Origin of the sequence: Brevibacterium sp. 91QC2O2 (assembly GCF_024580695.1) — a bacterium.
GTDB classification, from domain to species: domain Bacteria; phylum Actinomycetota; class Actinomycetes; order Actinomycetales; family Brevibacteriaceae; genus Brevibacterium; species Brevibacterium moorei.
In genome coordinates, this window is record NZ_JANIJY010000002.1 from 1 (window position 1) to 115,343 (window position 115,343).

At 66.0% G+C, this 115,343-nt stretch carries 99 protein-coding genes and 2 pseudogenes (1 of these 101 running past the window's edge); 51 read left to right on the top strand and 50 right to left on the bottom strand.

Annotated features, from left to right (window positions below):
• Window positions 1-59: 59 nt before the first annotated feature.
• The 10 genes from NQ036_RS02125 to hutI form a co-directional block, all read right to left on the bottom strand.
• A complete protein-coding gene (locus tag NQ036_RS02125) occupies window positions 60-860 on the bottom strand; it encodes an amino acid ABC transporter permease (protein ID WP_257056913.1) in 801 nt (266 codons plus the stop codon).
• Window positions 861-866: 6 nt separating this feature from the next.
• Window positions 867-1,760 carry a transporter substrate-binding domain-containing protein gene (locus NQ036_RS02130; protein ID WP_257057091.1) on the bottom strand — a complete coding sequence of 298 codons (894 nt, stop codon included), beginning with the start codon at window positions 1,758-1,760 and terminating at the stop codon, window positions 867-869.
• A 13-nt stretch (window positions 1,761-1,773) separates the two neighbouring features.
• Entirely contained in the window at window positions 1,774-2,637 is an 864-nt protein-coding gene (locus NQ036_RS02135) for a PfkB family carbohydrate kinase (RefSeq protein ID WP_257056915.1), read from the bottom strand.
• On the bottom strand, window positions 2,637-3,629 hold the full coding sequence (locus NQ036_RS02140; protein WP_257056917.1) for an SIS domain-containing protein: 993 nt from the start codon (window positions 3,627-3,629) through the stop codon (window positions 2,637-2,639). Before NQ036_RS02140 ends, NQ036_RS02135 begins: the two co-directional genes overlap by 1 nt.
• Before the next feature lie 246 nt (window positions 3,630-3,875).
• Window positions 3,876-5,072, bottom strand: a complete 1,197-nt coding sequence (locus NQ036_RS02145; protein WP_257056918.1) for an FAD-dependent monooxygenase — start codon at window positions 5,070-5,072, stop codon at window positions 3,876-3,878.
• A 65-nt stretch (window positions 5,073-5,137) separates the two neighbouring features.
• Window positions 5,138-6,850, bottom strand: coding sequence for a urocanate hydratase (gene hutU / locus NQ036_RS02150; RefSeq protein WP_257048973.1), 1,713 nt, complete (start codon window positions 6,848-6,850; stop codon window positions 5,138-5,140).
• A 219-nt stretch (window positions 6,851-7,069) separates the two neighbouring features.
• Window positions 7,070-7,885, bottom strand: coding sequence for an IclR family transcriptional regulator (locus NQ036_RS02155; RefSeq protein ID WP_257056919.1), 816 nt, complete (start codon window positions 7,883-7,885; stop codon window positions 7,070-7,072).
• 104 nt (window positions 7,886-7,989) lie between these two features.
• Entirely contained in the window at window positions 7,990-9,447 is a 1,458-nt protein-coding gene (locus tag NQ036_RS02160; protein WP_257056920.1) for a formimidoylglutamate deiminase, read from the bottom strand.
• Window positions 9,444-11,123 (bottom strand): histidine ammonia-lyase, encoded by a 1,680-nt coding sequence (gene hutH / locus NQ036_RS02165; RefSeq protein WP_257056921.1) that lies wholly within the window; start codon window positions 11,121-11,123, stop codon window positions 9,444-9,446. Before hutH ends, NQ036_RS02160 begins: the two co-directional genes overlap by 4 nt.
• Entirely contained in the window at window positions 11,120-12,406 is a 1,287-nt protein-coding gene (gene hutI / locus NQ036_RS02170) for an imidazolonepropionase (RefSeq protein ID WP_257056923.1), read from the bottom strand. The genes hutH and hutI overlap by 4 nt, the downstream gene beginning before the upstream one ends.
• Before the next feature lie 344 nt (window positions 12,407-12,750).
• On the opposite strand from hutI, the gene NQ036_RS15765 reads away from it, so the two are divergent.
• The 4 genes from NQ036_RS15765 (at window position 12,751) to NQ036_RS02190 (ending at window position 16,748) form a co-directional block, all read left to right on the top strand.
• Entirely contained in the window at window positions 12,751-14,169 is a 1,419-nt protein-coding gene (locus tag NQ036_RS15765) for a hypothetical protein (RefSeq protein ID WP_257057103.1), read from the top strand.
• Window positions 14,069-14,329 carry a transposase gene (locus NQ036_RS02180; RefSeq protein WP_257057093.1) on the top strand — a complete coding sequence of 87 codons (261 nt, stop codon included), beginning with the start codon at window positions 14,069-14,071 and terminating at the stop codon, window positions 14,327-14,329. Before NQ036_RS15765 ends, NQ036_RS02180 begins: the two co-directional genes overlap by 101 nt.
• A 50-nt stretch (window positions 14,330-14,379) precedes the next feature.
• Window positions 14,380-15,249, top strand: a complete 870-nt coding sequence (locus NQ036_RS02185) for an IS3 family transposase (protein WP_257057095.1) — start codon at window positions 14,380-14,382, stop codon at window positions 15,247-15,249.
• Window positions 15,250-15,488: 239 nt separating this feature from the next.
• The gene (locus tag NQ036_RS02190) at window positions 15,489-16,748 is read left to right on the top strand and encodes an OmpA family protein (protein WP_257056924.1); all 1,260 of its coding nucleotides are present in this window, start codon (window positions 15,489-15,491) and stop codon (window positions 16,746-16,748) included.
• Window positions 16,749-16,841: 93 nt separating this feature from the next.
• Here the strand turns inward: NQ036_RS02190 and NQ036_RS02195 are convergent, their stop codons facing one another.
• Window positions 16,842-19,256 carry an excinuclease ABC subunit UvrA gene (locus tag NQ036_RS02195; RefSeq protein WP_257056925.1) on the bottom strand — a complete coding sequence of 805 codons (2,415 nt, stop codon included), beginning with the start codon at window positions 19,254-19,256 and terminating at the stop codon, window positions 16,842-16,844.
• Window positions 19,257-19,273: 17 nt separating this feature from the next.
• On the opposite strand from NQ036_RS02195, the gene NQ036_RS02200 reads away from it, so the two are divergent.
• From NQ036_RS02200 to NQ036_RS02255, 12 genes are all read left to right on the top strand, one after another.
• Entirely contained in the window at window positions 19,274-20,119 is an 846-nt protein-coding gene (locus NQ036_RS02200) for a M55 family metallopeptidase (protein WP_257056926.1), read from the top strand.
• Window positions 20,116-20,841 (top strand): type 1 glutamine amidotransferase, encoded by a 726-nt coding sequence (locus NQ036_RS02205; protein WP_257056927.1) that lies wholly within the window; start codon window positions 20,116-20,118, stop codon window positions 20,839-20,841. Before NQ036_RS02200 ends, NQ036_RS02205 begins: the two co-directional genes overlap by 4 nt.
• The gene (locus tag NQ036_RS02210; RefSeq protein ID WP_257056928.1) at window positions 20,828-21,439 is read left to right on the top strand and encodes an FMN-binding negative transcriptional regulator; all 612 of its coding nucleotides are present in this window, start codon (window positions 20,828-20,830) and stop codon (window positions 21,437-21,439) included. The genes NQ036_RS02205 and NQ036_RS02210 overlap by 14 nt, the downstream gene beginning before the upstream one ends.
• A 47-nt stretch (window positions 21,440-21,486) precedes the next feature.
• Window positions 21,487-22,806, top strand: coding sequence for an MFS transporter (locus NQ036_RS02215; protein ID WP_257056929.1), 1,320 nt, complete (start codon window positions 21,487-21,489; stop codon window positions 22,804-22,806).
• 57 nt (window positions 22,807-22,863) lie between these two features.
• Window positions 22,864-23,268: an META domain-containing protein gene (locus NQ036_RS02220; RefSeq protein ID WP_257056930.1), complete on the top strand. Its 405-nt coding sequence runs from the start codon at window positions 22,864-22,866 to the stop codon at window positions 23,266-23,268.
• A gap of 205 nt (window positions 23,269-23,473) precedes the next feature.
• Entirely contained in the window at window positions 23,474-25,510 is a 2,037-nt protein-coding gene (locus NQ036_RS02225; protein WP_257056931.1) for a trypsin-like serine protease, read from the top strand.
• 130 nt (window positions 25,511-25,640) lie between these two features.
• A complete protein-coding gene (locus tag NQ036_RS02230; protein ID WP_257056933.1) occupies window positions 25,641-26,954 on the top strand; it encodes a M18 family aminopeptidase in 1,314 nt (437 codons plus the stop codon).
• 1 nt (window position 26,955) lies between these two features.
• On the top strand, window positions 26,956-28,173 hold the full coding sequence (locus NQ036_RS15770; protein ID WP_257056935.1) for a helix-turn-helix domain-containing protein: 1,218 nt from the start codon (window positions 26,956-26,958) through the stop codon (window positions 28,171-28,173).
• Window positions 28,174-28,274: 101 nt separating this feature from the next.
• The gene (locus NQ036_RS02240) at window positions 28,275-29,915 is read left to right on the top strand and encodes an OPT/YSL family transporter (RefSeq protein WP_257056936.1); all 1,641 of its coding nucleotides are present in this window, start codon (window positions 28,275-28,277) and stop codon (window positions 29,913-29,915) included.
• 3 nt (window positions 29,916-29,918) lie between these two features.
• Window positions 29,919-30,992 (top strand): DUF917 family protein, encoded by a 1,074-nt coding sequence (locus tag NQ036_RS02245; RefSeq protein WP_257056937.1) that lies wholly within the window; start codon window positions 29,919-29,921, stop codon window positions 30,990-30,992.
• Between the two features lie 27 nt (window positions 30,993-31,019).
• A complete protein-coding gene (locus NQ036_RS02250; RefSeq protein WP_257048154.1) occupies window positions 31,020-31,967 on the top strand; it encodes a DUF1177 domain-containing protein in 948 nt (315 codons plus the stop codon).
• Complete coding sequence (locus tag NQ036_RS02255) at window positions 31,967-32,647, top strand: AroM family protein (protein ID WP_257056938.1); 681 nt, start codon at window positions 31,967-31,969, stop codon at window positions 32,645-32,647. Before NQ036_RS02250 ends, NQ036_RS02255 begins: the two co-directional genes overlap by 1 nt.
• Before the next feature lie 28 nt (window positions 32,648-32,675).
• Here the strand turns inward: NQ036_RS02255 and NQ036_RS02260 are convergent, their stop codons facing one another.
• The 3 genes from NQ036_RS02260 to NQ036_RS02270 are packed head-to-tail and all read right to left on the bottom strand — an operon-like array spanning window position 32,676 to window position 34,628.
• Window positions 32,676-32,951, bottom strand: a complete 276-nt coding sequence (locus NQ036_RS02260; protein WP_257056940.1) for a response regulator transcription factor — start codon at window positions 32,949-32,951, stop codon at window positions 32,676-32,678.
• 54 nt (window positions 32,952-33,005) lie between these two features.
• Window positions 33,006-33,353: a response regulator gene (locus tag NQ036_RS02265; RefSeq protein ID WP_257056941.1), complete on the bottom strand. Its 348-nt coding sequence runs from the start codon at window positions 33,351-33,353 to the stop codon at window positions 33,006-33,008.
• 18 nt (window positions 33,354-33,371) lie between these two features.
• Window positions 33,372-34,628: a histidine kinase gene (locus NQ036_RS02270; protein WP_257056943.1), complete on the bottom strand. Its 1,257-nt coding sequence runs from the start codon at window positions 34,626-34,628 to the stop codon at window positions 33,372-33,374.
• Window positions 34,629-34,767: 139 nt separating this feature from the next.
• On the opposite strand from NQ036_RS02270, the gene NQ036_RS02275 reads away from it, so the two are divergent.
• Together NQ036_RS02275 and NQ036_RS02280 are read left to right on the top strand one after the other, a co-directional pair.
• Window positions 34,768-35,379 (top strand): DUF4352 domain-containing protein, encoded by a 612-nt coding sequence (locus NQ036_RS02275; RefSeq protein ID WP_257048149.1) that lies wholly within the window; start codon window positions 34,768-34,770, stop codon window positions 35,377-35,379.
• Window positions 35,380-35,422: 43 nt separating this feature from the next.
• Entirely contained in the window at window positions 35,423-36,022 is a 600-nt protein-coding gene (locus NQ036_RS02280; RefSeq protein ID WP_257048147.1) for a PaaI family thioesterase, read from the top strand.
• 7 nt (window positions 36,023-36,029) lie between these two features.
• Here NQ036_RS02280 and NQ036_RS02285 read toward each other — a convergent pair whose 3' ends face one another.
• From NQ036_RS02285 to NQ036_RS02295, 3 genes are read right to left on the bottom strand one after another with little or no spacing between them, the layout of a single operon-like run.
• Window positions 36,030-36,755 (bottom strand): GntR family transcriptional regulator, encoded by a 726-nt coding sequence (locus tag NQ036_RS02285; RefSeq protein ID WP_257048146.1) that lies wholly within the window; start codon window positions 36,753-36,755, stop codon window positions 36,030-36,032.
• A 32-nt stretch (window positions 36,756-36,787) separates the two neighbouring features.
• The gene (locus NQ036_RS02290; protein WP_257048144.1) at window positions 36,788-37,654 is read right to left on the bottom strand and encodes a PfkB family carbohydrate kinase; all 867 of its coding nucleotides are present in this window, start codon (window positions 37,652-37,654) and stop codon (window positions 36,788-36,790) included.
• Window positions 37,655-37,673: 19 nt separating this feature from the next.
• Window positions 37,674-38,672: an SIS domain-containing protein gene (locus tag NQ036_RS02295; protein ID WP_257048143.1), complete on the bottom strand. Its 999-nt coding sequence runs from the start codon at window positions 38,670-38,672 to the stop codon at window positions 37,674-37,676.
• A gap of 154 nt (window positions 38,673-38,826) precedes the next feature.
• Here NQ036_RS02295 and NQ036_RS02300 point away from each other — a divergent pair, with 154 nt between their 5' ends.
• From NQ036_RS02300 to NQ036_RS02315, 4 genes are read left to right on the top strand one after another with little or no spacing between them, the layout of a single operon-like run.
• Complete coding sequence (locus NQ036_RS02300) at window positions 38,827-40,644, top strand: ABC transporter family substrate-binding protein (protein ID WP_257056945.1); 1,818 nt, start codon at window positions 38,827-38,829, stop codon at window positions 40,642-40,644.
• A gap of 18 nt (window positions 40,645-40,662) precedes the next feature.
• Complete coding sequence (locus NQ036_RS15775) at window positions 40,663-41,277, top strand: PaaI family thioesterase (protein WP_257056946.1); 615 nt, start codon at window positions 40,663-40,665, stop codon at window positions 41,275-41,277.
• An 11-nt stretch (window positions 41,278-41,288) separates the two neighbouring features.
• Window positions 41,289-41,717, top strand: coding sequence for a hypothetical protein (locus NQ036_RS02310; RefSeq protein ID WP_257056947.1), 429 nt, complete (start codon window positions 41,289-41,291; stop codon window positions 41,715-41,717).
• A 42-nt stretch (window positions 41,718-41,759) separates the two neighbouring features.
• Complete coding sequence (locus NQ036_RS02315) at window positions 41,760-42,719, top strand: Lrp/AsnC family transcriptional regulator (protein WP_257056948.1); 960 nt, start codon at window positions 41,760-41,762, stop codon at window positions 42,717-42,719.
• Between the two features lie 16 nt (window positions 42,720-42,735).
• Here the strand turns inward: NQ036_RS02315 and NQ036_RS02320 are convergent, their stop codons facing one another.
• Genes NQ036_RS02320 through NQ036_RS02330 form a run of 3 tightly spaced genes read right to left on the bottom strand, consistent with a single transcriptional unit; the run spans window position 42,736 to window position 46,159 of the window.
• Window positions 42,736-43,812, bottom strand: a complete 1,077-nt coding sequence (locus NQ036_RS02320) for an ABC transporter substrate-binding protein (protein WP_257056949.1) — start codon at window positions 43,810-43,812, stop codon at window positions 42,736-42,738.
• On the bottom strand, window positions 43,809-45,350 hold the full coding sequence (locus NQ036_RS02325) for an ABC transporter permease subunit (RefSeq protein ID WP_257056950.1): 1,542 nt from the start codon (window positions 45,348-45,350) through the stop codon (window positions 43,809-43,811). The genes NQ036_RS02320 and NQ036_RS02325 overlap by 4 nt, the downstream gene beginning before the upstream one ends.
• Window positions 45,347-46,159 carry an ABC transporter ATP-binding protein gene (locus NQ036_RS02330; protein WP_257056951.1) on the bottom strand — a complete coding sequence of 271 codons (813 nt, stop codon included), beginning with the start codon at window positions 46,157-46,159 and terminating at the stop codon, window positions 45,347-45,349. The genes NQ036_RS02325 and NQ036_RS02330 overlap by 4 nt, the downstream gene beginning before the upstream one ends.
• A gap of 169 nt (window positions 46,160-46,328) precedes the next feature.
• On the opposite strand from NQ036_RS02330, the gene NQ036_RS02335 reads away from it, so the two are divergent.
• The 7 genes and pseudogenes from NQ036_RS02335 to NQ036_RS02355 all read left to right on the top strand — a co-directional run bounded on the left by NQ036_RS02335 (window position 46,329) and on the right by NQ036_RS02355 (window position 51,942).
• On the top strand, window positions 46,329-47,699 hold the full coding sequence (locus tag NQ036_RS02335) for an amidohydrolase family protein (RefSeq protein WP_257056952.1): 1,371 nt from the start codon (window positions 46,329-46,331) through the stop codon (window positions 47,697-47,699).
• A gap of 13 nt (window positions 47,700-47,712) precedes the next feature.
• On the top strand, window positions 47,713-48,222 hold the full coding sequence (locus NQ036_RS02340; RefSeq protein WP_257056953.1) for a hypothetical protein: 510 nt from the start codon (window positions 47,713-47,715) through the stop codon (window positions 48,220-48,222).
• Between the two features lie 39 nt (window positions 48,223-48,261).
• Window positions 48,262-49,107 (top strand): annotated as a pseudogene (locus NQ036_RS15780) (pyridoxal phosphate-dependent aminotransferase); the annotation flags it as partial.
• 70 nt (window positions 49,108-49,177) lie between these two features.
• Window positions 49,178-49,402 carry an aminotransferase class I/II-fold pyridoxal phosphate-dependent enzyme gene (locus NQ036_RS15785; protein ID WP_373566576.1) on the top strand — a complete coding sequence of 75 codons (225 nt, stop codon included), beginning with the start codon at window positions 49,178-49,180 and terminating at the stop codon, window positions 49,400-49,402.
• Between the two features lie 293 nt (window positions 49,403-49,695).
• The gene (locus tag NQ036_RS15790) at window positions 49,696-50,328 is read left to right on the top strand and encodes a cyclase family protein (protein WP_373566577.1); all 633 of its coding nucleotides are present in this window, start codon (window positions 49,696-49,698) and stop codon (window positions 50,326-50,328) included.
• Between the two features lie 19 nt (window positions 50,329-50,347).
• Window positions 50,348-50,983: a bifunctional 4-hydroxy-2-oxoglutarate aldolase/2-dehydro-3-deoxy-phosphogluconate aldolase gene (locus NQ036_RS02350; RefSeq protein ID WP_257056955.1), complete on the top strand. Its 636-nt coding sequence runs from the start codon at window positions 50,348-50,350 to the stop codon at window positions 50,981-50,983.
• Window positions 50,980-51,942 carry a sugar kinase gene (locus NQ036_RS02355; RefSeq protein ID WP_257056956.1) on the top strand — a complete coding sequence of 321 codons (963 nt, stop codon included), beginning with the start codon at window positions 50,980-50,982 and terminating at the stop codon, window positions 51,940-51,942. Before NQ036_RS02350 ends, NQ036_RS02355 begins: the two co-directional genes overlap by 4 nt.
• A 14-nt stretch (window positions 51,943-51,956) precedes the next feature.
• Here NQ036_RS02355 and NQ036_RS02360 read toward each other — a convergent pair whose 3' ends face one another.
• From NQ036_RS02360 to NQ036_RS02385, 6 genes are all read right to left on the bottom strand, one after another.
• The gene (locus tag NQ036_RS02360; RefSeq protein WP_257056957.1) at window positions 51,957-52,271 is read right to left on the bottom strand and encodes a putative quinol monooxygenase; all 315 of its coding nucleotides are present in this window, start codon (window positions 52,269-52,271) and stop codon (window positions 51,957-51,959) included.
• A gap of 13 nt (window positions 52,272-52,284) precedes the next feature.
• Window positions 52,285-52,848 (bottom strand): glycerol-3-phosphate responsive antiterminator, encoded by a 564-nt coding sequence (locus NQ036_RS02365; protein ID WP_257056958.1) that lies wholly within the window; start codon window positions 52,846-52,848, stop codon window positions 52,285-52,287.
• Window positions 52,849-52,893: 45 nt separating this feature from the next.
• On the bottom strand, window positions 52,894-54,411 hold the full coding sequence (locus NQ036_RS02370) for an FAD-binding oxidoreductase (protein WP_257056959.1): 1,518 nt from the start codon (window positions 54,409-54,411) through the stop codon (window positions 52,894-52,896).
• Window positions 54,411-56,102, bottom strand: coding sequence for a glycerol-3-phosphate dehydrogenase/oxidase (locus NQ036_RS02375; RefSeq protein WP_257056960.1), 1,692 nt, complete (start codon window positions 56,100-56,102; stop codon window positions 54,411-54,413). The genes NQ036_RS02370 and NQ036_RS02375 overlap by 1 nt, the downstream gene beginning before the upstream one ends.
• A gap of 70 nt (window positions 56,103-56,172) precedes the next feature.
• Entirely contained in the window at window positions 56,173-57,693 is a 1,521-nt protein-coding gene (locus NQ036_RS02380; RefSeq protein WP_257056961.1) for an FGGY family carbohydrate kinase, read from the bottom strand.
• Between the two features lie 16 nt (window positions 57,694-57,709).
• A complete protein-coding gene (locus NQ036_RS02385; protein WP_257048115.1) occupies window positions 57,710-59,110 on the bottom strand; it encodes a sugar porter family MFS transporter in 1,401 nt (466 codons plus the stop codon).
• A 141-nt stretch (window positions 59,111-59,251) separates the two neighbouring features.
• On the opposite strand from NQ036_RS02385, the gene NQ036_RS02390 reads away from it, so the two are divergent.
• Both NQ036_RS02390 and NQ036_RS02395 read left to right on the top strand, forming a co-directional pair.
• Window positions 59,252-60,127 carry a phosphodiesterase gene (locus NQ036_RS02390; protein ID WP_257048113.1) on the top strand — a complete coding sequence of 292 codons (876 nt, stop codon included), beginning with the start codon at window positions 59,252-59,254 and terminating at the stop codon, window positions 60,125-60,127.
• A gap of 229 nt (window positions 60,128-60,356) precedes the next feature.
• On the top strand, window positions 60,357-62,087 hold the full coding sequence (locus NQ036_RS02395) for an HNH endonuclease signature motif containing protein (protein WP_257048112.1): 1,731 nt from the start codon (window positions 60,357-60,359) through the stop codon (window positions 62,085-62,087).
• A gap of 44 nt (window positions 62,088-62,131) precedes the next feature.
• On the opposite strand, the gene NQ036_RS02400 is transcribed toward NQ036_RS02395, so the two are convergent.
• The 7 genes and pseudogenes from NQ036_RS02400 to NQ036_RS02430 all read right to left on the bottom strand — a co-directional run bounded on the left by NQ036_RS02400 (window position 62,132) and on the right by NQ036_RS02430 (window position 71,037).
• Window positions 62,132-63,034 (bottom strand): ABC transporter permease, encoded by a 903-nt coding sequence (locus NQ036_RS02400; RefSeq protein ID WP_257048111.1) that lies wholly within the window; start codon window positions 63,032-63,034, stop codon window positions 62,132-62,134.
• A gap of 10 nt (window positions 63,035-63,044) precedes the next feature.
• Complete coding sequence (locus NQ036_RS02405) at window positions 63,045-64,085, bottom strand: ABC transporter substrate-binding protein (protein ID WP_257048109.1); 1,041 nt, start codon at window positions 64,083-64,085, stop codon at window positions 63,045-63,047.
• The gene (locus NQ036_RS02410; RefSeq protein ID WP_257048108.1) at window positions 64,085-64,894 is read right to left on the bottom strand and encodes an ABC transporter ATP-binding protein; all 810 of its coding nucleotides are present in this window, start codon (window positions 64,892-64,894) and stop codon (window positions 64,085-64,087) included. The genes NQ036_RS02405 and NQ036_RS02410 overlap by 1 nt, the downstream gene beginning before the upstream one ends.
• Before the next feature lie 105 nt (window positions 64,895-64,999).
• Window positions 65,000-66,322: an alkyl sulfatase dimerization domain-containing protein gene (locus NQ036_RS02415; protein ID WP_257048106.1), complete on the bottom strand. Its 1,323-nt coding sequence runs from the start codon at window positions 66,320-66,322 to the stop codon at window positions 65,000-65,002.
• A gap of 9 nt (window positions 66,323-66,331) precedes the next feature.
• Complete coding sequence (locus tag NQ036_RS02420; RefSeq protein WP_373566575.1) at window positions 66,332-67,318, bottom strand: formylglycine-generating enzyme family protein; 987 nt, start codon at window positions 67,316-67,318, stop codon at window positions 66,332-66,334.
• Window positions 67,315-69,669 (bottom strand): annotated as a pseudogene (locus NQ036_RS02425) (arylsulfatase). Before NQ036_RS02425 ends, NQ036_RS02420 begins: the two are co-directional and overlap by 4 nt.
• A 36-nt stretch (window positions 69,670-69,705) precedes the next feature.
• Window positions 69,706-71,037: an MFS transporter gene (locus NQ036_RS02430; protein WP_257056962.1), complete on the bottom strand. Its 1,332-nt coding sequence runs from the start codon at window positions 71,035-71,037 to the stop codon at window positions 69,706-69,708.
• Window positions 71,038-71,133: 96 nt separating this feature from the next.
• On the opposite strand from NQ036_RS02430, the gene NQ036_RS02435 reads away from it, so the two are divergent.
• Window positions 71,134-72,030, top strand: coding sequence for a LysR family transcriptional regulator (locus tag NQ036_RS02435; protein ID WP_257048102.1), 897 nt, complete (start codon window positions 71,134-71,136; stop codon window positions 72,028-72,030).
• Window positions 72,031-72,061: 31 nt separating this feature from the next.
• Window positions 72,062-72,499 (top strand): hypothetical protein, encoded by a 438-nt coding sequence (locus NQ036_RS02440; protein ID WP_257048101.1) that lies wholly within the window; start codon window positions 72,062-72,064, stop codon window positions 72,497-72,499.
• 18 nt (window positions 72,500-72,517) lie between these two features.
• Here NQ036_RS02440 and NQ036_RS02445 read toward each other — a convergent pair whose 3' ends face one another.
• The gene (locus NQ036_RS02445; RefSeq protein WP_257048099.1) at window positions 72,518-73,783 is read right to left on the bottom strand and encodes an MFS transporter; all 1,266 of its coding nucleotides are present in this window, start codon (window positions 73,781-73,783) and stop codon (window positions 72,518-72,520) included.
• Between the two features lie 199 nt (window positions 73,784-73,982).
• Here NQ036_RS02445 and NQ036_RS02450 point away from each other — a divergent pair, with 199 nt between their 5' ends.
• A complete protein-coding gene (locus tag NQ036_RS02450; protein ID WP_257056964.1) occupies window positions 73,983-74,231 on the top strand; it encodes an FCD domain-containing protein in 249 nt (82 codons plus the stop codon).
• A 110-nt stretch (window positions 74,232-74,341) separates the two neighbouring features.
• Here NQ036_RS02450 and NQ036_RS02455 read toward each other — a convergent pair whose 3' ends face one another.
• From NQ036_RS02455 to NQ036_RS02480, 6 genes are all read right to left on the bottom strand, one after another.
• A complete protein-coding gene (locus NQ036_RS02455; RefSeq protein WP_257048097.1) occupies window positions 74,342-75,622 on the bottom strand; it encodes a TRAP transporter large permease in 1,281 nt (426 codons plus the stop codon).
• On the bottom strand, window positions 75,622-76,212 hold the full coding sequence (locus tag NQ036_RS02460) for a TRAP transporter small permease (RefSeq protein WP_257048096.1): 591 nt from the start codon (window positions 76,210-76,212) through the stop codon (window positions 75,622-75,624). Before NQ036_RS02460 ends, NQ036_RS02455 begins: the two co-directional genes overlap by 1 nt.
• Window positions 76,212-77,276, bottom strand: a complete 1,065-nt coding sequence (locus NQ036_RS02465; RefSeq protein ID WP_257056966.1) for a DctP family TRAP transporter solute-binding subunit — start codon at window positions 77,274-77,276, stop codon at window positions 76,212-76,214. Before NQ036_RS02465 ends, NQ036_RS02460 begins: the two co-directional genes overlap by 1 nt.
• Before the next feature lie 161 nt (window positions 77,277-77,437).
• Window positions 77,438-80,101 carry an altronate dehydratase family protein gene (locus NQ036_RS02470; protein WP_257048094.1) on the bottom strand — a complete coding sequence of 888 codons (2,664 nt, stop codon included), beginning with the start codon at window positions 80,099-80,101 and terminating at the stop codon, window positions 77,438-77,440.
• 9 nt (window positions 80,102-80,110) lie between these two features.
• Window positions 80,111-81,169 carry an Ldh family oxidoreductase gene (locus tag NQ036_RS02475; protein ID WP_257048093.1) on the bottom strand — a complete coding sequence of 353 codons (1,059 nt, stop codon included), beginning with the start codon at window positions 81,167-81,169 and terminating at the stop codon, window positions 80,111-80,113.
• 49 nt (window positions 81,170-81,218) lie between these two features.
• Window positions 81,219-82,544, bottom strand: a complete 1,326-nt coding sequence (locus tag NQ036_RS02480; protein WP_257056968.1) for an MFS transporter — start codon at window positions 82,542-82,544, stop codon at window positions 81,219-81,221.
• A gap of 253 nt (window positions 82,545-82,797) precedes the next feature.
• On the opposite strand from NQ036_RS02480, the gene NQ036_RS02485 reads away from it, so the two are divergent.
• The 7 genes from NQ036_RS02485 to NQ036_RS02515 are packed head-to-tail and all read left to right on the top strand — an operon-like array spanning window position 82,798 to window position 89,682.
• Complete coding sequence (locus tag NQ036_RS02485) at window positions 82,798-84,162, top strand: enolase C-terminal domain-like protein (RefSeq protein ID WP_257056969.1); 1,365 nt, start codon at window positions 82,798-82,800, stop codon at window positions 84,160-84,162.
• Between the two features lie 42 nt (window positions 84,163-84,204).
• Window positions 84,205-85,566: a sugar porter family MFS transporter gene (locus tag NQ036_RS02490; protein WP_257056970.1), complete on the top strand. Its 1,362-nt coding sequence runs from the start codon at window positions 84,205-84,207 to the stop codon at window positions 85,564-85,566.
• 23 nt (window positions 85,567-85,589) lie between these two features.
• On the top strand, window positions 85,590-86,003 hold the full coding sequence (locus tag NQ036_RS02495; RefSeq protein WP_257056971.1) for an RbsD/FucU family protein: 414 nt from the start codon (window positions 85,590-85,592) through the stop codon (window positions 86,001-86,003).
• The gene (locus tag NQ036_RS02500) at window positions 86,003-86,998 is read left to right on the top strand and encodes an amidohydrolase (protein ID WP_257056972.1); all 996 of its coding nucleotides are present in this window, start codon (window positions 86,003-86,005) and stop codon (window positions 86,996-86,998) included. Before NQ036_RS02495 ends, NQ036_RS02500 begins: the two co-directional genes overlap by 1 nt.
• On the top strand, window positions 86,995-87,984 hold the full coding sequence (locus NQ036_RS02505) for an aldo/keto reductase (protein WP_257056973.1): 990 nt from the start codon (window positions 86,995-86,997) through the stop codon (window positions 87,982-87,984). The genes NQ036_RS02500 and NQ036_RS02505 overlap by 4 nt, the downstream gene beginning before the upstream one ends.
• 28 nt (window positions 87,985-88,012) lie before the next feature.
• Complete coding sequence (locus NQ036_RS02510) at window positions 88,013-88,909, top strand: fumarylacetoacetate hydrolase family protein (RefSeq protein WP_257056974.1); 897 nt, start codon at window positions 88,013-88,015, stop codon at window positions 88,907-88,909.
• A 2-nt stretch (window positions 88,910-88,911) separates the two neighbouring features.
• On the top strand, window positions 88,912-89,682 hold the full coding sequence (locus tag NQ036_RS02515; RefSeq protein WP_257056975.1) for an SDR family NAD(P)-dependent oxidoreductase: 771 nt from the start codon (window positions 88,912-88,914) through the stop codon (window positions 89,680-89,682).
• 130 nt (window positions 89,683-89,812) lie between these two features.
• Here the strand turns inward: NQ036_RS02515 and NQ036_RS02520 are convergent, their stop codons facing one another.
• The 6 genes from NQ036_RS02520 to NQ036_RS02545 form a co-directional block, all read right to left on the bottom strand.
• Window positions 89,813-90,505, bottom strand: coding sequence for a FadR/GntR family transcriptional regulator (locus NQ036_RS02520; protein ID WP_257056976.1), 693 nt, complete (start codon window positions 90,503-90,505; stop codon window positions 89,813-89,815).
• A gap of 4 nt (window positions 90,506-90,509) precedes the next feature.
• The gene (locus NQ036_RS02525; protein ID WP_257056977.1) at window positions 90,510-91,262 is read right to left on the bottom strand and encodes a GntR family transcriptional regulator; all 753 of its coding nucleotides are present in this window, start codon (window positions 91,260-91,262) and stop codon (window positions 90,510-90,512) included.
• Window positions 91,259-92,452, bottom strand: a complete 1,194-nt coding sequence (locus NQ036_RS02530) for a fumarylacetoacetate hydrolase family protein (protein WP_257056978.1) — start codon at window positions 92,450-92,452, stop codon at window positions 91,259-91,261. Before NQ036_RS02530 ends, NQ036_RS02525 begins: the two co-directional genes overlap by 4 nt.
• Entirely contained in the window at window positions 92,449-93,948 is a 1,500-nt protein-coding gene (locus tag NQ036_RS02535; protein WP_257056979.1) for an aldehyde dehydrogenase (NADP(+)), read from the bottom strand. Before NQ036_RS02535 ends, NQ036_RS02530 begins: the two co-directional genes overlap by 4 nt.
• Window positions 93,949-94,214: 266 nt before the next feature.
• Complete coding sequence (locus NQ036_RS02540; RefSeq protein WP_257048080.1) at window positions 94,215-95,561, bottom strand: GntP family permease; 1,347 nt, start codon at window positions 95,559-95,561, stop codon at window positions 94,215-94,217.
• Window positions 95,562-95,620: 59 nt separating this feature from the next.
• Complete coding sequence (locus tag NQ036_RS02545; protein ID WP_257048079.1) at window positions 95,621-96,382, bottom strand: GntR family transcriptional regulator; 762 nt, start codon at window positions 96,380-96,382, stop codon at window positions 95,621-95,623.
• A gap of 73 nt (window positions 96,383-96,455) precedes the next feature.
• Here NQ036_RS02545 and NQ036_RS02550 point away from each other — a divergent pair, with 73 nt between their 5' ends.
• Both NQ036_RS02550 and NQ036_RS02555 read left to right on the top strand, forming a co-directional pair.
• Entirely contained in the window at window positions 96,456-97,658 is a 1,203-nt protein-coding gene (locus NQ036_RS02550) for a CaiB/BaiF CoA-transferase family protein (protein WP_257048078.1), read from the top strand.
• A 3-nt stretch (window positions 97,659-97,661) separates the two neighbouring features.
• Window positions 97,662-98,444 carry an enoyl-CoA hydratase gene (locus tag NQ036_RS02555; protein ID WP_257048077.1) on the top strand — a complete coding sequence of 261 codons (783 nt, stop codon included), beginning with the start codon at window positions 97,662-97,664 and terminating at the stop codon, window positions 98,442-98,444.
• Between the two features lie 69 nt (window positions 98,445-98,513).
• On the opposite strand, the gene NQ036_RS02560 is transcribed toward NQ036_RS02555, so the two are convergent.
• On the bottom strand, window positions 98,514-100,049 hold the full coding sequence (locus tag NQ036_RS02560; protein ID WP_257048076.1) for an OFA family MFS transporter: 1,536 nt from the start codon (window positions 100,047-100,049) through the stop codon (window positions 98,514-98,516).
• 118 nt (window positions 100,050-100,167) lie between these two features.
• Between NQ036_RS02560 and NQ036_RS02565 the strand changes: the two genes are divergently transcribed.
• The 3 genes from NQ036_RS02565 to NQ036_RS02575 all read left to right on the top strand — a co-directional run bounded on the left by NQ036_RS02565 (window position 100,168) and on the right by NQ036_RS02575 (window position 103,506).
• The gene (locus NQ036_RS02565; protein ID WP_257048075.1) at window positions 100,168-100,656 is read left to right on the top strand and encodes an HPP family protein; all 489 of its coding nucleotides are present in this window, start codon (window positions 100,168-100,170) and stop codon (window positions 100,654-100,656) included.
• Window positions 100,657-100,831: 175 nt separating this feature from the next.
• On the top strand, window positions 100,832-101,797 hold the full coding sequence (locus NQ036_RS02570) for a cyclase family protein (protein ID WP_257048074.1): 966 nt from the start codon (window positions 100,832-100,834) through the stop codon (window positions 101,795-101,797).
• Window positions 101,797-103,506, top strand: coding sequence for an AMP-binding protein (locus tag NQ036_RS02575; RefSeq protein ID WP_257048073.1), 1,710 nt, complete (start codon window positions 101,797-101,799; stop codon window positions 103,504-103,506). The genes NQ036_RS02570 and NQ036_RS02575 overlap by 1 nt, the downstream gene beginning before the upstream one ends.
• Window positions 103,507-103,970: 464 nt before the next feature.
• Here NQ036_RS02575 and NQ036_RS02580 read toward each other — a convergent pair whose 3' ends face one another.
• The 3 genes from NQ036_RS02580 to NQ036_RS02590 form a co-directional block, all read right to left on the bottom strand.
• Window positions 103,971-104,822: a hypothetical protein gene (locus tag NQ036_RS02580; RefSeq protein ID WP_257056980.1), complete on the bottom strand. Its 852-nt coding sequence runs from the start codon at window positions 104,820-104,822 to the stop codon at window positions 103,971-103,973.
• A 61-nt stretch (window positions 104,823-104,883) separates the two neighbouring features.
• Window positions 104,884-105,852 carry a hypothetical protein gene (locus NQ036_RS02585; protein ID WP_257056981.1) on the bottom strand — a complete coding sequence of 323 codons (969 nt, stop codon included), beginning with the start codon at window positions 105,850-105,852 and terminating at the stop codon, window positions 104,884-104,886.
• A 134-nt stretch (window positions 105,853-105,986) separates the two neighbouring features.
• The gene (locus NQ036_RS02590; RefSeq protein ID WP_257048070.1) at window positions 105,987-106,601 is read right to left on the bottom strand and encodes a hypothetical protein; all 615 of its coding nucleotides are present in this window, start codon (window positions 106,599-106,601) and stop codon (window positions 105,987-105,989) included.
• A gap of 172 nt (window positions 106,602-106,773) precedes the next feature.
• Here NQ036_RS02590 and NQ036_RS02595 point away from each other — a divergent pair, with 172 nt between their 5' ends.
• The 5 genes in view from NQ036_RS02595 to NQ036_RS02615 are tightly spaced (at most 60 nt apart) and all read left to right on the top strand, a layout consistent with a single transcriptional unit that may run on beyond the window.
• Entirely contained in the window at window positions 106,774-108,813 is a 2,040-nt protein-coding gene (locus NQ036_RS02595) for an AlpA family transcriptional regulator (RefSeq protein ID WP_257048069.1), read from the top strand.
• Between the two features lie 2 nt (window positions 108,814-108,815).
• Window positions 108,816-110,405, top strand: coding sequence for a type I restriction-modification system subunit M (locus NQ036_RS02600; RefSeq protein ID WP_257048068.1), 1,590 nt, complete (start codon window positions 108,816-108,818; stop codon window positions 110,403-110,405).
• Complete coding sequence (locus NQ036_RS02605) at window positions 110,402-111,547, top strand: restriction endonuclease subunit S (protein WP_257048060.1); 1,146 nt, start codon at window positions 110,402-110,404, stop codon at window positions 111,545-111,547. The genes NQ036_RS02600 and NQ036_RS02605 overlap by 4 nt, the downstream gene beginning before the upstream one ends.
• A gap of 60 nt (window positions 111,548-111,607) precedes the next feature.
• Complete coding sequence (locus NQ036_RS02610; RefSeq protein ID WP_257056982.1) at window positions 111,608-114,883, top strand: type I restriction endonuclease subunit R; 3,276 nt, start codon at window positions 111,608-111,610, stop codon at window positions 114,881-114,883.
• On the top strand, window positions 114,883-115,343 hold the 5' end (the start) of the coding sequence (locus tag NQ036_RS02615) for a hypothetical protein (RefSeq protein WP_257056983.1). It continues 1,297 nt past the right edge of the window; only the first 461 of its 1,758 coding nucleotides appear in the window; it begins with the start codon at window positions 114,883-114,885; its stop codon lies beyond the right edge, outside the window. The genes NQ036_RS02610 and NQ036_RS02615 overlap by 1 nt, the downstream gene beginning before the upstream one ends.

Here is a 115,343-nt window from a genome sequence, read left to right on the forward strand (position 1 = left end):
ATGGAACGGCCCGACCACCGCGGCGACACGCGCAGGCACATCACACCCGAACAGTACAATCACCTACAACATGAGACAACGACGCCGCGATCAAGCACAAACCCCAACCCGTGAAAAATCGAGGCTAGGACACTAACCAAAGAGGTGAACTTGAGCATGGAGATCAGATCATTGCCGATCGGCGGGATAACGATCCGCAAGGCCTGCGGAAGGATGATCGTCCGCATGATCTTCGACGACCTGATGCCCAATGCAGAGGCGGCTTCCACCTGGCCATGTGGCACCGCCATTATGCCAGCACGAATCATCTCAGCAGCATAGGCACTTTCAGTGAAAGCCAGGCCTAGAATAGCCGCAGCGAACGACGTCATCACCTGATTCATATCCCATTGCGCCCAGGTGATCCCGGTATATGGAATGCCCAGTTTGAGTACGGGAATCAATGTCGCCAGGTTGAACCAGAAGATCATCTGCACCAGAGGCGGGACGCCCCGGAAGAACCAAATCCAGATCCAGGCGACCGAGGAAAACAGCGGGTTGCGGCTCAGTCGCATAATAGCCAGGACGATTCCCAACGCCAGGCCGATGATCATCGCGAGTACGGTGAGTTCGATGGTCACCCAAAGACCGTGCAGGATTTCCCCGTTGAAGAGGTATTCGCCGACGACGTTCCACTTCAGGTTCCGGTTCGTCACCAACAGGTGGATGAACGCTGCGATTAGGGCGATGACTACGACTCCGCCGACCCACCACCAGGGATGTTTCAGGTGATGGACGTGAGTCTGGTCATCGGCCAAACGATGGTGGCCCGGGGCCGGGGTCTGTGGGTTGCGGTCGCGAGACGATGTTGTAGACGACATGGCACCTCACCCGTTCGGCTGGTCTTCCGTCAACAGGACGGCCTTCTTCAAGTCGCCTGCTTCCGAGGCTCCGTAGGACCGGCGCAACTTCTCATAGCTGCCGTCGTCGATCGCAGATTGCATGGCGGCGCGTAGTACCGGACCCAGTTCGCTGCCCTTGGGCACGCCCACACCGTTGTACACGGCATTGACGATGAAGTCGCCCACGTCCAGGCTACCGGACTGCTGAGCAGCGTAACCCAACTTGCCGGAGCCTGCAGCAACCAGGTCGACACGACCGGAGGTGACCGCCAGCTCGGCAGATGGCTGATCTTTGAACTGTTGAATGTCCATCGGAGACGATGCACACAGCTTCTTCATATTCTTCGTGAGGTAGTCATATTCCCAGGCGCCGGTCAGCACTGCGACCGATTTCCCGCAAGCCTCTTCAACCTTGGTCACCTTGTTGTCCGGCTTCGTCTTCGCCCAGGCAAATGAGGTGCCCTCCTTCTGCATGGGGACGAAGTCGAGCGTCTTGATGCGTTCATCCGTCACGCCTAGACTGGCGACCGCCATATCATAGCGCCCGTTCTCCATACCGGGGACGATGGAGTCGAAACCGCTGGCGTTGAGTTTGAAAGCCGTACCCATCTTCTGAGACCAGATTTTGGCCAGTTCCACCGACCAGCCCTTGAATTCCCCGTTCTCCACATATTCCTCTGGAGCCCAGTCGCTATACACCGCGACATTGACTCCGCCTTTGAACTTCTCGGGGACTTTGCCTGCAACCGCGTCGTCTTTGGCGACGGTTGCGGGCGCGCTGCCGGAGCCCCCTTGCTCCGAGCCCCCGGCGTCTCCTCCACCACAGGCTGTCAGCAGACCGACGCAGGCAATGGCGACGAATGCGATCAGACGATTCATATCAATCACTTCCCTATTCAATGTGAGATTCGTGGTCCCTTGTGAGATTTTCTGTCTCCCCGATCAGGTCAGGATCGATGAAGAGGCCGACCGACCCCGGTTCCAAACAGGTCCGGGCAGCGATCTCGGCCGCTCGGATCAAAGTACTCTGGGGGTCAGCGCCGCTGACTATGCCGGCGATCATTCCCGCGATGAATGCATCTCCAGCTCCCAGGGTGTCAACGGTTTCAATGGGCAGGCTGGGCTGGTGCCACTCGCCTGCGGCGCAAAAGTGCATGGCACTACGTTCGGCGCGGGTTACCGTGACCGTCTGTACCCCTATCTGCAACAGACGCCTCGCATAGGCGCGGATCTCGTCATCTTCCCTAGCTGCGGCCGAAAAGAAGGCATGGCTGACGAAAGGGATCAGCGAATCGACATAAGCGTCGTCGAAGTGTTCATCGAAGTCGAATGACACCGGAGCGATGGATGCCAGTTGTTCGGCCTGAGGTTCCAACGCGGAGGAATAGCTCGTATGGATGAGCCGTGCTCCAGACAGAGCGGACCATTGCTCGGGTGCCAGCGGGGCCTCACTCGCCCCGCGGTCGAAGGCTCCGAAACGCCGGTCCCCCTCCACGTGGTAGATAGTCGCGAAGCCTGTGGCCGTCCCCGATATCCTGACCATTCTGTCGGTGTCCAGACCTTCGGCATCCAGTTGTGCGATCAACGCGACGCCTGCCGGATCGTCACCGACACTGCCGAAGTACTCGACCCGGGCACCCAGCCGATGCAGGTTGACTGCCACGTTCAGGCAGTTTCCGCCCACCGATGCGAGGGTATCCGTACCAACACCGGAGAGCACATCCACGATGTTGTCCCCGACGACCGCGATTGGCATCAGTACTCGACCTTCCACATGTACTTTCGGCTAATCAACGGCTCATTGGTCTTCGCCTCAACGTGCTTGGCCAGCAGAGCGATAATCGAGCTAGCGAAGAGGATCGCCGACACAGTGCCACGGTATTTCGGATCCACCCCGGTCATCGGCAGCACTTCGGTGTCAAGCACATGGCAGTTATCACTGAACCGGTTCCCGAAATCCGCCGTCCGCTGGGCGACGCTCCGGGAACCGTCCTCACCGAGGAATACAATGATGTTTGTCGGTTCTGCCACCATCTCATGGGTTCCGTGCAGGAAGTCGTTAGCGCCCGATGCGACGGCGACCAGGTTCTGCATCTCCATCAGGTAGCAGGCGGCGAGGGTATCGGCAGCACCGTCGTTAGGACCGGAGCCCGCAATGAATGTGACTGGCGCCTGTGCGATCGCTGCAGCGACATCGTTGAGCTTTTCATCCCACACTCGGTTCGATTCGGGGAACACTTCGCCGATCCCCACCAGATCCTGTGCGGATGGAACGCCGTCTGGCACCGCATCCTGCGCCATCAAAAGTTCGTGAGCCAACACTGTCAGCAGTACTTGCTTGGCCTCGACGCCATTATGGTTGACGATGTACTCCGCGGCTTCCCCACAGGGATTGTCCCTGGTCTGCGATACCAACAAGACGGGAGCACCTGCCTTCCTGGCTACCGTGATCGCCTCTGCCGTCTCCATAGTCGTCCCGTGGGTGGACGAGGCGATGACGATGGAATCCGCTCCCAGCGCCGCGGGCGGAGTTGCGGTGAACTCCGCGGAATTCAGATCGACCGCGGGAATAGGGGAGGCTGCCAACAGATACTTCAAAACGCCGAACATGTAGTGCGAACCACCGCACCCCAGCAGGTAGATGACTTTCGTGGTGGGGCGCACCGCCTGTGCCACGAAAGTCCTGACCGTCGCCAAAGTCTCACCACTGGCCACCTCTGCCACGTCATCAACGACTGTCTCTTGCATGCCGACTACGCCTCGACCTTGAACCGTCTTTGCCATGAGTCCCCCGGTTTGTTCTATTGCTCTAGTGTGAGATCGTTATCAGTCCACTCAAGTGTGATACCGATCTCACACATTGTCAATGGGAGATTCCATCAGCCTGATGACACTCATTGCCACGCCACTAAAGCGATCCTGGCTTGTCAAAGCGACGAAACACTTTCACAAGCAAGGGAGCTTAGATCGTGGCCCACACAAACGGTCTGCCCCTCAGGGCCGGGGCCAGCCGGGGGTTCCGACGGTCGCGGCAGCACGGGCCACGAGCGGACCGGGGATGCTGCGCAGTGCGGCGTCGCGCACCCGGGAGACGATTGACCCGCGGGCTTGGGCGATCCGGCCCATGGCGCGCGAACCGCGCCACAGTGGCCGGGTCCGGGCCCGGCGCAGCCGCGAGTACCGCTGCACCACGGCGTCCAGGTCCGTACCCTCCACAGCCCCGGCCGAGGACTCGCTCAGCAGGAGCACCAGGGTCGCGGCGTCCTCGATCGCCTGGCCGGCGCCCTGTCCTAGGTCCGGGGTCATGGCGTGCGCGGCATCGCCCAGCAGCACGCCGCGGCGTATGGCGAAGGAATGAGGGAACCGCGCCAGGTCGTAGATGTCGTGGCGCAGGATCGCGGCGCGCGGGGTCGCCTCGATCAGCTCGGCGATCGGCTCGTGCCAGCCGCCGAAGATGTCGCGGGCGGCCGCGCGGTCATCGGCGAACACCGCGCCGGCGGGAGTCGAGAGTGCGGCGAACCAGTAGACCCGGTCGTCGGGCAGCCGGACGATTCCGAACCGGGCGCCGCGGCCCCAGGTCTCCCCGACCTCGTCGGCCAGGTGCCGGGCGGATTCCGTGACCCCGCGCCAGGCCGTGTATCCGGCGAAGCGCACTCCGGGATCCAGTCCCCAGGCACTCCGGGCCGCACTGCGCAGTCCGTCGGCGGCGATCACCAGGTCGAAACGCTCCCGGCGCGTGGTGTCTGCTGCCGGGTTGCCCGGGCATTCTGGACTCTCCACACCAACGGTCACTTCGATTTCGGGTTCGCCGTCCGGCGCCACCTGCGCGCGACTGCCCGCGTGGACGCTGCCGGCGGCCAGTTCGGCCAGCAGCGCGTGGTGCAGTTCGACCCGGTGCATACTGCGCATGGGTGAGGTCTCGGACGGGGGCAGGGAGACCAGCCAGCGGCCCGACGGTTGTCGCTGGCCCGAGCGCATACTGCCCAGTGCCGATCCGCTAACTCCTCTGACCACATCGCCCAACCCGATGTCGTCGAGGGCTGCGAAGGCATTGCCACCCAACGTGATGCCCGCACCCACAGCGCCGGGTTCGGCCCGGCGTTCGAAGACGTGGACCTCGTGGCCCTGACGCTGCAAGCCGGCCGCCGCCACCAAACCGCCGATGCCGGCGCCGATCACCGCGATGCGCATAATCCCAGCTCCTCATTCGTCCTGTGACCAGGGTGCCATAGGGGTCCTGGCCCCAGGAGACCCTCTCAATCCAGGGTCGAGCGCTTGTCCAGGTCCGGGTCCATCGGTACGCGGATCTGGCGTTCGGCCGCGACTTCCTCGGCTCGTTCGTAGCCCGCGTCCACATGGCGCAGCACGCCCATGCCCGGATCGTTCGTCAGCAGGCGCTCCAACTTCTTGGCCGCCAGCTCGGTACCGTCGGCCACGGACACCTGGCCGGCGTGGACCGACCGGCCCATGCCCACGCCGCCACCGTGGTGGATCGACACCCAGGTCGCTCCCGAGGACGTGTTCACCAGCGCGTTGAGCAGCGGCCAGTCGGCCACCGCATCGGTGCCATCGGCCATCCCCTCGGTCTCCCGGTAGGGGCTGGCCACCGAACCGGAGTCCAGGTGGTCGCGGCCGATCACGATGGGGGCACTCACTTTGCCCTCAGCCACCAGCTCGTTGAACTTCACCGCGGCCTTGGCACGCTCGCGGTAGCCCAGCCAGCAGATGCGGGCGGGCAGGCCCTCGAACTCGACGTACTCCTCGGCCGCGTCCAACCAGCGGTGCAGGTGTTCGTGTTCGGGGAACAGCTCGCGCAGGGCGTCGTCGGTGACCTTGATATCCGCCGGATCACCGGACAGCGCGACCCAGCGGAACGGCCCGTTGCCCTCGCAGAACAGCGGGCGGATATAGGCGGGAACGAAGCCGGGGAAGGCGAAAGCGCGGTCGAAGCCGGCCTTGCGCGCTTCGTCGCGGATCGAATTGCCGTAGTCGAAGACCTCGGCTCCACGGTCCATGAAGCCCACCATCGCGGCCACGTGCTTGGCCATGGACTCCTGCGAGCGCAGGGTGAATTTCTCCGCGTCCTCTTCGGCTTCGGCCGCCCAGTCCTCCAGCGACACGCCCAGCGGCAGGTAGGACAGTGGGTCGTGGGCGCTGGTCTGGTCGGTCACGATGTCGACGGCCACGCCGCGTTCGAGCAGTTCGGGCAGGACCTCGGCGGCGTTGCCGACCAGGCCGACGGACAGTGCGCGCTTCTCGGCCTTGGCCGTCAGCACGCGTGCCAGCGCATCGTCGAGGTCCGTGCAGACCTCGTCCAGGTAGCGCTTGTCGGCACGCCGGTCCAGGCGCGTCTTGTCGACGTCGACGATGAGCACCGCACCGCCGTTGAGGGTCACGGCCAGCGGCTGTGCCCCGCCCATTCCGCCACAGCCGGCGGTCACGGTCAGGGTGCCGGCCAGGGTGCCGTCGAAGCGCTTGCGGGCGACCTCGGCGAAGGTTTCGAAGGTGCCCTGCAGGATGCCCTGCGTGGCGATGTAGATCCAGGACCCGGCGGTCATCTGGCCGTACATCATGAGGCCCTCTGCCTCCAGCTCGCGGAAGTGTTCCCAGTTCGCCCAGTCGCCCACCAGGTTCGAGTTGGCGATGAGCACGCGCGGCGCCCACTCGTGCGTCCTGAGCACACCCACGGGTTTGCCGGACTGCACGAGCAGGGTCTCGTCATCCTCCAGATCGTCGAGGGTGCGCACGATCGCGTCGAAGGCCTCCCAGGATCGGGCCGCCCGCCCGGTGCCGCCGTAGACGACCAGGTCCTCGGGACGTTCGGCGACCTCGGGGTCGAGGTTGTTCATCAGCATGCGCTTGGGCGCTTCGGTCTGCCAGGACTTGGCGGTGATCTGCGTGCCGCGCGGCGCACGCACGGTGCGGCTGGGATCGTGGCGGGTATAGGTCTTCGGGTCGGGCTGGGCCATGGCGGGCTCCTTCGCGTTGGGGCCGCTGTGCGCCGAGGTGGCGGCGGCTTCTTCTCCTGCCCTCCATCGTGCCCGCTCGGTTGATGGCAGGCAGGTGCCCTGGACCATATTGCGTCCGGTATTTCGGACAGGAGCGGGGTGTGCGGACGATTCCCGGGGCGTGGGGTTCTTTCCGGAAGCCTACCCACACATGTAGGCCTACAGATGTGAGCCCATCCCCTAGCGCAGCCGGCGGCTGAGCCGGCGGGCCACATCCTGTACCCGCGTGCCCAGGGATTCCAGAGCCTCCTCCGCCGCTCCCGGGCCGAGGCCGCCGCCCGGTTTCCGCACATCTCGCCCCTGCCCGGCGCCGAGGTCCTGCACGTCCCGTTCCTGCACACTCAGGCCCACTGCGGCCACCGGACGGTCCACGGCGTCGAGCACCGCGGCCGCCACCGTCACCACCCCCGGCGTGATCTCCCCGCGTTCCAGGGCGAACCCGCGGGTCCGCGATGCCGCCAGCTCTGCATTGAGCTCGCGGACATTGCGCGGGCCCACACCCGTGCGGTTGACGAAGGAGGATTCGCCCGACAACAGGGCCAGGACCTCGCGCCTGGACAGCCCGGCCATCATGGCCCGGCCCGTGGCCGTCAGGTAGGCCGGCATCCGCACCCCGGTCGCGGTGATGATCGCGACGGAACTGACCGCCTGTTCCTTGGCGATGTAGATCGTCTCCCAGCCGCGCAACACGGCCAGCTGCGCGGTCCCGGAGGTCGCCTCCGCCAGTTTCACCAGCATCGGCTGGGCCAGTCGTTGCAGGGGGTTCGCCCGCGAGTACGCACTGCCCAATTCCGCGACGCCCGCGCCCAGCATGTAGCCCGTTTCGGCCTTGGCGACGAGCCCCTGTTCGTCCAGCACGGCCAACAGTTCATAGGTCGAGGAGCGCGGGATGTCGAGGCTGCGACTCAGCGCGCCTGCGCTGATCGGCCGGTTGCCGGAGGCCAGGTGGCGCAGGATCGCAATGGCACGGCGCAGCGCCGGCGAGTCCGAGGTCATGGCGCCACTCTATGCGCCCGCCTTTTCACGCCCGTTACACGCAAGCACTCTGACGCGCCCAAACAGCCACATCTGAGACAAACGACCCAATGATCTGCTTCCGCTTACAGCTCGAAGTGCGCGAGCGCCTCGCGATACAGCTCGGCGACCGAGCCCAGCCCGATGTGCTCGCCGTCCCTGGCCACTTCCCGGCCGCCCACCAACACATGCCTCACATCGGCCGAGGTCGCAGCCAGCACGGCCTGCACGCCCAGTGAGCCGATTGTCCGCACCGACCCGGTATCGAGCACTAAATAGTCCGCAAGCGCACCGGGCGCGAACCCCGACCCACCGGGTACAAGGCCCGAGGTCGTGGCTACGACGCCAGGGGTCGCGTCCACCAGCGCGTCATCGGCAACGGCGCCCGGCCGCAGGGACCCGGCACCGCCCTCGCTCAGCGCGGCCACGAGTTCTTCGGGTGAGAAGCAACCGCGCTGCCCCGAGGCCAGGCGCTCCCCGGCCTCCAAGCCGCGGGCCTCCAACAGCGGATCCAGCACCACATGCTGGTCCGAGCCCAGAGCCACTACAGCGCCGGCATGAGCCAGGGCGTGGGCGGGTCCGATGCCATCGGCCAGGTCCGCCTCCGTGGTGGGGCACATGACGATGTGCACCCCGGCGCCGGACAGCAGTTCAATGTCGTGGGCGCTCAGATGTGTGGCGTGCACGGCGGACAGACGCGGGGACAGCAGACCGGCCTCGGCCAGCAGTTCGGTGGGGCTCATGCCGTGGGCACTTTGGCATGCCTCGTTCTCCGCAGGCTGTTCGGACAGGTGCACGTGCAGCGGACCGGGCAGCTCCCTGAATGCGGGCAGCGTTTCACGTGGAACGGCCCGCACCGAATGGATAGCGGCGCCCAGAGTGACCAGTTGGCCAACCGCCGGCTGGGACCTGGCCAGGGAGTCCAGGGCGAGCGCCAGTCGGGAGTGCCGGTCCAGGAATCCCTCGATCGAGCCATCGGAGAACCTGGCCTGCTCACCACCCAGCGGTAGATACGTTCCGTCCGGGGCGATCCCGCCTGCCAGATAGCAGGTATCCAACAGGGTCAGCCGGATCCCGACGGCGGCTGCGGCCCGCGCCAGGGCCAGCTCCATATCGTGATCCGGGTAGGGGGTTCCATTGGGCCGGTGGTGCACATAGTGGAATTCGCCCACCGCGGTGTAGCCCGCCGCCACCATCTCGGCGAACACAGCGCACGCCAGGTCGAAGTAGTTCTCTGGCGTCAGCTGTGCGGCCGCCCGGTACATCACGTCCCGCCAGGTCCAGAACGAGCCGCCGTCACCGTGCGTGCGCCCGCGCAGCAGGCGGTGGAAGGCATGCGAATGCGCATTCTGCGCTCCCGGCAGGGCCAGGCCGGCATAACACCGCACCGCAGGATCACTCGGTTCGGCGACATCCACCGCGACCGAGGCGACACGGCCGTCTGCGCCGACCGTCACCGCGACGCCGGAAAGACCGCCGTCCTCCCGACCGACGGTCGCTCCCGCCGCGCCGGCGAGGTAGGCCCGTTCGAACCACAGCTTCATACCGTGTGCGCCCCCACGCCGCTGAGCACCGTTCCGTCTGTATCGGTCAGGGTGTGTCCCAGCCCACCGGCTGTACTTCCGCCGGCCACGCCGAACTGCTCCCCCGCACCGTCTGCAGACACGCCGGCCCGCGCCGGGCCGGTAGCCGCCTCGGCCGCGGTCAGCGCGCTCCCGGAACGCACATACTCGATCGTCGCGGCCAACTCCGGACTCATGAACCGGTCCGGCCCGCAGCCGGGGACCAGTTCGCGCAGCCCCGCAATAACCGCCCCGGTCACCGGCGCGGGCGCGGCATCGCGCAACTCGGTCGCCCGCGCTGCGGCGTAGAGCTCGATCCCCAACACGGAGGTCAGATTATCGACGGCCTTGCGCAGCTTCCGGGCGGCGTGCCAGCCCATGGACACGTGGTCCTCCTGCATCGCCGACGAGGGAATCGAGTCCACGCTGGCAGGTGCCGCCAGGCGCTTGGTCTCCGATACCAGTGCCGCCTGCGTGTAGTGCGCGATCATCAGACCGGAGTCCACTCCGGGATCATCGGCCAGGAAGGCGTGCAGCCCCTGATTGCGGGCGGGATCCATCGCCCGGTCAGTGCGACGTTCCGCGATCGAGGCCGCATCCGCCACGACGATCGCCAGGAAGTCCATGGCGTGCGCCAGCGGGGCGCCGTGGAAGTTGCCGTTGCTCGACACCATTCCGCTGTCCAACACCACCGGATTGTCGATAGCCGCCCGCAGTTCACGGGCAGCCACGTTCGCCGCATAGGCCAGGGCGTCGCGGGCCGCACCGGTGACCTGCGGGGTGCAGCGCAGGGAGTAGGCATCCTGCACCAGATGGGTCGAGTCCTTGTGCCCGGCCACGATCGCCGAGCCCCGCAGTGCCGTCGCCATATTCGCAGCCGACAGTGCCTGCCCGTCGAAGGGGCGCAGCGGATAGTGCAGTTCGGGCTGGAACACCGTATCCGTACCCAACTGGGACTCCACGCTCATGGCTGCGGACAGATCGGCCGTGCTCAGCAGTTTCTCGAGGTCGAACAGAGCCATGATGAGCTGGCCCAGCATTCCGTCGGTGCCGTTGACCAGCGCCAGTCCCTCTTTCTCCTCCAGCGCGACCGGCGTGATGCCGGCGGCTGTCAGGACCTCGGCGGCGTCCACCGCGCGGGGTGCAGCGCCTGCGGCGACTGCAGGGTCGTGGACCAGTCCCTCCCCCATCACCACCAGGGCACAGGCGGACAGTGGCGCCAGATCGCCCGAGCAGCCCAGGGAGCCGAATTCGTGGACCCACGGCGTGATGCCGGCATTGAGCAGGGCGATATAGGCGTCCAGGGTCTCCGGCTTCACCCCGGTCCGGCCGGTTGCCAGGGTCCGCGCACGCAGCAGCATGAGGGCGCGCACGACCTCGCGCTCCACGGGTTCACCCACCCCCGCGGCGTGGGAACGGATGAGCGACTTCTGCAGCTGTGCCCGGGACTCCGCCGGAATGTGCCGCTGGGCCAGCGCGCCGAATCCCGTGGACACGCCGTAGACCGGCTTTTCCGAGGTGGCCAGCCGTTCAACGCTCCGACGCGCGGCGATGACCTGTTCGCGCACATGCGCGGGCAGCGTCACGGGCTCATCGTGTCTGGCGACGGCGATGACCTGGGCGAAAGTCAGGGTCTGTGGGTCGAGTTCAACGGTCATCGGGTCTCCTCATGGTTCTGCGGTGCGTGGTCTATGCGGTCGCGCCGGTCGGCAGTGCGGTCGAAGTAATACGGCGCCGGATTCTCTGCCACCTGCTCACCGCCGCGATAGACCCTGGCGATCTGAGCGACCCCCGGCCGGTAGGCCAGATAACGGTAGCCTGGCGCGTCCAGAATACTGAAATCTGCCCGCTGACCGGGGAAGATACCGCCCACATCGGTTCGCCGCAGGGCCTTGGCACCACCGGCCGTGGCGGCGTAGATGGCCTGCTCGACGGTGAAGTGCATATCCCGCACCGCCAGGGCAATGGAGAACGGGATCGAGTTGGAGAACCCCGAACCGGGATTGGTGTCGCTGGCGATCGCCACGTCCACCCCGGCCGCGTAATACCGGCGCGCGTCCGGGTATGGCTGCCGAGTGGAGAACTCGATGGCCGGCAGCAGGGTCGCCACGGTGCCGGCAGCGGCCAGAGCGCGCAGGTCCTCGGCCGAGGCGAAGGTCGCATGGTCGGCACTGGCACATCGCAGCCGCGCGGCCAGGCGCAGCGCCCCACCGGCAGTGAGCTGATTGGCATGGATGCGCGCGAGTAGGCCCGCCGCTCCGGCGGCCGTCACGATCCGTTCCGTCTGCGCTTCTGTGAAAGCGCCCTCCTCGCAGAACACATCGACCCAGCGGGCCAGACCCTGCGCGGCAACCGCGGGGATCATCTCCTCGATCACCAGGTCGACATAGGCATCCGGATCATCCCGGTACTCCGGCGGCAGGACATGGGCCGCCATCAGAGTCGCCTCCGAGGTGTAGCGCGCGGCGATCCGCAGTGCCCGCAGTTCGTCTGCGACGGTGAGCCCGTAGCCGGACTTGATCTCCACCGTCGTCGTGCCCGAATGCAGGGCCTGGGCCAGCAGGGCCCGCAGGTTCGCCTCCAGCTCGGCGTCGCTCGCCGCCCGGGTCGCGGCAACGGTGGTGGCGATCCCGCCCGCGGAGTAGGACTCGCCGGCCATCCTGGCGGCGAACTCGGCGGAGCGTTCGCCGGCGAACAGCAGATGGTTGTGGCTGTCGACGAAGCCGGGGATGACGGCCGCCCCGCGGGCTGACACGATCTGGTCCGCGGGGCCGAGGTCCGGGTTGGATTGATCGCCGAGGTTCCTATCGGCCGAGGAGCCCACCCAAGCTACCCGGCCGTCGTCTATCAGGAATGCCGCATCGGCCACCGTGCCCAGCATCCCGGGGCGGGCGGGGTCGTTGGTCACGAGCTCGCCGATATCGGTCACCAAGGTTCTCATGTTTCAAGTGTGTCTTACGGCACTGACACGGCGGCTCGCCCGCGATGCCGATTGTCCGATATGTCGGACAAAGCCCCACGGTAAGCACCCTGTGCAAGCAGCAGGAATGCACGTTATCCACATTTAAACAGACTTAATCCACAGAAACTAGCACGAATGCGACCGTGCGTCACCATCCTGTGGATAAAAGAAATATCAGTACTTTTCTTCGAAAAACACTAGTCAAAGGAGGAATTGAATAATAGAATATAGGCACAGAAGGAACCACACAGTCAGCGTCGATCCAGTGGGACCCAAACAACCATGAGCACCACCTTCACCCCATGCGCGAAAGGAGACTCGGAATGTCTACTCTCCCCAGTCTCCGCGCGATACAAGACGACTACCAACACATCCAATCCGGACGCTGGTCCACCATCATCGACTACCTCCTCACCGCCACCGGCACCACCGTGAAGGAAATCGAACACGCCGGTAACTCTGATGATGCCCCGAACGCCCGCAACCCACAGGCCATCATCGAAGCCCTCAAAGACCTACTCACCGCCGTACCCGCCACCACCTGGATGGAACTGGCCACCACCCTTGGGAAAACCCGCGGACAGACCCGCGCGCTGGCCACCCGCATCCTCAAAGGCCGATTCCTCCTCCCCCGGCTGACCACAGCCATGCAATCCGGGAATCTATCCTTCGACCTCTACGACCACACCACCACCCGCGCCCAAGACATCGAAGCCAGCTCCTACGACTACCTCGACCAAGCACTCACCCTGCTCGCACCCACCACAGACGCCACCCACTACCGCGCCACCCTCACAGCCGCCATCACACTGCTCAAAACCCCCGAACACTCCGCAGAACACGCCTTCGAAGAACGCGGTGTTCACCTCACCGACCTGGGCAATGGACTCGGCCTCCTCGAACTCACCGGACCCATCCACACCCTCACCGCCCTGGAGGCACGTCTCAGGGCCTTCGCGCGGCTTATCCGCACGGGTGATCCCGTCCTCCTCGAAGAAGCGGATTCCCACACCATCACGGATGACCGGAACCTCGGCCAACTCATGTTCGACATCCTCGTCAACACTCCGCACAGCCTGGACATCACGGTGACGGAAGTTGCCACGACAACACCCTCGGAAACACCCGCAGGCGACACCCCGGATTCGCGCACCACGAACGATTCCGGCGACTCCGCCCCCACTCACCGGGCCGACGCTACCCGCCACGTCACCGTGACCATCCCGCGCAACGACTCCTGGCTGGCCTCTCAAGCCCAGGTCTCCACCACGATCCCCTTCCTCACGGTTTCCGGTGATGGAACGCTGCCCGGACAGCTCGCAGGAAAGGCTCCCATCCCCGCCGACATCGCCTGCCATCTGGCCTCGCTGGCACCTTCACTGCGCCGCCTCCTGACCGACCCGGCAACCGGGGTCGTCCTCGACGAACAGGCCAAGTCCTACTCCATCCCCACAGCCCTGCGCACCACATTGCAGGCAAAATGGGCCTGGTGCACAGCTCCCGGGTGCACTCGGCCGGCTGAAACCTGCGACCTACTGAATCGCCCCGGGAATAATAGAGGCAGGGAGATTGGAAGAAGGAGATTCTCTCGTGCCAGTGAAATACACCGACGAACTCAAGGCTCGCGCCGTCGAGCTCGTCATCCATGCCCGGGCCGATCCCGCAACGGCCAACGGAGCCATCGCCCGCGTTGCCAACGAACTCGGGCTGAGCAAAGAAACCCTGCGAGTCTGGGTGCGTAAACACAAAGACTCCGGCAAGGCCACCCCGGCCGAGTCGGTCGACTTGGAAGCGGAGAACCGCCGGCTGCGGGCTGAGTTGGCTGAAGCGAAGCGGGCCAACGAGATTCTGAAGAGGGCCTCGGCTTTCTTCGCAGCGGAGCTCGACCGCCCATCGAGGTGATCGTCGCCTTCATCGACGACAATCGCTGCGAGTTCGGAGTCGAGCCAATCGTGCGCGCCCTGAAAGGGACTGTGGCACGGATTGCTGTGAGCTCGTATTACGCCTACAAGAAGCGTCAACCATCGGCTAGAGCCCGTCGGGACCACGCACTGGTGGTCGTGATTCAGGATGTCTATGAGGCGAACTATTCCTGTTACGGGGTGCGGAAGATGTGGAAGGCGATCAACCGCGAGTACGCCGACCAGTTCGGGCCGGTGGCCCGCTGCACGGTGGAACGGTTGATGCGCCGGTTGGGCATCGACGGGGTCCGGCGGAGGCGGAAGCGTCCGAAGACGGCCTCGGCACGTGCTGAGGAATGTCCGGATGATCTTGTTGAACGTGAGTTCGTTGCAGCGGCCCCGAATTGTTTGTGGGTCGCTGACATCACCTATGTTCCGACGTCTGCTGGGTGGGTGTACACGACGTTCATCCTTGATGTCTTCCACAGGGAGATCGTCGGCTGGCAGGTGACGAACCATATGCGGGAGTCCTTGGCCAGGGACGCACTCACGATGGCTTTGGCTGCGAAATACCGGGCCGGCGAAGATGTCTCCGGGCTTGTCCACCACTCGGATCGCGGGGTGCAGTTCCGGTCGGTTCGCTATGGCGAGACTCTGGCGCAGTCCGAGGTCGTGGCGTCGGTGGGGTCACGCGGGGACTCATACGACAACGCTATGGCCGAGGCGCTGAACTCGGTCTACAAGGTAGAGCTGATCGACCGGAGGGTGTGGTCAGGGTTGATCGAGGTGATGGCGGAGACGTCGAAGTGGGTGGCCTGGTACAACCAGACGCGATTGCATTCGGCGATTGACTACCGGCCGCCTGTCGAGGTCCATTCTGAATGGATCACCGAGACCGGGACGGAGTCCACGGCCGCTTAGGAAACCAAGAAAAGGACCCTCTACAAAACCCGGGGCGATTCAGTCCCCTGGGCCCACCACCGCACCCGCACCCAAATCATCACCGACCCCTGGCGCCACACCACCCCACCGATCGACCACCAAACCGAATACGAAACCGACCTCCCACCCTTCTAAGCCGCGGCCCTTCACCTCTACGCGGTCTCAGTATCCGGTCCACCCACATATGCAGGGCACCCTTATGCATTACATTTCACATCATGAAATCCCGCATAACGTTGGCTCTGACCTCCCTGTCCCTGGGCCTTTCCCGCACCGCATGTGGCGGAACCCAGTCGGCCGCTCCGACGGAAAACGAAGCCGGCGAGGCAGCGGAAGCCGCGCAGTCCCCCGCGGCGGCGGAGAACGCCGCCGAGAACCCCCCTGAATCCGCAGACGCAGAGGACTCCGCCCTGGCCGTCCCCGGCTATGCCGTGGGTGAGATCCCACCGATCCCGCAGATCGCCATCCCCGATATCTCCCTGCTCAACTCCTCCAACGACTCCTTCACGATTGAGGCGGGCAAGACCCTGACCTCGATCCCCGGCATCAAGGTCACCCCGGCCAAGTGCGATGGCACCAGCCTCATCTCCTCCTCGGGCACGATTCTGAACGGAGACGGCTCCGGCGTATCGACCGGTAAGGACGGCTCCAAGATCAACAACGGAGACGGCTCGGGCGTCACCAATGACAAGGACGCCACCATCATCAACAACGGCGATGGTGCGGGTACCTACACTGGCAAGAAGAACGGGGTGAACATCGTCAACAATGGCGATGGCACCGGTACGTACAACGACAAGCAGCTCAACGTCGTGGTCAACACCGGCGGCTCCGGCACCTCCGATGATTCGACCACGGGCTACAAGATCGTCCTCAATGGCGACGGGTCGGGGACCTTCCACGATGAGAAGAACGACGTCGAGATCGTCAACAACGGCGACGGCAATGGGACCTACCACGGCCACGGTCTGGAGATCATCAACCACGGCGATGGCAAGGCCCTGATCACCAGCGACGCCGGCGCAACCACCACCGTCGACGCCGAACCCATGGCAAAGGCTCCGACCGCAGGCTCCTTGCCGCCCATGACTGCGATCAAGCCGATCAAGTCCTGCGGCACCACGATCACCCTGGAGAATGAGGTCCTGTTCGACTTCGACAAGTCCGATCTGCGCCCGGCGGCGACCGACACCCTGCAGAAGGTCGATCAGGCCTTCTCGGAACTCAAGGCACCCGCAGCCGAGGTCTACGGTCACACCGACGCCAAGGGCGACGACGACTACAACCAGAAGCTGTCCGAGGACCGCGCGGCATCGGTTGAGAACAAGCTCAAAGAACTGGGCACCACCACGAAGCTGAGCTCCAAGGGCTTCGGTGAGACCAAGCCGGTCGCAGCCAACGAGAACAAGGACGGTTCGGACAATCCCTCGGGCCGCCAGCTCAATCGCCGCGTCGAGATCTTCGTCCCCGCGTTCTGAGCACAGCGTTCTGAGCACAGCGTCCTAGTCCTCCCGGCGACCACGGGAGAGGACACCGGCACCGGCAACCGTTACACCCGCTGAAAAACCCGGCTAGGCCACGTATTCGGCCAGGTGGCGCCCCGTCAGCGTCGCCTGGCCGGAATCAGTCCGGCCAGTCTCTACCAGCTCGGCCGGGGTGCCCTCGAACACCACGCGGCCACCCTCGGTACCGGCCCCCGGCCCCAGGTCGACGATCCAGTCGGCATGGGCCATCACGGCCTGGTGGTGCTCGATCACGATGACGCTCTTGCCCTGGTCGACCAAGCGGTCCAGCAGCCCCAGCAGCGCCTCGACATCGGCCAAGTGCAGGCCGGTGGTCGGCTCGTCGAGCACATAGACCTCGGCCTCCTCACCCATGTGAATGGCCAGTTTGAGCCGCTGCCGCTCGCCGCCGGACAGGGTCGACAGGGGCTGGCCCAGGTGCAGATATCCCAGGCCCACATCGGCCAGCCGTGCCAGGATCTTCACTGCCGCGGGCACCTTGGCGTCGCTGCCGGAGAAGAAGGCCTGGGCCTCGGCCACGGACATGTCGAGCACATCGGCGATGCTCTTGCCGTCCAGGGTGTGCACAAGCACCTCGGCGTCGTAGCGGCGGCCCTGGCACACTTGGCAGACGCTTTCGACCGTGGCCATCACGCCCAGCTCCGTGAACACGACGCCGGCGCCCTTGCACTCGGGGCAGGCGCCGTCGGAATTGGCGCTGAACAGGGACGCTTTGACCCCGTTGGCCTTGGCGAAGGCCTTCCGCACGGGGTCCAACAGCCCGGTGTAGGTCGCGGGATTGGACCGGCGCGAACCCTTGATCGCCGTCTGGTCGACGGTCACCACCCCGGGCCGGCCGGCCACACAGCCGTGGATCAGCGAGCTCTTGCCGGAGCCCGCCACACCCGTGATCGCGCACAGCACGCCCAGCGGGATGTCGACATCGACATGGTCCAGATTGTGCAGCACCGCATCGCGCACCTCGATGCTGCCGGTCCGGGCCCGAGGCTCCTCCTTGGTCCGTGCCCGGTCGTCCAGGTGGCGGCCCGTCAGGGTGCCCGAGGCGCGCAGTCCCTCGACGGTGCCCTCGTAGCAGATCCTGCCGCCGGCGCCACCGGCCCCGGGCCCCAGGTCGACCACGTGGTCGGCGATGCGGATCATCTCCGGCTTGTGTTCGACGACCAGCACAGTGTTGCCCTTATCGCGCAGTTTCAGCAGCAGTGTGTTCATCCGCTCGATGTCGTGCGGGTGCAGCCCGATCGACGGCTCGTCGAAGATATAGGTGACGTCGGTCAGCGGGGAGCCCAGGTGCTTGATCATCTTGATCCGCTGGGACTCCCCACCGGACAGGGTGCCGGTCGCCCGGTCCAGGGACAGGTACCCCAGGCCGATCCGCACGCAGGACTCCAGGATGTCGGCCAGGCGAGCGATGAGCGGCGCCGGGCCCGCATCTCCAAACCCCGCATCTCCAAACCCAGCGTCTTCAACCCTCAGCCCCCGCACCCAGTCGAGCAGATCGCTGATCTGCAAGGCGCAGACCTCGGCGATGTTCTTCTGCCCGTTCCCTTCCCCGATCGTCACTGACCTGGCCCTCTCCCCCAACCGGGTGCCGTGGCATTCGGGGCAGGTCTGGAAGACGATCGCGCGGTCGACGAACCGGCGGATGTGCGGCTGCATCGCCTCGCGGTCCTTGGCCAGCATGGACTTGCGGATCCGCGGTATCAGGCCCTCATAGGTCAGGTTCGTCCCCTCGACCTTGATCTTGGTGGGCTCCTTGTACAGCAGATCGTCCAGCTGCTTCTTCGTGAAGTCCCTGATCGGCTTGTCCATCGGCAGCACACCGGAGAACACCCGGCCGTACCAGCCGTCCATGCTGTATCCGGGCACCTTGAGCGCCCCGTCGTTCAGCGACAGCGAATCGTCGTAGAGCTCCTCCAGGTCGAAGTCGCTGACCTGGCCACGGCCCTCGCAGCGCGGGCACATGCCGCCCAGCACCTCGAAGCTGCGCCGCTCCTTGACCTGGCGCCCGCCCTTGTTCAGGGTCACCGCCCCGGCTCCGGATACCGAGGCGATATTGAAGGAGAAGGCATTGGGCTCGTCCAGCCGCGGACTGCCCAGTCGTGCGAACAGGATGCGCAGCAGCGGGTTGACGTCCGTGGCGGTGCCAACGGTGGAGCGCGGATTGGAGCCCAGGCGCTCCTGGGACACGGTGATGGCGGTGCTCAGCCCTGCCAGCACGTCCACGTCCGGCCTTGTCTGCGAGGGCATGAAGCCCTGCAGGAAGGCACTGTAGGTCTCGTTGATGAGCCGCTGCGATTCCGCCGCGATGGTCGCGAAGACCAGGGAGCTCTTGCCCGATCCGGACACTCCTGTGAAGGCGGTGAGACGTCGTTTGGGCAGTTCCACGTCGACTCCGCGCAGATTGTGCTCGCGTGCGCCGCGGACGACGATCGTATCGTGGACATCGGCTGGGTGTGCGCTCATGCCTATAGGGTAGTGGCATGACCCACGTTTTCATCTCCGTCGACATGGAGGGCATCGCCGGTGTCGCGACGCCGGCCCAGGTGCACCGCGGCACCGATGACTATGAGCGTTCCTGCGCCCTCATGGCCGGCGAGGTCAACGCCGCGATCGAGGGGGCGTACGCCGGGGGTGCCACCCGGGTGACGGTCAACGACGGCCACGGTGACAATGCGAACCTGCGCCCGGAGGAGCTGGACACACGGGCCACCCTGTTGATGGGCCAGCCCAAGCTGGCCGGCGGCATGATGGCCGGCGCCCAGGACGCCCACATCGCCCTGCTGATCGGCTATCACGCCGCGGCCGGCACCACCGGTGCGGTGCTGGACCACACGGTCTCCGGTGGCGCCTTCGCCCGGATCCGGGTGGACGGTGAGGTCTGGGGTGAGGCGGATGTCAATGCCGCCATCGCAGCCCAGTTCGGCACGCCGATCGGCCTGGTGACCGGCGATGACAAGGTCTGCCGTTCGTTCGCCTCGCGCTATCCGCTGGGCCCGCACGCCATGGCGCTGACCGTCGACGTCAAGGCCTCGCTGGGCAATGGGGTGATCCACTCCCTGCACCCGGAAGTCGCCCGCGAGCGCATTCAGATCGCCGCCGAGGCCGCCGTCACCAGGGTGGCAGCGGCCACTGCGGACACCCGGCCAGAACCGCCTGCGCCCCGTTCCCTGCGCGCGACCCTGCGGCGCACGGCCCAGGCAGATCACTGCATGTTGGTGCCGGGTACGGTACGCGCCTCGGCCTATGACGTGGAGTACGCGTGCACCGATGCGCTCGAACTGCGCAATATGCTCAAGCTCTTTTCGATCACCGCGGCCGCGGCATGACCACTTCCGCGCCCCGCGTCCTCATCGTCCAACACGAGGACTCCGTCTCCCCCGATCTGGCCGGCGCGCGCCTGGCGGCAGCAGGGGTCGAGACCGCCATGGCCGGCCCCGCCTGGGTCCCGCAGGATTCTCGCGACTTCGACGGGGTCCTGGTGCTCGGTGGCACCATGGGCCCCACCGACGACGAGGCCGCACCCTGGCTGCCCGCCGTCCGCCACCTGATCCGCGACGCCGTGGACACGTCCACTCCCCTGTTGGGCCTGTGCCTGGGCGCCCAGCTGCTGGCCGAATCGACCGGCGGCCGGGTGCACGTCAATCCGCGCGGGCCCGAGGTCGGCGTCCACGATGTCGCCTTCGCACCCGAAGCGGACGGCGATCCGTTGTTCGGACGGTTCGCGGGCACTCGGAAGGCGGCGGTGGAGTTCCACTGGCTGGAGGTCGCCGAGCTGCCGGCCGGCGCCGTGAACCTGGCCGGCAACGCCCATTCCGCGCAGCAGGCTTTCCGGGTCGGGCGGAACGCCTGGGGTACCCAGTTCCATCCCGAGGCCCTGGCCGACACCGTGGACCGGTGGGCACACAGCCATGCTGACCTGGCCTCGCAGGCCGAGGAGATCACGGCACAGGCCCGGGCCCTGGAGCCCGAGCTGGCCGAACGTTGGGCGGGACTGTTCGATGCGTGGATCGGCGTCGTCGCAAAGAGGAGCGCAGATGCTGACCGTTGACGCCTATGAGGTGACCGACCCGGCCTGGGTCCGGGATCTGGTCCGCCGGGTGGGCTGGGGCACTCTGGTCACCCACGGCCCCTCCGGGATCGAGGCCTCGCACTATCCGTTCCTGCTCGAGGAAGCCGGCGAGGACATCGTCCTGCTGACCCATCTGGGAAAACCCGATGATGAGCTCCTCGATCTGACGGGTGAGGCCATGGTGCTCATCGATGGACCACACGGCTATATCTCCCCGTCGTGGTATCCGCCGGAGCAGATCATCCCCACGTGGAATTTTATGAGCGCGCATCTGTGGGGCGTGCCGGAACTCCTGGAGCCCGAGGAGAACTACCGGGTGCTCACGCGCCTGGTCGACGAGTTCGAGGCCCCGGTCGAGGCTCCCAGTTCCCTGCGCCTGGACGAGGCGATGACCAGGAGGGTCGCGGCGGCGACCACGGGACTGCGCATCCGCGTCACGCGTTTCCGGGGAAAGAACAAGCTCAGCCAGGACAAGGATCCGGCAACGGTCCGCTCGATTGTGCAGCACCTGGCGGGGACGGGCCCCTATGCGAATGCGCCGCTGGCCCGGGCAATGAGCAGCGAGTTCAATCTCTGAGCCCACCCTATATCCTCATTGCTTAGGTCGTGCTAAGCTCCTTCTCTGTGAACACCACTGCCGTGGATGCTCCGACGTCCGCCACCCGTCCCCGCATTCCCGCCGTTCTGACCGTCCTGGCCTGCTGGCTGGTCATCGTCTTCGACGGCTACGACCTCATCGTCTTCGGCGCGGTCAAACCCGTGCTCATGCAGGAGGACTGGGGCCTGACCCAGGCCACCGCCGGCACCCTGGGCTCCATCGCCTTCATCGGCATGATGATCGGCGCACTGATCGCCGGCCGGCTGTCCGATGCCCTGGGCCGGGTCCGCACGATCGTGGCCTGCACCCTGCTCTTCACCCTGGCGACCGTGGCCTGCGGCCTGGTCGACAGTGTCTTCGCCTTCGGCCTGCTGCGCCTGGTGGCGGGCCTCGGCCTGGGCGGCGTGATGCCGGCGACCAACGCGCTGGCCACCACCCTGGTGCCCGCCCGGTTGCGCGGGGTGATGACGACGATCATGATGTCCGGCGTGCCCGTGGGCGGTTCCGCCGCTTCGCTCATCGGCCTGAGCGTCATCCCTGCCGCCGGGTGGCGGCCCATGTTCTTCCTGCCACTCCTGGTCATGCTCGTCGCCCTGCCCCTGCTGCTGTGGGGAGTGTCGGCCCTGGGACGCGCCGGACACGATGTCTCGACCACCGGGGCACCCGCCCGGGTGCAGGCACAGCGCGTGGCGGCTGGGACCTCGGCCGAACTCGCCGCGGCCGGCTCGGATGCCGGTTCCGGCTACGGCGCCCTGTTCCGCAGCGGCTTCGCCCGCACCACCATCGTGTTCTCACTGGCCTTCCTGTGCTGCCTGTTCGTCTGGTTCGGGCTCGGCACCGAACTGCCGAATCTGATGACCCAGGCCGGTTACGGGCTGGGGTCGGCACTGACCTTCAGCCTGGCGCTCAACCTGGGCGCGGTGGGCGGCAGCGTGCTGACCGCCTGGGCCTCGGTGCGTTTCGGCACCGTGCCCACCGCCGCGGTGGCAGCCGCCGTGTGCGTGCTGGGCCTGCTGCTCATGCTAACCCACCCGAGCACCGGCATGATCTACGTGTGCATGGTCGCCGCCGGCATCGGCACCCACGGCACCCAGTGCCTGGTCATGGGCGCGGTGGCCCAGGCCTATCCCGACCATCTGCGCGGCACCGCCCTGGGCGTGGTCATGGGCTTCGGCCGGCTGGGTGCGATCCTGGCCCCGCAGCTGACCGGTCTGCTACTGGCGGCCCAGGCCGGGGTCCCCTCGGTGTTCCTGGCCTATGCCTGTGGCGGACTGGGTGTGACCATCCTCTTGGCCACGTCGATCCGCCGAAGCCGCAGGGCAGCGCTCGCAACTGTGCTTGATTGATTGCACAGGCTGCGCCATTAGGCTGGACGCACGATGCACCCCATTCGAGGAGTACAGATGAAACGCGGCATGATCGTATTCGCGCTGGGCGCAGTCTGCGCACTGGCCCTGACGGCCTGTGGCGGCGGTGGCGCGGCCTCGTCTTCCGGAGGGGACTCGACACCCACCATCGAGGGCAAGTGGAAGGCCGAGGATCCGAGGGATGCCTATCTGGAATTCGGTGCCCCCGATGGCGATGGCAAAGGATCATATAAGGGTAAAGACGGCTGCAACAGCATCGCTGGCACCTTCACCATGCAAGCCGATAACGCCGACGTCAAACAGGGCCCCAGCACCCTAATGGCCTGTCCTGGAGTCAACGACTGGCTGAGCAAGATCGGCTCGCTGAGCATCGCCGGAGACAATATGACTGTCAAGGACGACAAGGGCAAGGAGATCGGCACTCTGACGCGTGCCGACTGAGTAGCCCACACCCGTAGCCGACAACCCCTCTTGCCGAGCGGTGTACGTGTTCAGGCTGTGAGATTTCTTAGAAATCAGGTTGCGTTTTGGTAACAGTCCGTGCCAGACTTGGTCCCCGTAAAGACGTTACTTCATTATTCGCACCACGGAAGTAGCTGCATTTAGCACCAAGCAACCTGCTAACGATTTGCAAGGGACTGAACACATGCACGCTCCCACACCGGGGAAGAAACTTGCCGCCATCGGCGCGGCCGCGGCTCTGGCCGCGGGCTCCGCAATGATCGCTGCACCCGCCATGGCGGGTCCTGCCGCAGGCGGCGAAGGCGGCACCGCGTTCGCCAAGGCAGCCAGTACGGCATTCGCCGCAGACACCAAGGCCGCTGCCAAGACGAAATCGGCCAAGGCCTCAAAGATCGCAGCCATGGGCTTCGGCAAGGACGGCGAAGTCGTCGTCCAGTCGACCGACAAGGCCCTCACCGCCGACAGCGATGAACTCAAGTCCATCAAGGCCTATGCCGCCAAGGAAGGCAAGGACCTGAAGGTCAGCTTCATCGGCACCAAGGGCTACGAAGCTTATGGGGCCACTGCCAAGATCGACAAGAAGTCTGTGGCCAAGGGCGAGACCTTTGCCGACAACGGCAAGTCCATCAAGGACCTGGTCAACGGCGCCGGGTACATAATGCTCACCAGCGCGACGCAGGGCTCTCTCTGCTCGACCGGGTTCAACGCCACCGAAGGCGGCAAGCCGATCATCATCACCGCCGGTCACTGCACCGAGGGTATGGACGGCAAAAAGGCCTACCGCGAGGCTCCGTCCTCGTCCGAGGCCGTAGCCGGCAAGGGCGCATCCGAATTCCTCGATGGTGACGCTTCCGGCGCAAAGCCCTTCGGCACCGTCACGTATTCGCAGTTCGGTCCGACCGCGATCGACGAGAACGAGACGCAGCTGCCCGCGGGCATCACGCCCGCCAAGGCGCAGGACTTCGGCCTGCTCGCCGTCGATGGCGGCCTCAATCTGAACCAGCCCGGTGTCACAACCAACTGGAACGAGAAGGACGCCAAGAACGAGGACAATCTGGCCAAGGACACCACTCCGGTCAAGGGCGTCCACGACGTCACCACCAAGGATGTGGGCTCCGATGTCTGGCGCTCCGGCCGTACCACCGGCAAGCAGACCGGTCCGATCGGCTACGAGGACCGGCAGACCGTTGCCATCGTCGACGGTTACTCGAACATCGGCGGTCGCCTGGTCTATGGTTTCGCCTCCGAGACCCTGGCCGATCACGGTGACTCCGGCGGCGCCGTTATGAAGGGTGATCAGGCCGTGGGCGTCGTCTCCGGCGGCTCACCCGCCAAAGCGGGCCACAAGGCATTCCTGTGGACCGCTGAATTGGCCGAGGGTCTGACCCAGCTCAAGAACAAGGGCCACAACGTTAAGGTGACCACGGACGGCGACACCACGACTCCTCCGGGGACCCCGGAGCCGACGGACACGACGACGGCTCCCACCGAGGAACCGACGACGCCGGCTCCGACGGACGAGCCGACGACCACGGCTCCCACCGAAGAGCCCACCTCGCCGGCACCGACCACGACGGCTCCCACCGAGAAGCCGACCACGGATGCACCGACGACTCCGGCTCCCACCTCCTCGGCTCCCACCACGGAACCGACGCAGACCTCGAAGCCGACGCAGACCACTGAGGCTCCGAAGGCCGATCCGAAGCTGACGATCGACCCGAAGAAGGTCTCGGCGAAGAACTTCGTCAACGAGAAGAAGGGCGTCACCCTCAAGGTGGCGAACCTGGAGAAGGGCCAGAAGGTCGACTTCACGGTGAGCCCCTCGGGTAAGAACGTCAAGCCCTACGAACTGACCGCCACCGCCGATGCCAATGGCACCGCGCAGTGGAAGGTCTACGGCACCAGCGCCAGCGATCCCGAGGTCTACGTCGGCAAGTACCAGGTCAAGGCCCAGCCCCAGACCGATGCCAAGGCCGCGAATGATCCGCTGACCGGTTCGTTCCAGGTCGTCTCCGGCGATGCCAACCCCGGTGGTGGCGATAACGGCGATGACAACGGCAACGGCTCCGGCGACAATGGCTCGGACGACAACGGTTCGGGCGATAACGGCAAGGAACTGCCCAAGACCGGTGTGACCTCGGCCCCGCTGCTCGGCGGTGCCATCGCACTGATCCTGGTCGGCGCCGCCACGGTCTTCCTGGCCCGCCGCAAGAAGAACTGAGCTTCTTCGTTCTGAGGTGATCCGATCACCTCGGAAAAACGGGGCCCCACTCCTCACGAGTGGGGCCCCGTTGCGCATTCAGGTCCGGCACCGCCCCGGTGCCCGGAGCCACTGTGCCTAGAATGCGTGTATGACTTCCGCACCCACATCACATGCCCAGGGGCTCATCGACTTCGTCGTCGACTCCCCCACCTCCTACCACGCCGCGGCCACCGCGCGCGACGCCCTGGTCGCAGCGGGCTTCACGGAACTGGATGAGACGCGGGCCTGGGATCTGGAGCCGGGCGGACGCTACGTCGTGGTGCGCGAGGGCTCCCTGGCGGCCTGGGCGATCCCGTCGACGCTTCCCGAATCCGCCGCCTTCACGATCGTGGGCACCCACACCGATTCCCCGGCCTTCAAGCTCAAGCCGCTGCCGGACTTCACCCACGAGGGCGCGAACCAGGTGGGCGTGGAGATCTACGGCGGGCCCATTCTGAACTCCTGGCTGGACCGCGAACTGTGCTTCGCCGGCCGCCTGGCCCTGAGCGACGGCCGCGTCGTGTTGGCCCGCACCGAACCGATCGGCCGCATCCCGCAGCTGGCCATCCACCTGGACCGTTCGGCCAATGAGAAGCTCATGCTGGACAAGCAGCAGCACACCCAGCCGGTCATCGGCCTGGAGCACATCACCGGATCGGCCGACAACGCGGCCGCCTCCTCCCTGGTACTGGGACTGCTGGCCGAATCCGCAGGGGTCACGGCCGAACAGATCGCCGGCTACGATGTGCACACCATCCCGGCCGAACGCCCCGCGCTCTTCGGTGCCCACCGGGAGTTCCTGGCCTCGCCGCGCCTGGACAACCTGGCCTCGGTCTACCCGGCCGTCACGGCACTGGCCGCGGTCGACCCGGATGCCATCACCTCGGTCGCACTGGTCGCGGCCTTCGACCACGAAGAGGTCGGCTCGGGCACCCGCTCGGGGGCCTCGGGCCCCATCCTGTCCGACATCACCCACCGCATCGTCGAGGCCCTGCACCCGGGTTCCACCCGTCCGGCCGAGGACTATCTGCGGGCCATCGCCGCCAGCGTCTGCATCTCCTCCGATGCCGGGCACGCGGTCCACCCGAACTTCCCCGGCCACCACGACCCGGTCGTGCGCCCGCACCTGGGCGCCGGCCCCCTGCTGAAGATCAACGCGCAGCAGCGCTACGCCACGGACGCCCTGGGCACCGCCGTATGGGAGCGCGCCTGCGCGGCCGCCGGCGTGCACTCCCAGCCCTTCGTCTCGAAGAACACGATGCCGTGCGGCACCACGATCGGCCCACTGACCGCCCAGCGCCTCGGCGTCACCACCGTCGACGTGGGACCGGCCCTGTGGTCGATGCACTCGGCCCGCGAGATGTGCGCGGTGGCCGATATCGCGGCCCTGCACGACGCCCTGGCACAGGCCTTCAGGCGGTGAAGTGACGGTAGGCGATGAGGCGACGGTAGACGCAGACCGCATCGAGGCCGAACTGCGCCTGCCCGCCTACCGGGACCTGACCCCCACCCTGGACTACCTGGTGCGCACGCTGTCCGGCGCGGTCTACATCGAGGACGTCTCCGGGCGGCTGCTGTTCACCCATTCGGCACCGCACCCGGACGACTGGCGGTGGGACTTCACACCGTTATCGCAGCCCTCGGTCGCCGGGTTCGAGAAGTCCCTGCGGATCTGGTCGCGTTCGGGGCGGACCTATATCGCGATCCCGGGCGACCAGTCCTTCCGATACCGCCGCACGATCATCCCGCTGACCTATCACGGGCAGATCTTCGCCTTCGTCCACCTGGTCAACTCGCGCCTGCCCACGCCGGTCCCGCGCACCGAGGACAACACCGCGACCCGATTGGTCGCCATCCTCGGCGACAAGCTGTTCATGCTCGTCATGGGCCGGCTCAACGAATTCCGGCATCCCGACGCGCCCGCCGTCCCTTCCGGGGCCGAGGACGCGGTCGGCTGTGCGGTCACGACCCTGACCGCGGGCGTGGGCGGGCATCCGGCCGACCGGATCCTCGACCACGAATCGGTGGCCCGGCTGGCAGGCCTGGCCCTGCAGAGCGCTCTGCTGGCCGCCGGAGGGCCGGTGGAGACCGTGGATTCGCACATCGTCCACTCCGCCGACCGGATCGAGCTCGTCCAGCAGCTGCGCTTCGCCCGGCCGATGGACCCTGCAGCCCTCGAAGCGCTCTATCGCTCGGCCCTGCAGGACCTGGGCTGGCGACTGAACCTGGGGCTCGGCGTCATCTCCGACGGCACCGAACGCACCGAGCGAGCGGAGGCCGAGGCCAGGGCGCTACTGAGCATGGCCCCGCCGGATCACGACCGCACCAGGGTGTTCACCCGCGGCGACGGCGGTCTGCAGTCCCTGGCCCTGCTCAAACGCGGCGGCGCGGGTTTCACCCGCTATGCCGAGCACATCCGCGCTGTCCTGTACGCGGCGGACCCCGTGCTGGCCACGACGGCTGTGGCCTATGCCGGATCCGAATGCAATGCCTCGGACACCGCGGCGCGGCTGGCCGTCGACCGGCGCACCGTCAACCACCGACTCCACCGAATCGCGGAGATCACTGGCCTGGACCTGCCGGCCTTCCCCGCGAAGATCATCCTGTACCTGACATTCCTACCGGAGTCCCCGCTGGAGTAACACCCGCGTAATCCTGGTTTCCCACCCGGGAAATCGGGCTGCGGGATTTTCCCCGTTCCGGACATATCAGTGGCCGGGCCCACACCACTAGCGTGGCCGGTATGACTGACAACACCCTCACCGGGACCGTGTCGAAACGGACCCAGAACACGGTCTTCGTGATCGTGTCGATCGTGGTCGCGGTGTTCGGATCGATCATCGGCATGCAGCTGATCGCCCAGCTGGGCGTCACCCCGAACACCTCGATCATCGGCGTTCTCATCGCCATGATCATCGCCCGCATCCCGCTGGGCTGGTTCAAGCAGTTCCGCTCGATGGAATCGCAGAACCTCATTCAGACGACCATCTCCTCGGCCACCTTCGGCGCGGCCAACAGCCTGTTGCTGCCGATCGGCATCCCGTACGCCATGGGCCTGCCCCAACTGGTCTGGCCCCTGCTGATCGGCTCCGGCATCGCCCTGGCCATCGACGTCTTCATCTTCTACCGCGTCTTCGACTCACGCTTCTTCTCGGCCAATGAATCCTGGCCCTCCGGCGTGGCCACCGCCGAGGCGATGAAGGCCGGCGATCAGGGCGGCAAGAAGGCCTGGCTGCTGGGCGCCGGCATCGTGTTGGGCCTGATCGGCAGTTCGCTGGGCATCTCCATGTCCGCCTTCGGTGTGGCCTTCATCGGCAATATCTGGGCCCTGGCCTTCTTCGGCATCGGCCTGGTCGTCAACGGCTACGCCGAACCCTGGTTCGGCATCGACATCAACGCCCTCTACATCCCGCACGGCATGATGATCGGCGCGGGCCTGGTGGCCCTGCTGCAGTTCGTCTTCATGATGATCAATGCCGGACGGAAGAAGCGGCAGGGCGCCACTGCGCAGAGTGCCGCCCAGGATGCGGCCAAGGCCGAGAGCGTCAAGGGCGTGGGCCGGACCGAGGCCACCCGCAGCGAATCCGACGTCCGCAAAGCCTTCCTGACCGGCAATGTGCTGTTCATGGCCGGCGCCCTGATCCTGGCTCTGCTCGGCGGGCTGATCAGCCACATGTCACCCCTGGTGATCGTGGGCTTCGTGATCTTCGCCGGGGTCATCACCTTCTGCCACGAGATCATCGTCGGCATCGCCGCCATGCACTCCGGCTGGTTCCCCGCCTTCGCCGTCACCCTCATCTCGCTCATGCTGGGTCTGCTGCTGGGCTTCCCACCGGTGGCCCTGGCGCTGCTCACCGGCTATGTCGCGGCCTCCGGACCCGCCTTCGCGGATATGGGCTACGACTTCAAAACGGGTGCCCTGATCCGCCGCGGCGTCAGCGTCCAGGAGGAGATCTACGGCCGCCGCCAGCAGCTCAAGGCCGGCATCGTGGGCTTCGTGGTCGCCTTCGTCGTCGTGGCCATCGCCCACGACACCCTGTTCTCCCAGGGACTCATCCCGCCGGTAGACAAGGTCTTCGCCACCACGATCGAGCACGGGATCGGCGGCGAGGTGGGCCGTCAGCTGCTCATCTGGGCGATCCCCGGGGCCATCGTGCAGCTGATCGGCGGACCCAAGCGCCAGGTCGGCATCATGTTCGCCACCGGGCTGCTCATCGTCAACCCGCTGGCCGGCTGGGCGGTGCTCGTGGGCATCGTCCTGCGCTTCATCATCCTCAAAATCTGGGGCGAGAAGGGTGAGGCCATGTCCTTCACCCTGGCAGCCGGCTTCATCGCCGGCGACGCCCTGTACAGCTTCTTCTCCTCACTCTGGAAGGCACGGTAGAACATGTCTAGAACCCTGACCCGCGAAGACGGAATCGCGGCGGTCTACGGCGGCGGCGTCCTCGGCGGCGGGGGCGGCGGCCATCTGGCCGACGGCCTGGCCCGCGTCGAGCAGATCTTCGACGGCCACCTGCCCGCACCCACCCTGGTATCGCTAGACGAGCTGAGCCCGCTGGCCACAGTCGCCTGTGTGGCCCTGGTCGGTGCGCCCTCGGCCGCCGCGGCCCATATCGACGAGGCCCAGCTGATCGCCAGCGTGCGCGAACTGGCAGGTGCCGTCGAAGGCGAACTGGCCGCGCTGATGACCAATGAGAACGGACCCGCCACCACCATCAACGGCTGGCTGCAGGCGGCGGCCCTTGGCCTGCCGGTCCTCGACGCACCCTCGAACGGCAGGGCCCACCCCACCGGGGTGATGGGCGCCCTGCAGTTGCAGAAGGAGCCCGAGTACACCTCGGTCCAGGCCTTCGCCGGCGGCGCCGGAACCGCGGCCCTGACCGGGCACGTGGCGGGCAACCTGAACACGGCCGCCGCCGCGGTCCGCGCCCTGTCCGTGACCGCAGGCGGCATGGTGGGCGTGTGCCGCAACCCGGTGAGCATTCAGCGGGTGCGCGAATACGGCGCGGCCGGCGGCATCGGCTTCGCCATCGACCTGGGCCGGGCCCACCTGGCAGGGACCACCGGGGCCGAGAAGATCGCCAATGTCGTGGACTTCCTGGGCGGGAACGTGTGCTTCACCGGCACGGTGGACGGTGTCGAGCTGCGCCAGGAGGGCGGCTTCGACGTGGGCACCGTAACCCTGGGCGATGGCTCGCGCAACTGCGAACTGACCTTCTGGAACGAGTACATGACCGCCGAGCTCGCAGGCGAGCGCCTGGCGACCTTCCCCGACCTCATCATGACCCTGGACACCGAAACCGGTGCCCCCGTCGTCTCCGCCAGAATCGAGCAGGGGCAGTCCCTCACCGTCATCACGGCGGACAAATCGCGGCTGCGCCTGGGCGCCAGCATGTTCGACGCCGATCTGCTGGCGGGGATCGAACCCATACTCGGCAAGCCGATCGTGGCCCACCAGTAAGCCGTTCACCACCACCGTAAGGACATCATGCTCAAGCAGGTACTGGACACACTCGAAATCCTCGACTCCCCGCAGGCAAGCGGCCAGGCGGTCGCCCAGGCACTCACAGCGGCCGCCCCCGAGGCCTCGGCCCAGGGAATCGTCGCCGTCAGCGTGCAGCCGGTCGGCACCGACAAGGGCTCGACCGACTTCGTCAAGGTCACGATCAAGGGCACCGACGGCAAGGCCGCGGGTGGCTCGGCGCGGACCCTGGGCGTCATCGGCCGCTTGGGTGGCCTGGGTGCCAGGCCCACCCGGATCGGCTTCACCTCGGACGGCGACGGAGCGGCCTCGGCCATCGCGACCGCCTGGAAGCTGGTCCGGATGGCCGAACTGGGCGACCGGCTGCCCGGCGACGTCATCGTGGCCACCCACGTCTGCCCCGACGCCCCGACCCGCCCGCACAAGCCCGTGGAATTCATGGACTCCCCCGTGGACATGGGGATCATGAACCGCCACGAGGTCGATGAGGCGATGGACGCGATCCTGTCCATCGACACGACCAAGGGCAATAAGCTGGTCAACGTCAAGGGCATCTCCATCACCCCGGCGATCCTCGACGGCTATGTCATGGCAGTGCCCGATGACCTGCTCGACGTTCTGGAGATCGCCACCGGCCGGCCCGCCGTGACCTTCCCGATCACCAATCAGGACATCACCCCGTACGGCAATGGCGTCCACCACGTCAACAGCATCGTGCAGCCGGCCACTGCCGCCGAGGTGCCGGTCGTGGGCGTGGCCATCACAACCGAATCCCTGGTGCCGGGCTCGGCCACCGGGGCCAGCCACGAGATCGACATCGCCGATGCCGTGCGCTTCGCCATCGAAGTCGCCAAGGGCTTCGGCAAGGGCGATGTGCACTTCGTCAAGGACGATGAGGTCGCGATCCTGCAGCGCCTCTACGGCTCGCTGGGCCACCTGTACAAGGAGGCCTGATGACCATCGGCCTGCTGACCATCGGACAGTCCCCGCGAGTCGACATCACGGGCAATTTCGCCGGGTTCGACTTCGTCGAGGGCGGCGCCCTGGACGGGCTGAGCCTGGATGCCGTGCACCGCGATTTCGCGCCGGGACCCGACGACGTCGCCGCCGGGCACACGGTCTACGTGTCCCGGATGGCCGACGGGACCGAGGTCAAGGTGCTCAAGTCCGCCGTATCCCGCGGACTCCAGCAGCGCATCGACGAGATCGCCGGGGACTGCAGCGCCATCGTCGTGCTGTGCACGGGCACCTTCGAGGGCCTGCGCTCACCGGTGCCGCTGATCTTCCCCGATGAGGTGCTGCGGCGGGCCGTGGTGGACGGGGGTCTCGGGGCGCACCTGCACGTGGTGATGCCGGCGGCAGAACAACGGCCCTTCCTCGAGGGCAAGTGGGAGCCGGTGACGCAGCGCCGCAGCTTCTCCTCGGCCTCGCCCTATCAGCCCTTCCCCGCCGCCGAGGTCGCGCGTTCCGTTCTGCGCGACGGTACACCCAGCGGGGTCGTCTTGGACTGCATGGGCTTTAGGGCCGAACACCAGGAGGCGCTGGCGGCTGCCCTGGCCGAGGCCGGCGCACCCGATCTGCCGATCATCCTGCCCCAGCGGGCCGTCCCGGAGTACGTGGCCGGGCTGGAGTAGGCCGCCGGTTCGTACTGTCCCGTCCCGCCTACCGCAGCGCGCGATCCACGGCGAGCGCCAGGCCCGTCCTGGTGCCCACGCCCAGTTTCCGCCTGGCACTTTTCAGGTGACTCTTGACGGTGGTCTCCGAGAGGAACATGCGCGCGGCGATCTGCTGGTCCGTCAGGTCCTCGATGACCAGTTTCGCGGCCTCGAACTCCTGCGGGGACAGCAGGGCCACCCGTTCGCGGGCCTGGGAGCGCTGTACCAGCGTGGTGTCGCGGTGGATCTGCGCCAGCAGGGTGGCGGTGGCACCACCGGACATGAAGCCGTCGCCCGCGGCGATCCGCAGGATCGCTGCGGCCAGGGCCTGTGGGTCCTAGTTCTTGAAGATGTAGCCCACGGCTCCGGCCGCCACCGCCCGGGCCACGTCATCGCCGGCGTCCAGAGTGGTGAGCACTGCGATCGTGGGTGCGGGGGCCAGGGCCGCCAGCCTGGCGGTGGCCTCGAACCCGTCCATCACCGGCATCGCCAAGTCCATCAGCACCACCTCGGGGTAGTGCAGCGCGTACTGTTCCAGGGCCTCGGCCCCGTTGGCGGCGGTTCCCACAACCTCGATGGCCGGGACCGTGTCCAGGTAGCCGCCCACGAAGTTGCGCACCATGGGCTCGTCGTCGACGACCAGCACCCGCACCGGGGCGGGACGTTCGGGGATTCGCGGACTCACCCGAAGATCATAGTCGGCTCAGCCCTCGCCGGGCCACGGCAGAGTCGCGTCGACGATGAACTCGCCCTGGAACGGACCGATCCACACCTGGCCGCCCAGCCGCTGTGCCCGTTCCCGGATCCCGGTCAGCCCATTGCCCCCGCCGGGCACCTGGGCTCCCACGGCCGCCAACGGATTGGCCACCCTGATGCGCGCGCCCCGCTCCGGGTCCGCCGTCACCGATAGGCTGATCGGCGTTCCGGGAGCGTGTTTGGCCGCGTTCGTCAGCGCCTCCTGCACGATCCGGTACACCGAGTTCTCGAACACCGCGTTCGCGGGCTTCGCCCGGTCGACCATGATCATCGCATCGACGGGGGTACCCGTCTTGCGCACATTCGCCACCAGGTCGGGGATCCCATTCATCGCAGCGGTCGGCGGGGCGCCGGCGGCGCGTGGATTCGAGCGCAGCCCACCCACCAGGGTCCGCATATCGTTCAGTGCCTCGTTTGCCTGCCCCCGCAGGGCCGCAGCGGCCTGGGCGGTGGCGGTATCACCGGCCCGGCGTTCCAGAGCCGATGCCTGCATCGACATCAGGGAGAGGCGGTGGGCCTGCGAGTCATGGAGTTCGCGGGCCAACCGATCGCGTTCCCCGCGGTGGGCCAGCTCCTCGCGGGCATCGGTGGCCCTGCCCCGTTCGAGCGCTGCGCGCCGATTGGCGCGCAGCAGATAGCCAATCCCCACGCTGAGTCCATAGCAGGCCAGGGCGAGCAGTGCGAGCACGCTAGCGGTGGTGCCGCGGGTGACCAGGGCATCGGCCGAGGTGATTCCGGGATCCGAGTCCATCGGGACGAACAGCGCCCCCACCACGGTGTTCAGAGGATCGCGCAGGCTGTCGCGGATCACGGTGAAGACCAGGACGATCGCTGCTGCGATAGCGCTCATGCCGGCCTGCCGGCGGGTACCGCGCCGCACCAGCTGGTGGGTGCCGATGAGCATGAGCAGGTAGTCCATGCCGATGAGCGCCAGCACGGCTCCCGCGGCGAACGTCAGCCAGGGCACCCGGAAACGGAGGAAGACACTGCCCCACAGGATCATGGAGGTCAGCCACAGGAGAATCTCGAGGGCGATCGGCTCGCTCGCGGCGTCCGGCGCCCAGAAGAACGTCGTATGGCCGGTCGCATTCGCCTCGCCTAAGACGGAGAGGAAGATCGCCAGGAAGAAGTACAGGATGCCCAGGACGATGCGGCCGCCCTGGCGCAGCCAGGGCGGTACACCGGTCGTGGATTCAGGGGTCACCCCTCCAGATTAACCGGGCCCGGTGACACGGGAATCCTCCGATCGGTCGGGCGGGTGGGACCGATCGAAGGATGTGCGGGGCCCGGCCGGACCGCGAGTCTTGAGGGGCAAGAGAAACCCGAACAGAAACGGATCGGCCATGACCACTCCTCCCCCGAACCCCTACCCCTCCTACCCCGCACCGATCCCGCCCAAGAAGGGCAAGGGCAAGAAGATCGCCGGGTTCGGCTGCCTGGGCCTGATCATCGTGGTGCTCATCGTCGTCATCGCATCGTGCGCCTCGATTCTCGGCGGTGGCTCCGACAGCGCGTCCGGCGGGTCCGCGGCGGGCTCCGGCAAGGACGCTCAGAAGTCCGCGCAGGTCGGCGACGCCGTGACCAGCGGGAACCTCCAGGTCACCGTCACCAAGGTGGGCAAGGACAAGACCAAGGTCGGCAATGAGTACATCGGCAAGAAGGCCCAGGGCCGGTTCGTCCAGGTGAACATGACGATCAAGAACGTGGGCGACTCCGCGGAATACTTCTCCGACACCGACGTCAAGCTCAAGGATGCCAAGGGCACGGAGTACTCCGCCGATTCCGAGGCCGCCGCCTACATCTCCGATTCCAACGCCCTGTTCGAGCAGATCAACCCGGGCAACACGAACAAGGGCATCGTGGTCTTCGACGTTCCCAAGAAGGTCATTCCGACCACGCTGGAGTTCCAGGGCGGGCTGTTCGACTCCCCCATCGCGGTGGACCTGACCAAGTAGGGGCTCGGCTGTGCGGAGGGGCTCGATCTGATAGAACGAACGTATGATCAATGAGCCCTCCGCCTACGCTGAGCACACGACGCGGCTAGCCCGCGAACTCACCGCGGCCCTCGTCGCCGAATCCGATGACGCCACCCTGGCCGGCCGGGTCGCCGAAATCGCCTCCCGGCTGACCGAGGCCGCGGCGGCCCCGCAGGACGTGACCGTCGACGATCCGCTCATCTTCCGCACGGTCTTCGGGGCCGGCCGCGGTCCCGTGACCTCGGCCCGCAACCCCATCGCCCCACCCGTGGACGTCGACTTCGACGGCGAGCAGGCGGTGGGCCGGGTGACCCTGGGCCTGCAGTACCAGGGCCCGCCCAACCGCGTGCACGGCGGCATCGTGGCCCTGTGCTTCGACGATGTGCTCGGCGCCGCCGCCCATGTGGGCGGCCGGGTCCCGGCCTTCACCCGCGAGCTGACGATCACCTACGATGCGGCCACTCCCCTGGATACGCCCCTGGAGTTCCGCGCCTGGATCGAGTCGGAGTCCGGGCGCAAGCGTTTCATGGCCGGCGAGGTCAGAGCAGGTGGACAGGTCACCGCCCGGGCGCGCGGGCTGTGGATCTCCCCGCGCGACCCGATCGCCTTCCCAGCGCTGTAGGGACCCCCTAGAACTCCACGTGTACACGGTAGGGGTCGACGCGGAAGGAGGACACCGCGATCGGCGTTCCAGCATCGGCTCCCGCCGCGGCTCTGACCACCTTGTCGATGCGCAGGACCGGATCCCCTAGCGCCACCCCCAGCAGTTCGGCCTCGGTCCCGGTAGCGACTTCGGCGCCGATCGTGCCGCCCGAGGTGGTCTCCACATAGCCGTAGTCGGCCGCCAGCACGGCGAAGGTCGACACGTCGTCGTCGATCTTGTCCAAAAAGCCCGGCAGCAGCAGCTCCGGATAGTGGGTGACGTCGTAGGCGATGACGTTTTCCCCGTCGAGTAGCAGCCGGCGCAGCCCCACCACGGGAGTGCCCAGCCGGACTTCCAACAGGGCGGCGACCCGGACATCGGCGCCTTCGCGCAGCTTCTCCAGCACCCGGCGCCGCGGCGTTCCCTGGAACTTCTCCGGCAGCTTCCCGAACCCGCCCAGAGTCATCAGGCTGGTGGTGAAGGAGCTGTGGGTGACGAAGGTGCCGCGTCCCGGCTGCTTCGAGACGTAGCCCTCCTTCGCCAGCTCCTCGACCCCCTTGCGCAGGGTGATGCGGGAGACCCCGTAGTGTTCCTGCAGCTTCGGCTCCGCCGGCAGCAGTTGCCCGTTCTGGAACTCACCCGCGTCGATCCTGGCGCGCAGATCATTGCGGATCTGCAGATAACGGGGGATGCCGGGCTGCACTGTGCTCACACCTGCCATTGTGCCCTACCGGGTTCCGGCCCCTACGCGATGTGCGGGTTGGTGGCCAGCATGATGTCCATCTCGGCGGTACTGGCCGGCGTGCCGCAGTCGAAGGCACCCCGGTACCCGCAGGCCCTGGCCCCGGCCTCGGCTCCGGCCGCCAGAGCTGCGACGGGGTCGTGCGCGGCCGTCCAGGAATGCAGGAAACCGGTGATGAAACCATCGCCGGCGCCCAGGGCGTCCACCGCCTCGACCGCGTGGCTCGGGGCGTAGAACTCGCCGTCCGCCGTGTACCCGTGGGCTCCGGCGGCACCTGCGGTGAGCACCAGGACCGTGGCCCCGTGGGCGAAGCAGGCGCGGGCGAACTCCGTGCGCTCTTCCGGGCTCCACCCGCTGGCGGACACGAATGCGCACTCCACATGCGGCAGCAGGGTCATGTCCATCGGCTTGTAGGAGCGCTCCGAGAAGTCGTAGGACACGGTGGCCCGCTGCGCCAGCTGGGGCAGATAGGGTTCGATCCCGGAGTCGATCGAGGTGTGCACGGCGGCGAACTCCCCCGCCAGCTCCATGTCCTCATCGGTCAGACGCAGCCGCACGTCGTGCTGCACCCCACCCCGGTTCGAGGCCAGGAACACCCGGTCGCCGTCGGCGGCCAGGTCGACCAGGGTGCGCCCGGTCTCACCGACCGCCCGCCGGATCCTCGACACGTCGACGCCGATGCCAGACAGCGTGTCGGCGACATGGTCGCCGTAGCCGTCGGTGCCCAGTATCCCGGCGAAACCCGCCAGCGAACCGTAGAACAGCCTCGAATAGGCCGCCACGTTCAGAGCATTGCCGCCGGGGTAGGCGGTGGTCCGATCGCGGTAGATGTCGACGACCGCATCGCCGATCCCCAGGACGTCTGCCATGACTGTGCCCGCCTTCCCCTCAGTACTCCATGCGCCACATGTAGCGGCGCACTGACATCGGGTGGCCGCGGTGGTCCGACAGGGCGTCGGCGAACACGCGCAGCACGGGGCCGAAGACCAGCTGGGCATAGCTGGGGCGCAGGGCCTCGTCCACAGCGGACAGGTCCCAGCTCGCGGCGTCCAGGGTGACGACGGAGTCGGCGTGCTGGATCACGAAGTCGTGCGCGCGCTGATCGATCGCGCGGGCCTCGCCCAGACCCAGCAATTCGATGAAGGGCACGTCGAAATCGGTGATCTCGAAGGGGCCGTGGAAGTACTCAGCACTGTTGATCCCCTGCGAGTGGACCCACAGCATCTCCTGCAGGAAGCAGATGGAGAAGGAATAGCCCTGCCAATAGTTCACCCCGGAGCTCAGGGTGTAGATGAGTTCATCGCGGCGGTGCGCGAACGCCCACTTATCGGCCTGCTCGACGTATCCGGGGGTGGTGGCGGCGACGATGTCGTCGAATGCCGCAACTGCCGCGTCGGCCGCCGGTGCGATCTGCGTGCCGTTGACGTGGTCGAGGATCGCCCAGGTCAGGCGGTACAGCAGGGGGCTGCCGGTGTAGGCGTACTGCTTGCCCTCGCCGTGCTGGTAGAAGATCGTGTATTCGGCGGCCTCGTCCAGGGGCGAGCCCTCCAGATTGGTCAGCGCGATGGTGGTGGCGCCCGCCGCCCTGGCGAATTCCGTTGCGGCGACCGTCTCCGGGGTGTTGCCGGAATGCGAGCAGGTGATGACCAGGCTGTGCGGGCCCAGGGCCTTCGGCGCGCGGGTGGTGAATTCGCGGGCGTTGAGCGCCAGCGCCGAGACCTCTCCGGTCTGTTCCTGCAGCGTGTAGGCGGCCGGCTGCAAGGTGGCGTTGGAGCCGCCGCAGGCCGCGAAGAACACGTTCTTGATGTCCGTCTTGGCTGTGATGGCGGCGATCGCTCTGGCCAGCTGGGCTTCGATGATGTCGGTGGGGTGCACGGTGTCGCTCATGGTTCCGTCTCCTGCTCGGATCTACTCGGGTCGCTGAAAAGTCATCACTGGAAAGTGCTTGGGATCAGCGGTGTGTTGTGTCACAATCAATGGTATACCTTTATAAGACGTTATGTAAAAGCATCAGCCCCTCGGACACAGTAAGGACACTCCCGTGAAGAAACATCTGCTGACATCGGGCATCGCCGCCATAGCGGCGCTGAGCCTGGCCCTGACCGGATGTGCGCCGAACAACAGTGGTTCGGGCGCTGCTGCGGCGGACCAGGACAAAGAAGTCAAGATCATGTGGAACCAGCCGTTCTTCTCCCTCAACGGCCACACCACCACGACCTCGGCGACCGCCAACCAGAACGTCACCTACTTCATGAGCGATTCATTCAAGTACTACGGTGACGACCTCAAACTCCACGACAACACGAGCTTCGGCACCGTCGAGAAGATCTCCGACAACCCGATGAAGGTCAAGTACACGATCGCCGACACCGCGAAGTGGTCCGACGGCGTGCCCTACACCGCCGCGGACATGATCCTGGCCTGGGGCGCACGCAGCGGCAACTTCAACACCATCGACCTGGGCAAGGCCACCAAGGACGACGGCAGCATCAAGAAGGTCGGCGCGAACGACGTGGTCTTCAACGCCAACGATCAGGGTCTGGCCCTGATCAAGAAGTTCCCGGAGGTGTCCGAGGACGGCAAGACCGTCACCGTCGAATACTCCAAGCCCTTCGCGGACTGGGACGTCAACCTGACCCTGCAGGATTCGGGCAATCCGGCGCACATCGTGGCCAAGAAGGCCCTGGGCGTCGACGACCCAAGCGAGGCCGCAGCGGCCCTGACCGAGGCCTTCAGGAAGAAGGACAACGCCGCGCTGAACAAGGTCGCGACCTTCTGGAACACCGGGTACAGCTTCACCAAGCTGCCCGAGGACAAGGACTTACTGGTCAACACCGGTCCCTACCAGATGACCGAATACCAGGAGGGCCAGTTCCTCACCCTGTCCCGCCGCGACGACTACGAGGGCGAACGGAAGTCCGACTTCAAGACCGTCACCTTCCGCTACAACGAGGATCCCACGGCCGCCGTCCAGGCACTGCAGAACGGCGAGGTCGACCTGATCAACCCGCAGGCCACCGCCGACATCCTCAAATCGGTCCAGGGCATCGACGGCACCCAGGTCAATGTGCAGAACTCCGACACCTTCGAACACATCGACCTGGTGATGGACAACGGCGGTCCCTTCGACCCGAAGACCTACGGCGGAGACAGGGCCAAGGCGCTCAAGGTCCGCCAGGCGTTCCTGTCTGCCCTGCCCAGGCAGAAGATTGTCGACACGATCATCAAGCCGCTCAAGGACGATGCCGCTGTCCGCAACTCCTACACTCAGGTGCCCGGGTCGGACGGCTACGGCAAGGTCACCGCGGCCAACGGCATGGAATCGACCTACGGCTCCACCGATGTGGACAAGGCCAAGCAGCTGCTGGCCGACGCCGGGGCCTCCAAGCCCAAGGTCAGGATCCTCTACGCCAAGGGCAATGCCCGCCGCGAGCAGATCTTCCAGCTGATCAAGGAGTCCGCGGAGTCCGCCGGCTTCCAGGTCATCGACGGCGCAGATGCCAAGTGGAGCGAGAACATGGACGACACCTCGAAGTATGATGCGGTGTTCTACGGCTGGGGCAATGAGCACCTGGGCGTGTCACAGACCGACCAGAAGTACCGTTCCAATGGCCAGCAGATGACCAGCGGCTACAAGAACACCACCGTCGACGGCCTCTACGACAAGCTGCTGACGGAGACCGACCCGGCAAAGCAAATCGAGATGCAGGGCCAGATCGAGAAGAACATGGTCGACGACGCCTTCGGCCTGCCGATCTTCCAGTTCCCGGAAATCGTGGCGAACAAGGAGTCCCTGCAGGGCGTCAGCTCCATCCCGGTCGCACCGAACGCCTTCTGGAACTTCTGGACCTGGAAGTGACGGTGATACAAATGAACGGTGACGACTGACACTGAATACCCCCTGACGACGACACCGTACGCCGAACACACGGCCCGCCTGACCCGCGAACTCACCGCAGCGCTGACCACGCTCGACGACGATGCGGCTCTGGCGGGCCGCGTGCGCGAGGTAGCTGCGGAGCTGGCCCGGACCTCGGCGGCACCGCAGGACGTCACGGTCGACGATCCGTTCCCGCAGTCGGTCTACGTGTCCACGGGCATCAACCCGATCGCCTCGGCGCGCAATCCGATCGCCCCGCCCATGCCGATCCGCTACGAGGGCGATATCGCCGTGGGCGAGGCCTCCCTGCCCCTGCAGTACCAGGGCCCGCCGAACCGCGTGCACGGCGGGATCATCGCCGCCTGCTTCGACCGGGTCGCAGGTGCCGCGGCCCATGTGAACGGGCGCCGCCCGTCCTACACCAGGGAGCTGACGATCACCTACGACGCCGCCACTCCCCTGAACACACCGCTGGTGTTCCGCGGCTGGATCGACCGCGAGGAGGGCCGCAAACGCTTTATGGCCGCCGAGGTCTCAGCCGGCGGGCAGATCACCGCCAGGGCCCACGGCCTGTGGATCGCACCGCGCGACCCAGCTGACTTCGGGAAGTAGGGACCGAGCCGATGGGCCGGGAACCCGAGGACCGGTGGTCCGCCTATGCCCCGCTCAGCGGGGAGGTCTTCAACGCCGGCGACCCGGATGGCTCCGCGACCGGCACGGAGGACGGCGAGGAGCCGGTGCTCGATGCGCAGGGGCGCAGAACGATCCGGTTCTTCGAGGAGTGGGGCCAGGATTCACCCTATTGGGAGACCGGCAACCCCCTATACAACCTCGAGCCGGCCGACCTGGGACTGTCCGCGGAGTTGGGCCGTCTCTCGCATCGGCTCATGGAGTTCTGGACGGCGCACTACGATTTCGACGACACCGGCGACGCCGTATGGGACGCCGAGGCCAACCGCAATGACTGGTACCGCCGCGGCGATGCGGTGATCGAGCGCCTGCGCCGCGAGCTGGGCCCCGGTTTCGTCATCTCCGACGAGCGCTGGTCCTGAGCGCGGGCCCCGCGCGAGAAGCGATATAGGCTGAACACCACTATGGAAGACCACGCCGTTCCCCTGCTCGACGATACGGACCTGCGGATCGTCGCCTGTCTGCGCGCATCCGGGCGGGCCACGGCAACGGAGATCGCCGAGGCCGCCGGCATCGAATACGCCACCGCGCGCCGGTGCCTGGCCCACCTCCTGGACTCCGACACCGTGCAGATCACCACCCTGGTCGACCCCGCACTGCTGGACCAGTCAGTCGTGGGCTTCCTGTGGCTGCACTCGCGCGCACTGCATACGGACATCGGCGTGCGCCTGGCGGCCAAACACGGAGTGAACTGGGCGACCCTGACCATCGACGGGCGCACCGCCGTCGCCCAGATCAACTGCGCCACGCCCGCCGAATTCCTTACCCTGACCGATGAGATCCGCTCCTGGCCGGGCGTCGACGCACTGGAGTCGGCGATCGTCATGCGCTCCTATATCGGCCCGCGCTCGGCCAGCACCTTCCGACTGCCGGGGACCTCGGCCACGGCCGAGCACTCCCCCACCCAGTGGCTGGGCGGCACCGCCCTGGAGGCGGTGGACGATACGGACCGGGAGATCCTGCACGTGCTGCGCGCCGATGGCCGCGCCACCCTGACCCAGATCGCCGAGGCCGTGGCCATTCCGCTGTCCACCGCCCGCCGCCGCGTCAACCGGCTGCTCAGCTCACCGGGCGTGCGCATGCAGTGCCGCGTCAAGCCCGCGGCCCTGGGCCTGGACTACTATGCAGGGGTCAGTATCCGGGTGCACCGCGACGCCGGCGGCCTGGCCCGCACCCTGGCCGTGCACCCGGCGACTTCCTGGGTGTCCGAGGTGACCGGCCCTGCCGCCGTGACCGTCGAGTTCCTGGCCGCGGACCAGGCGGAGATGACCCGTGCGATCGACGCGGTGCTGGCCGATCAGCGGGTCGCCGATGTGCGCGTCGACTACTACTCGCAGAACGTCAAGGACACCGGCCTGTGGTGACCGTTGGACACCAGCCTCAGTGGTCGAGCATGTCGGCGGGCTTGCACCCGACCCGCGGCACTTCCTTCAGCTCCGGGTTCTCCCGGTAGATCTCGTCGAGCAGCGAGGTGTCGAACAGGTCCTCGCGCTTGATATCGCCGAACCCCGACTGGGCCAGTGACTGCATGTTCTTCTCGATCAGGTCATCGCTCATCGTGAACAGCCCGTTCTTGCGCGTCTCATCGGTGACCATGATCTGCGAGTCCGCGCACAGGATCTTCTTCTGCGCATCCGCGTCGAGCCCCAGGTCCTTGCCGTAGGTGTGCAGGGCGTAGTCCGCGGCCTGGTCCGGATCTGCCAGAGCATCGCGCCAACCGCGCACCTCGGCCTTCAGCGCCGCCTTGATCTGCGGTCGCTTGGTCTTCAGCGCATCGCCGGTGACCTCATAGCAGTACGTCATATTGTGGATCCCGAACTGGCTGACCAGATCGCGCCGGTAATCGAAGCCGATGTTGTTCAGCGCCACCATGTACTCCGGCCCGAAGGCCAGCACCGCGTCGACCTCGCCGCCGGCCAGGGTCGTCGCATCACCCTGCCAGGGCACCACGGTCACGGACTTCGGGTCGATCTTATTGGCCTCGAAGATCGCCTGGATGACCGGTTGATTCGCGTCCTGGACCGCGATCTTCTTGCCCACCAGATCCTTGGCCCCGGCGATCCCGGAATCAGCCGCGGAGATCACCGCGATCGGCGTCTCCTGGTACTGGCAGCCCACGATCGACAGCGGAGCGCCGGCCTTGATCGCCTGGGCGGCGTAGTCGGGCCCGTCGATGCCGTAGAGCGCATTGCCCTGCACCACGTCGCTGGCCACCGGGGGCGAGGCCTGGCCGCCGGAGAGCAGCTCCGCCTTGGAGAAGCCCTCGTCGGTGTAGTAGCCGTGCTGATCGGCGAAGTAGGCGCCGGCCGCGGTGATGTCCTTCTGCCAGGACAGGCGCACATAGAGTTCGCCGAACTCGCTGGTGTCGGCCACGGACCCGCAGCCGGTCAGGGCCATGACGCCTGCGGTGAGCACGGCGCCCAGGGACAGGCCCCGGCGCTTGGAGAAGAGTTTCATACCAGCCTCCTGGACCGGCGGTAGGCGATTTCGATGAAATCGACCAGCGCATAGAGGATCACGGACGCGGCGGTCGCGAAGACGACGCCGGACCACAGGCCCGCGAAGTTGAACTTGGTGACGTCCTGGATGAAGGCGGCGCCCAGGCCTGTGCCGGTGGCCAGCCATTCGGCCATCAGCGCGCCCATGATGGCGTTCGGCAGGGTCACCCGCAGGGCGGAGAACAGATACGGCACCGAGGCCGGCAGCACCACGAAGCGCGCCTGCGCACCGGACTTCCCGCCCAGCGAGTCGACGATCCCCAGCAGCGCCTTGGGCGCCGTGGCCATGCCCTCGAGCATGATGAGGAAGGCGGGGAAGAACACGATGATCGCGACGATCACCGTCACCGCGGTGTAGGACCGGCCGATCGCGATGAACATGATCGGGGCGATCGCCACCAAGGGGGCGGCTCGCAAGATCATGGCGATCGGCATGATGAGGTCGGCGAACCAGCTCACGCGGGTGGCCAGCAGGGCGCACAGGATCGCCAGCACGATGCCGACGGCGAACCCGCCCCCGGCGTCGCCCAGGGTGATCCACAGATTGTGGAAGACCTCGGCGCGACCGGTCGGATCGGCCGCGAACAGGTAGCCGGCCACGTCCAGCGGGGACTTGCCGATCACCGGGTTCATATCGGCCAGGCCGATGCCCACCCACCAGATCGCCACCAGCACGATGGCCGAGCCGATGATGCCGAAGACGTTGACCCAGATCCGCTGATCGGGGCTGGACTGCACGGGCGTGATGTCCGCAGCCCAGCGCAGCAGGCGCTTGCCGATCCACGCGACGATCGCATACCCGATGCTCGAGACCAGCACCATGACGACGATGATGCCCCAGGCCCGGTCGATCTCCAGTTCCTTCTGGGCACGCACCAGGACAACGCCCAGTCCGTTGTCCACCCGGCCCAGGTACTCACCGAAGATCGCACCCATCAGGGCACCGGGTACTGCCAGTTTCAAACCGGAGAACAGATTGGGCAGGGCGTACCACCAGCGCACGAAGCGCAGTTTCTGACCCTTCGACCCGCCCAGGGAGTCGACGATCGACAGCGTGCCCTTATCGCTCATGGCCAGGCCGTCGATGACGTTGTTCAGGGTGATGAAGAGGACCGCGGCGGCAGACAGCACGACCATCGGGGTGCGCCCGTGCAGGGCGGTGACCAGAATCGGGCCGATCGCCACGATCGGCACGCTGTAGGCGAAGAGCGCCAGCTGGGATACGAAGGGCCTGATCACGGGGAAGAACGCGGTGAGCGCTCCCAGCAGGATCGCCAGGCCGTTGCCCCAGACGAAGCCCTGGGCGGCCTCGCCCAGGGTGGCCAGCAGATTGCGGCCGTAGAAGTCCCAGCCGTCGGCGAACAGCCGGCTGAACACGGCGCCGGGTCCCGGAACCACCCCGCCGCGCGATTCGAAGGCCAGTGCGGTCAGCCACCAGACCACCACGACCAGCACCAGTACGCCCGCATAGCGGGTAGTGCGGACCAGGCGGGTCACTGTGCGTCCTCGCCGAACAGGATGTCGGAGATCTCGTCGACGACCCGGTGGAACTCGGGGCTGCGCAGGGTCTCGGCGGTGCGCGGGCGCGGAATCGGGACCTCGTAGACGGCTGCGATCGTGCCGGGGCGCCCGCTCATCACGATGACGCGGTCACTGAGCAGCACGGCCTCGGGGATCGAGTGGGTGACCATCAGGGTGGTGGGTTGGGAGGCCAGCCAGATGTCCTGGAGTTCGAAGTTCATCCGCTGGCGGGTGACATCGTCCAGGGCGCCGAAGGGCTCGTCGAGCAGCAGCACCTCGGGGGTACGGACCAGGGCGCGCGCGATGCTGGCGCGCTGGCGCATGCCGCCGGAGAGCTGGCTGGGGTAGGCCTTGGCGAAATTGCTCAGGCCCACCAATTCCAACAGTTCGTCCACCCGGGAGGTGTCCACGGTTTCCCCTGCGATCTTGTACGGCAGTTCCAGGTTCCCCCGCACCGTGCGCCAGGGCATCATCGCGGAATCCTGGAAGGCCACGCCCACCCGGTGGGCCCGGCGGACCGCGTCGGGGCTCTGCCCGTGGATCGTGGCGGTGCCGGAGAATTCCGTGTCCAGGCCACCGAGGACGCGCATCACGGTGGACTTACCGCAGCCCGATGGTCCGATGATGGACACGAAGTCGCCGCGGCTCATCGCGAAACTCACATCGGTCAGCGCTGTGACGTCGCCGGAGCGGGTGTGGAAGACCTTCTCCAGGTCATTCACCTGGACACCGGGCGCATTGCCGCCCGGGCTGGTAGGTACAGGGGTGGGGCGGTCTGTCGCCATGAAGGACTCCGAAATCTCCGGTAAGAGGGTGCCGTGAAGGCGCGATGACTGGTGTTGCATAGCATATTTCGCCGTTGCTATCCTGGCAACTATTGAACGTCTTACCGGCTGAGCTGACAAACTCTTGCCATCGATACACATGTATTGGCATATTCCTAGGAGCCGCCCTGTGACCGCACCCAAAACCGTCGACACCATCGTCGAACATGCCTATATCGTCACCTTCGACGACGCCGGCACCGTCCTGGCGGACGGCTCGATCGCGATCGCAGACGACGCGATCACCGCGGTCGGCGAGGCCGCGGACATCGCAGCCGCCTACACCGCCGCCGAGGTCATCGACGGGCGCCACCGGCTGGCGATGCCCGGCCTGATCGACGCCCACACCCACATCGCGCAGACCATGATGAAGGGCCTGTTCCCCGAACTGCAGCGCAAGGGCAAGCAGGAATGGCCCGTGTGGCGCCGCTACCTCATCCCCTTCGAGGCGAATCTCTCGGGTGAGGACATGGAACTGTCCATGCAGCTGGCGGCGGCGAACATGCTGGCCCACGGCACCACCACCTTCTACGACGCCGGCGGCCCCCACCCGCACCACACCGCGCGCGCGGCCCTGGCCACCGGAATGCGCGGGATGATCGGCCGGTCCACCCTGGACGACTCCACGGAGATCCCCGAGTCCATGCGGATGACCACCGACGAGGCGATCGAGGAGAACATCCGCCTGGTCGAGGACTACCCCGCAGGCGGCCTGATCACCGGTTCCATGGCGCTGCGCCAGATCATGAACTGCTCCCCGGAGCTCATCACCACGATCCACGCCGAGGCGCTGGCCCGCGGTGCCAAGGTCCACTCCCACCTGTTGGAGGGTACCGATGAGATCGACTACGCGGTGGCCCGCTACGGCAAGCGCCCCATCGACTTCCTGATCGACCTGGGTGTCTTCGATGAGACCCTGCACGCCGCCCACGCCGTCTACGCGACCCCCTGGGACGTGCAGAAGTTCCGCGAATACGGCCCCAGCGTGGCCCACTGCCGCAACAACTACAACTTCGGCACCCCGCGCGCCCTGGAGTACTGGCGCGCCGGCGTCCCGATCGGCCTTGGCACCGACGGCGCCGCGACCAGCCAGGGGATGCTCGACATGTTCCGCATCGCCTCGGGCGTGACCATGGGCCAGCAGTACACCTACGGCCCCGTGGTGCACGAACTCGACGCGATCGCCCCGGACGAGGCCCTGCAGATGGCCACCCGAGGCGGCGCCGCCGCGCTGGGCATGGCCGGGCGGATCGGCCAGCTGACCGCCGAGGCCAGGGCCGATATCGTGCTGCTCGACCTCGACAGCGTCGACGCCTCGGTTTCGGTCACCCCGTTCAGCTACCTGGTCGATGGCGCGACCGGTCACGATGTCGATACCGTGTTGGTCGACGGGCGCACCGTCGTGTCCGGCGGCGAGGTTCTGACCGTGGACGTGGACCGCGTCGTGTCCGCCGCGCGCACCCGCCAGATCGAACTCGTCAACGACTTCAACGTCTTCTAAAAGGAGAAAACCCATGGAACCCTTCGACCTCGACGGCGGCCGCAGCCACCTGGTGCCGGAACTCATGGTCCTCGACATCGCCAAATCCCGGACCTTCTGGGTCGACCTGCTGCCCAGCGAGGTCGTCATGCACCGCGAGGCGCACGACTACCTGCGCATCGGCGAGGCCGAGATCATGATCTGCCAGGCCACCCGCCACTGGTCCACCGGCCCCTTCGATCCGCCGCTGGGCCGCGGGGTCAACTTCAAGATCTTCATCGACGACCCCGACGCGCTGCGCAATGAGCTGGTGGCCGCCGGCTACCCGATCTTCGAGGATATGAGCGAGGAATGGCCCGTGCAGGACGGCCTGGCCCGCGGCTACCGCCAGTTCCTCGTGCAGGACCCCGACGGCTACCTGGTCCGCTTCGCCAAGAAGCTCGGCGTGCACCCCGAAGAGGAGGAGACCGCACCCCCGGCCGACGCCGTTTTCGCCTCGGACACGGACGCCGAGGCAGCCACGAACGCCGAAGACCGCGCATGAGAGACTGACCACATGTATTTCTCCCCCGCTATCGCGAACATGCCCGCCTCCGGAATCCGTCGCATTGGAGAACTGGCCGCGGCCCGGCCCGGCACCATCACCCTGCAGGTCGGCGAACCCGATGCCGACACGCCCGCGAACATCAACGCGGCAGCCGCCAAGGCGATGACCGATGGCCACACGCACTATGAGCCGAACGCGGGCATCGTGCCCCTGCGCAAGGCCCTGGCGCACAAGGTCACCACGGTCAACCGGGTGCCGGCCGACTGGTCGAACATCGTCGTGACCAATGGTGCGGTGGAGGGCCTGTTCACGGTCCTGGCCAGTGTCGCGCAGGCCGGGGACGCGGTCATGATCCCGGACCCCAGCTGGCCGAACTATTCGATGATGGCCAAGATCCTGGGGGTGACCGAACAGCTCTACCCGATGGACACGCGCACCGGCGCGATCGACGTGCAGGTGCTGGAATCGATGGTCACGCCCGCGACCAGGGCGATCATGATCAACTCGCCCTCGAACCCGCTGGGCACCCTGCTCAGCCAGGAGAACCTGCGCGAGATCTACGATTTCGCGGTCCGCCACGACCTGTGGATCCTCGCCGACGAGGTCTACGACCAGTTGGTCTTCAACGGCACCATGGTCTCCATGGGCCGAGTCGAGGCCGATGCGCTGGGCCTGCCCGACGACCAGGTCCCGGCACACAGCCGCGTGATCAGCGTGTACTCCTTCTCCAAGACGTATGCGATGACCGGCTGGCGCGTGGGCTATCTGGTCGTGCCCGATGCGCTGACCGATGCGCTGACCAAGATCCAGGAGCCCGTGGTCTCCTGCGTCAACACCCCCGCCCAGTACGCGGCCCTGGAGGCCCTGACCGGCCCGCAGGACTTCGTGACCGAAGCGCGCCCGCTACGGCGAACGCGCCAAGCTGGCCCAGCGCCTGTTCGCCGACGCCGGCATCGAGGTCACCGCCCCCGACGGCGCCTTCTACCTGTGGGTGGACACGCACGGGGACGCCCAGCAGATCGCAGAGCAGCTCGTGATCGACCACGGCGTCGCGGTTGGCCCGGGGCCCGCCTTCGGACCCTCGGGCAAGAGCGCGATCCGGCTGGCCCTGGCTTCCTCGGAAGCGGACCTGACCGAGGGCATCCGGCGCATCATCAACTCCGGGCTCATCGAATAATGGATCTGGGCGGCGAACTCTTCTCCGGGCCCCGGCAGTGGGACCGCTGGCCGGCCGGCGATGAGCTGGGCCGGGCGAATCTGCTCGACGCGGCCAACGTCCTGCGTGCGGCCTCGGCGATCCGCACGGGCAAGCGGTACTCGCTGGCGCTGGTGCTCAACTCGGCCGCAGGCGACGCCGTGCTCGAGGGCAGGCCGGCCACCGAGCACCGGATGCTGCGCGAGCACGCGGACTACGTGTCCGGGCGCGTGGCCGACGTGCCCGGCGGGATGCGCTCGACCGACGACACGATCATGCTGGCCTGCCACGGCACCACGCACATCGATGCGCTGGGCCACGCCTACGCCGGGGACACGCTCTATGCCGGGGTGCCGGCTGACACCACCGACGGCGGGCTGGAGCACGCAGACATCGCAGCCATTGCGGCTCACGGTGTGGTGGGCCGCGCCGTGCTGGTCGACCTGCCCCGCTTCCGCGGCACCGAACGCGTGCCGCGCGGTGAGCACATCACCATCGCCGAGGTGAAGGCCGCCCTGGCACACCAGGGCACCCGGGTGCAGGCCGCGGACACCCTGCTGGTCCGCACCGGCACGGCGCCGTTCTTCTCAGTCGAGGAGCCGGTGGACGAGCCGGGGCTCAGTTTCGAGCCGGAGCTGCTGGACTTCCTCGACGAGTTCGACGTGGCGGGACTGGGCACGGACACCCTGTGCAATGAGCAGGCGCATTCGTCGACCGTGGCGGCGGACTATCCGCTGCACGTGGTGCTGCAGCGAAATCTGGGGATCCTGTTCCACGAGGCCCTGTGGCTGGAGGACTGGGCGGACGATTGCGCCGCCGACGGTGTCTACGAGGCCTTCTACGTCGCAGCGCCCCTGCGCCTGCGCCACGGGTCCGGCGGACCCGTGAACCCGATCGTCATCAAATAATCCAAGCGTCAGGAGCATCATGTCAGCCGCTACCCCCAGCATCATCGCCTCCCTGGACGGACGCAAGATCGTCGCCGTGCTCCGCGCCGGTTCCGCCGATGCCTACCGTCCCGTCGTCGCAGCCCTGGTCGAGTCCGGGGTCGAGGCGATCGAGCTGACCCTGACCACGCCGGGCACCCTGGAGGCCCTGCCGGAACTGGTCGAGCAGTTCCCCGGCGCCTTGCTGGGCGTGGGGACCGTGCGCACCGCCGAGCAGGCGAGCTCGGCTGCGGCCGGGGGTGCGAAGTTCGTGGTGGCGCCGAATCTCAACGAGTCCGTGGTCGCCGCCGCGCACGCCACCGGCATCCCCGCCCTGCCGGGTGTGATGACCCCCAGCGAGGTCGCCCGGGCCCTGGAGGCCGGCTGCGATGCGGTGAAGGTCTTCCCCGCCCAGACGCTGGGCGCGGGCTATTACAAGCATCTGCAGGGACCATTCCCCGGACTCCAGGCGATCCCCTCGGGTGGCGTCGACCTGGCCGAGGCCCGAGCCTGGTTGGCAGCCGGGGCGCCCGCCGTGAGCGTGGGCGGTCCGCTGCTGGGCGACGTGTTCAAGGGTGGTTCGGTGGACGCACTGCGGCAGCGCACCGCCGAGTTCGTGGCGGCACTGAACGCATGATGGAGTTCCGGCACGTCGTCAGCATCGGCGAGACCATGGGCTTGATCCGGGCGGGGCAGGCCGGGCGCCTGGCCCCCGGGTCCGCACTGGTCGCGGGCATGGGCGGGGCCGAGTCGAACTTCGCGATTGCCCTGGCCAGGTTGGACCGGCCGGCGGCGTGGATCAGCTGGGTGGGCGATGACGACTTCGGCCGGCTCATCATGCGCGAGCTGCGCGCCGAGGGCGTTGTCGCAGTGCACCAGGATTACGCCGAGGGCGCACCCACCGGTCTGATGGTCAAGACCACTCCCCTGCCGGGGCGGCAGTCGGTGACGTATTACCGGAAGGGTTCGGCGGCCTCGCGCATGACACCGGCCGATGTGCCGGACGATCTGATCGCCCAGGCCGGGGCCCTGCACATCACGGGCATCACCCTGGCGATCTCGGAATCGGCCAGGGATACGGCCTTCCATGCCGCCCGGGTGGCCCGTGCCGCCGGGGTGCCGGTGTCCTTCGACGTCAACCACCGCGGCAGGCTGTGGACCGAGGCCGCGGCCCGGCCGGTCTACCGTGAGTTCGCCGCGCTGGCCGATATCGTCTTCGCCGGTCCCGAGGAGGCCCAGCTGGTCCTGGGTACTCAGGAGGATGACATCGAAACCCTGCTGCGCGGCCTGGCCGAGCTGGGCTCAGGCCTGCCGGTGATCAAGGACGGGGCCAACGGCGCCCATGCGCTGGTGGACGGGAAGCCGATCTTCCAAGCAGCGGTGCCCGTGGCGGCAGTCGACACGGTGGGTGCCGGCGATGGCTTCGCCGCCGGCTTCATCGATGCCCGGCTGGACGGGTTGGACGTGGCGCAGTGCTTGGAGTTGGGCGCCCAGGTCGGCGCCTTCGCCTGCCTGAGCCACGGCGACTGGGAGGGCTACCCCACCCGCGCGGACCTGGCCGCCTTCACGACCGGGTCCGACGCGGTGAGTCGCTGAACGGCTCGGGCCACTCAGATGGCGAATTCCTCGACCACGCGGTTGTCCAGCAGCGGGATGATCTTGGCCTTGCCGATGGCCGCGAAGTGCTCGGACTCGCGGTGCACGGTGAACGCATCGGCATCGACATAGCGCTCCACGATGAGGATCTCGCCGGCATTCGAACCGGGGGCGTAGAAATCGTAGGACACGTTGCCGGCCTCCCTCCGGCTGGCCTCGGTCAGCTCGACCAGCAACTCGAGCACTTGTGCCTCGTTGCCGGCTGCCGGGTAGTAGTGGGCCAGCGCCATGAAGTGCGCGGTCTGCCCAGCGGTCTTGTCTTCAGTCATTGCATTCTCCTCGTTACAGTTTGAAATCCCACAGCTCACTCTGGCTGGTCGACACCGCCAGGGCGCCCAAGTCGAAGGCCCGGCGGATATCGTCCTCGGTGCGCACGAAGCCCGCCACGATGAACGGCCCCAGCTGTGCCAAGAACTCCCGGTCCACGAACGGCACGACCGGCCACGGCATGAGCTGAACGAAATGCGCATGGCTGGCCTTCACCGTCGCCGCGGCCCTCTTCAGGTTCGACCGGTCGGTCACGAAGACCTTCTGCACGGCCAGCATCCCCATCCCCGCGGCCCGGGCCACTGCCTGGGAGTGTGTGGACACGATGCCGGGCACGCCGACGCCCTTGAGATAGTCGAGACCGTCGGCGTTGGCGGTCAGCCCCGCCACGGAATCGACGTTGAGCAGCGGTAACGTCGGGGCCTCGGCCAGGCGTGAGAACACGTGGTCGAGGCGGGACAGGGGCAGGTTCGCGACGAAACTGAAACGCGTGGGTCCCGCACAGAACTCCTCCAGGCCGGCCTCGCCGAACAGCGTGCCGATCACCGGATTGTCGTGCAGGATCTGTTCCAGGGCCATCGTGCCCACCCCTATCCGCCTACCCTCGACTGTGCAGGACTCTACTCAGAGCCCCAACTTACCCGGGTTCAGAATCCCCTTGGGATCCAGGGCCTTCTTCAGATCGGACAGCACGGTGAAGCCGGTGCCCAGCGAATCCGCGACATAGGGCGAGCGCAGCAGCCCACAGCCGTGGTGGTGGCTGATCGAGGCGTTCTCCTCGATCAGCACGCTGTTGACGGCCTGCCACACCTGGTCGTACCAGGCCTGGCGCTCATCGGGTTCGACGGTGCCGCGCAGCGAGAAGTACAGGCAGGCCCCATCGACGTAGGCGTGCGACTGGTGGGCCGAACCCGCATTGGTGCCGGGCACCGCGTTGATCGCGGCGACCACGCGCTCGTAGATGCCCGGCAGCTTCGACCAGGGCGCCACCATTTCCAGGGTGTCGGCGACGAAGCCGGCGCTGGCCTTGAAGCCCTCGGCGGACTTGCCGGTCAGGTAGCGGGTGTCCAGCCAGGTCTCCAGGATCGCGTCCTGGTCGAGCACCACGGCGTCCTTGCACACATCCGCGACAACGGCCATGACCGCGTCGATGATGATGGGGTTGCCCTCATCGGCGATGAGCAGGACGTTGGTCTCCCCGTGGCCGAATTGCACGCCGGATTCCAGTTCGTCGTACAGGCGCAGCACGGCGGGGTTGGCCCCGCGCTGCAGGATCTCGCGGCAGGCGTCCAGCCCGGCGGCGAAGCTCGGGAATCCGAAGGCCAGGGCCTTCGTGTAATCGGGCAGGCGGTGCACCCGCAGGCTGACCGAGGTGATGACGCCCAGAGTGCCCTCGGAGCCGGTGAACACCTGGTTCAGGTCGGGGCCGACGGCTGCGCGCGGGCTGCCACCGGTGGACACCAGGGTGCCGTCGGCCAGCACGACGTCCAGACCCACGACCATGTCCTCGATCTTGCCGTAGCGGGTGGACAGCTGTCCGGCGCCGCGGCAGGCGACCCAGCCGCCCACCGTGGAGATGCCGAAGGAGGAGGGCCAGTTGCCCGCGGTGAACCCGCGGTCCTGCAGCCACTGCTCGAAGATGTCGCCGAAGATGCCCGGCTGGACCGTGATGATCTGGCTCTCCTCGTCGAAGTCCAGCACCTGGTCCAGGGCCAGCACGTCGAGCACCACGCCGCCGGCGGCCGGCAGGGCCGAACCGGTGACATTGGAGCGGGCGGCCGAGGCGGTCACGGGCACGCCGGCCTCGTTCGCCGCGGCCAGCACGGCCTGGATTCCCTCCACGGAGGAAACCTTGACGATGACGGTGTCGGGGTACTGGCCGCGGTGATCGGTTTCGGCGATCATCGTGCCGGCCCACCAGTCGCGCACTCCGGCGGTGACAGCAGCGGCCTCGGTGACGACCTCGGTCACGCCTGCCAGGCCGGCCAGGTTCTCGACGAACCCGGCGGGCAGGGCCGAGGTCTGGAACCGGGCCGTGGTGGCCTCGGGGGCGGCTTCACGGGCGAACTTGGGCACGGTGTGCGCGCCCACGGTGTAGTCGCCGCGGTTGTACTTGCGTTTGAGGGCTTCCTTGCTGAGCATCAGGCATATTCCTTGTCGTTGACGTAGGTGTTCAGGGCGGTCTTCTCGGCTTCGATCCCGGTCAGGTAGTCGGCCAGCTGCGCATCGGCTCCGGCGCGGTCGGTCACACCCTCGGCAACCAGCAGATCGGCCACCGCGGGGGCTGCCGCGGCCGAGGCGTCGCGGGCGTGTAGGCGGGCGCGCATCCGGCGATCGAGCACATCGGAAATCGTCGTGGCCATCTCGCGGCGGATCGCGTAGACCGCCTCGCCGGTGCGGTACGGCAGGCCCTCGACCAGCGGGGCCGAGGCGCCGGCCTCGTGCTCGATGATGTCGGCGACGAAGTGGCTCTCGTTGCCGTAGCGCTCGCCCAGGTGGGCGACCAGGCCGCCGGTGGCGGTGGTGGACTGCGCATCGTAGCCGGCCCCGCCCAGCAGCGGCTGTTTGACGGTGCGGGTGCGCGCCTTGGAGCCCAGCACCCGGGCCACGGCGTCGATGGTCTGTTCGGCCATGTGGCGGCTGGTGGTCAGCTTGCCGCCGACCACGGTGACCAGGCCGTCGGCGTCGATGCGGATCTCGTGGTTGCGCTTGACGTCCACGGACTTCCCGCCGGGAGTGGCGGTCAGCGGGCGGGTACCGGCGATGGAGCCGAGCACATCGTCGGCGTCCAGGTCCGTGTTCAGGGCCGTGCGGGTGCCCGAGATCAGGAAGTCACGCTCATCGGCGGTGCAGTAGACGTTGTCCAGATCGCCCTGGTAGTCGTCGTCGGTCGTGCCCAGCAGCGCGATATCTCCCCAGCGGGTGATGGTGGCGCGGCGGGAGCGGCCGGGCACTGGGATCGTCACGGTGCAGTCATTGCGGATCTTGGACCACGGCACCGCGATGTGCACGCCCTTGGCCGGGCGGATCGGGGGCACATCGGCATCCGGGTGGGCGCCGTGCCAGTCGCGCAGCCAGGACCCGGTGGCCATCACCACGGACTTGGAGCGCACGCTGACACTGCGGCCCTCGGAGGTTTCGACCTCGACTCCGGAGATCTTGCCATTGTCGCGGCGGATGTCGGTCACCTTCGCGTGGTTGAGCACGGTCGCGCCGAAGTAGGCGGCGGTGCGCGCCACGGTCAGGGTCAGGCGGGCGTCGTCGACGCGCGCGTCATAGTACATGAAGCCGTACTTCAGGCGTTCGGCCTTGAAGGTCGGGCAGTGGGAGAGCACCTCATTGGGCGCCAGCTTCTGGTGCAGCACGCCCTCGCGCCAGCCGCCGGCCAGGTCGTAGGTCCACAGCAGGGCCTCGAAGCCGGCTGCCAGGCGCGGATCGAACACACCGTTGTCGGTGAGCACGGGGAACAGGAAGGGCAGGCGCTGGATCAGGTGCGGGGCATTGTTGCGCAGGCGCTGACGTTCCAGCAGGGAGTGGCGCACCAGCGGCAGGTTCCCCTGTTCGATGTAGCGCAGGCCGCCGTGGACCATCTTCGAGGACTTCGACGAGGTGCCGGAGGCGAAGTCGTCCTTCTCGATCAGCGCGACCTTGAAACCGCGGGAGGCAGCGTCCAGGGCCGCATAGCTGCCCGTGATGCCACCGCCGACGATGACCACGTCGTAGACGCTCGATTCCAGTTCGTCGAGCATTTCGCGCCGGCTGAAGCCCAGGGGGTTCTCCAGCACCATCTTCGCGCGCGCATCGTTGACTTTTCTTCCCGGAAGCGAAACCATCCGAGTCTCCTTACTGTTCCTGTGAACTACTTAGAACCTGCATAGACGGCTTGTGGAAAATTATGGGGCATCAGGCTGCGTCCAGGGCCGCGCGCTGGCGGTCCACGAAGGCCCGCCAGGAATCCGTGCGCTCGATCCGCTGGGCCACCGTCAGCTGCGGCGTGAAGACCTGGGGACGGCCCATGGTGGCCGCAGCGTCCGGCAGGGAATCCCAGAACAGGCCCACCCCGGCCAGGAAGGACGCCCCGCGCAGAGTGGCCTTGTCCGTGTCCGGATAGCGCAGCATCGGCACCCCGGTCAGGTCGGCCTGCATCTGCACGAGCGGATCGGACTGGCTCAGTCCCCCTCCCACGCACAGCCGGTCGGGCCGCACTCCTGCCACCGCGACGTTCGCGTCGACCGACTGGGCCACGCACTGCGCGATCCCCTCGAGCATGCCGACGGCTACCTCGCCACGGGTCGTGGACAGGTCCATTCCGGAAATCGAGGCGCGCACCCGAGTGTCGATCACCGGCAGCCGGATACCCGTGAGCGCGGGCACGAAGCGGGGCGCAGTCCCCGTCCACAGGGTCTCCCGGGAGGCCAGTTCGGTGATCTCCAGGGGGTCGACGAACATCCGCATCTCGCGGCACAGCCAGTTCAGCGCTGACCCGGTGGCGGCGGTGAAGTTCTCCACCGCCGGCACCGTGGCTCCGGCCCGCCAGCCCACCGTGCCGGTCACGGCCTGGGGCACGGTGACGTCGAGTGCGGCGCGGCTCGCCAGGATCTGATCGATGAAGCTGCCCGTGCCGTGAATACAGGTGGATTGTCCGGCGTCGAAGCAGCCCAGGCCCAGGATCGCGCCGTGTTGGTCGCCCATCACTGCGCGGATCGGCAGTTCGGTCCCCAAGATCTCCGGGTCGAGGCGGCCCAGCTCGGTCGCCCCGTCGTCCGTGATCTCCGGCAGCAGCTCGACGGGGAAGCCAAGGGCAGCGATCCAGTCGCCTAAGTACGCATCACGGCTCAGATCGTAGCCGCCGCAGGCGGCCAGATTGGTGGGCGTCGTGATGTGGGTCCGCCCGCCGGTGAGCTTCCAGGTCAGCCAGGTGTCGACCGTCCCGAACCGCAGGGTGCCACGCTCCAGGGCGCGGGCCACCTCGGGTTCGGGCAGACGCTCGGCCGCCCACAGGTACGGCGATCGCACCCCGGCGGGCCGGCCGGTCGTCCTGCGCAGTTCCGCATCCCAGTCCCCGGCGTATTCCGCCAGCTTCGCGGCGTAGCGGGTGTCCTGCCAGACCATCGCGTGCCCATAGGGCTGGCCCGTGGCCGCATCCCACAGACCCGAGGTGGCCCGCTGGGTGGCCACGGATACCGCCACCGGCTCGATCCCCAGGTCGCGGGCGCGCGCATGGGCGTCCCGCAGCACCTCCAGGGTGACGTCCCACAACAGTTCGAACGACTGCTCGACGACGCCGGGAGCCGGATTGTGTGTTTCCAGCTGCCGGTAGGAGATGTAGGGGATGTCGCCGGATTCGGTGACAATGGCCGCGCGGGTGCCGGTCGTACCCTCGTCGATGGCGAGGATGCCGCGCTGGGTCGGGTTGTTGGACACGCTCTTACCTCCTAGCTCATGCAGCGAACTGCGGAGCGTCCGTTTCCTCGTCCACGTTCGTCGCAGCCCGCGTCGGCTCCCACTTGATGACGGCGCAGATGATGAAGGCGGCCAGCGGGAAGACCGCGACGATGAGGAAGGTGGGACCGAGGCCCAGCGATTCCTTCAGCAGCGGGAAGACCAACAGGCCCAGGGCCGCACCCAGGGCGCCGATCGCACCGATGAAGCCATTGGCGGTGGCGCGGACCTCGGAGCGGAACGACAGGGACGACAGGGACTTGCCGTTGGCGGCCGGGCCGATCGAGTGGGCGAAGATGAACAGCGATGGCAGCACGAAGCCCAGCCACATCGGCAGCTTGTCATAGGCGAAGCCGAAGATCACCAGGATGACGAAGACGATCAGGAAGCCCCACTTCGAGGCGATGCGCTGGCCGATCTTGGTCGACAGCCAGGCCGAGGCGAAGCCACCGATGATACCGAAGACGTTGAACACCAGGGAGCCGACGGAGTTGAACACGAAGTCGCTGCCGAACAGGGCGACGGCGATGATCGGCAGGTACCAGCCGACGCCGAAGTACTGAATGGACTGGACCAGCTGCACGGTGGCGGCCAGGATGGTGCGCGGTAAGTAGGTGCCGCGGAAGATCAGTGCCAGATTCTTCAGGCCCTTGCTGGCCACGGGTGCGCCCTGTTCTTCCGGGGCGACCTCGCCCGCGACGAATTCTTCGCCGTAGGCCTTCGACATCGACTTGGCTGCTCCGGCCAGTTTGCCGCGGCGGGCCTGCCAGGTGGGCGATTCGACGAGGAACTTCCACTGCAGGACCAGCAGCACCAGGGAGACCAGGCCACACACGGCCAGCAGGTAGCGCCAGATGGAGTCACCGGTGCCCACCTGGTAGAAGATGATCGCCAGCACCAGGTTCAGCGACACCGCGGTGTACCAGATGCCCTGCCAGGTGTTCAGGCGTGCGGCGAAGCGCTTGGGGGTGAACTCGGCGAGCATCGCCATCGCAATGGCGAAGTCGATGCCATAGGCCATGCCGACGAAGACGCGGCCCACCGCGACCTGGAACACACCGGCGGCGGTGAAGGCCAGGACCGAGCCGAGAACAGCGAAGATCTTCGCTGCGATCAGCGGGGGGACGCGGCCAATCCGATCGGCGACGGCGCCGCCGATCGGGTTGAACAGCAGCGCGACCCATGAGGACAGCGATGTCAGCAGGGCGACCTGGCCCGCGGACAGGCTCAGGTCCTTGGTCATGGGGCTCAGGCCCGCGCTCATCGCCGAATTGGCCAGGGCCTCTAGGAATAGACCGCCCAGCAGCAACCACCAGATGATGCCGGCGCGTCCCCGGATCCCGGGGCGCGCATCGATGTAGTCGGCAACGTCGCCGACTCCGCGGATGACAACCGCCATAGTGTGACCTCCTTGTCGTGGACCTCCACAGGGCCGGACAAGGAATGAGGATGAGGGTTGAAAAAAGGGCAGCATCCGACCACTGGTAGGAGGTCTAAGATTCTTGCCCTACGGATCGCAACTATAGGGCATAGTTAGGGGATGCTCAACCCTACCCGCGCCGAGTTCCTCACCGGCCAGTTCGGTCCGCCGGATCACACGATCCTGCACATCTCCGATACCCACATCACCGCAGCCGGGCCATTACTGGGTCGCATCGACCCGCTGGCGAACCTGGCCGGGCTACTCGCACGGGTCCAACGCTCCTCGATCTCACCCGATGTCCTGCTGTTCACCGGGGACCTGACCGATGCCGGGGAACCCGCCGCCTATGCCCGACTGCGCTCCCTGGTCGAACCAGTGGCGCAATCGCTCGGGGCGCAGGTGCTGTGGCTGATGGGCAACCACGATTCCCGTTCGGCCCTGCGCCGCGGACTTCTCGATCTACCCGGCACCGAGGCACCCCTGGACCGCGTGCATATGCTCGGCGGGCTGCGCCTCGTCGCCCTGGACACCTCGGTGCCCGGCGAGGACTACGGGGAGTTGTCCGCGGCCCAACTGGACTGGCTGGCGAGTGTTCTAGCCGAGCCGGCCCCCGAGGGCACCGTACTGGCCATGCACCATCCGCCCCTGCCCAGCCCCCTGGGCGTGGGAGCCTCGATCGAACTGCACGATATCGCCGGGCTGGAACGGGTGGTGGCGGGCACCGATGTGCGCGCAGTGCTGGCCGGGCACCTGCACTATGCCACGACCTCGACCTTCGCCGGATCGATTCCCGTGTCCGTGGCCGCTGCGACCTGCTATACCGAGGACCTGCAGGTGGTCTTCCCCTATGCCAACGGGGTCGACGGCGGGCAGAGCTACAACCTGGTCCACGTCTATCCCGACCGGCTGTTGCACTCGGTGGTACCGCTGGGCGCCTTCGCCACGGTCATGGAATTCACGGAGGCGGATTTGCGGGAGGCCACGGAGGGCTGAGCGGTGCCAGTCATACGATTCAATGAGACAAACATCGGAAACCAGTTTCGATTAAACCCTTCCCTTCCTTAGTGGCCTGGGCTACACTTGAGGTAGGTCAGGAAACCCGATCCGGACACTGAAGTCCCTTCGGTTTCACGACTCGTCTTCCCCGACATTCATCAAGCACACACGTGTGTAGCCAGTCCGGCCGGCGTTTCGGTTGGGATACGGGAGGAGGGAAGAGGTCATGACCATCGATTCCACCCTCCCACGCGCGGGTTCCCCCGATGACGACAAGAACACCGAGGTCTTCGCCCGCCCGGCCGATCCCTTGTTGACCCCCGAGGATTGGGAGCGTCTGCAGGAGATTGCTCCGGAACTCGTCCACGCCAGTGAGTCACTCGCTGGTCTGGGTGCCGGTGTTGGCACGGATCCCAGCCTCGACGCTTCCGACCTGCTCCTGATGCTCAAGGGAATCGAATACTTATCCCGGGTGACCGCCTCGACGGAGGCCGTCGTGGTGGCGCGTGCCGAACACGAGGTGTCCACGGCCGATTATGGTGCGAAGACTCTTCCAGCCCTGTTGACTCGCCTGTTGAAGATCGATGGGGCGACCGCCCGGCGGCGGGTGCGGTTCGCACGCGCGATCGGGGCGGGCCGGTCTCTCACGGGTGCCCGGCTGGAACCGGTCTACCCTGATGTTGCCCACGCGTTGGCTGGTGGTGGCCTGTCGGTGGATCAGGCGCAGGCGGTGATCCGGGAGATCGAGAAGATCCCCCGCCCGGTCCGGCACGTCCACCACGCCACGGCCGAACGGTTGTTGGTGGACACGGTGCCGAGTGTTGATGTGGCCCAGATTCGTGTCCTGGGTTCTCGGATTCGAGCCTACCTGGATCCTGATGGGCGTTTCGCCGAGGTTCCGCCGTTGGTTGATGAGTTCCATGTGACGGTGACACCCAGGCGTAATGGTGCGTGGAGTTTGACGGGTTTGTTGGATCCGGTGACGGGTGGGAAGTTGCATGGTTTGTTGACGAACCGGCAGAAACCCGAACAGGACACGAGCGGTGACTCCGCCGCAGCCGACGAAGCATCCGATGACCTGCCGCCCGGTGATCTGCCATCGAATGCGGTAACCGCGGATGGACATCCTAGTGCGAAGGCTGCGCATCCGTTTGGGTATCGGGAGCGGCCCGATGGAGCCCGGCGGCATGACATGTTCGCCACACTGATCGATCGGGCAGCGGCCTCGGGTCCGCAGGGTGCGGGTATGGCTTTGATCGTCACCGCGACTGCCGAAGAGTACGCGCAGGGCAAGGCGGAGGTCGAATCCACTGCCGGTCCGATCGGGTTGCAGGATCTGGAAGCCTTGTCTCCGGGTGCTCTCGTGTATTTCCAGGCCAATCAGCCGGGTACTCGGGAAGTCACGGTCAGGAGTGCGGGCAGGTTTGCTACCCGCCGGCAGGTTGAACTTATCGCCGCCAGGGATCGGGGGTGTACGTTCCCGGGATGTGATATGCCGGTGGGGTGGTGCGATGCCCACCATATGATCCCGTGGTCCTCGGGTGGTCCGACGACGGTGTCGAATCTGACGTTGGCGTGCAGGTTCCACCATACGTGGCATGACCAGCATGGGTGGAGGGCTGAACTGATCGCCGGTTTGCCGGCGTGGATTCCACCCCGGCATGTCGATATCGAGCAGCGACCCTTATTCCATTCCCGGTTCACGGCTGCCCTGGTTGATGTGAGTGCCGCGCGGAACGCTGCGGGTTTGCCGCCGGTGTGGGTGCCGGAGGATTTCTCCCCACCGGACTGGAAGACGGAATCCGACCCGCCCGACCCGCCAGGGATATCAGGTTCACAGGACACGACCTCGCCGAGCGCTGACCCACCGGGTTCTGGCACGCCATGGGGCACCCACGGGTCCTACGCCACAGACACGGGCACCGATGCCGACGACACCGACGTCCCACCCTTCTGAATCCCGGTCAGGGCACTGAAGCGCCCAGCGCATTCATCGCGTCATTACTTATCCGACCAGCGCAGAGCGTCGGCGAAGACCCACTGCAGCAGCCGGTCGGTGACGTAGCCGCACAGGCCCAGGGTGGCCATCGCGGCGATCACATAGTCGAAGCGGAACTGGTTGTAGGAATCGATGAGCACATAGCCCACGCCGGACTTCGCACCCAGGATCTCCGCGACGACCACGGTGGTCCAGGCGATGCCGGTGGCCACTCGCAGGCCCGTGACGATACTGGGCGAGGCCGCGGGCAGCACGATCTTCATGATGAGCTCAGCCGGCTTGGCGCCCAACATCCGCCCCGCACGCACCAGCCCCGTGTCAACCCGGGACACCCCGGCCAGGGTGTTGACGTAGACGGGGAAGAAGGTCGCCAGGGCCGTTAAGAACACCGCGGGCTTGTCGCCGATGCCGAAGATGATGAGCGCCAGGGGCACCCAGCCGGTCACGGAGATCGGCCGGATCGCGTTGATCGTCGGGTCGATCATCCGGCGCCCGTGCAGGCTGACGCCTGCGATCACGCCGAAGGCGATCGCCAGCAGCGTGCCGATCAGGAAGCCGATGAGCACGCGGCCCACGGATGCCCCCACGTGCACCAGCCAGGAGGCCGAGTACACGGTCGAGGGGTTGAACTGATCGCCGAACAGGTGGAGTCCGAAGACCCAGTCGGCCAGGGCCGCCACGCACAGGCTCAACGGCGGGAACAGGCCGTTGGCGATCCAGTGCATCCGCCCGGCGACCTCCCAGACGATCGCGATGATCACCGGGATGATCAGGCCCAGGCCCACCGCGCTCAGGTTGCCGGCCAGCCGGGACCGCCCGGGCCGTACCTTGCCGGTGATGGCGGTGGAAGCGGACTGTTTCTTCGCCAGCGTGTTCTTCGTCTGTGTCTTCTTCGCAGATGCCATGACGCCCTCCTCAGTCCGTCTTGCCCAGTTGGTCAGCCGGTTTCCCGGTGATCTCCTCGAGCAGCGAATAGTCCAGGTAGCCCAACAGGTCGCCACTGGTGTCCTTGTCGATGATGCCCATGGTCGTCAGCACCTTGGGCACCCGCAGAATGTCCTCACTGGGCATCTCGTAGACGCCCTTGAAGTGACCCTCCTTGAGGGCATCGGCGATTCCGGCACCGGTTCCGCCCGAGGTGGTGGCGAAGTCGTCCTGCCACTTCTGCGGATCTGATTGCAGCTCGTCCAGCCGTTTCATATAGGCCTCGACCACGGTCTTGGCCTTGTCCCGATCCTTCTCCAGGAAGGAATCGGTCGCCGCGATTCCGCTGCTGACCTCGAAGGACCCCTCATAGAGGGACTTCTGGATCGTGGGCACCGTGGAGCCGTAGCCGGCCGCCAGGACCTCGCCGGACAGAGGCGGGAAGGTGGTGATGGCGTCCACGTCGCCGCGTTGCAGGGCCAGGTTCATATCCGGGAAAGCCTGCATATTGACGAAGGTAGTGTCCTTGTCGACGTCGATCCCGCGTGCCTTCATCGCCGCGGTCATATTGACGTACTGGGTCGAGCCGCGCACCCCGCCGATCTTCTTGCCCTTGAGGTCGTCCCAGTCCTCGATCCCGGAGCCCTTGCGGGCCAAGAACACCGAGCCGCGCGAGGAGATCCCGCTGACGAACTTGAGACGGGGCTTGGCCGATGTCAGCAGGGAGGCGACGTTGTTGTAGCCCACCGGCGACATGTCCAGGGAGCCGTTGGACAGTGCTGTGAGCACATCATTGGAGCTCTTGAACTGGACGTATTCGACGTCGATGCCATCGGGGAGTTCCTTGTCCAGGGTGCGCCAGGGACCCCAGGTGGCAGAGGACACCCAGCCCAGGCGGATCCGGTTCTCACCGGCTGCCCCCGATGCCGCTCCGTAGACACGGCCGCCGGCGACGACCAGGCCCAGCAGGACGACGGCGATGACCAGCCGGGCGATCCAGTTGCGCGGCACGATGCTGCGGGTCGCGGCCATCAGTGCTCACCCCCGTGGGTCACGCCCATGAGCTCATCGGCGCGCTGGGCCTCCTGCCGCAGTTCCTCGAACAGCCGCTGGCGCAGGGCCACGTATTCCGGATCCGTGATCATGTCGTAGCTGCGCGGGCGCGGCAGGTCCACCTCGATGATGCTGCGGATGCTGCCGGGGCGGGCCGTCATCACGACCACCCGGTCGCCCAGGATGAGGGCCTCGTCGATATCGTGGGTGACGAACAGGACGGTCTTGCGGTTGCGCTCCCACAACTCCAGCAGCAGTTCCTGCATGGTGATGCGGGTCTGTGCGTCCAGCGCGCCGAAGGGCTCGTCCATCAGCAGGGTGGGCGGATCGTTGATGAGCACACGGGCCAGGCCCACGCGCTGGCGCATCCCGCCGGAGAGCTCGCTGGGCAGGTGGTCGCCGAAGCCCGCCAGGCCCACCCGTTCCAGCAGTTCGTCTACCTTGTCGTGCAGGCCGGACCTGTCGGCCCCGCGTCCCAGCTTCGGGCCGAAGGCCACGTTCTCCCTGACGCTGAGCCACGGGAAGATGGTGGCCTCCTGGAACACCACCCCGCGGTCCGGACCGGGGGCCGTGACCGCGTCACCGTCGACGGTGACGGTGCCCGAGGTGGGACTGGTGAAGCCCGCGATGAGGTTCAGTGCGGTGGACTTCCCGCAACCGCTGGGGCCGAGCAGGCAGACGAACTCCCGATCGGCGATCTCCAGGTTCAGATCGGCCAGGGCATGCACCTGTTCGTTCGCGTCCCCCGGTTTGGGGAATGTGACGTCGATATCGTCGAGTCGGATCATGCGGGCCACCCCTCATCTGTGATTCACACGACAGTTGTCAGGTTGATCTTATAGACCAGGGGGTATCGGCACAACGCGGCTTGCCGGATGATCCTCCTCCCATGCTTACTCCCGCGCCTTGAGGGTGGCCACGGCGGTGAAGACGTCCACCCCGTCCAGGCGGGCCAGGGATTCGGCGGCGGCCCAGCGGTAGACGCCCTTGGACATGGTCGAGGTCGCGGCGGCCACGAGTTCCGTGAACACCGTGAGGCGCGCCTCGTCGACGGCGCGGCTCACCTCGCCCGAGGAGTCACCCGCCAGCTGCGCGAACTGCGCGGCCAAGCGGTGCTCACCGGCCTCCAACAGGGCAACTGCCCGGTCGGCCAGGGCCTGAGGTCCGCCGGACAGGGCCGCGACCTCGGCGGCCAGTTCGGCCCGCGGAGCCGGTTTGAGCCGGGCCGGGTCCCCATCCCACCAACCCCCGTAGAGCCGCCAGACATTGCGCACAATGAACTCCGGTTCGTCGTAACTGGGCTGCAAGTACCGCTTCTCACGCAGATGTTCCGGCACGGCAAAGGAACCCGCGATCGTCTCCAGGTCCGCCCCCGCATTCATCCCGTCCACCGTGTGATCGACCAAATGGGACAGGTATTCGGCGGTATCCGTCAGCGCCTGCCGGATCCGCTCGGCCCCGAAGATCGGCGCCCCATGACCCGGCAACAGGACCTCCGCGCCCAACCCTGCCATCCACTCCAGCGCCCCCGCCCACTCCCAGGCATAACGCTGCACCTTCTGCGGATTGCCGGGATTGGGCGCGGCCCAGATGAAGAAGTCACCGGTCAGCAGGATCTTCTGCTGTGGTGCCCACCCGATCGTCGCATCGTCGGTCTCACCCCGCCGATGATGCAACTGCATCTCCAGGTCCCCCAACCGCAGGCTCAAGAAGTCCGCATACTCCAGGTCCGGCGCCCGGAAGTGATCGGGGAAGGCATGTTCCGGGGAACCGAACTGCCGCCGGTTGACCCGAGTGTTGTAACCGGCCGTGCGTTCATAACGGCGGAACCGGTGGGCCACATTCTGTTGGGCCACCACCCGCGGCGGACGCGTACCGTTGACCCGGGCCTCGGCGTCGAACAACTCGACCCCGCACACATGGTCGATGTGCCCATGGGAGTACACGACGGTGTGCACGGGCTGATCCGTCAGTTCCCGAATCGCCGCATACAGGGCATCCGCGGCACGGGCCTCCCCCGCATCGAACAGCAGCAGACCCTCCGAGGTGTCGAAAATGTGGACATTGCCGAAAGCCGGCCACATCCACACTCCATCGGCCACCCGATGCGGGCCGGTCTCCTTATAGGCGGCACTGCCGGTGGCGGCCACGGGCCTGGTACCAGACCAGGCGGATTCTGCGTAGGCGAGCAGTTCTTTCGCGGGTGTCACAGTCATATGTTCCTTTCAGCGGGCGACGCGGAAGCCGATGTTCGAGGCGGATGATTCGGGGGTGTTCGACGAGCGCGCGGCGACCCGGTAGCGGTTGCAATAGGAGTCGTGGCACAAAAACGACCCACCGCGCATCACCCGCCGCTGGCCCTCGGCGGGGCCGGGTGGGTCCTGCTCGGGCGAGCGCGGATAGTAGGCGGGGTCGAAGTAGTCCGCACACCACTCCCACACATTGCCCACCGTGTTGTACAGGCCGTAGCCGTTGGGCGCATAGGCATCCGCCGGGGCGGTGCCGGTGTACCCGTCGGCTGCGGTGTTGCGGCTGGGGAATTCTCCCTGCCAGATATTGCAGGGCCAGACGCTCTCGGTCGGCGTGTCACTGGACCCCAACAGCCGGTTGCCCCAGGGGTAGCGGCGGCCGTTCAACCCGCCGCGCGCGGCGAACTCCCATTCGGCCTCGCTCGGCAGGCGGGTTGACGACCAGGCACAGTACGCCAGGGCATCGGCGTGGCTCACGTGCACCACCGGATGGTCCCAGCGGTCCTCGATATCGGAGCCGGCGCCCTCGGGTGCGGCCCAGTGGGCACCGGCCACTTCGCACCACCAGGGGATCTGCGGGTCGCGACCCAATACCTGCGACTGTGGTCCCAGCAGCAGGTGGAATACGGCCGAGGACCCGTAGTGTTCGGCGGTCGTGACATAACCGGTGGCCGCTGTGAAGGCGGCGAATTCGGTGTTCGTCACGGTCGTGGCGCCGATTGAGAAGGGGCTCAGCCGCACCGCGTGGCGTGGCGCCTCGCCGTCGGCTACGTCCCCGTCGCCGTGGGCGTCACCCATCGCGAACTCCCCACCGGGCAGGGCGAGCAGTCCCACCTGCGCCGAGGTCGCGGCAGGTGCCGCTGTCACCTCGGGCGGGACAGGCTCTTCCGCGGCCGCGGCGCCCACCGGGCGCGCGGACCCACAGCAGCAGCCGGGCTGCCCACTACCCAGAGTCCCGCTCACTGGATCGTCTCCGCGATCTGCCTGACCTTCTGAGGCGGGGTGGGAAGCGCGCCGGCGTCGGGGAAGATCTGAACGTCCACGTATTCGATGTACCCGGTGAAACCGCCCTGGGCCCTCCGGTAGCCGGAGATGATCCCGCTACCGGTATCGCAACCCACATCGGTGGTGCCGGAGAAGATGAACGGGACGGTCTTGGGCACCCGCCCGCGTGCGGCCTCGGCACCGTCGACGGTGAGCACCACGGTGCCACCGCGGCCGAACCCGGGGTCGGGATCGACCGTGAAGTCCATCCGCAACTCGTGCTCGCCCGGCGCCAGCACGGTTTCGGCTGCGACGGTGAAGATCTCGGTGGAGAAGTAATTGTGCGTATAGGCGGGCCGGCCGGCGTCCAGGTGGAACAACCAGCCGCCGAACCGGTCCCCCTGGCTCAGCAGTACCCCGTCCGCGCTTTCACCCACGGTGACGGTCGAGGTGACGGCGAAGGACTTGTTCTTGACATTGGGGATCGCCGATTCCGGGAGCCGGCGCATCCCCGGGTGCAGGCGCATCCGGGTTCGGCCGCGGGCCAGATCGGGCCGGCCGGCGATATCGGGATTGAACAGCTGCTTGCGGCGGTCGTCGAGCGGGTAGACCTTGTTCGCCACGGCCTCGCGGTCGAACAACTCTTGGAGTTCCCGCAGTTTCTCCGGCATCTCCTGCGCCAGGTCGTGGGCCTGGGTCCAGTCGTCTGGGGCGTAGAGCTCCCAGCGGTCATCGTCGAAGGCGGGCGTGTCCGCACTGGACCAGGGTGTGCCGTGCTTGGTGCAGGCCGACCAGCCGTCGGCGTAGATGCCGCGGTTGCCGAACATCTCGAAGTACTGCACCACCCCGGATTCCCGCACTGTGTCCGCGGCGAAGGTACCGGTCATGCTGGTGCCGTCGAGGCGCTGCTGGGACACTCCGGCGACCGTTTCCGGCACGGGTAGACCCAGGGCCTCGAGCACGGTCGGATAGATGTCGTTGACGTGGCGCCAGTCGTTGCGCACCCCGCCCACCTGCCCGATCCCGGCGGGCCAGTGCACGATCATCCCCACCCGGGTGCCGCCCCAGCGGGAGGCGACCTGCTTGGTCCACTGATAGGGGGTGTCCATGGCGTGTGCCCAGCCGGCCGGATAGTGGTTGAACGAGGTCTCGGAACCGATCTCGTCGAGCCGTTCGATCACCTCGTCCAGCGAATGGTGGACGCCGTTGAGCGAGGCCTTCTCGTTGATGGTGCCGTGGATCCCGCCCTCGGCACTGGCCCCGTTGTCGCCCAGGATGTAGAAGACCAGTGTGTTCTCCAGCCGGTCGATCCCTTCGAGAGCATCGAGCAGCCTGCCCACCTGGTGGTCGGTGTGTTCGGCGAAGCCGGCGTAGGCCTCCATCAGCCGGGCGGCGACCATCCGCTCCTTGTCGCTTAAGTCCGCCCAGGCGGGGATCTCCGCGTGGCGGGTAGTGAGTTCCGCGGCCTCGGGCACCACGCCCAGCGCCTGCTGGGAGTCAAGGATGCGTTCGCGTTCGGCGTCTCAGCCGGCGTCGAAGCGGCCCCGGTACTTCTCGATCCAGGATTGCGGGGCGTGGTGCGGGGCGTGGGTGGCGCCGAAGGACAGATAGCAGAAGAACGGCCTGTCCGGGGCCAGCGTGTTCTGCATCCGCACCCAGTCGATCGCGTGATCGGTGATGTCGACGCTGAAGTGGTAGTCCGGGTCGTCCGGTTTCTCCACGGGCACGGTGCCGTCGTAGAGCAGGGGGTTGTACTGGTCGGATTCCCCGTCGAGGAAACCGTAGAACCTCTCGAAGCCCTCCCCGGTCGGCCAGCGGTCGAAGGGCCCCGCCGGGGTCGATTCCCACTGTGGGGTCTGGTGCATTTTGCCGAACGCCCCGGTGGCGTAACCGTTGAGGCGTAGCACTTCCGGCAGAGTCGCCGCGGTGTTGGGCCGCACGGAGGTGTAGCCGGGGACCGAGGTGGCCATATGGGTGATGCCGGCCATATTGACCGCGTGATGGTTCCGCCCGGTCATCAGAGACTGCCGGGTGGGCGAGCACAGTGCGGTGGTGTGGAACCGGGTGTAGCGCAGGCCGGACTCGGCCAGGCGTTCGGCCGTGGGCATCCGGCAGGGCCCGCCGTAGGGCGAGCTGGCGCCGAAACCCATATCGTCGAGCAGCACGATGAGGACATTGGGTCCGGCGTGGTCACGGGCGGCCGAGCCCAGGCCGACGGTCTGCGCCCCGGCGAGGTCCCGCGAGGTGTTGACCGGGCCCCATTCATCGGCGATCGGCAGGTGCTTGCGGGCCTCGGCCGGGGCGGGCGCGATGTGTTTGAGATTGGACACGGATTGCCTTTCGCTTGTTTGTACGGTGGGTGCCGGTCAGGCCTTGACGCCCAGCTTGGCGATGGTGGCAGCGGGATGGATCAAGGGAACGCCGATGGCGGTGCAGACGGCGACCAGGACCCCGGAGACCAGGAACACGGTGCTCGCGCCCGCGGCCATGGACCCGGCCGAGGTCAGCAGTGCGCCGATCGCGGCGGGGGCGATGACGCCGGTGAAGGTGACGACCGCCGTGGTCGTGGCCTGCAGGGCGCCGCGGGATTTGACCGGGCTGTACTGGGCCAGCACCAGGAAGGTCAGCGGGAATGTCACCCCGCCGATGCCGAAGGCGATGACGAGTGCTGCCACCAGGGCGCCGCCGGTCAGGGCCGGGGCCAGGAACAGGCACAGCGCTGAGATCACCATGACCACGGCCAGGCCGCCGCCGTAGCAGGCCCGCTGGCTGCGCCCGCGGAACACCATCCGGTCCAGGACCGGCGGGATGATGAGCATGGAGGCGGCGGAGACCACCGATGGCAGGCCGGCGATGAGCGCGGCGTGGGTGAAGTCGAAGCCCTTGGCCTCCAGCAGGCTGGGCATCCAGGCGATGCCGCCGGCGACCAACCAGTAGCAGCCGATCCCGGCCAGCATCAGGCCCACCGTGGTGCGGTTGAACAGGAGTTTCCAGAAGGACACGCGGACGTCCGCCTGGGCGTCCTTGGCCACATCGCCTGAATCCGCGGCGGCCAGGGTCTCCAGCGGCCCCTCCTTGCCGATGAACAGCCAGGCCGCAGCCCAGACGACGCCGGCGATGGCCAGGACGACGAAGGCGCTGCGCCAGCCGTGGACGGCGATGAAGTATCCCAGGACCGGCGAGGCGATCGCGACGCCCAGCGCCGAACCGATCTGGGTCATCGCAGTCGGCAGGCCGCGGCTGCGGGCGGGGAACCACTTCTGCACCGCATGGACCGTCATCGGGCTGGTGGGCCCCTCGGCCGCACCCAACGAGATCCGGCTCAGGTAGAGCATCGGCAGGCTTGCGGCGAAGATGATCGGGGTCGCGGTGATCGACCACAGCAGGGCCAGGACCAGCAGGATCCAGAAGGTCGAGAAGCGCTTGGACAGCCAGCCGACGAACAGGGCGGAGAGGCTGAAGAGGAAGAAGAAACTGGAGGAGATCGCGCCGAACTGGGCGGCGCTGATCCCCAGCTCCTTCATGATAGGGGCTGCGGCCAGGCCCAGGACGGCCTTGTCGCCGAAGTTGATCATCATGAGCAATACGACCATGACGGTCACGGCCCAGGCCCTGCCCATGCTCACGGGCCTGGCCGGAGCCGGGGCGGAAGTGGTCCGGGCACGCATGGCACCGGTGGAACTCTGCACGGAAGTCATCTCAATCCTGCGTCGTTGAAGAAATTGGATAACCACAGACTAGGAGCGGACTACATATAAAACCAGTGCATATAGTTAATAGCTAGTATGTACTGAATGCATGTATCGAATCTGGACCTCAACCTCATCCGGTCCCTGCACGCCCTGCTGGAGGAACGCAGCGTCACTGCAGCGGCCGTGCGCCTGGGGATCACCCAGGGCGCCTGCTCACACGCACTTGGCCGTCTGCGCTCCGTATTCGCCGATGAACTGCTCTACCGCTCCGGGCGGGTCATGGTCTTAACCCCCGAGGCCGAACGCCTTTTGCCCATCGCTCAGGAACTCATGGGGACCGTGGAGAACCGCCTGCTGGCCGACGACTTCGACCCTGCCACGGAATCCGGGGAGTTCAATCTGCTGCTGCCCGATTTCATCAATGCGGTGACCCTGCACGACATCTACACCCGCCTGCACGAACTCGCTCCGGCGGCGACCCTGGCCCCGTCGACGCTGACAGATGCCAATATGGTCCGATTCCTCGACCGGAAGAACTTCGGCGTGGCCATGGTCCCCACCAGGCGTGTGCCCAACGGCATGTCGAGCGCACGAATCGGCACTGTGCGCTTCCGCCTCATGGCCGGCATCGACGACGCGCGCGTCCATGCAGGACTGAGCATCGAGGCGTTCGCGGCCCTGCCCAATATCGTCATCCGCAGGGCCCTCATCCACGAACTCATCGATGCCGAGCTCGCCGCCCTGGGACTGACTCTGAACACCCGGATCGTCCTGGAGACGACACCGGCACTGCACTCACTGGTAACGGGCAACAACCTAGTGGCGCTGAGCTGGCACGGCGCCCGGTCCTCGCCGCGGATCAAGGTCGTCGACCTGCCGATGGAGGACACGCTCATCGACTATTCCCTGGTGTGGCCCACTATCCTCGACGCACACCGACCCAATGTCTGGTTCCGCGACCTGGTGCGCGAGGCGATAGCCCCACACCTCTTGGAATAAGCGCCCGGATTGTTAGGGTCGGAGCATGCACGTGAGTGGACGAACGACGAAAGCCCTGGTCGTCGGCTCCGCCTATGCGGCCTCGACCATGATCCCCTTCGGACGGCTCCGCGGTCGCCGCCTGGCCCTGGCCGCGGCGGTGGGGGCCATGGGCGGAGCAGCCCTCGCCGGGACAGTGGCCTATGTGAACCCGGATAAGTCCTGGGAGAAGTCCCCCACGCCCGATTCCCCTCAAACCGAACCGTCCGGGGAACGGCCGATACCCTCCCCCGTCATCATTGCCGTGGCAGCCGGGATGGGGTCCGTCCTGGGCGCCGGAGGCACGCTGCTGACGGTCTACCTCGACCGCTGGATCGAACACGGACTGCGCCGCGCCGGGGTTCGCCGGCCACGCCCGTGGATGGTTGCCGGGGCGGGCCTCCTCGGTGTGGCACAGGAGGCGTTGGAGTCCAAGACCGCGGAGGACTAGACACCCCGGATGCAGTCCTCAGGCCAGGGTCTGGCCCTTGCGCTCGGGCAGCATGAACATGGCCAGGAACTGCACAACGTAGATGATCGGTAGGAAGGCGAGTGCCGCGCCGAAGCCCACCGAACCGGCCAGCAGCGCGATGACCACAGGGGCGAACCCGCCCAGGGCCCGGCCCACATTGAATAGCAGGTTCTGCGCCAGCGCCCGCACGTGCGTGGGATAGAGCTCTGCCAGCAGGGCCCCGTGACCGCCCAGCATGCCGTTGGCGAAGGCGCCCATGAAGAAGCCGCCCACCAGCAGTGCCGTGGGACCGGTCAGCTGGCTGTAGACCAGGATGGACACGATCGCGCCCGCCTGGAAGATCCAGAACGCCGGTCGGCGGCCCAGCTTGTCGGCCAGCACCCCGAAGATCAGGATGCCGCACAGCATCCCCGCCACGGTCACAGCGGTCCACAGCGATCCCTTGGTCACGCCCAGGCCCAGGGAGGTCGCCAGGTAGTTCGGCAGCCAGGTGATGATGCCGAAGTACCCGAAGTTCTGCACGGTCGTCAGGATGATCATCGCAATGGTGATCCGGGTGGTGCGCGCGTCCTTGAACAGTTCCCCCACCTGGTGGGCGAACGACGCCCCGCCCAGCTCTCCGGCGGCCTTGGCCTGGGTGAAGTGCTCCGGCTCATCGACCCCGCGGCGGATGAAGAAGGCCGCGATCGCCGGCAGGATGCCGATGACGAAGAGGGCCCGCCAGCCCCACAGGGCGATGACCGGACCGGATGCGATGGCGGCGACGAACACGCCCAGCTGGAAGCCCACCCCGACCCAGGAGGTGCCGCGGGCCCGCTGGTGGCTGGCCACGGCCTCGGCGGCCAGGGCCATGCCGATGCCGAACTCACCGCCGATCCCGATCCCGGCGACGAATCGGTAGGCGGCCATGTCCCAGTAGCCCTGGGCAACGGCGGACAGGCCGGTGAACACGGCGAACAGCAGGACCGTCCAGGTCAGCACCTTGACCCGGCCCAGGCGATCGGCCAGGGCGCCGAACACCACGCCGCCGACCACCGCGCCCAGCAGGGTGATGGTCGACAGGGAACCGGCCTGGACGTCGGTCAGGCCGAAGGAGGCGATGATGCCGGAGAGCGCGAAGCTCAGGATCATCAGGTCGAATCCGTCGAGGCCATAGCCGACGGCCGCGGCGACGATGGCCTTGCGCTGGTACTTCGGATCGTGCACGATGGGTGTGCTCGCCGGGGGCCGGGCTTCGGTGGCGGCGGGTTCGGGCGTGGGCATGCGGGGGCCTTTCACGGTCGGAATGCGGAAATGGGCTCAGCCGCCGGAGGGCTGGCTCGTACGCACCCCACCGGATGAGGGCCACCGACTATTATGCACCCGCCGGGCCCGTACGTGTCGGGCCCCGCCTCATCCGTAGGCCAGCGTGCGCGCGTCCCGCGCGTTCGTGCGGATGCGGTAGATGCTGGTCGAGGCGCAGATGTACAGCGTCGTCCCGTCCGCCCCGCCGAAGCAGCAGTTGGCCACCTTCTCCGGCACCGGAATCGGCGCGCTGACCAATCGGATGCGCCAAAGCGCCCACAGCGGGCCCGATGACGTCAGGGAGGCGGTCATCGAGCACGAGGCGATCCTGCGTGCGCTGCGCGCCGGGGATACGGCGACCGCGATGGCTGCCATCGCCGCCCATATCGACAATGTCAGGGACCGTTCGATCGCCAGCATCCGCTGAGCCGGGGCGTGGGGCCCCGCGCGGAGCCCAGAACATACGGAAACCTGCAGGCCATACGCGTATACGCGTATGGCCTGCAGGTTTCCGTATGGGATGTGCTCAGCTCGGCCCTACCCCAGTCCCAGCGTCCCGGGCAGCCACAGGCTGATCATCGGGATGAAGGAGATCAGGCACAGGGTCACGAGCATCGGGATGAAGAACGGCACGGCGCCCTTGATCACGGTCGTCACCGGATACTTCGTGACCGATGACAGCACGAACAGCACCAGCCCCACCGGCGGGGTCAGCAGACCGATCATCAGGTTGAAGATCATCATGGTGCCGAAGTGGATCGGGCTCAGGCCGAAGGCCTCGGCCACCGGGACCAGCACCGGCGCCAGGATCAGGATCGCCGAGGTCGGTTCGAGTACCGCGCCCACGATCAGCAGCAGGATATTGGCCAGAATCAGGAACACCAGGGGCCGGTCGGTGATCCCCAGGATCACATCGGCGGCCAGCTGCGGGGCCTGCTCACGGGCCAGGACCCAGCCGAACAGGCCGGCCGCCGCGACGATCAGCAGGGTGCCGCCGGCGGTCTCCACCGTGGTCACCAGGGCGTGCTTGAGGTTCTTCCAGCTCAGGTTCCGGTAGCAGATCGCCAGGACCGCCACATAGGCCACGCCGATCGCGCTGGCCTCGGTCGGGGTGAAGATGCCAGAGAGGATGCCGCCGAGGATCACCACGGCCGCACCGGCCGGCGGAATGGCCTTGAGCGCCTTCTTACCGCGCTCGCCCCAGCTCGCCTTGTCCAGACGCAGATCGTTGCGCTTGCGCATCATGAACCACACGGTGATGCACAGCAGCACGACCAGGATCAGCGCCGGGATGATACCGGAGGCGAACAGCGATCCGACGGACACGCCGGCGGTAACCGCGAAGATGATCGCGGGGATCGACGGCGGCAGCATCGGGGCGATGAGCGAGGAGGCGCCGGTGATGCCCAGGGAGAACTCCTTGGGGTAACCGCGGCGCACCATCGCCGGCACCTGGATCCGGCCCATCGCAGCGGCGTCGGAGATCGCGGCCCCGGAGATCCAGGAGAAGCCGAAACTGGTGAAGATGTTGACATAGCCCAGGGAACCGCGGACGTGGCCGATGGCCGAGACCGCGAAGTCGTAGAGCTTATCGGTGGCCCCGGAGATGTTCGCCAGATTGCCCAGCAGGATGAACATCGGAACGGCCAGGATCGCGAAGTCGAACACCCCCGAGGTGCTCTGCTGGGCGGCGATCGCCAGCGTCGCCGTTGGGTCGAACAGGATGTAGAGCAGGGACGGCACCAACAGGGCGACGGCCACGGGCACGCGCAGTGCCAGGAGGACCAGCAGGCCCACGATCATCCATAAGAGCGTCATCAGATGCCCTCCATTCCGGCGGCCTTGTCGGCGGGGTCGGGTTCGTCGTCGGGGTACCGCAGCTGCAGATACAGGGCGATGAGGGTGTGGAACAGGACGCCCACGAAGCCCACCAGCGCAGCGGCGTAAAGCAACCCGGTGGGCAGGCCGGTGGCGGGCAGGGTGACGGTGTGCACGATGTCGATGAGCATGATGCCGCCGATCGCGATGACCACGGAGGTCGCTGCGACGATGATGTCGGCGATGACCGAGATCACCTGCGCCACCCGCTTGGGCACCACGGTGGCGATGAGGTCCACGGTGATGTGGGCGCGCCGCGATGATACGAAGGCCGCGGCCAGGAAGGTTAGCCAGACCAGGAACAGGCGGGCCGATTCCTCGGTCCACGACAGCGGGGAGTTGAACACATAGCGGGTCACGACCTGGGTGATGACGAGGACGAACAGTCCCACCAGCAGGATGCTGGTGATGAAGCGCTCGATGTTGATCAGCCAGCGGTAGACCGCCGAACGCCGTTCGATGTGATCCTGCGGGAATTCCAGGTCATCTGCGACCGGCTCCGTGGGCGTGGGTACGGTGGACTCACTCATCACTTCTCACCGCCCTGCGATGCCTTGCCGGCGGGCATACCCGCGACCTCTTTCTGGATGTCCAGGTAGAGCTGCTGATAGGGCGTCTTGGGCAGCATCTGGTCCTTGATGCGGTCGCGGAAACCGTCCACGTCCACATCCTCGACGACCTTGATCGTGTCATCGGACTTCCAGTTGGCCAGGATGTCGCGTTCTTCGTCCTTGACGCACTGCAGGTTGGCCTGACGGGCCGAATCCGCCGCGTGCATCACGGCGTCCCGGTCGGACGGCTCCAACCCGTCGAGGAAGTGGTCGCTGGTGACCAGCTGGATGCCCTGGACGATGTGCCCGGTCAGGCTGATGGTCGACTGCACTTCCTCGAACTTGTTCGAGGACACCGTCGGGATGGGGTTCTCCTCCGCGTCGATCGCGTGCTGTTGCAGGGCCAGGTAGACCTCGGTCAGGGCCATCGGCGTGGCGGTCCCGCCGAAGGCGTTGATCATCTGCAGGTACAGCGGAGCATCGGGGGTCCGGATCTTCAGGCCCTTGAAGTCGTCGGGGTTGCGCACCGGCTTGTTGGCCGTGACATGGCGCGCCCCGTAGTACCAGGAGCTGAAGACGTGCAGGCCGGTTTCGGCGGCCATATCGTCGTAGACCTTCTCCAGGGTCTTGCCGCGGGTGCCCTGATCGTACTCGTCCGCGCTCGTGAACAGATAGGGCGCATCGACCACTGCCGAATCCGGGTACCAGACTCCGAAGAAGGCACCGGAGGAGATGCCGATGTCCAGGGCCCCGGTGGCGACCTGTTCGACGATCTCGGCCTCGGTGCCCAGCTGGGACGAGGGGTAGACCTGCAGATCGATGCCCTTGGTCGCCAGTTCCTTCTTCATAGTGGCGGTGCCGCAGCGATTGGACGGATGTTTGGACTCGTAGACATTGGCCAGCCGGATCACCTTGGCGTCCGGATCCGGTGCGTCCTTGGCGAAGCCGCTGATGTCCACCGGGTCCATCAAGCCGCAACCGGACAATGTCAGTGCGAGCGCGCTCAGGCAGGCGGCGGCAGCCGTTGCCAGTCGTCGTCTCATATCGTTCTCCCTCGAACGGTAAGTGGGGGTCCATTCCCCCAAAGCTCTCCTATAGGAATGCTGAACAACCTATATGAATGTGATGTGCATTGCAAGAGTCATCCCATGTTTCGGATCCATATGAATCCGATGGATCCACATGGATCCGAAACACGGGATACTCACATCGAGATACCCAGGGCCCCGCGGGTGAGTTGGAAGCCCACATCGGCCCGCGGCGGGGTCTGCGAGGCGAACTCACCGGCCAGTGCCGCGGCCAGGACCGACTGCACACTCGGCCGGGCTCCGCCACCGCCGAGCACCACGTCGAGCCCGGCGACGGGCTGATCCCCCACTTGTACGGTGGGGATGAAGCGGTGCGGCTGCCAGGGCCGGCCCGCGGTGAACACGAGCAGCGCCAGAGCACCGGATGCGCCCATCCCGGTGGCGGCCTCGAGCCAGTCCCCGGTGCCCAGCTCCATCACGTGTAGTCCGGGCTCTGACACCACGGCGGCATAGGCCAGAGTCGGCGCCACCGGGCCGGTGCCCGGGATGCCGAAGGCCGTGCGGAATCGCGGATCGGCCAGCAGCGGATCTCCCTGGGCCACCAATACGGAGCCGCCCTGGGCCAACAGTCCGCGGATCACCTCGATCGCCTCGGCCACGAGTCCGTCAGCGGCCCCCCGGCCGGTGGCAATCCCGACGACGGGACCGTCCAGACGGCCGGCGGCCGGGGCCCCCGCATCGTCCCGGTCGCCCAACAGGCCGCGCACGTGCGCGGTGGCTGCCGCGATTCCGCCGTCACCCTGGATGCTCGCCCAGCCAAAGGCCCCGGCGTCCACCCCGCGTTCGGCCAGGGCCGAATGGAAGTAGTCGTTGTGCGTCTTCTCGCAGCCGTGTTCCAAGAACACGCAGCTGCCCACATAGGGGTGCGTCGCATAGCCGATCAGGGTATCGCGGAAGATCTCCTCGGCACTGCCACTGGACACCCCGCAGCCCTCGGTGTGTGGCAGGGCGATCACCGGCAGTCCGGCGCCGCCCTGCCCGTGACCCGGGGCACTCTCGCCGTGGGCGATCTGCTCGGCCACCTGGCCCGAACACAGACTGGTGGGCAGCACCAGGTCCACCCTGGCTGCTACCGGCGCGCCGTCCCCGAGGTCCCCACCCGCGGCCGCCGCCGCGACCAGCGGATGCCCCGCCGGCCTGGCCGAGGCCACCGGCCGGTCGCTCCAGGACCGCCAGATCTGAGTCTGCGACTGGCCAGAGGCCTCGCCCTTGGACCGGACTCCCCCGGCCGTGGCCAGGGCCAGTTCGAACAGCTCCTCCCCGCAGACGGACAGGGGCAGCCCGTCGAGCATCCGGCCGGCGTTGAAGTCCATATCGGACTCCAGCTTGGTGAAGCGCTCGGTCGTCGTGACCACCTTGAGGGTGGGCACGAAGGGGAAGTTCGTGATCGAGCCGTTGCCGGTGGTGAAGATGATGAGATTGCAACCGGCGGCCACCTGGCCCGCGATGGACTCCAGGTCATTGCCGGGTGAGTCCATAAAGCAGTAGCCGGGAGCCGTCATCGGCTCGCCGTAGTCGATCACGTAGTCGATCGCCAGCCTGGGGTCCTTCTTGCGTGAGGCACCCAGGGACTTCAGCGTGATGTTGTACAGGCCGCGGTAGATATTGCCGCCGGACACATTGCCCTCGGCGGTGTGGCCATGGGCCGCCGCATAGTCCTTGAAGCGCTGCTGAACGCTTAAGAACCTGTCCGTCACACCGGCATCGGCAACCCGGGCCAGGGTGTGGACCTCGGAGCCGATCAGCTCATCGGTCTCGGCCAGGTTCGCAGCGCCCCCGTGGTCGACCAGACGGAACATCGCATCGCCTAGGACCTGATTGGCGCTCGCCCCGGAGAAGGCGTCGGAGCCACCGCACTGCAGACCCACCCGCAGGGCCGACAGCGGCGCGGGCGTCCGGCGCTGGGCCACGACCCGCGGCGCCACCGTCTCGGCCACCCGCACGATGGACTCGACCGCCTCGTCCCCGGCGTCGGCGGCCAGGCAGAAGCGCACCGCGTACTCCTGCGGATCCGCATACACCTGTGTCAGGGCGGCCAGCACCTCGGCATTGCTCACCGCATTGTCCGGATCGCCCACGAACACCGCAGCGCCCACATTCGGATTGACCGCGAAGCCGGCCAGGGTGCGCAGCAGCAGGTCCTTGTTCGCCGGTGCCGTGGCCCCGCCGGCCTCGGTGTGGACCACGGGGACCACCCCGTCGAAGTCCGCGGTGGCGGGGTAGAGCTCGGACAGTCGTGCGGCGGCGGCGAACACAGCGGCCCGCGAGCGCGAGGTGACCCCGATGATCGCCAGGTGGTTCCGCGTCCCCCAGCCCCGCTTGGGTCCCCGGTGGTACCCGGGGAACGTGCGCTCATCTGCCCGGGTGGGCACATTGGGCCCGTATGCCGGGTGCTCCGGCAGGGTCCGATCGGCCACGGTGTCGCGGTCGCGGAAGGTCACGGGCAGGTCAGCGGGGAACTCGCCGGGATGGCGCGCCAGCAGCACGCCGTGCATCTTCTCATTGCACACATAGTCCCCCGGCGCTAGATCGGCCAGGGCGTGGCCGAAGGGCATCCCCCAGGATGTCAGCGCCTCGCCGCGCGCAATCGGGCGCGCGCACACGCGGTGGCCCTGCAGGATCGGGTGGGTGAGCACGCGCTCCACCCCGTCGATGCGCAGGACGGTCCCGGCGTCCAGGCGCCGCGGCACGATGGCGACGTTGTCCTCGGGTGTGGGCAGGATGTACTGGGGCGTCTTCGCCCCTACGGCCCCGTGGGGTCCGGCGGTCTCCAGGGTCATGGCGGCACCCTACCCCACCGCGGTCAGCGCGGCGGCGTCCACGTCCAGCTCGGCGGCCAGGGCGCGCAGATCGGCGACCAGGGCGTCGCCCAGTTCCACCGCGACCGCATACTCCCGCTGCAGCGTGTATTCCTTCTCCCCTGGTACCAGGAGCGTGTCCCTGGTCCCGTCGGCGGCCCGGGCGCCGGCGCCGTGGACGGCGTCCTGCAGGGCCGCGACCTTGGTTTCGACCGCACTGCGGCCGGCGAAGCGCTCGGTGTCGAAGGCGATGAGGAAGTGGCCGTTGTTCATCCGGGAGGCGGGGTTGTCCCAGATGTCCTGGGTGTCGAAGGCGTAGGTCGCGGTGTTCAGGGCCGAGGCCAGGCCCTCCAGCAGCACGGACACGCCGGATCCCTTGTGGTCGCCGAAGGGCACCAGGGCCCCGTCGATCGCGCCCTGCGGATCGGTCGTCGGATTGCCCTGGGCGTCGACCGCCCAGCCGGCGGGGATGGGCCGGCCTGCCTGCTTGGCCGCCATCACCTTGCCGAAGGCCCCGTTGGAGGTCGCCATATCGACCGTCAGCGGGTCGGTCCCCGCGCTGGGCATGGCGATGGTCAGCGGGTTGGTGCCCAGCACCGTGGACACGCCGCCGTAGGGGGCGACGGTGGGTCCCGTGGACGAGGTCAGGAAGCCCACCAGCCCGCGGGCCACCAGCTGGTCGGTCCAGAACTGCCCTGCGCCGTAGTGGCTCGAGTTCTCCACGGAGATCGCGGCGATTCCGTATTCCGCGACGGCCTGCACGGCCCAGTCCACCCCGCGCTGCATGACGACCTGGCCCAGGCCTGCGTCGCCATTGAGCGTTGCGGTGGCACCGGTGGCCCGCAGCACGGGTTCGGGGTTGGCCTTGATCCCGCCCTCACGTAGGGCGGAGACGTAGAGCGGCAGGCGCAGCAGGCCGTGGGAGTTGATCCCGCGCTGGTCGGCCAGGACCAGGCTGCGGGCGGTCAGCCGGGCGTCCTCGGCCGGCACGTGCTGTGTCTGCAGGGCGGCGGCGGCGAGGTCCAGCAGTCCGGTGACATCGTATTTCATGGGATGGCTTCCTTCTATGAGTCGGTGGGGCTGTGACAGGGGCAGGACGTCAGTCCTTGTACCAGGCGCGGGTCGCGAAGGCGGTGACGGCGCCGATCACGGCGAAGCCCACGAACAACAGGGTGACGGGCCACGGCTTGTCCCCGGCGGCCGTGACGAGGGCAGCGGCGACCGCTGCGATGGGCCCGGCCAGGAAGGCGGACATCGGCTCGCGCACCAGGACCAGGCCGGACAGCCGGTGTTCGGGCTTGAACAGGCGCGAGAGCAGCACACTGTGCGAGGCGTAGCCGCTGGCCAGTGCGATGCTCAGGCCCAGCACCATGGTGGCGATGATGATGAGCTCATTGCCGGTGCCGAAGAGCCCGAAGGCGGTCAGGCCGAAGACGACGAACATCAGCATGGAGAACAGCCACACCGTGACACGGCCGACCCTGTCCGTCAGCCAGCCGAAGAAGGGCACGCCTGCGACCGCCAGGATGGAGGAGACGAGGTTCGCCGTCAGCCCGAAGCTCGCCGGCATCTCCAGGGTCTTGGTGATGTAGGACAGCATGTAGACCTGGACCAGGGTGGAGAAGGCCAGATAGGGTCCGGCGATTCCCCAGCCCACCAGGATGCGATTCCACTGCTGCTTGATGGCCTCGAGCGCGGGGACCTTCGTGACCTTGCCCTGGTCCTCGACCTGGGAGAATTCCTCGGTCTCCGTGATCCCGAAGCGGATCCAGATGCCGATGGCGATGGTGATGACGGCGAAGAAGAAGGGCAGGCGCCAGCCCCAGCTGAACAGCGCCTCCTCCGGCAGGGTGGAGACCAGGGCGAAGACGGCGGTGGCGATGACGATGCCGCCGAAGGTGCCCATGCCGGGCAGGGAGATGCGCAGGCCCAGGCCCTTCTTCCCGCCGTTCTCGGCCATCATGACCATGGTGCCGACCTGTTCGGCACCGGCCCCCATGCCCTGGACGATCCGGCAGATCGCCAGCAGCACGGGTGCCCACAGGCCCACCGACTGGTAGGTCGGCAGCATGCCGATGGCCAGTGTGGACACACCCATGATGAGCAGGGTGGCCAGCAGCATGGGCTTGCGGCCCCAGCGGTCGCCGAAGTGGCTGAACACGATGCCGCCGATCGGGCGGCCGATGTAGCCGATCGCAAAGGTCAGCAGCGCGCTGATCGTCTGCGCCGCGGGCGACTGGCTGGGGAAGAACAGCGGGCCGAAGACCACGGCCGCGGCCAGGCCGAACAGGGTGAAGTCGTAGAACTCGATGATGCTGCCGACGATGCCGGCGGCAGCGGTCCGTTTGACGTTCTTCTTCCGGTCCGCGGATGTTGCGGGTGCGGTCTGCGATCCGTCCTTGGATCGATCGAGCGCGATTGCCATCGGGCATGCTCCTTTGCACGGGTTCACGGCGGAGGCTCTGGCCGTTCCGTCATGTCACTTATCGGGCGTTCCTATAGGAACTTCAAGTAACCTATAAGACATCCGGGTTATGCGCAAGAAGACACCGGCACCGGTTGACCGGGTGAAACATCCTATGTTTGAATCAAGACATGACGGGCAGTGCCGCCAGATGTCGATTACCGTGCACTGGCCGCCGCCCGAATCAACCAGTGATCTCCACGGAAAGGCCATCATGTCCACCATCTCCGACATCGATGTCGTCGACCTGCGCTTCCCGACGTCCAAGAGCCTCGACGGCTCCGACGCCATGAACCCGGACCCTGACTACTCAGCCGCCTACCTCATCGTCCGCACCACGGACGACACCGCAGACGCCCCCGACTCAGGCCACGGCTTCGTCTTCACGATCGGGCGCGGCAATGACATCCAGACCGAGGCGATCCGCGTCATCGCCCAGACGATCAAGGGCCGCGAGGTCGAACCGATCCTCGAAGACATGGGATCTTTCTGGCGTGAACTGGTCCACGACTCCCAGATGCGCTGGCTCGGCCCGGAGAAGGGCGTAAGCCATATGGCGATCGGCGCCGTGGTCAACGCCATGTGGGACCTCAAGGCCAAGCGCGCCGGCATGCCCCTGTGGGAGCTGCTGGGCACCATGAGCGCCGAGGACCTGCTGGACCTGGTCGACCTGCGCTACCTGAGCGACTTCATGACCCGCGAGGACGCCCTGGCGATCCTCAAGCGCGGCGAAGAGGGCCGGGCCGAGCGCATCCAGTACCTCAAGGACCACGGCTACATGGCCTACACGACCAGCCCCGGCTGGTTGGGCTACTCGGATGAGAAACTGGCCCGACTGTGCCGTGAGGCCATCGCCGACGGCTTCGAGCAGATCAAGCTCAAGGTCGGCGCCGACCGCGCCGACGACATCCGCCGCCTGTCGATCGCCCGCGAGATCTGCGGTGAGGGCTTCCCCATCGCGATCGACGCGAACCAGCGCTGGGACGTCGCAGAGGCGATCTCCTGGATCAACGATCTGGCCAAGTTCGACCTGCGCTGGGTCGAGGAGCCCACCAGCCCCGACGACGTGCTGGGCCACGCCGCGATCCAGCAGGGCATCTCGCCGACCCCGGTGGCCACCGGCGAACACTGCCAGAACCGCATTCTGTTCAAGCAGTTCCTACAGGCCGATGCACTGCGCGTCATGCAGATCGACGCCTCCCGCGTGGCCGGCGTCAACGAGAACATCGTGAACCTGCTGCTGGCCGCCCATGCCGGCGTGCCCGTGTGCCCCCATGCCGGCGGCGTGGGCCTGTGCGAATTGGTCCAGCACATGTCGATGTTCGACTTCGTCGCAGTATCCGGCACCATGGAGGGCCGCTGCATCGAGTTCGTCGACCATCTGCACGAACACTTCGTCACCCCCACCGATGTGCACGCCGGGCGCTACTGGGCACCCGCGGCACCGGGCTCCGGCGCCGAGATCCTGCCCACCACCCTGCACGACTTCGCCTTCCCGTTCGGCCCGGAATGGTCCGACACCCCCGAGGGTCGTGCCGCCATCGCGGCGACCCCGGCGGGCCGGGCCGCTGCCAAGTAATCGACCGCTGAACCACCGCTCTACGAAAGAAGGCATCCAGCCTTGACTGCAACCTCGGCCCACGCCGCTGTGGACCATTCGAAGGAGCCGATCACGGGCAAGGTCGTGTTCATCGCGATCCTGGCCGGATTCTCCGGACTGCTCTACGGGTACGACTCCGGGGCCATCTCCGGAGCGCTGCCGCCGATGACCGAACAGCTGGGACTCGACGCCGGGCAGCAGGGGCTCATCACCTCGCTGCTGCTGTGGGGCGCCCTGCCCTCGATCATCGGCGCCTCGATCGCCGCGCGGCGCTTCGACCGCCGCCACCTGCTGATCGTCGCAGCCGTCATCTTCCTCGTCGGCTCGCTCGTGTTCTTCTTCGCCCCCGGCGTCGGGCTGATCGGCACAACCCGCTTCTTCCTGGGCCTGGGCGTGGGGATCGCGAACATGTTCGGCCTGATCTACCTCTCCGAGCTCTCCCCCACCCGGATCCGCGGGCTGCTCACCGGCATGTACCAGCTGGCGGTGAACCTGGGCATCCTGTGCGCCTACATCGTCGGCGACGCCTTCCAGGCATCCGGCAAGTGGGAGTGGATCCTGGGGCTGGGCGCAGTGCCCGCCATCGTCTTCCTGGTCGGCATGATCATCGCCCCGGCCAGCCCGCGCTGGCTCATCACCCGCGGCCGCCACGAGGACGCCGTCAAGGTGCTGTCCACCCTGCGCGCCACCGAGGACATCGCCAGGGCAGAGGCCGATGAGATCGCGGGCAGCCTGAGCCGCCAGACCGGCGGGATCAAGGCGCTGTTCACCTCATCGCGCAAACCGCTGATCGTCCTGTTCATCCTGACGTTCTTCCAGGTCTTCACCGGCATCAACGCCGTCGTCTACTATGCCCCGATCATCTTCGCCGAATCCGGGATGGGCGATTCGGCCGGGATGTACGCCAACTACGGCGTGGGCATCGCCCTGGTCGTGTCCACCGCGATCGCGCTGCCGATCATCGACCGGCTGGGCCGCGTGAAACTGCTGGCCATCTCCATGGCCGGCCAGACCATCGCGATGATCGCCCTGTGGCTGCTGCCCGATGCCGGCTGGTTCTCGATCGCGGCGGTGTTCGTCTACACCTTCGCCTTCGGCATCGGCATGGGGCCGGTGTTCTGGCTGCTGGTGCCCGAGGTCCTGCCCCTGTCGGTGCGCGCGATCGGCACGGGGGTCATCACCTTCACCCAGTACCTGTTCAATGCCGTCTTCTCCGCGATCTTCCCGGTCGTGCTCGCCGGGATCGGACCGTGGGTGTTCTTCATCTTCGCCGCCCTGTCCGCTCTGGCATGCTGGTATGTGCTGGCGCGGGTGCCGGAGACCAGCGGCAAGTCGCTCGAGGAGATCGAGGCGCACTGGCGCGACGCCTCGGCCACGGCCTGAGGCTTTCAGAAAGGGGAACCGATATGCTCAAGACTCCACTGCTCCACCCCGAACTGCTGGCGGCGCTGGGCCGGTGCGGCCACGGCACCCAGGTGCTTCTGGCCGACGGCAACTATCCGCACAACACCGGGGCGCCCGCCGCGGCCACGCGGATCCAGCTCAACGTCACGCCGGGGCTGCTGAGCGTCGACCAGGTGCTCGAACCCCTGGCCGCCACGGTCAACATCGAGGCCGCGACCTTCATGCTCGACGCAGCCGGCGGTAAGGCGCCGGCGGTCGACGGTTACGGCGCGCTGCTGCCCGACGTGCCGTTCACCGGTCTGGAACGCTTCGCCTTCTACGATGCCGCCCGTGATCCCAATATCGCGGTGGTCGTCGCCACCGGGGACCAGCGTCAGTACGCGAACCTGCTGCTGACCATCGGGGTCGTGGCCTGATGTTCGACGCGCACCTGCACCTGTGGGACCGGAACCGCTTCGCCTATCCGTGGATGGACGGCAATGCGGACCTACCGCAGGTCAGCGCCCCTGGGGCCCCCGGCTTCCCGGACGCGGATTTCCCCGTCGGCGCAGTGTTCGTCGAGGCAGGGGTGGCCGCGGCCCAGCGCCTGGACGAGGTCGCCTGGGTCGCGGACCTGGCCCCGGCCGCCGGTATCCGCGGGATCGTCGCGGCGGTGGACCTGCTCGACACCGCGGCGCTGGCCGGGCAGCTGGCCGCCCTGCGGGAATTCCCCCTGGTGGTGGGGGTGCGCGATAATTTCGAGGGCCTGCCCGCAGGGGTCCTGGCCGAGCGCCTGCCCGGCCTGTTGGCCGTCTTGTCGGCCGGCCTGCGGGTAGATGTGTGCATCCGCCACGAGCAGGCAGCAGAACTCGCGGGGCTGTTGGAGGCCGTGGCAGCGCAGCGCGGGGACGCCTCGGGCGTGGTGCTCGACCACATCGCCAAACCCGGCCTGGAGGACCTCGCCGGGGTGTCCGAGGCCGCCAGTGCGGCCGAGGCCGCCGCACAGCGCTCGGCGGTGCTCGCCGCGGCACGGGACGCCTGGCTGCCGGGGATCCGGCGCCTGGCCACGATCGAATCCCTGGCCGTGAAGATCTCCGGCCTGCCCGGCCAGGTACCCGGTCCCGTCACCGGCGAACTGGCCGGGCAACTGGCACAGACCTTCCTCCCACCGCTGCTGGAGGCCTTCGGACCGGACCGGGTGCTATTCGGCAGCGACCACCCGGTCTCCACCCTGGCCCACGGGCTGGACTACCGGGTCTGGTTCGGCGCGCTCCACCTCACCCTGGCCGGCATCCTTAAGGCCGATGAGCTTGAGGCGGTACTGAGCGACAACGCTCTACGGTTCTACGGCCTCGCAGACCTGCCGACAGACGAAGACCTGCCCGCAGACGACCAGGCCGGGAACACTCAGACTATGAAGGAGTCACGATGACTGTGAAGAATCCGCTGATCGGCCGACTGGCCGATCTGCACACGCTGGGCTTCGGCGGCGCTCCGATCGGCAACCTGTACAAGCAGATCACCGATGACGAGGCCCGGGCCGCCGTATCCGCCGCCTGGGACGCCGGGATCCGGTACTTCGACACTGCCCCGCACTACGGGCTGGGCCTGAGCGAGAAGCGCACCGGCGCGGTCCTGGCCGATAAGCCACGCGATGAGTACATCCTCTCAACCAAGGTCGGCAGACTGATCCGGCCCGCCGAAGAACCCAAGGAGTTTGACGACGAGGGCTTCGCGGTGCCCGGTGATATGGCGCGGGTGCGCGACTATTCGCCGGCGGGGATCGAGCGCTCCATCACCGAATCCCTGGAGCGCCTGGGCGTCGATCGGATCGACATCGCCTATATCCACGATCCAGACGAATTCTGGGTCGAAGCGCTCGAGGGCGCGGTGCCCACCCTCAACCGGCTGCGCGATGAGGGCGTGATCGGAGCCTGGGGCGCGGGAATGAACCAGGCGCAGATGCTGACCCGCTTCGTCCAGGAGACGGACATCGACGTCGTCATGCAGGCCGGGCGCTATACGCTGCTGGAGCAGGGCGGTCGCACCGACCTGCTCCCGGCCGCCGCGGCACGCGGTGTGGGCGTGGTCAATGTGGGCGTGTTCAACTCCGGCATCCTGGCCAATGAGAACCCGCTGACGCAGGCGAAGTACAACTACGAGGAAGCTCCTGCGGACATCGTGTCCAAGGCCCAGGCTCTGGCGGACCTCGCCCGTGCCCATGGGACCACGTTGCCCGCGGCGGCCGTGCAGTTCAGCCTGCGCGACCCCGCGGTGACGAATGTGACTCTGGGGATGCGCACGCCGGAACAGGTGGCGCGCGACGTCGAACTGTTCGATGCCGAAGTCCCCGAGGCCTTCTGGGCCGAAGCGGTCTCGCGTGGCCTCCTGGAACGCGACCCCGCCGACTACCGCTGACCTGAAAACACCTATATAAGGAGACGTTATGGAATTCCTGCGCATCGGCGAGAAGGGGCACGAGACCCCCGTTGTCCACGCCGGCGACAAGCACTACGACATCAGCTCCATCGGCGACATCGACGGGAAGTTCTGGGCCGAGGGCCCGGCCCGGGTCGCAGCCGCACTGGAGTCCGGTTCCCTGCCCGTTATCGACGTGGCCGGCCAGCGCATCGGAGCGCCGATCGCCGCGGCCGGCTCCGTGATCTGCATCGGCCAGAACTACGCCGAGCACGCAGCCGAGTCCGGGGACAATCCCCCGGAGTCGCCCATTATCTTCTTCAAGACCCCCAATACGGTCACCGGTCCCTACGATGCCGTTGGCATTCCGCCGCAGGCGCAGAAGTTCGACTGGGAGGTCGAACTGTGCGTGGTCATCGGCAAGCAGGTCGAGTACCTGACGAACACGGATGACGCCCTGGATGCGATCGCCGGCTACATGGTCGCCAACGACCTGTCCGAGCGCGACTACCAGCAGACCTACTCCGGTGGCCAGTGGGCCAAGGGCAAGTGCGTCAAGGACTCGATGCCGGTGGGCCCCGTGCTGGTCACCGCCGATGCCATCGACCCGCACAATCTGAACCTGTCCAGCCGCGTCAACGGCGAACCCCGGCAGGGCTCGAATACCTCGGACATGATCTTCCCGGTGGAGGAGATCGTCTACCACCTGTCCCAGTTCATGCAGCTGGAGCCCGGTGACATCATCTCCACCGGAACGCCCAAGGGCGTGGCGCTGTCGGGCAAGTTCCCGTTCCTGGCCCCGGGCGACGTCTCCGAGGTCGAGGTCGAGGGCCTGGGCGCGCAGAAGCAGGAGTACTTCCAGGTCACCGTCCCCGCCGGCGCGGGTGCTGTGACCGCTATGGATCGTCTGAAGGGAGACAAGTGAACATGGGTGCTAGCGAGAGCATCGATACGGAATTCACCGGCCTGTCGGCCATCGTCACGGGTGGAGCCTCGGGAATCGGCAAGGCCGTAACCGAACTGCTGCTGGCCCGTGGGGCCAAGGTCGCGGTCTTCGACCTCAACCCGGATGCGGCACCGGCCGGTGCCCTGGGCATCAAGTGCGACGTCTCCGACCGTGATTCGGTCAACGCCGCAGTCGAGTCCGCCGCGGGCGAATTCGGTGGAATCGACATCGTCATCAACAACGCCGGGATCGGCGCACAGGGACAGGTCGACGCCAATGACGATGCCGAGTGGAACAAGGTGCTCAACGTCAACGTGGTCTCCGTGGCCCGGGTGACCGCTGCGGCCCTGCCCCACCTGCGCAAGTCCGAGCACGGCGCCGTGGTCAACACGGCCTCGATCGCCGCGACCGCCGGCCTGCCCGAGCGCGTGCTGTACTCGGCGACCAAGGGCGCGATCTACTCGATGACCCTGGCCATGGCCGCCGACCACATCCACGAGGGCATCCGCGTCAACGCCGTGTGCCCCGGCACCGCCAACACCCCCTGGGTCACCGGTGGACTGCTGAGCAAGGCGGAGAACCCGGAGGAGGAGCTGCGCCAGCTCAACGCCCGCCAGCCCCACGGCCGCCTGGTCGAGCCGACCGAGGTCGCCAGGACCATCGCGTTCCTGGCCAGCCCGCTGCAGGGTTCGACCACCGGAACCGCTGTCGCCGTGGACGGCGGCATGCAGGGCCTGCGCCTGCGCGACTGATTCCAGGCTGATTCCGGGGCTGGGCCCGGGCCCGGGCCCGGAACCCAGAGCGCCGCCCCGTCACACATATTCCCCGGTTCAACCGATGCGCGAATATGTGTGACGGGGCGGCGTTGTTATTGGAGCCGGCTCAGCTGGCCGATTCGTATGCGGGTCCGCCCGTCTCCGCAGCCCAATCCTGGACCCCGGAGACGTGCACGATCATCGCCGCCTGCGCCCGCTGCGGGTCGCCGGCCGCCAGGGCGTCGAGGATCGCCTGGTGTTCCTGCAGGGTCTGTTCCACCGCGCCGTCCTGGGTCAGTCCGCGCCAGGTGCGCGCCCTGCTGGTCTTGACTGACACCGCCTGCAGCAGGGCCGCCAGGTAGTCGTTGTCCGCATAACCTGCGATAGTGCCGTGGAACTCGAAGTCCTTGTCCACCAGCGATTCGATGGACTGCGGATCGGTCTCGTCGATCAACCGCTGCAGTTCGGCCAGCCCGGCGGCGTCGATCCGCTGGGCCGCACGGTAGGCGGTCTCCGCCTCGAATACGCGGCGCACATCGAGGATCTGGGCCAGCGAGCCCGAGGAGTGGACCTCGACTAAGAACCCGATGGCATCGGTGAGGTCCGCCGCTGACAGGGACGTGACATAGGTACCGGAGCCCCTGCGCACGTCGAGCACATTGATGAAGTCCAGGGCCTTGACCGCCTCGCGCAGGGAATTGCGCGACAGGCCCAAGCGCTCGGAGAGCTCCGCCTCCGGGGGCAGGCGGTCCCCGGGTTTCAGCTCACCGGTGACGATGAGGTCCTTGATCTTCGCCAGTGCATCGTCTGTGAGCGCCATGCCACTATCCTACCGGTGCAGGAGGGCTGTTCGGCCCCGAACGGCCCGAGCGGATCTGCGCGATTCCGGGCCGCTGCGCGGGTTCGATGCCCTGGGCGAAGCGGTCCAGGGAACCCCGTAGATGCTCCTCCATCGCAGCCCTGGCAGCAGCCGGATCGGCATCCGCGATCGCCTGGGCGATCGCCTGGTGCTCGGTGATGGTCGCGGTGGAATCCGCGCCGGGCGGGTACAGCCGGTACAGGTGCAAATGGGCGTGCAACTGGGTGAAGGCCGTGGTCAGGAAGGGGTTGTCAACCGAATCGAAGATCGCCCGGTGGAACACCTCGTCATGGTGCGACATCTGGCGGACCAGCTCGTCTCCGGCGGCACCAGCGGCCTCGAGCGCCCGGAACCGGTCGAGCTCGGCGAGCATCGCACGGCCCGGATTGCCCACCCGGCTGGTCGCGGCCGCGCCCGCGGCCCAGGGTTCCAAGAGCAGCCGGACCTCGTACATATCGCGCAGCGCGGCACCGTCGAGCAGGCCGGTGGTGGTGTAGCCGCGGGGGGCCGCCACCACCAGGCCCGCGCCCTCGAGCATCCGCAGGGCCTCACGTACGGGGGTCTGCGAGACCCCCAACTCACGGGCCAGGCGATCCATGTTCAACCGGGTGTCCGGAGGCAGGTCCTTCGCGGAGATCCGCTCGCTGATCGACTCGTAGACCGCAGCGACGGTGTCCTGCTTGGCGCGGTCGGACTTGGCGGTGCCGGGGGTGCTCATGGGCGCAGATCGGCCATGAGCTCGCGCAGTCCGTATGTCCACGGGGCCAGCTCCTCGCAGGCGCCCACCCGGTTGACCAGGCGGCCCACCAGGGGGTTCTCGATTGAGACCACGTCCCCGTTCGCATGGGTGAAGCCCTCGCCCGGGAAATTGCGGTCCTGAGTGGGGGCGAACAGCGTGCCGGTCATAATGGCGCAGCCGTCCGGGTACTGGTGATGGGCACCCAGGGTAGCGGCGACGAGGCGCTCGAAGGTCCGCGAGAGCGAGCCAACGGAGTTCACCCCGTGCAGTTCGTAGCCGTCGGTGCCCCTGACGCTCAGGTCGATCGTGAAGGTGCGCGCATCCTCGATCGTGAACCTCTCGTCGAAGATGCGGATGACCGGGCCCAGGGCGGTCGAGTGGTTGTTGTCCTTGGCCATGCCCAGCAGCAGGGCGGACCTGCCCTCGACATCGCGCAGGTTCACGTCATTACCCAGGGTGACACCGACGATCCGGCCCGTCGGGGTGACGAGGAGGACCAGTTCCGGCTCCGGATTGTTCCAGCTGGAGAAGGCGGGAATGCCGATCGTGTCCCCGCTGCCCACGGCGGACAGCACCTGGCCCTTGGTGAAGACCTCGGGGTCGGGGCCCAGGCCCACCTCCAGGTACTGCGACCACCAACCGGCGGCGATCAGCTGTTCCTTCACGGCCGCGGCCTCGGGGCTGCCGGGGACGATCGCGGACAGGTCGCGGCCCACGGCCTGAGCCATCTGGGTGCGGATCGCGGCGGCGCGGGCGGGATCGCCGGCCGCGCGCTCTTCGATGACGCGTTCGATCATGGAGCCCGCGAAGGTCACACCACAGGCCTTGAGCGCCTGCAGGTCGACCGGTGGCAACAGCGTCAGGCGCTCGGGCCGGGGCCCCGCCTGTGCGTGGTCGGGCAGCTGCACCTGGTCGATCGTCCACGTCGCGGGCCCGGTCATCAGGCCGGCCAGGTCGCCGGCCAGGTTCTCGCGCTCGAGCAGATCGGCACAGGTCAGTCCCAGCGCCGAGGCGTCCCAGAGCTCTTCGCCGCGGTAGGCCGCGACGACGGGGCGGGATTGGGCGGGGTCGTACAGGCGGGCGACGAAGGTGCCGTCCGTCTGGTCGACGGGTAGGACCTCGCGCACGGTGGCGGGGAAGGCCGCGGTCAGCGGGCCGGTGGTGCTCATCGGGCGGCCTGCCAAACGCCGTCCACACGGCGGGCGATGCCGGTCGGGTTGGCCTCCTGGAGTTCGGCGGGCAGCTGCGCGTCCTCGTAGTCCTGGAAGGCCACCGGCCGCATGAAGCGGCCGATTGCGGCGGTGCCGACCGAGGTGCCGTACATCGTGGCGGCAGGATACGGCCCGCCGTGCTGCTGGGCGTAGGACACGGTGACGCCGGTGGGCCAGCCCCCGCGCAGCACGCGGCCGGCCTTATCGGCCAGAGCGGTCAGCACGTCGGCGACGTCCTCGCCGTCCTCATTGTGCAGGGTGCCGGTGAGCTGGCCGCCGAGCAGGCCGATTGTCTCGATGAGCTCTTCGCGGTTCGCATACGTGATGATGACGGCGGCGGGGCCGAACATCTCGGTGTGCAGGGCCGGGTGGTCCGCGCTCAGGTCCGCGGCCGCGATGGTCAGGATCGCAGGGGCCGGCGGATTGGCGTTGTCGCCTGCGACCTCCGTGGTCACGCCGGGGGCGGCTGCGACCTCATCGCGGTGGACGGTGAAGTTGTGCGCGATGCCCTCGGTCAGCATGCCGGCGCCCATGTCCTGGGCGGCCAGCAGGGCCGGCAGTTCGGCGTTCGCCTGCGTGGCGGCGGCAGCCGGCAGGAAGACCATGCCGGGGTTGGTACAGAACTGGCCGACACCATTGGTCAAAGAGCCGGCGAAACCGGAGAGCAGCTCGGTGGCGCGGGCGTCCCAGGCGGCCTCGGTGATGACCACGGGGTTCAACGAACCCAGTTCGCCGTAGAACGGGATCGGGGTGGGTCGGGCCACGGCGCGGTCGAACAGGGCGCGGCCGCCGGCCTCGGAGCCGGTGAAGCCGATGGCCTTGGTCAGGGGGTGGTCGACCAGGGTCTGTGCGGCCTCGAGGCCGGAGACTCCCGCGAACAGGCCGGCCGGCGCGCCGGCGGCTGCCAGAGCGGCGGTGACGGTCTCGACGACCAGAGTGCCCAGGCCCATGTGTGCGTCGTGGACCTTGTGGACCACTGCATTGCCGCCGGCCAGGGCCGCGGCCGAGTCCCCGCCGATGACGGAGAAGGCCAACGGGAAGTTCGAGGCGCCGAACACGCCGATGACGCCCAGCGGGACGTTGATGCGGCGCAGGTCGGGGCGCGGGCCCATCCCCCAGGTCGAATCGGCGTGGTCGATCGTGGCGTCGAGGAACTGGCCCTCGCGGGCCTCCTGGGCCAACAGCTTGAGCTGGAAGCAGGTGCGAGTCAGTTCGCCTTCGAGGCGGCCGGCGGGAAGGTTGGACTCCGCGACTCCCAACGGCACGATTTCGGCCCGGCGGGCCTCCAGCGCGTCGGCGATCGCGTCGAGCCAGGCGGCGCGTTCCTCCCTGGTGTGGGTGCGGGCCGTGCGGAATGCGGCATCGGCGGCCACGATGGCGGCCGAGGCGGCCTGGGCTCCGGAGACCACGGGGCTTTCGGAATTCGGGTTTTCGGGATTCGCGGGATTGGACACGGTGTCAGTCCTTCCTGAGATGATGCAACGACTTTGTTGTCCCCACCATATCAAACACCTATAGGAAACCCTAGGTTCCTATAGGTGTTTAAATCCTCTAGGCGCTCTGCACATTCCAGCGGCGCAGGCTGCTGGAATGTGCTCCCAACCGGCGACACGCCCGCGCGTTTGCTGCTGTAGAACCTCACGTCTTTGCTGCCACCGAATCCCACGAGAGCACATTCCAGCGCAGCCCCTGCCTGAAATGTGCAGAGCACTTCAGGGTGTCAGATGAATACGGCCAGTATGTAGACCATAACGAGGCCCACCACGCTGCCCACACAGGTCGCAAGGCTGACCGACTTGGTTGCACCCTTGGTTGTCTGTCCGAGCATGGTCTTCGCCATCCAGAAGTAGTTGCTGTGCACCGTCATGAAGAACAGCGATCCAGCAGCCGCGGACAAGGCGATGAGTAGGGGATCGACGCCGGCAGAGGAGGCAACCGGAGCGAGGAACCCTGCTGCGGTGATCGAAGCAACGGAGACCGAACCGATTGCCACGTGCAGAACAACGGCCAGGATCCAGGCCAGGAGAATGGGAGAGGCGGCACCGGTGCTGAACATACCTTCAAGCACCTTGCCCAGACCGATCGCTTTGACGACTCCGGCCAGAGAACCACCGAGCCCGGTCAGGGCGAGGATCTCCCCGCTTGCGGAGAAGCCCTTCTTCATCGTCTCTTTGAGGATGTCATTGCCCTCGTGGACGAGAAGCATGATGGACGCGATGAACGTTGCGAGGAACATGGCGACCATCGGGTCGCCGATGAACGTCAACAGCGGCGCCTCGATTTTCATGCTGCTGACAATGGAGTTGGCGGCAATGAGCACCAGAGCCAGAATCACCGGGCTAATGGTCAGCGGCAAGGGCAGTCGATGCTTCTTACCGTCCTCTTCCGGCTGCGCCATACGGAACGATTCCAGCGCAACCGGGTCCTCGTCGGTCTCAGGTTTCCAGAACTTGAAACGCACGAAGAGCGTCTTCATGATGAAGATCGTCACAGAAACGCCGACGATGGAAAACAGAGTTCCGAATAGCAGGAATTTGGGGAGGGGAACTCCCACCAAGGAGCTCAGTGCGAGCGAGCCGACGCTGGGGATCATCATGGTCAGGCCGAACAGGCAGCCCATGCAGAGCGAGACGGACATGATACCGACGCCGGCCGGGCCGATCCTGCGTGCGACATTGCGACCGATCGGTGCGGTGATGACCAGAATGACATCGGAGAAGATCGACTGCATGATCGTGCCGTTGGTAACGCCCAGAGCATATGGGGCCAGGCGCCTGCCCGACATCTTCATCAGCACGGACACCAGTTTTTCGATCGCTCCAAGTCTGGACAGAATCACGCCGAGGAGAACACCGAACATGACGAGCATGCCGATGTCCGCCATGAGTTTTCCGAAGCCCTCGACGACGGTCTCCGCAGTCTTCTCAAGACCGAGTCCAGACGTCAGACCAAGGTATAGGGCGCCGATTACCAGCGCGAAAAGCGGATGCAGCTTAAGAGCAATGATGAGGACTATGACACCGACGATAGTGATACCGGTGTTGATGAGTATGAGGCTGTCTGCCACGGGAGTCTCCTCGATTCGCCATTGAATGAGATCGATACATGAGTGACAAACCGGTTGGATCAGGACACAGGAAAGTATCCAGACACAGTCGGCTTGCCTGAGGCTTGGACGGACTCACGGCTCGTGCGGCCGATGCGCCCATCCAGAAGGTAGTTATGACCGTGCTCATCGATTGCAGTATGGGCACGGGTCTCAGAGCCGGAGAGCACCTCTTGTAGAAGGTACTTGTGTCGTTCGACGTTGTGCGCCGGATCTTCGGTCTCGGCCAGCATGCGAAGGTTCAAGGACATCGCGAGCTTGACTTGAGCGATCGACTCTATGTAGGCGGAGACAATCCGATCGTTACCGCACAGGCGGACGACTTCGATGTGGAAGTCGAAGCTCACACGGGTGAGCTCAGACGTGGGCTGATTGGTGCTGAAGAGTTCCTCCATTCGGGAGAGCTGAAGGTTGGCCTGAGACGCATCCACGTCCCCGCCGCGCCCATGACCGTAAAGGTGGTGGACGGCCATATGCTCCAAACCCTCGCGGAACGTGACGATCTCGAAGAGATCATCACGGTCCAATTTGGTCACTTTGGCGCCCAAGCGCGGCTGACGGGTCACGATTCCGGCACCTTCGAGTAGGTGCAGTGCTTCTCGCACCGGTCCGCGGGAGATTCCCAAACGCTCGGTCAGGTCTTCTTCGATCAGGCGCTCGCCGGGGATGAGCTCACCGGAGAACACCAGCTCACTGATCTGATCAGCGGCCCACTGTGTCAGGCCGGCAGCTTTGCCGGATGCCCGACCCTTGGCGGATCGATTGCCCGTGTTGTTCATCATGGCCCCTCGACGATTTCTATTGTCTGCATTATTGTAGACAATAGAAAGTGACACGCAACACAAGAAAGTGATGATGGCACAGACCAATCCGGGCTTCGAGTCCGCGCAGACGACAAACGGCACCTCCCCCACAGGGCCCCTCAGCGGTGTGACGGTGTTGGAAGTGGGCGTGTTCATCGCCGCGCCTTTCGCCACAACACAACTGGCTGATCTCGGGGCCCGCGTGATCAAGGTGGAACCGCCCAAGGGCGGCGATCCAGTGCGATCCTCTGGGCCCTTCCTCGAGGGGGAATCAAGCACCTTCATCCGGATGAATCGGAACAAGGAATCGATTGCCCTGGACCTGAAATCTCCAGAGGGCAAGAAGGCGTTCCTGACTTTGCTGGATCACGCAGACGTGCTGATAGAAAACCTCCGCCCGGGCTCGCTGAAGAAGATGGGCTTGGGGTATGACGACCTCAAGGGCGACCATCCAGGTTTGATCTACGCATCGGTTTCAGGCTGGGGACAGACCGGGCCCCTGGCCAAGCTGCCCGGGCTCGACATCATGGCCCAAGGGCGCTCTGGCCTGATGAGTATTACCGGGTTTCCTGATATGCCGCCGGCCAAGGTCGGGGTTCCGATCTGTGATCTCACCACCGCGCTCTACGCGACAATCGGAATCCTCTCGGCACTCTATGAACGGAAGACGTCCGGGCAGGGACAGTACATCGATGTGTCCCTCTTCGAATCCGCCGTGTCCCTCGCGGTCTGGGAAGCCGGGGCCTACTACGGCAATGGCAGTGTGCCCACTGCCAATGGCTCGGCGCATCAGGCTCTGGCGCCCTACCAGGCCGTGCAGGCCAAGGACGGTTACGTGACGATCGGCGCCAACACCCAGGGGAACTGGGAGCGTTTCTGCACAACCTTCGACTTCGCAGATCTTGCCGATGACCCGGACTTCGTCGATCCTCCTACGCGGATGACCAACCGCACACGGCTGATCTCGATCATCGAGCAGCGGCTGCAGGATCGGACCGTCCAGGAAGTCGTCGATGCCCTCAATGAGGCCGGAGTACCCGTTGGCCCCATCTCGAAGTACGACCAGGTCTTCACCGATGAACATCTCGCGTCCCGTGACTACTTCTGGACTGCGCCCCATGCGAAACTAGGTGACGTCGAACAACTGGGCAACCCCATCAATCTGTCACGTTCGGGCACTGTGCGCAGCAAGGCGGGGCCGATGCTCGGCGAACACAATGTCCCGCTCGCCGAGGAATTCGATCTGGAGGTATGACCCATGGCAGATTTGGAAGTCGACGTTCACGATTCGGTACTTCGAGTTGTCTTCAACCGTCCCGAAGCCAGGAATGCCATGACCTCGGACATGTACGCAGGTCTACTGGAGGCTTGTGAAAGAGCCGATGCGGATCCGAAAATTCGCGCGGTGTCGATGCGCGGCGCCGGGGGAAAGGCCTTTGTCGCCGGCACAGACATCGCGCAGTTCCGCGGATTCACGGGAGAAGACGGCATAGCGTACGAGCAGACGATCGCCGATACCTTGTCACGGCTTGCGATGATGCGGAAACCCCTTCTCGCATTCATCGACGGACACTGCGTTGGAGGTGGTCTGGGCCTTGCCGCATGTGCAGATGTCCGCGTTGGGAATCCTCGGGCCAGTTTCGCCGTTCCGATCGCCCGCACACTCGGCAACACACTCAATACGACGACATTGGATGTGCTCGTCCAGGGCTTCGGAGAGTCGCGCGTCCGCTCCATGCTCATCGGGGCCCGGGCTGTGCGAGCCGAGGAAGCGCTTGCCTGTGGGTTCCTTACGGAGGTGAGCGAGAATCTTGACGAACTACAGGACGAGTACGAACACCGGATTTCCCACCTAGCACCCCTGACCCAGTGGTCCATCAAAGAGAACTTGCGGCGACTGAAGGCTGCACAGACCTCGGCTGCAGAATCAGCGGAGCCGAATGATTCAGATGTCGTATCGGCGGTGTACGGCAGTGCCGACTTCGCGCACGCAGTCGAAGCATTCCTGACCAAGCAATCCTATGAGTGGTCTGGTCGCTAAGCCACGACCGACCAAAGTGCTGGCAGGACCCCAGGGGTCCTGCCAGCACTTTGGTCGGTGTTCCGCCCCTCACACGAACAGCGCGGATGCCTTGATCACGGTCTGGACCAGCGCATAGAGCAGGCCGACGATCACCACGCCGGTCAGCGCATAGGCCGCCACATGGTAGAAGCCCCCGGTCGACAGCATGGGCGAGTCCCCACCGGAGGCATTGGACTCGTGCACCAGGGCGGCCTCGACCTCGGCCGGCTCTGCACGGTACTTATCGGCGACCTTGCCGATTAGCAGGTTCGCCACGAAGCCCACCGCCAGGAGCCCGACCATAATGCCCATGGACAGGGTGTACACGGCCGGCCCCGTCGCGCCCGCCCGGGTGCGCGACTCGATAACCGTATTGACAATCAGCGGACCCACCACGCCAGCGGCCGACCACGCGGTGAGCAGCCGGCCATGGATCGCACCCACCTGATAGGTACCGAACAGGTCCTTCAAATACGCCGGAGCCGCGGCGAAACCCCCGCCGTAGAAGGACAGGATGAGCATGGAGGCCGCGACGAAGAGGACGATATTGGCCCCACCGAACAGGGCCACACACAGGTACATCAGAATGCCCGCGCCCAAATACAGCGTGTAGGCATTCCGCCTGCCCATATAGTCCGAGGCGGTCGACCAGACGAACCGGCCGACCATATTCGCGATCGACAGCAGACCCACGAAACCGGCCGCCGCGGCAGGTGTGATCTGGGAGAAGAAGCCCTGCACCATCGGCGCGGCGTTCTCCAGGATCCCAATCCCGGCGGTGACGTTGGTGAACAGTACGATCCACAAGAACCAGAACTGTGGAGTGCGCATCGCCCGGGACACGGACACCTGCCCCGTGGTCGCCACCTTGTGCGCGGCGACGCGGGCCGGATCCCAATGCTCCGGATGCCAGTCAGGGTGCGGCAGGCGGATCACGAAAGCGCCCACCGCGATCGCCACCGCATAGATCAGCGCCAGAGTCCCGAAGGTCGGTGCCGCACCGGCGGCCAACTGCTCCGGGGCGCCGCCCCCACCGAAGATGCTCATCAACGAGTTCGACAAAGGACTGGCGATCAGCGCACCCCCGCCGAAGCCCATGATCGCCAAACCGGTGGCCAGACCGGGCCGGTCGGGGAACCACTTCATCAGCGTGGACACCGGCGAGATGTAACCGATCCCCAGACCGATCCCGCCGATCACCCCATACCCCAGATACAGCAGCCACAACTGTCCCGTGACGATCCCCAGAGTGGCCACCCCGAAGCCCACCACCCAGAACACACCTGCAACCACCATGGCCTTGCGCGGGCCCGCCCGCTCCACCCAGGTACCACCGATCGCAGCGGAGATCCCGAGCATCGCGATGGCCACGGAGAAGACCCAGCCGACCGCGACCTCGCCCGCGGCGAAGCGGTCCATGAACGGCGCTTTGAACACGCTCAGCGCATAGACCTGGCCGATGCACAGGTGAATGGCGAGTACCGCCGCCGGGATCAGCCAGCGATTGAAGCGCAGTGGGGCGACGATCGCCTCGCGGTCGAGGATACCGGGGCGCGAGCGGGTCAGGGGGGACGTGGAGTGCATAAGGAGGATACTGACCTTTCCGAGGTCACTGGGGATGGCGTCCGAACAGCCCGATCATAGCCGGAGGTGACAATGACTGGGCTACGGTGTTAAACGCATCGCTTGAAAGGACATCCCGGTGAGCACCTGGCGCACTCTCATCACCCGCACCCAACCCCCGGTCTCCCCGTTCCAGGTCGTCTCGGGTGCGCTCGGTGCGGGAATCATCATCGCCGGCTTGGGACTACTCGCCACCCTCACCGGTCAACCCCTGCTGGCGGCGGCCTTCGGGTCCTCGGCGGCACTGATCTTCCTCGTCCCGGATTCTCCCCTGGCACGGCCCATCAACGTCTTGGGCGGGCATCTGAGTGCGACCGTCATCGGACTGGCCGTCCGTTTCCTCCTGCCACACGCCTGGTGGGCGATCGCCATCGCGATCACCCTGTCCATCGCCACGATGGGACTGCTGCGGATCGCCCATCCTCCGGCCTGCGGGACCCCCATCGTCGTCATCACCGCCGGCGCCGGTTGGTCGTATCTGCTGCTGCCCGTCCTGGTGGGCGCAGTGGTTCTGGCAGCCGCAGGTGCCGCCTACCGGGCATTCCTGGCCAGGCGAAGGACCGCATAGGCCAAACGGTTCTCCACCGCCCCGCCACATGCCATCACTTCCCAAAGCCGCCCATCTCTTGTTAGTGTCTAAACACCGAACGTACGTTCGGCCGGTTTGAAGGCTGTTTCGAAGACGAACTGCCCGAATCCGGAAGTGCACAGATAACGACGACGTTGTCCGAAAGGGGTCGATGATGACCGATAGCACCAAGAAAGCACCCGAGCTGACCGAACTACTGGCCGACTCACCCACCAACTGGGGCAAGTGGGGACCGGACGACCAGGTCGGCTCTCTGAACTACCTGACCAACGCCGAGGTCCTGCGCGGCATCAAGTCCGTGAACTCCGGCGACCTGTTCACCCTGCAGCGCCTGATCGGCGATCCCAAGGGCGACCCCGTGTGGCCCGGCCGCGAACCCGCCACCGTTGAAATGGTGTGGGACGAAGCCAGCTGGGACGGCGAGGGCGCACCCCAGTTCCCCGGCGGCCTGCACTACGCCGACGACACCATGCACGCCTTCCTGCAGGGCTCCACGCAGTACGACGCGCTGGGCCATGTCTGGTACGGCGGGAAGATCTACAACGGCTACGACGCCCGCACCACCGTGGGCGGCCTGGACAAGGCCAGCGTCGAACCCATCGCCGAACGCGGCGTGGCCGGACGCGGTGTGCTCATCGACATGGCCCGCTACTTCGGCGTCGACGCCCTGCCGGCACGCAAGACCTTCGACCACAACGACCTGATGGCCGCGGCTGCACAGCAGGGCGTGACCATTGAGAAGCACGACATCCTGGTCATCCGCACCAACCACCTGCAGCTGTTCTTCGAACAGGGCGACGCCTTCTACGAGGACTTCTGCGAGCCGGGCCTGCAGTACTCCCCCGAACTCGTCCAGTGGTTCCAGGACATGGAGATCCCCAACCTGGTCACCGACCTGATCGGCAACGAGGTCACCACCGACCCGGACACCGGGGTATCCCTGACCCTGCACAATGCGCTGATGCGCAATCTGGGCGTGGTCTTCTCCGAGATCTGCGACCTGGAGAAGCTGGCGGCGGCCTGCGCCGCGGACGGCAAGTGGGACTTCTTCTACGTTGCGGCCCCGCTGAAGATCAACCGTGCCTCGGGCTCCCCTGTCAACCCGGTGGCGATCCGCTGATGGGTGCGACGCTTCCGTTCTCCACGCACCTCGAACCGCCGCACGACACCATGCCGGCCATGTGGGATGCGACCGTGGCAGAACACGGCGAGCGTCCGTTCATCCACTCCTTCGAGGACACGCTCACCTTCGCGCAGGCCGATGCCCGCGTGCGGGTCATCGCCGCCGAGCTCCACCGCCGCGGCGTCAGCAGGGGCGATCGGGTTGCGCTGTATCTGCAGAACGATCCGCTGTTCCTGCTGGCCCTGGTCGCGATCTGGCGGGTGGGCGGCGTGATGGTGCCGATCAACCCGATGAACACCGCCCATGAGCTGCGCTACCATCTGGAGGATTCCGGGGCCAAGGCCCTGGTCACTATCCCCGACCTGTGGGAGTCCGTGGCCGCCGGAGTGGTGGGCGATACCGCCGTCGAGTTCGCGCTGATCGGCGCGCACCGCGCCTGGTCGCCGCTGGGCACCGACGCTCCCGCCGGTTCGGTTCCCCCGATCACCGAGGTCGCACTGCCCGAAGGTCTGGGTGTCGAGTTGGACCTGCCCGGCGCCGGTGACTGCGAGCGCGTTGCCGTGGTCGAGGTCGCCCCCGGCCCTGTGGCCGCCGCACCCGGCGGCGAGCTGCCCGACCCGGGCCTGACGGGCGAGTCGGTCGCGGTACTGTCCTACACCTCGGGCACTACGGGCAAGCCCAAGGGTGCGATGAACACGCACGGGAACCTGACCTTCAATTCGGAGTCCTATGTCGGGTTCACGGGCTTGCAGGCCGGTGAGCCGATCCTCGGCATCGCTCCGCTGTTCCACATCACGGGGCTGGTCGGGCACATCACCCTGGCGATTCGGATCGGTGCGCCGGTGGTGCTCAGCCACCGGTTCCAGCCCGAGGTCATGCTCGAATCGGTACGCCGGTGGCAGCCGGTGTTCACGATCGGTGCGATCACAGCGCTCATGGCCCTGGCGGATTGCCCGCAGGTGCAGGCGGGTGCCGATGGTGGACCCTCCCCGGACTTCGCGTCCTTCAAGGTCCTGTATTCGGGCGGGGCGCCGATCGCCCCTGCACTGCAGGATCGGCTGGAGGGGATCTTCGGAGCGTACATCCACGGGGCCTTCGGAATGAGCGAAACGGCATCGCCCGTGGTCGCCGTGCCACAGGGCGAGCGGGCACCGGTGGATCCGGAATCGGGTGCGCTGGCACTGGGCAAGGCGATCTACGATACGACCGTGAAGGTGCTCGACGACGACGGCAACCCTGTGCCCGACGGCACCTATGGTGAGCTGGCGGCAGCGGGCCCGCAGATCATCCCGGGCTATTGGAACCGGCCGGACGCCAATGCGACAACCTTCCACGACGGAATGTTGAAGACCGGGGACATCGGGTTCAAGGACGCCGACGGCTGGTTCTACCTGGTGGACCGGAAGAAGGACATGATCAACGCCTCGGGCTACAAGGTGTGGCCGCGCGAGGTCGAGGATGTGCTCTACGGTCATCCGGCCGTGTCCGAGGTCGCGGTCGTCGGCGTGCCCGACGAGTACCGCGGGGAGACGGTCAAGGCCTTCGTGGCCCTGAAGGCCGGGACGACTGCGACGCCGGAGGAGATCGTGGCCTACGGCAAGGAGCACATGTCGGCCTATAAGTACCCACGCCAGGTCGAGGTCGTGGACGAGCTGCCGAAGACCGCCACCGGCAAGATCCTGCGCCGGGTGCTGCGGGATCAGTAGCGGGCTGTCCCGGCGAGGCGGGAGCGCCGGCCGGTCATCGCAAGCGCATGATGCTGCGCTTCCATAGGAAAGCGCAGCATCATGCGCCTATACCGTTGAACGCAATTGGCCGCACGGACGGGAATGAGCCGCCGCTGGTTCCAAAGCCTCGAAACCGGCACGCCGGCAGGCCCAAACCGCCGATCCACTGCTAGAATTTTAAGTTTTTTAAGTCTTTTTAAGACTCAGGTTCATCGGAGGAACCGCCTATGCCCGCACGGCCCCCGCCGGGCACACGTTTCCAATCGCCTGGTGGTCGGCGATCTGTCTGGCCTCTTAAAACTAGCGGTAACGACGAAAGCCTCAGGCACCAATCGTCCTACTGGTGCCTGAGGCTTTCTTCCTGTCCCGTCGTAACGGGTGACTGGTATGAGCATGCGGTCGAGCGCCTAGCTAGTCAAGCGTTGCCCTGAAAGTCGGGTACTTCAGCCGAAGAGTGGGAGTGCGAGCAAGGTCTGAATCTGCTCGAACACCCACTGCCCCAGTTCACCACCGAGTGCCCCGGCCAAGCCGGTGCCCAGTGCTGAGATGAACTTTTTTCCCTTACCGGTCTTCAGGCCATCTTCGATCCCGTCGACCAGCTCTGCTTGTTCGGGTGCCGCCTCGGCCACCTTTGCGCGAATACCGGCAACGATGTCCAATGCCGTCTGCAGGTCAGTGTTCACGTTCTGCTGAGTGTTCAACGTGTTGTGGTCACCCTGCGACACTGCGGCAATACTGCTGCCAGTGAAGTTGTTGTTGATGTTGGTTCCCATGTGGTTTCCTTCCACTTTGTCGAAATCCTCTGGACCATAGCCGGATTCCAGACACCGGCGGCCACGCCGCTCGATTGAGGACCGCACCAAGGGGACTCCCCAAGAGGCCAAAACTTTAACCATTCCCATTTCTTCCAGTTCCTGAACCTCCTGCTCGCATTCGCCCACAGAGACGGCTGGGCGGACAGCACCCGCCAGATGGGCAGCCAGCTCGTCCGCAGAACCCCCAATTCGGTCTTCCTCAAGTACCGCCAAGATCCCCAGTCCGATCTCGTCGCGTCGGACCTGATTCGCCTTCCGCCTGAGGACGACGTCCTGACCAGGCTTCAGGTGCACATCACGCTGACCGGTCAGGTCCTTCTCCCCAGAGACGACTCCCCGCTCGAACAGTTCCTGTTCCGCAGCGGCTTTGTTCTCCAGCGCGAGGTCACCGTCCGAAACCTTGGCACTGGACACCCCGTGTTCGGCCATCCAGACTGCCAACTTCAGTGCTTCATGAGTCAACGCTTCCATCTTTTTCATCCTCTCTTACCCTTCTTGGTGCGGCCACAGGAGATTCTGCCCTCCGCCGACCTTTGTTCCGTCACCGGACAGCACTCGCCGCCGGCCCCAGCAGCACTTCGATGAACGACCCGTCTAGCACGGACGGGAATCCGAAAAGGAAGCCCATCTCCAGCGCGAACACGACCAGCAGAACCAGGACAGACTTCCAAGTAGTAGTCTCAAAGCTCTGTGCTGCTTTAGTCACCCAGGAGAACCGCGAAAGACTCTGACTCATCCGGCTATAGGCGTCCCAACCGACAAGTGACAACGCGGCGCTCACATCGAGAAGCAGAGTCATTGTCAGTCCGACCAGTGCGAGCAGGGCCATCACCAGCAGCTGCGGATCGCGGATGAATAGCTCCGCCGGCGGTTCAATAGTGAAGGACAGAATCCAGGGCAGAACGCCATCATTGATGCTGGGCACCACTGTGACATCGTGCAAGGCATTGGCTACATCGACCATCGTCTTGCCGTCCCAGCTGAACTGGAAGATGAAGTATCCCAACAGCACTGTCGCAATGATCGACAAGCACAGTTCGACCACGACATATGCGGTCTGCGGACTCTTCGCATGTCGTCGGTCGGACACCAGGAACCGGATGGTGACCACGGTCAGCATGAGCGCCGCACCAACCATGCCGCCCAGGACGGGGATGAAGAAGCGTCCGAATGCTGCTGCCGCGACCAGCAGCAGAACAATCACCAGAGCCAACATGCCGTTGCTCATGCCCGGTTGGCCACCGCTGGTATATCCGACAGAGTGCCGGATGTTGTACTGGATTCTCTGGATTGTCGTGTGGTTCTGTGTCTGGTCGATATCGACCGTTCCCGAGTTATCGGTGACGACGGCCTGTTGCCCGTCCTTGTTCTTCGCCTTGACCTGTTTGCCCGAGCTGGGCGGTTCATGGGTGAAACCCATCTTGTTGCCCAGCGGGAGCGCTGCGACGAACAGTGCGCCTAGGATCGCCGAGATCGTTCCGCTGGCGATGCTTTCCACAAAGTCGTTCATGTTCTTGCCTTCCGTTCGATGGTGCCTGTCGGTTCGGTTCCCTCTTCTTCTCTTGATGTGCTCTATAGCGCGGTGGTGCTGCCGAGGTCTTTACGTCTTCTATGGCCCTCTGGCGGACTGGAACCGCACACAACTCATTTCTTCAACTTTCCTTCGTAGAGCACTGATGCGTAGGAGCTACCCGCGCTGAACTCGATCTGAACGGTCTCAGCGCCCTTGATCCCGTAGGCCACAGTGCGCGTCTGCTTACGCCCCGCCTGGATCTTGGAGAAGTCGGCCCCTTCCAGACCACCGGCAGTATCGAAGACCTCTTGGGCCTCTGTTCCCTCATCGCCGACAGAGACGGAATCAATGGATGCAAGCCTTCCGTCAAAAGTCCTGTCCGAACCGTTCTTCACCGTGATGGAGAACTTCTGCAGGGCACCGCCGCTGTCCTCAGCGCCGATTCCCGATGACGTGACCCGACCGGATCCCAAGTACTTGATGGTGACCGCGAGTCCGTCGTCGTAGGTCCAGGTTTCGCCGAATGCCTTGACGTCCGACTCCCCGGCATCACCGGAGAGCGCGTCATCGCCGGCCGGCGCAGCACCAGCTCCGGTCTCCACCGGTGCGTCCGCCACTTCGTCGATGTCCTTGACCGGCGTGCTGGAGTCTAGGCCGGTTCCGCAACCGGTCAGCATGAGCGCGCTGCATGCAATAGCGGCCAGGGTGCCCGACATGCGGGTGATGAGGGTCTTCGAGGTCTTCATAGGAGGTCCTTCCGGGAAGCGAATGTGTGTTGATCGGTATCCATCGTGGGACAGACCATGCTCATTTGTCCTCAGCTATTCCGTTAAGCCCCCTTAACACTTTTTCGAGTCTCATCCACACACTTTTCCACTACTGTTGATATCGATAAGCCCGCCGCAGGAAGGAGGAATCGTGACGGCACAGTTGTTGACCATGCAGGACATCGCCAATCTGGCACAGGTGTCCCGCCCAGCCGTTTCCCAGTGGCGCCGCCGCGACACCATCCGTGGCGCCCACGTCCCCTTCCCCTCCCCCGTATCCCGTCACTCCGGCGTGGAGCGCTTCGCCTACGACGACGTGACAGCATGGCTACGCAAAACGGAAAGGGGCAACAACCCCGAATTCGCCGAGGACGCACCCTCCCTGGCACTCCCCGAACCGGCTATCGCCGAGGCCACCGCGCTGGTGCTACTCGCTCTGCGGACCGCTGCGCCCGATGACCTGGTCAACCTTCCGCCCGATGCGCTGGTCACTCTTGCTGTAGAGCTGGACCCGGAGGACTCCTTCTTGTTCTCGGAAGCCCTGGACGCGGAGTTCACCCCTGAAGAGCTGCAATTCGTCGACGGGCTGTACTCCGCCTCCTATGGTTCAAACGATGCACTGGCCCGTCTGGATGCTGGCCGGATCGCCAGGAACCAGGGCAAGCGCGGCTTTACAGACGACCTTATGGACGCGCTGTGCGCTGTCATTGACGCAAGTGGGTCCCCCGTCACGGTGTCTGTCGATTCCCCGGACTTCCTCCCGATAACCAGGGCGAAGATGTGCGCCGGCCTGCAGATGAAAGCCGCCGACTCCGAAACCGAAGCAACCGATACCACGCAGGAACGCTTGACCAGACTGCGGGCCCATATCACCGGAATTCCCCTGGCGACGCCGGATTCGGACCCATGCTGCGCCATCATGTCAGTGCATGGACTCCCCCGCGAGTCAGTGTTCTCCGCTATTGACGACTTGGCCCTCAACCTGACTGATCAGGACAGGGCCATCGTGATCGGACCGGCCGATATGCTCTGCGAGCGTCCGGAGAACCGAGCAACGGCCGAGGACCGCGCAGTGGCCCTCCGCGCCACGCACTCATCGAACAGTGGACGTCTGGCAGCGGCCCTGCGCCTGCCCCGGGGCTGGTGGAAGGAATCCGTCAACCAGGCCATGGGACTGTGGCTGTTGGATGGGACCGGGGGCATCAAGCACCCGTATGTCGCCGACCTTGTCGACCAGCGCATCGACCTCACCGAACTACAGAATGATCTGGCTGCAGTCCTTCACTTGATTCATCCAGCGGATGCCGGCACTGCACAGAGCTCCGGCCGGTCGTTCAAATATCTGCAGGGCTACAGTGCAGCCGACATCTTCAGCGGCCATCCGGTAGTCCCCGCTGGAGCCATAGCCGAACGGTTCGGGTTGGAGACGACCACGCACATCGATCAGGTGCAGGCCGCCACAGTGCTCACTGCGTCCACATCCGCACCTTGCTTGGACGTCGCGGTGCAGCCCGCACCCGGTCATATGCGGCTTCCGACCGTACCTTTGGGCCAGTTGCTGGGATTCCATGACACCAAGGGAGGCAAGCGTCAAACACAGATCAAGCGGATCAACGGCAGCCGCATCGATCCTCGGGATTCCGACTCCAACGGGACAGTCCCCGTGCGCAGCGCCGGATCCGAAACACCTTTGTTCTACTTGGACCCCATCGACGCGACGAAGGCCTACCCGCAAGCAGCACATACGGAGCCCGGCGATGTGGTCTTCACATGCAATCCACCGGCAGCCCATGTCGATGAGACAGGTGGTTCCATCGTCATGAGTCCCAGCCGAATCCTGCGGGTACACAAGGACCCACCCGCGGAGCCGGAGGTGGATGCGGCCGGGCAAATCGTCGAACATCGCCCCCAGAAACGCACGGTGGGACCGCATGCCCTGGCGGATCAGATCAACCGCCAGACCGGCACCGAACACCTGGCCTGGCAGATCTCGCTGATCCCCACCGACCAGGCGGAGGCCTTGGAGTCCGCATTGCGGGATGCCCAAGCGTATAGAACAGAATTGAACCAACGGCTCGCCGCCGCTTCCTCACTGAGTGAACACCTCATTGCGGGGATCTCCGACGGCACGCTGAACATCGTTGACCGGTCCGGATGGGTCGGCGCGGAGGAACAGGAAGGCACCAACTGAACATGGCCAAGAAAAAGTCTCCACATGCGCCCAGCACCATGGCTGAGCTCAAGGCGACACTATGGAAAGCAGCGGACCGGCTGCGCGGTTCTCTGTCCGCCAGCCAGTACAAGGACGTCATCCTGGGATTGGTCTTCCTCAAGTACGTCAACGATGCTTTCGATGAACAGCAGCAGATCGTCAAGGACCGTCTAGCCGCCGAAGGCATCACAGACGAAGAGGACCTGGCAACCCTCTCGGTCGACCCTGACCTGTACGAGGGATCTGGTGTCTTCTTGGTCCCGGACGAGGCCCGCTGGACCTTCCTGGCCCAGCATGCCAAGGGTCTGAAAGGTCAAGATGGTGAACCGGACAGGACGATCGGTTCGCTGATCGACTCCGCGATGGAACGGCTCATGGCCTTCAACCCGTCGCTCAAGGACACGCTGCCACGTCTGTACAACCGGGACAATATCGACCAGCGCCGCCTGGGTGAACTGATCGACCTGTTCAACTCCACCCGGTTCTCCGCCCAGGGGGAACACCGCGCCCGCGACCTGATGGGCGAGGTCTACGAATACTTCCTGGCGGAATTCGCCAGGGCCGAGGGCAAGCGCGGTGGGGAATTCTTCACCCCGCGTTCGGTGGTCCGCACCCTGGTCGAGGTTCTGGAACCGTACAGTGGCCGGGTCTACGATCCGTGCTGCGGTTCCGGCGGCATGTTCGTCCAGTCGGAGGAATTCATCGCCGACCGCGGCGGCGATCCGCAGAGCATCAACATCTTCGGCCAGGAATCCAATGAGGAAACCTGGCGGATGGCAAAGATGAATCTGGCGATCCACCAGATGAGCAACAAAGGGCTGGGCGCACGCTGGGGCGACACCTTCGCCCGTGACATCCACGCGGATGTGAAGATGGACTTCGTCATGGCAAACCCGCCATTCAACCTCAAGGAGTGGGTGCGCCGGGAGGACGATCCGCGCTGGGCCTACGGCGTGCCGCCGGCCCGCAATGCGAACTATGCGTGGATTCAGCACATCATCTCGAAGCTGAACGACTCGGGCAAGGCCGCAGTCGTCATGGCCAATGGTTCTATGTCGTCGAATTCCGGCGGCGAGGGCGATATCCGCGCGCAGATCGTGGAGGCTGACTTGGTCAGCTGCATGCTGGCACTGCCCACCCAATTGTTCCGCTCCACCGGCATCCCGGTGTGCGTATGGTTCTTCGCCAAAGACAAGGGATCACGCAAAGGTCAGACTCTGTTCATCGACGCCCGCGATATGGGGCACATGATCAGCCGTGCGGAACGCGATCTGAGCCCCGAGGACATCAAGCTGATCAGCGGTACCTTCCACCGGTGGATGGGCACCTCGGACGACGATGCCGAATACGAGGACGTGCCGGGCTTCTGCAAGTCCACCACCTTGGCAGACATCCAGGCTGCCGGCTACGCGCTGACTCCTGGCCGCTATGTCGGTGCCCCACCGGCGCCGGAGGACTTGGAGCCGATCGATCAGAAGATCGCCCGATTGAAGAAGGAACTGGCCGAGGCCTTCGACGAGTCCGCCCGCCTGGAGCGTGTCGTGCGCGAACAGCTGGGGAGGCTGGGATGAGCTGGGAGACTGTCACTCTAGGCGAGATCTGCAGTCAAGCTGATGGAGGCATCCAGACCGGACCTTTTGGATCACAATTACATGCATCTGACTATGTCGCCGAGGGCATTCCTGTGGTCATGCCGCAGGACATCGGCGACAACGTCATCACCACTGAGAACATTGCAAGAATTGGCGTAGATGACGTCAGCCGTCTGTCCCGTCACCAACTGGCCTATGGAGACATAGTCTATTCACGGCGCGGCGACGTCGAGAGACGTGCACTCGTCCGTGAGTCGAACGTTGGTTGGCTGTGCGGCACCGGTTGCCTGCGAGTTAGAATTAAGGACCAGAACGTACACGATTCGCGATTTATTTCGTACGCTTTGGGCCTTGAACAGTCGCGCACGTGGATTCGTAAACATGCAGTAGGCGCCACCATGCTCAATTTAAACACGGGAATTTTGTCAGCCGTTCCCCTTTCTATTCCTGCACTCTACGAGCAGCAGGCGATTGCCGAGGTGCTGGGAGCGCTCGACGACAAAATCGCCGCCAACGAACGAGTCGCAAAAAAGTTGGATGCCCTCATTGATGCCCTCGTCTATCAAATTGTCGCACAGGGGAAAAGAATGATGGTAGGCGACATTCTCACTCTTAACTATGGAAAATCACTCCCGGCAAAACTGCGTAACCCAGGAGATATTCCAGTGGTCGGAAGCGGAGGAATATCCGGTTACCACGACACTTACTTGGTCAAAAATTCGGGAACAGTGATCGGCCGAAAGGGGACAGTAGGCGCCACATACTGGGTCAATGGCCCTCACTATCCTATAGATACCGCATATTTTGTCGAATCCTCCCTACCCTATTCAAATGAACTACTTTATAGACTAGTGAAAACTGTCGACTTCACTGGCCTGAATTCTGATTCTGCTGTACCAGGGCTGAATAGAGATGAGGCATATTCACAACCAATAATGATTCCATCCAGCGAGCAGATAGGGACGATTTCTAATCTTGCGGCCTCCTTCCAAGCATCCATTTCAGCGGTAGATGGGGAATCCACAGCCCTGGCCAGGACCCGAGACGAGCTGCTGCCCTTGCTCATGTCTGGCAAGATCACAGTTAAGGACGCCGAAGCCATCGCCTCGGACGCCGTATAAGGACCATATGAGGTTCGGGCACGAACCCACCCGTGCCCGAACCTCTGCAAAGGAGCACCGATGATCCCCGAAGATGCTTGGGAAGAGTTCATGCTGAACCGCCTGTACGACCATGGTTGGGAGACCATGGCAGGCAAGGACGTAGCCCCCGGCGCACCCGATGGGCGCGTTACCTGGGCCGACCCGGTAATCCGGGCCAGGGCCTCGGCCGCGGTGCGCAAACTCAACCCGACCGTCCCCGGTCGGTACCTGGAGGAAGCACTCAAAGAGGTCCTGGCCACCGCCAGCTCGGACGCCCTACATGAGAACTTCCGTTTCCATCAGGCGCTGACGGATGGCTATCGCGGAATCAGCTACGTCGATTCCGAGGGAATCGAGCAGAACCCGACGATCCGTTTGATGAGCAGTAGGGTCAAAGACAACGACTACCTGGCGGTCAACCAGGTAACCATCCGCGACCGCGACCACGAACGCCGCTTCGACATCGTGCTCTACGTCAACGGCTTTCCGTTGGTGCTCGTGGAGCTCAAGCGGGCTGGGTCGGAGTCGGCGACCATCGCGGACGCGCACGCCCAGCTGCAGACCTATCTGCAGGAATTCCCCGATGCCTTCACCTGTCCCGTCCTCTCTGTGATCAGCAATGGTCTGCAGGCCGAGTACGGGACCCCGTTCACGCCGCTGAACCACTTCAGCCCGTGGAATGTCGACGATGACGGTGTGCCCGTACCATTGGGCGCCGACCCCAAGGACGACAACACCAATCTGCCCATCGAGGTGCTCACCGACGGCCTGTTCAACCAGGAGCGCTTCAATCAGATCGTGAAGAACTACGTGTCCTTCTCCCAGGGTGCTGATGGTCTGGTCAAGCGGGTCGCCAAGCCGCATCAGTACTTCGCGGTGACGAAGGCGGTGGGCAACACGGTCGATGCCGTGCGCAACGATGGCAAGGTGGGCGTCGTCTGGCACACCCAGGGCAGTGGCAAGTCCATGGAGATGGAACTTTACGCGCACCTGGTGGCCGGCCAGCCCGAACTGAAGAACCCCACGCTGGTGGTCGTCACCGACCGCACAGAACTGGATTCGCAGTTGTTCGACGGGTTCGCGTCCTCGCAATTGCTGGGCGAATCCCCTATCCGCATCGAGACCCGCTCCCAGCTTCGGGAGCAGCTGAGCGTTCGAGCCACCGGCGGGATTTTCTTCACCACTCTGCAGAAGTTCGGCCTGACCAAGGCGGAAAGGGACAATGGCTTGTCCCATCCTCGGCTGAGCGAGCGGCACAACATCATCGTGATCGTCGACGAGGCCCACCGCAGCCACTACGACAACCTCGACGGCTATGCCCGGCACATCCGCGACGCGCTGCCGCATGCGTCGTTCATCGCCTTCACCGGTACCCCGATCTCATTCGCGGACAGGAACACCGAAGCCGTGTTCGGCCCGATCATCGACACCTACGATCTGACCCGCGCCGTGGAGGATGGGGCGACGGTCCCCGTCATCTACGAACCCCGTCTGGTGTCCATGGGACTGGGCGATGACGTTTCGGAAGACGATCTGAACAACGCCGCGGATGAGGCCACTGTCGGTCTCGACGACGTGGAGCGCGAAAAGGTCGAAAGGTCAGTTGCCGTCATCAACGCGGTCTATGGTGATCCCAAGCGCCTGAAGGTGCTGGCCCGGGACATCGTGTCGCATTGGAAGGTCCGGTCTGAGGCGATGCGGGGATTCCTGTCCACCCCGGGACACCCAACGGGCGGCAAGGCGATGATCGTGTGCGCCACCCGTGAGATCTGCGCCAGGCTGTACAAGGAGATCATCGCCCTTGAGCCTTCGTGGGAGGGAGCCAGCGGCTCCGCCGGGGTGGATGACGGCAAGGTCAAGGTCGTTTATTCGTCCGACGCTACCGACCAGGGAATTGTAACTGAGCACCGCCGCAGGCAGGCGCAGAATCAGGCGATTCAGAACCGTCTGCGCGATCCCGACGATGAGCTGGAATTGGTCATCGTCAAGGACATGATGCTCACCGGATTCGACGCTCCCCCGCTGCACACCCTGTATGTGGACCGGCCACTCAAGGGTGCGCTGCTCATGCAGACCCTGGCCCGGGTCAACCGGACGTTCAGGGACAAACCCGCGGGTCTACTTGTGGCCTATGCGCCGATCACCCAAAACCTGCAGGACGCCCTGGCCGAATATACGGAGACGGATCAACGGAAGAAGCCTGTCGGGCGCGACACGACTCAGGCGCAGCAAACCGTCCGCCAGGTCCTGGCGGAACTGGACACCCTGTGCGCCGGCTTTGATTGGCGCACGGCCTTGGATGAACAGGGCAATTCCGTCTGGATCCGCACCGTGCTGAAACTGACGAACTACCTGCGCAAGCCGGCAAACCAACACGTGGCCGGACTCGGTGCGCCTGACCGTGGAAATGCCGACGACAAAGTGGACCAGGCTGTAGGTGCTTCGGGGCTGGAGGGCGAAGAGTCCTCAACCCCAACCTTAGCCGGTCGGTTCCGGGAGCGTGCCGGGCAGTTAGCCCGCGCTTGGGCTCTGGCCGGAGGCGACCTGGACCAGGAGAAGGCACTGACCCGGGACGTGCGCTTCTACGAAGAAGTCCGCGTGTGGATGGCGAAGTACGACGCCCAGGAACGCCAGGCCGAGGGACAGCCCGTCCCCGAGGACGTCGAGCGCCTGTTGGCCTCTCTGATGGAGGGCGCGACGCAGACCGGCGAGGTCATCGACATCTATGCGCTGGCAGGCTTGGAGACACAGTCGATTACCGAGCTTGCGCCCGAGCTGCGCAAGCGAGTCGAGGATCCGGACCAGGCTCATCTGGCGATAGAAGAGCTGCGCAATGAGTTGGTGCGCGAATCCGACCGGCTGACCCACAACAACCTGACCAGGCAGAAGGCCTTTGCCGAACGGATCAAGGAGCTGATGAACCGCTATACGAACCAGCAGCTGACCAGTGCCGAGGTCATGGCGGAACTGATCGCAATGGCCAAGGACGTTGCAGCCGAGGCGACCCGCGGTGACCACTTCGATCCCCCACTGGCCTATAGCGAACTGGCTTTCTACGATGCCTTGGCCGACAACGAATCCGCGGTTGAGCTGCAGGGTGACGATGTCCTGGCGCAGATCGCCAGGGAATTGGTGAAGATCATGAACCAGGACGTCAAGACGGACTGGACTGTGCGCGACGATGTCCGTGCCAAACTCAGGTCATCGGTCAAGATCCTGCTGGCCAAGTACAAGTACCCGCCGGATCGGCGCAAAGAGGCCATGGACGCGGTCATTGATCAAATGGAACAGCTAGCGAAGAAGAGGGCACAGTGATGGGTGAGCAGCGGGTCGAAGCCAACGTCCTCATCAAGCAGTATCGAAATTTCCTGGACCAGTTCCAGATCCGAACCAGCACCACGCGATTTGACTCGTACCGGACCCTTAAAGACAGAGAGCTCCTCGACGCCCTGGCTAATGACTTTCAGACAATATGCGCCATGCCTGTTCAAACCGACTGGATATCTGAGACAATAGCACTCCCGGACTCACCCTTACGCACAGCATTAGCGCTTGGCCTATCTCTCAGAGTAAAAACACAGAGCTGGTGGGATCAGGCACGTTTCATCCTCAGCCTTACCGCATCACCAAACACCCACACCAACACCGCTATACAAAACCTGATTCGCAAATCAAACCCCTACAACAAGGAACAAGTTGAGGAAGTCGAACGTCGCATTTCGAAATTGATTAAAGAATATGACTTAATTTCCGAAATCTCAGACAGACTAGGATG

What these genes read in the sequence shown, in the direction of transcription:
- NQ036_RS02145 (WP_257056918.1), bottom strand. Translation starts at nt 5,072, where the DNA reads ATGCGCATCGCGGTGATCGGCGCCGGCATCGGCGGTTTGGTGGCGGCG.
- hutH (WP_257056921.1), bottom strand. Translation starts at nt 11,123, where the DNA reads ATGACCGTTGAACTCGACCCACAGACCCTGACTTTCGCCCAGGTCATC.
- NQ036_RS02515 (WP_257056975.1), top strand. Translation starts at nt 88,912, where the DNA reads ATGGGTGCTAGCGAGAGCATCGATACGGAATTCACCGGCCTGTCGGCC.
- NQ036_RS02465 (WP_257056966.1), bottom strand. Translation starts at nt 77,276, where the DNA reads ATGAGACGACGACTGGCAACGGCTGCCGCCGCCTGCCTGAGCGCGCTC.
- NQ036_RS02605 (WP_257048060.1), top strand. Translation starts at nt 110,402, where the DNA reads ATGAGCTGGGAGACTGTCACTCTAGGCGAGATCTGCAGTCAAGCTGAT.
- NQ036_RS02200 (WP_257056926.1), top strand. Translation starts at nt 19,274, where the DNA reads ATGACCCACGTTTTCATCTCCGTCGACATGGAGGGCATCGCCGGTGTC.
- NQ036_RS02315 (WP_257056948.1), top strand. Translation starts at nt 41,760, where the DNA reads ATGGAAGACCACGCCGTTCCCCTGCTCGACGATACGGACCTGCGGATC.
- NQ036_RS02280 (WP_257048147.1), top strand. Translation starts at nt 35,423, where the DNA reads ATGATCAATGAGCCCTCCGCCTACGCTGAGCACACGACGCGGCTAGCC.
- NQ036_RS02400 (WP_257048111.1), bottom strand. Translation starts at nt 63,034, where the DNA reads ATGGCATCTGCGAAGAAGACACAGACGAAGAACACGCTGGCGAAGAAA.
- NQ036_RS02410 (WP_257048108.1), bottom strand. Translation starts at nt 64,894, where the DNA reads ATGATCCGACTCGACGATATCGACGTCACATTCCCCAAACCGGGGGAC.
- NQ036_RS02495 (WP_257056971.1), top strand. Translation starts at nt 85,590, where the DNA reads ATGCTCAAGACTCCACTGCTCCACCCCGAACTGCTGGCGGCGCTGGGC.
- hutU (WP_257048973.1), bottom strand. Translation starts at nt 6,850, where the DNA reads ATGGCCCAGCCCGACCCGAAGACCTATACCCGCCACGATCCCAGCCGC.
- NQ036_RS02360 (WP_257056957.1), bottom strand. Translation starts at nt 52,271, where the DNA reads ATGACTGAAGACAAGACCGCTGGGCAGACCGCGCACTTCATGGCGCTG.
- NQ036_RS02600 (WP_257048068.1), top strand. Translation starts at nt 108,816, where the DNA reads ATGGCCAAGAAAAAGTCTCCACATGCGCCCAGCACCATGGCTGAGCTC.
- NQ036_RS02125 (WP_257056913.1), bottom strand. Translation starts at nt 860, where the DNA reads ATGTCGTCTACAACATCGTCTCGCGACCGCAACCCACAGACCCCGGCC.
- NQ036_RS02210 (WP_257056928.1), top strand. Translation starts at nt 20,828, where the DNA reads ATGCTGACCGTTGACGCCTATGAGGTGACCGACCCGGCCTGGGTCCGG.
- NQ036_RS02500 (WP_257056972.1), top strand. Translation starts at nt 86,003, where the DNA reads ATGTTCGACGCGCACCTGCACCTGTGGGACCGGAACCGCTTCGCCTAT.
- NQ036_RS02510 (WP_257056974.1), top strand. Translation starts at nt 88,013, where the DNA reads ATGGAATTCCTGCGCATCGGCGAGAAGGGGCACGAGACCCCCGTTGTC.
- NQ036_RS02415 (WP_257048106.1), bottom strand. Translation starts at nt 66,322, where the DNA reads ATGACTGTGACACCCGCGAAAGAACTGCTCGCCTACGCAGAATCCGCC.
- NQ036_RS02460 (WP_257048096.1), bottom strand. Translation starts at nt 76,212, where the DNA reads ATGAGTGAGTCCACCGTACCCACGCCCACGGAGCCGGTCGCAGATGAC.
- NQ036_RS02530 (WP_257056978.1), bottom strand. Translation starts at nt 92,452, where the DNA reads ATGAGCACCACCGGCCCGCTGACCGCGGCCTTCCCCGCCACCGTGCGC.
- NQ036_RS02330 (WP_257056951.1), bottom strand. Translation starts at nt 46,159, where the DNA reads ATGGCGACAGACCGCCCCACCCCTGTACCTACCAGCCCGGGCGGCAAT.
- NQ036_RS02230 (WP_257056933.1), top strand. Translation starts at nt 25,641, where the DNA reads ATGACTTCCGCACCCACATCACATGCCCAGGGGCTCATCGACTTCGTC.
- NQ036_RS02430 (WP_257056962.1), bottom strand. Translation starts at nt 71,037, where the DNA reads ATGACTTCCGTGCAGAGTTCCACCGGTGCCATGCGTGCCCGGACCACT.
- NQ036_RS02195 (WP_257056925.1), bottom strand. Translation starts at nt 19,256, where the DNA reads ATGAGCGCACACCCAGCCGATGTCCACGATACGATCGTCGTCCGCGGC.
- NQ036_RS02550 (WP_257048078.1), top strand. Translation starts at nt 96,456, where the DNA reads ATGGCACAGACCAATCCGGGCTTCGAGTCCGCGCAGACGACAAACGGC.
- NQ036_RS02405 (WP_257048109.1), bottom strand. Translation starts at nt 64,085, where the DNA reads ATGGCCGCGACCCGCAGCATCGTGCCGCGCAACTGGATCGCCCGGCTG.
- NQ036_RS02340 (WP_257056953.1), top strand. Translation starts at nt 47,713, where the DNA reads ATGGAACCCTTCGACCTCGACGGCGGCCGCAGCCACCTGGTGCCGGAA.
- NQ036_RS02220 (WP_257056930.1), top strand. Translation starts at nt 22,864, where the DNA reads ATGAAACGCGGCATGATCGTATTCGCGCTGGGCGCAGTCTGCGCACTG.
- NQ036_RS02320 (WP_257056949.1), bottom strand. Translation starts at nt 43,812, where the DNA reads ATGAAACTCTTCTCCAAGCGCCGGGGCCTGTCCCTGGGCGCCGTGCTC.
- NQ036_RS02275 (WP_257048149.1), top strand. Translation starts at nt 34,768, where the DNA reads ATGACCACTCCTCCCCCGAACCCCTACCCCTCCTACCCCGCACCGATC.
- NQ036_RS02560 (WP_257048076.1), bottom strand. Translation starts at nt 100,049, where the DNA reads ATGCACTCCACGTCCCCCCTGACCCGCTCGCGCCCCGGTATCCTCGAC.
- NQ036_RS02140 (WP_257056917.1), bottom strand. Translation starts at nt 3,629, where the DNA reads ATGCAAGAGACAGTCGTTGATGACGTGGCAGAGGTGGCCAGTGGTGAG.
- NQ036_RS02225 (WP_257056931.1), top strand. Translation starts at nt 23,474, where the DNA reads ATGCACGCTCCCACACCGGGGAAGAAACTTGCCGCCATCGGCGCGGCC.
- NQ036_RS02480 (WP_257056968.1), bottom strand. Translation starts at nt 82,544, where the DNA reads ATGGCAATCGCGCTCGATCGATCCAAGGACGGATCGCAGACCGCACCC.
- NQ036_RS02290 (WP_257048144.1), bottom strand. Translation starts at nt 37,654, where the DNA reads ATGGCAGACGTCCTGGGGATCGGCGATGCGGTCGTCGACATCTACCGC.
- NQ036_RS02545 (WP_257048079.1), bottom strand. Translation starts at nt 96,382, where the DNA reads ATGATGAACAACACGGGCAATCGATCCGCCAAGGGTCGGGCATCCGGC.
- NQ036_RS02470 (WP_257048094.1), bottom strand. Translation starts at nt 80,101, where the DNA reads ATGACCCTGGAGACCGCCGGACCCCACGGGGCCGTAGGGGCGAAGACG.
- NQ036_RS02445 (WP_257048099.1), bottom strand. Translation starts at nt 73,783, where the DNA reads ATGCCCACGCCCGAACCCGCCGCCACCGAAGCCCGGCCCCCGGCGAGC.
- NQ036_RS02370 (WP_257056959.1), bottom strand. Translation starts at nt 54,411, where the DNA reads ATGCTCAGCAAGGAAGCCCTCAAACGCAAGTACAACCGCGGCGACTAC.
- NQ036_RS02450 (WP_257056964.1), top strand. Translation starts at nt 73,983, where the DNA reads ATGTACAGCGTCGTCCCGTCCGCCCCGCCGAAGCAGCAGTTGGCCACC.
- NQ036_RS02580 (WP_257056980.1), bottom strand. Translation starts at nt 104,822, where the DNA reads ATGAAAAAGATGGAAGCGTTGACTCATGAAGCACTGAAGTTGGCAGTC.
- NQ036_RS02155 (WP_257056919.1), bottom strand. Translation starts at nt 7,885, where the DNA reads ATGACCTCGGACTCGCCGGCGCTGCGCCGTGCCATTGCGATCCTGCGC.
- NQ036_RS02365 (WP_257056958.1), bottom strand. Translation starts at nt 52,848, where the DNA reads ATGGCCCTGGAACAGATCCTGCACGACAATCCGGTGATCGGCACGCTG.
- NQ036_RS15790 (WP_373566577.1), top strand. Translation starts at nt 49,696, where the DNA reads ATGCTGGCCTGCCACGGCACCACGCACATCGATGCGCTGGGCCACGCC.
- NQ036_RS02610 (WP_257056982.1), top strand. Translation starts at nt 111,608, where the DNA reads ATGATCCCCGAAGATGCTTGGGAAGAGTTCATGCTGAACCGCCTGTAC.
- NQ036_RS02570 (WP_257048074.1), top strand. Translation starts at nt 100,832, where the DNA reads ATGACCGATAGCACCAAGAAAGCACCCGAGCTGACCGAACTACTGGCC.
- NQ036_RS02435 (WP_257048102.1), top strand. Translation starts at nt 71,134, where the DNA reads ATGCATGTATCGAATCTGGACCTCAACCTCATCCGGTCCCTGCACGCC.
- NQ036_RS02575 (WP_257048073.1), top strand. Translation starts at nt 101,797, where the DNA reads ATGGGTGCGACGCTTCCGTTCTCCACGCACCTCGAACCGCCGCACGAC.
- NQ036_RS02585 (WP_257056981.1), bottom strand. Translation starts at nt 105,852, where the DNA reads ATGAACGACTTTGTGGAAAGCATCGCCAGCGGAACGATCTCGGCGATC.
- NQ036_RS02295 (WP_257048143.1), bottom strand. Translation starts at nt 38,672, where the DNA reads ATGAGCGACACCGTGCACCCCACCGACATCATCGAAGCCCAGCTGGCC.
- NQ036_RS02130 (WP_257057091.1), bottom strand. Translation starts at nt 1,760, where the DNA reads ATGAATCGTCTGATCGCATTCGTCGCCATTGCCTGCGTCGGTCTGCTG.
- NQ036_RS02385 (WP_257048115.1), bottom strand. Translation starts at nt 59,110, where the DNA reads ATGGCGGTTGTCATCCGCGGAGTCGGCGACGTTGCCGACTACATCGAT.
- NQ036_RS02525 (WP_257056977.1), bottom strand. Translation starts at nt 91,262, where the DNA reads ATGAGCACCCCCGGCACCGCCAAGTCCGACCGCGCCAAGCAGGACACC.
- NQ036_RS02160 (WP_257056920.1), bottom strand. Translation starts at nt 9,447, where the DNA reads ATGAAGCTGTGGTTCGAACGGGCCTACCTCGCCGGCGCGGCGGGAGCG.
- NQ036_RS02505 (WP_257056973.1), top strand. Translation starts at nt 86,995, where the DNA reads ATGACTGTGAAGAATCCGCTGATCGGCCGACTGGCCGATCTGCACACG.
- NQ036_RS02205 (WP_257056927.1), top strand. Translation starts at nt 20,116, where the DNA reads ATGACCACTTCCGCGCCCCGCGTCCTCATCGTCCAACACGAGGACTCC.
- NQ036_RS02240 (WP_257056936.1), top strand. Translation starts at nt 28,275, where the DNA reads ATGACTGACAACACCCTCACCGGGACCGTGTCGAAACGGACCCAGAAC.
- NQ036_RS02255 (WP_257056938.1), top strand. Translation starts at nt 31,967, where the DNA reads ATGACCATCGGCCTGCTGACCATCGGACAGTCCCCGCGAGTCGACATC.
- NQ036_RS02520 (WP_257056976.1), bottom strand. Translation starts at nt 90,505, where the DNA reads ATGGCGCTCACAGACGATGCACTGGCGAAGATCAAGGACCTCATCGTC.
- NQ036_RS02375 (WP_257056960.1), bottom strand. Translation starts at nt 56,102, where the DNA reads ATGGTTTCGCTTCCGGGAAGAAAAGTCAACGATGCGCGCGCGAAGATG.
- NQ036_RS02590 (WP_257048070.1), bottom strand. Translation starts at nt 106,601, where the DNA reads ATGAAGACCTCGAAGACCCTCATCACCCGCATGTCGGGCACCCTGGCC.
- NQ036_RS02350 (WP_257056955.1), top strand. Translation starts at nt 50,348, where the DNA reads ATGTCAGCCGCTACCCCCAGCATCATCGCCTCCCTGGACGGACGCAAG.
- NQ036_RS02390 (WP_257048113.1), top strand. Translation starts at nt 59,252, where the DNA reads ATGCTCAACCCTACCCGCGCCGAGTTCCTCACCGGCCAGTTCGGTCCG.
- NQ036_RS02475 (WP_257048093.1), bottom strand. Translation starts at nt 81,169, where the DNA reads ATGAAATACGATGTCACCGGACTGCTGGACCTCGCCGCCGCCGCCCTG.
- NQ036_RS15765 (WP_257057103.1), top strand. Translation starts at nt 12,751, where the DNA reads ATGTCTACTCTCCCCAGTCTCCGCGCGATACAAGACGACTACCAACAC.
- NQ036_RS02485 (WP_257056969.1), top strand. Translation starts at nt 82,798, where the DNA reads ATGTCCACCATCTCCGACATCGATGTCGTCGACCTGCGCTTCCCGACG.
- NQ036_RS02190 (WP_257056924.1), top strand. Translation starts at nt 15,489, where the DNA reads ATGAAATCCCGCATAACGTTGGCTCTGACCTCCCTGTCCCTGGGCCTT.
- NQ036_RS02310 (WP_257056947.1), top strand. Translation starts at nt 41,289, where the DNA reads ATGGGCCGGGAACCCGAGGACCGGTGGTCCGCCTATGCCCCGCTCAGC.
- NQ036_RS02250 (WP_257048154.1), top strand. Translation starts at nt 31,020, where the DNA reads ATGCTCAAGCAGGTACTGGACACACTCGAAATCCTCGACTCCCCGCAG.
- NQ036_RS02135 (WP_257056915.1), bottom strand. Translation starts at nt 2,637, where the DNA reads ATGCCAATCGCGGTCGTCGGGGACAACATCGTGGATGTGCTCTCCGGT.
- NQ036_RS02455 (WP_257048097.1), bottom strand. Translation starts at nt 75,622, where the DNA reads ATGACGCTCTTATGGATGATCGTGGGCCTGCTGGTCCTCCTGGCACTG.
- NQ036_RS02260 (WP_257056940.1), bottom strand. Translation starts at nt 32,951, where the DNA reads ATGTCCGGTGGTGCCACCGCCACCCTGCTGGCGCAGATCCACCGCGAC.
- hutI (WP_257056923.1), bottom strand. Translation starts at nt 12,406, where the DNA reads ATGAGAACCTTGGTGACCGATATCGGCGAGCTCGTGACCAACGACCCC.
- NQ036_RS02245 (WP_257056937.1), top strand. Translation starts at nt 29,919, where the DNA reads ATGTCTAGAACCCTGACCCGCGAAGACGGAATCGCGGCGGTCTACGGC.
- NQ036_RS02355 (WP_257056956.1), top strand. Translation starts at nt 50,980, where the DNA reads ATGATGGAGTTCCGGCACGTCGTCAGCATCGGCGAGACCATGGGCTTG.
- NQ036_RS02555 (WP_257048077.1), top strand. Translation starts at nt 97,662, where the DNA reads ATGGCAGATTTGGAAGTCGACGTTCACGATTCGGTACTTCGAGTTGTC.
- NQ036_RS02395 (WP_257048112.1), top strand. Translation starts at nt 60,357, where the DNA reads ATGACCATCGATTCCACCCTCCCACGCGCGGGTTCCCCCGATGACGAC.